The sequence below is a fragment of the Spirosoma pulveris genome, from assembly GCF_054781875.1.
In genome coordinates, this window is sequence record NZ_BAAGTO010000003.1 from 461,372 (window position 1) to 576,714 (window position 115,343).

90 protein-coding genes and 1 tRNA gene (1 of these 91 cut by a window edge) are annotated in these 115,343 nt (G+C 49.8%); 53 read left to right on the forward strand and 38 right to left on the reverse strand.

The window, feature by feature from the left end:
- Nucleotides 1-1,886 carry the 3' portion of a hypothetical protein gene (locus ACYVJM_RS14690; protein ID WP_461148984.1) on the forward strand. 10 nt of this gene lie to the left of the window's left edge, so 1,886 of the gene's 1,896 nt are visible here — the last part of the coding sequence; its start codon lies beyond the left edge, outside the window; it ends in the stop codon at nt 1,884-1,886.
- Nucleotides 1,887-1,895: 9 nt separating this feature from the next.
- Nucleotides 1,896-3,566, forward strand: coding sequence for a hypothetical protein (locus tag ACYVJM_RS14695; RefSeq protein ID WP_461148985.1), 1,671 nt, complete (start codon nt 1,896-1,898; stop codon nt 3,564-3,566).
- Here ACYVJM_RS14695 and ACYVJM_RS14700 read toward each other — a convergent pair.
- Nucleotides 3,563-4,510: a type VI secretion system baseplate subunit TssG gene (locus ACYVJM_RS14700; protein WP_461148986.1), complete on the reverse strand. Its 948-nt coding sequence runs from the start codon at nt 4,508-4,510 to the stop codon at nt 3,563-3,565. The two genes, ACYVJM_RS14695 and ACYVJM_RS14700, sit on opposite strands and share 4 nt — an antisense overlap.
- Before the next feature lie 69 nt (nt 4,511-4,579).
- On the opposite strand from ACYVJM_RS14700, the gene ACYVJM_RS14705 reads away from it, so the two are divergent.
- From ACYVJM_RS14705 to ACYVJM_RS14755, 11 genes are all read left to right on the forward strand, one after another.
- The gene (locus ACYVJM_RS14705) at nt 4,580-5,074 is read left to right on the forward strand and encodes a hypothetical protein (RefSeq protein ID WP_461148987.1); all 495 of its coding nucleotides are present in this window, start codon (nt 4,580-4,582) and stop codon (nt 5,072-5,074) included.
- Nucleotides 5,075-5,097: 23 nt separating this feature from the next.
- Nucleotides 5,098-5,622, forward strand: coding sequence for a type VI secretion system TssO (tssO, locus tag ACYVJM_RS14710; protein WP_461148988.1), 525 nt, complete (start codon nt 5,098-5,100; stop codon nt 5,620-5,622).
- Between the two features lie 5 nt (nt 5,623-5,627).
- Nucleotides 5,628-6,515, forward strand: coding sequence for a hypothetical protein (locus ACYVJM_RS14715; protein ID WP_461148989.1), 888 nt, complete (start codon nt 5,628-5,630; stop codon nt 6,513-6,515).
- On the forward strand, nt 6,512-9,001 hold the full coding sequence (gene tssR, locus ACYVJM_RS14720; RefSeq protein ID WP_461148990.1) for a type VI secretion system protein TssR domain-containing protein: 2,490 nt from the start codon (nt 6,512-6,514) through the stop codon (nt 8,999-9,001). The genes ACYVJM_RS14715 and tssR overlap by 4 nt, the downstream gene beginning before the upstream one ends.
- A 19-nt stretch (nt 9,002-9,020) precedes the next feature.
- A complete protein-coding gene (locus tag ACYVJM_RS14725; protein ID WP_461148991.1) occupies nt 9,021-11,507 on the forward strand; it encodes an ATP-dependent Clp protease ATP-binding subunit in 2,487 nt (828 codons plus the stop codon).
- 165 nt (nt 11,508-11,672) lie between these two features.
- Nucleotides 11,673-12,131 carry a hypothetical protein gene (locus tag ACYVJM_RS14730; protein WP_461148992.1) on the forward strand — a complete coding sequence of 153 codons (459 nt, stop codon included), beginning with the start codon at nt 11,673-11,675 and terminating at the stop codon, nt 12,129-12,131.
- A 59-nt stretch (nt 12,132-12,190) separates the two neighbouring features.
- Nucleotides 12,191-13,564, forward strand: a complete 1,374-nt coding sequence (locus ACYVJM_RS14735) for a type VI secretion system contractile sheath protein TssC (RefSeq protein WP_461148993.1) — start codon at nt 12,191-12,193, stop codon at nt 13,562-13,564.
- Between the two features lie 36 nt (nt 13,565-13,600).
- The gene (locus ACYVJM_RS14740; RefSeq protein ID WP_461148994.1) at nt 13,601-14,458 is read left to right on the forward strand and encodes an OmpA family protein; all 858 of its coding nucleotides are present in this window, start codon (nt 13,601-13,603) and stop codon (nt 14,456-14,458) included.
- 1 nt (nt 14,459) lies between these two features.
- Nucleotides 14,460-14,954: a hypothetical protein gene (locus ACYVJM_RS14745; RefSeq protein ID WP_461148995.1), complete on the forward strand. Its 495-nt coding sequence runs from the start codon at nt 14,460-14,462 to the stop codon at nt 14,952-14,954.
- On the forward strand, nt 14,951-15,166 hold the full coding sequence (locus ACYVJM_RS14750) for a hypothetical protein (protein ID WP_461148996.1): 216 nt from the start codon (nt 14,951-14,953) through the stop codon (nt 15,164-15,166). Before ACYVJM_RS14745 ends, ACYVJM_RS14750 begins: the two co-directional genes overlap by 4 nt.
- Before the next feature lie 60 nt (nt 15,167-15,226).
- Complete coding sequence (locus ACYVJM_RS14755) at nt 15,227-15,694, forward strand: hypothetical protein (RefSeq protein ID WP_461148997.1); 468 nt, start codon at nt 15,227-15,229, stop codon at nt 15,692-15,694.
- 37 nt (nt 15,695-15,731) lie between these two features.
- On the opposite strand, the gene ACYVJM_RS14760 is transcribed toward ACYVJM_RS14755, so the two are convergent.
- The 6 genes from ACYVJM_RS14760 to ACYVJM_RS14785 all read right to left on the reverse strand — a co-directional run bounded on the left by ACYVJM_RS14760 (nt 15,732) and on the right by ACYVJM_RS14785 (nt 23,944).
- A complete protein-coding gene (locus tag ACYVJM_RS14760; RefSeq protein ID WP_461148998.1) occupies nt 15,732-16,622 on the reverse strand; it encodes a glycosyltransferase family 2 protein in 891 nt (296 codons plus the stop codon).
- A 52-nt stretch (nt 16,623-16,674) separates the two neighbouring features.
- Nucleotides 16,675-17,823, reverse strand: a complete 1,149-nt coding sequence (locus tag ACYVJM_RS14765) for an EpsG family protein (protein ID WP_461148999.1) — start codon at nt 17,821-17,823, stop codon at nt 16,675-16,677.
- A gap of 355 nt (nt 17,824-18,178) precedes the next feature.
- Nucleotides 18,179-19,384, reverse strand: a complete 1,206-nt coding sequence (locus ACYVJM_RS14770) for an EpsG family protein (RefSeq protein ID WP_461149000.1) — start codon at nt 19,382-19,384, stop codon at nt 18,179-18,181.
- An 8-nt stretch (nt 19,385-19,392) separates the two neighbouring features.
- Nucleotides 19,393-20,880 (reverse strand): lipopolysaccharide biosynthesis protein, encoded by a 1,488-nt coding sequence (locus tag ACYVJM_RS14775; protein WP_461149001.1) that lies wholly within the window; start codon nt 20,878-20,880, stop codon nt 19,393-19,395.
- 10 nt (nt 20,881-20,890) lie between these two features.
- Nucleotides 20,891-23,194 (reverse strand): GumC family protein, encoded by a 2,304-nt coding sequence (locus ACYVJM_RS14780; protein WP_461149002.1) that lies wholly within the window; start codon nt 23,192-23,194, stop codon nt 20,891-20,893.
- Nucleotides 23,195-23,218: 24 nt separating this feature from the next.
- A complete protein-coding gene (locus ACYVJM_RS14785; protein ID WP_461149003.1) occupies nt 23,219-23,944 on the reverse strand; it encodes a polysaccharide biosynthesis/export family protein in 726 nt (241 codons plus the stop codon).
- Between the two features lie 867 nt (nt 23,945-24,811).
- Here ACYVJM_RS14785 and ACYVJM_RS14790 point away from each other — a divergent pair.
- Together ACYVJM_RS14790 and ACYVJM_RS14795 are read left to right on the forward strand one after the other, a co-directional pair.
- The gene (locus ACYVJM_RS14790) at nt 24,812-25,162 is read left to right on the forward strand and encodes a hypothetical protein (RefSeq protein WP_461149004.1); all 351 of its coding nucleotides are present in this window, start codon (nt 24,812-24,814) and stop codon (nt 25,160-25,162) included.
- Nucleotides 25,163-25,166: 4 nt separating this feature from the next.
- Nucleotides 25,167-26,786 carry an FAD-binding protein gene (locus ACYVJM_RS14795; RefSeq protein WP_461149005.1) on the forward strand — a complete coding sequence of 540 codons (1,620 nt, stop codon included), beginning with the start codon at nt 25,167-25,169 and terminating at the stop codon, nt 26,784-26,786.
- A gap of 104 nt (nt 26,787-26,890) precedes the next feature.
- On the opposite strand, the gene ACYVJM_RS14800 is transcribed toward ACYVJM_RS14795, so the two are convergent.
- The 3 genes from ACYVJM_RS14800 to gnd form a co-directional block, all read right to left on the reverse strand.
- Nucleotides 26,891-28,366 carry a DUF1501 domain-containing protein gene (locus ACYVJM_RS14800; protein ID WP_461149006.1) on the reverse strand — a complete coding sequence of 492 codons (1,476 nt, stop codon included), beginning with the start codon at nt 28,364-28,366 and terminating at the stop codon, nt 26,891-26,893.
- Nucleotides 28,367-28,415: 49 nt separating this feature from the next.
- Nucleotides 28,416-31,169: a DUF1553 domain-containing protein gene (locus tag ACYVJM_RS14805; protein ID WP_461149007.1), complete on the reverse strand. Its 2,754-nt coding sequence runs from the start codon at nt 31,167-31,169 to the stop codon at nt 28,416-28,418.
- Between the two features lie 278 nt (nt 31,170-31,447).
- Complete coding sequence (gene gnd, locus ACYVJM_RS14810) at nt 31,448-32,902, reverse strand: decarboxylating NADP(+)-dependent phosphogluconate dehydrogenase (RefSeq protein ID WP_461149008.1); 1,455 nt, start codon at nt 32,900-32,902, stop codon at nt 31,448-31,450.
- Between the two features lie 521 nt (nt 32,903-33,423).
- Here gnd and ACYVJM_RS14815 point away from each other — a divergent pair.
- Genes ACYVJM_RS14815 through ACYVJM_RS14830 form a run of 4 tightly spaced genes read left to right on the forward strand, consistent with a single transcriptional unit; the run spans nt 33,424 to nt 36,273 of the window.
- Nucleotides 33,424-33,885 (forward strand): nucleoside 2-deoxyribosyltransferase, encoded by a 462-nt coding sequence (locus ACYVJM_RS14815; RefSeq protein WP_461149009.1) that lies wholly within the window; start codon nt 33,424-33,426, stop codon nt 33,883-33,885.
- 13 nt (nt 33,886-33,898) lie between these two features.
- Entirely contained in the window at nt 33,899-34,705 is an 807-nt protein-coding gene (locus tag ACYVJM_RS14820; RefSeq protein WP_461149010.1) for a hypothetical protein, read from the forward strand.
- Nucleotides 34,706-34,719: 14 nt separating this feature from the next.
- Nucleotides 34,720-35,022, forward strand: a complete 303-nt coding sequence (locus ACYVJM_RS14825; RefSeq protein ID WP_461149011.1) for a hypothetical protein — start codon at nt 34,720-34,722, stop codon at nt 35,020-35,022.
- A gap of 18 nt (nt 35,023-35,040) precedes the next feature.
- A complete protein-coding gene (locus ACYVJM_RS14830; protein WP_461149012.1) occupies nt 35,041-36,273 on the forward strand; it encodes a radical SAM protein in 1,233 nt (410 codons plus the stop codon).
- On the opposite strand, the gene ACYVJM_RS14835 is transcribed toward ACYVJM_RS14830, so the two are convergent.
- Both ACYVJM_RS14835 and ACYVJM_RS14840 read right to left on the reverse strand, forming a co-directional pair.
- Complete coding sequence (locus tag ACYVJM_RS14835) at nt 36,262-37,026, reverse strand: HNH endonuclease (RefSeq protein WP_461149013.1); 765 nt, start codon at nt 37,024-37,026, stop codon at nt 36,262-36,264. The two genes, ACYVJM_RS14830 and ACYVJM_RS14835, sit on opposite strands and share 12 nt — an antisense overlap.
- Complete coding sequence (locus tag ACYVJM_RS14840; protein ID WP_461149014.1) at nt 37,013-37,453, reverse strand: helix-turn-helix domain-containing protein; 441 nt, start codon at nt 37,451-37,453, stop codon at nt 37,013-37,015. The genes ACYVJM_RS14835 and ACYVJM_RS14840 overlap by 14 nt, the downstream gene beginning before the upstream one ends.
- Before the next feature lie 147 nt (nt 37,454-37,600).
- Here ACYVJM_RS14840 and ACYVJM_RS14845 point away from each other — a divergent pair, with 147 nt between their 5' ends.
- The 6 genes from ACYVJM_RS14845 (at nt 37,601) to ACYVJM_RS14870 (ending at nt 41,885) form a co-directional block, all read left to right on the forward strand.
- Entirely contained in the window at nt 37,601-37,810 is a 210-nt protein-coding gene (locus ACYVJM_RS14845; RefSeq protein WP_461149015.1) for a hypothetical protein, read from the forward strand.
- Between the two features lie 67 nt (nt 37,811-37,877).
- Entirely contained in the window at nt 37,878-39,134 is a 1,257-nt protein-coding gene (locus ACYVJM_RS14850) for a tyrosine-type recombinase/integrase (RefSeq protein ID WP_461149016.1), read from the forward strand.
- 65 nt (nt 39,135-39,199) lie between these two features.
- A complete protein-coding gene (locus tag ACYVJM_RS14855; protein WP_461149017.1) occupies nt 39,200-40,393 on the forward strand; it encodes a VapE domain-containing protein in 1,194 nt (397 codons plus the stop codon).
- Nucleotides 40,394-40,629: 236 nt separating this feature from the next.
- On the forward strand, nt 40,630-40,968 hold the full coding sequence (locus ACYVJM_RS14860; RefSeq protein WP_461149018.1) for a CHC2 zinc finger domain-containing protein: 339 nt from the start codon (nt 40,630-40,632) through the stop codon (nt 40,966-40,968).
- Nucleotides 40,969-41,003: 35 nt separating this feature from the next.
- Entirely contained in the window at nt 41,004-41,498 is a 495-nt protein-coding gene (locus ACYVJM_RS14865) for a toprim domain-containing protein (RefSeq protein WP_461149019.1), read from the forward strand.
- A gap of 138 nt (nt 41,499-41,636) precedes the next feature.
- The gene (locus tag ACYVJM_RS14870; RefSeq protein ID WP_461149020.1) at nt 41,637-41,885 is read left to right on the forward strand and encodes a hypothetical protein; all 249 of its coding nucleotides are present in this window, start codon (nt 41,637-41,639) and stop codon (nt 41,883-41,885) included.
- A gap of 38 nt (nt 41,886-41,923) precedes the next feature.
- Here ACYVJM_RS14870 and ACYVJM_RS14875 read toward each other — a convergent pair whose 3' ends face one another.
- The 5 genes from ACYVJM_RS14875 to ACYVJM_RS14895 form a co-directional block, all read right to left on the reverse strand.
- Nucleotides 41,924-44,227: an nSTAND3 domain-containing NTPase gene (locus ACYVJM_RS14875; protein ID WP_461149021.1), complete on the reverse strand. Its 2,304-nt coding sequence runs from the start codon at nt 44,225-44,227 to the stop codon at nt 41,924-41,926.
- Nucleotides 44,228-44,341: 114 nt separating this feature from the next.
- A tRNA-Asn gene (locus ACYVJM_RS14880) sits at nt 44,342-44,415 on the reverse strand.
- A 101-nt stretch (nt 44,416-44,516) separates the two neighbouring features.
- The gene (locus ACYVJM_RS14885) at nt 44,517-44,819 is read right to left on the reverse strand and encodes a PH domain-containing protein (protein ID WP_297380707.1); all 303 of its coding nucleotides are present in this window, start codon (nt 44,817-44,819) and stop codon (nt 44,517-44,519) included.
- A 119-nt stretch (nt 44,820-44,938) separates the two neighbouring features.
- Nucleotides 44,939-45,568, reverse strand: a complete 630-nt coding sequence (rsmG, locus tag ACYVJM_RS14890; RefSeq protein WP_461149022.1) for a 16S rRNA (guanine(527)-N(7))-methyltransferase RsmG — start codon at nt 45,566-45,568, stop codon at nt 44,939-44,941.
- Nucleotides 45,569-45,664: 96 nt separating this feature from the next.
- Nucleotides 45,665-46,870, reverse strand: coding sequence for a glycosyltransferase (locus ACYVJM_RS14895; protein WP_461149023.1), 1,206 nt, complete (start codon nt 46,868-46,870; stop codon nt 45,665-45,667).
- A 141-nt stretch (nt 46,871-47,011) separates the two neighbouring features.
- Here ACYVJM_RS14895 and tgt point away from each other — a divergent pair, with 141 nt between their 5' ends.
- The 13 genes from tgt (at nt 47,012) to ACYVJM_RS14960 (ending at nt 63,505) form a co-directional block, all read left to right on the forward strand.
- Nucleotides 47,012-48,142, forward strand: coding sequence for a tRNA guanosine(34) transglycosylase Tgt (gene tgt / locus ACYVJM_RS14900; protein WP_461149024.1), 1,131 nt, complete (start codon nt 47,012-47,014; stop codon nt 48,140-48,142).
- A gap of 146 nt (nt 48,143-48,288) precedes the next feature.
- Entirely contained in the window at nt 48,289-49,383 is a 1,095-nt protein-coding gene (locus ACYVJM_RS14905) for a GNVR domain-containing protein (RefSeq protein ID WP_461149025.1), read from the forward strand.
- On the forward strand, nt 49,355-50,689 hold the full coding sequence (locus ACYVJM_RS14910; RefSeq protein WP_461149026.1) for a nucleotide sugar dehydrogenase: 1,335 nt from the start codon (nt 49,355-49,357) through the stop codon (nt 50,687-50,689). Before ACYVJM_RS14905 ends, ACYVJM_RS14910 begins: the two co-directional genes overlap by 29 nt.
- Before the next feature lie 16 nt (nt 50,690-50,705).
- Nucleotides 50,706-51,728, forward strand: a complete 1,023-nt coding sequence (locus ACYVJM_RS14915) for a CgeB family protein (protein ID WP_461149027.1) — start codon at nt 50,706-50,708, stop codon at nt 51,726-51,728.
- Nucleotides 51,728-53,059, forward strand: a complete 1,332-nt coding sequence (locus ACYVJM_RS14920) for a hypothetical protein (RefSeq protein ID WP_461149028.1) — start codon at nt 51,728-51,730, stop codon at nt 53,057-53,059. The genes ACYVJM_RS14915 and ACYVJM_RS14920 overlap by 1 nt, the downstream gene beginning before the upstream one ends.
- Before the next feature lie 7 nt (nt 53,060-53,066).
- Entirely contained in the window at nt 53,067-54,086 is a 1,020-nt protein-coding gene (locus ACYVJM_RS14925; protein ID WP_461149029.1) for a glycosyltransferase family 4 protein, read from the forward strand.
- Nucleotides 54,083-55,216, forward strand: a complete 1,134-nt coding sequence (locus ACYVJM_RS14930) for a glycosyltransferase (protein ID WP_461149030.1) — start codon at nt 54,083-54,085, stop codon at nt 55,214-55,216. Before ACYVJM_RS14925 ends, ACYVJM_RS14930 begins: the two co-directional genes overlap by 4 nt.
- A gap of 80 nt (nt 55,217-55,296) precedes the next feature.
- Nucleotides 55,297-56,364: a Gfo/Idh/MocA family protein gene (locus tag ACYVJM_RS14935; RefSeq protein WP_461149031.1), complete on the forward strand. Its 1,068-nt coding sequence runs from the start codon at nt 55,297-55,299 to the stop codon at nt 56,362-56,364.
- Nucleotides 56,365-56,374: 10 nt separating this feature from the next.
- The gene (wecB, locus tag ACYVJM_RS14940; protein ID WP_461149032.1) at nt 56,375-57,481 is read left to right on the forward strand and encodes a non-hydrolyzing UDP-N-acetylglucosamine 2-epimerase; all 1,107 of its coding nucleotides are present in this window, start codon (nt 56,375-56,377) and stop codon (nt 57,479-57,481) included.
- A complete protein-coding gene (locus tag ACYVJM_RS14945) occupies nt 57,478-59,667 on the forward strand; it encodes a bi-domain-containing oxidoreductase (protein WP_461149033.1) in 2,190 nt (729 codons plus the stop codon). Before wecB ends, ACYVJM_RS14945 begins: the two co-directional genes overlap by 4 nt.
- The gene (locus ACYVJM_RS14950; RefSeq protein ID WP_461149034.1) at nt 59,664-61,301 is read left to right on the forward strand and encodes a heparinase II/III domain-containing protein; all 1,638 of its coding nucleotides are present in this window, start codon (nt 59,664-59,666) and stop codon (nt 61,299-61,301) included. Before ACYVJM_RS14945 ends, ACYVJM_RS14950 begins: the two co-directional genes overlap by 4 nt.
- Complete coding sequence (locus tag ACYVJM_RS14955) at nt 61,298-62,500, forward strand: glycosyltransferase family 4 protein (protein ID WP_461149035.1); 1,203 nt, start codon at nt 61,298-61,300, stop codon at nt 62,498-62,500. The genes ACYVJM_RS14950 and ACYVJM_RS14955 overlap by 4 nt, the downstream gene beginning before the upstream one ends.
- A gap of 9 nt (nt 62,501-62,509) precedes the next feature.
- The gene (locus tag ACYVJM_RS14960; protein WP_461149036.1) at nt 62,510-63,505 is read left to right on the forward strand and encodes an MraY family glycosyltransferase; all 996 of its coding nucleotides are present in this window, start codon (nt 62,510-62,512) and stop codon (nt 63,503-63,505) included.
- A gap of 11 nt (nt 63,506-63,516) precedes the next feature.
- Here the strand turns inward: ACYVJM_RS14960 and ACYVJM_RS14965 are convergent, their stop codons facing one another.
- Nucleotides 63,517-63,990, reverse strand: a complete 474-nt coding sequence (locus ACYVJM_RS14965) for a thioredoxin family protein (protein WP_461149037.1) — start codon at nt 63,988-63,990, stop codon at nt 63,517-63,519.
- Between the two features lie 184 nt (nt 63,991-64,174).
- Between ACYVJM_RS14965 and yihA the strand changes: the two genes are divergently transcribed.
- Both yihA and ACYVJM_RS14975 read left to right on the forward strand, forming a co-directional pair.
- Complete coding sequence (gene yihA, locus ACYVJM_RS14970; RefSeq protein ID WP_461149038.1) at nt 64,175-64,777, forward strand: ribosome biogenesis GTP-binding protein YihA/YsxC; 603 nt, start codon at nt 64,175-64,177, stop codon at nt 64,775-64,777.
- Between the two features lie 129 nt (nt 64,778-64,906).
- On the forward strand, nt 64,907-65,449 hold the full coding sequence (locus ACYVJM_RS14975; RefSeq protein WP_461149039.1) for a DUF5606 family protein: 543 nt from the start codon (nt 64,907-64,909) through the stop codon (nt 65,447-65,449).
- Nucleotides 65,450-65,637: 188 nt separating this feature from the next.
- Here ACYVJM_RS14975 and pyk read toward each other — a convergent pair whose 3' ends face one another.
- Nucleotides 65,638-67,074 (reverse strand): pyruvate kinase, encoded by a 1,437-nt coding sequence (pyk, locus tag ACYVJM_RS14980; protein WP_461149040.1) that lies wholly within the window; start codon nt 67,072-67,074, stop codon nt 65,638-65,640.
- 105 nt (nt 67,075-67,179) lie between these two features.
- Nucleotides 67,180-69,711 (reverse strand): replication restart helicase PriA, encoded by a 2,532-nt coding sequence (gene priA / locus ACYVJM_RS14985; protein ID WP_461149041.1) that lies wholly within the window; start codon nt 69,709-69,711, stop codon nt 67,180-67,182.
- A 553-nt stretch (nt 69,712-70,264) separates the two neighbouring features.
- On the opposite strand from priA, the gene ACYVJM_RS14990 reads away from it, so the two are divergent.
- On the forward strand, nt 70,265-71,269 hold the full coding sequence (locus tag ACYVJM_RS14990; protein WP_461149042.1) for a YpdA family putative bacillithiol disulfide reductase: 1,005 nt from the start codon (nt 70,265-70,267) through the stop codon (nt 71,267-71,269).
- Nucleotides 71,270-71,346: 77 nt separating this feature from the next.
- Here ACYVJM_RS14990 and ACYVJM_RS14995 read toward each other — a convergent pair whose 3' ends face one another.
- From ACYVJM_RS14995 to ACYVJM_RS15025, 7 genes are all read right to left on the reverse strand, one after another.
- Nucleotides 71,347-71,736: a LytR/AlgR family response regulator transcription factor gene (locus tag ACYVJM_RS14995; protein WP_461149043.1), complete on the reverse strand. Its 390-nt coding sequence runs from the start codon at nt 71,734-71,736 to the stop codon at nt 71,347-71,349.
- A 219-nt stretch (nt 71,737-71,955) separates the two neighbouring features.
- Entirely contained in the window at nt 71,956-75,060 is a 3,105-nt protein-coding gene (locus ACYVJM_RS15000; RefSeq protein WP_461149044.1) for an efflux RND transporter permease subunit, read from the reverse strand.
- A 79-nt stretch (nt 75,061-75,139) separates the two neighbouring features.
- Nucleotides 75,140-76,234: an efflux RND transporter periplasmic adaptor subunit gene (locus ACYVJM_RS15005; RefSeq protein WP_461149045.1), complete on the reverse strand. Its 1,095-nt coding sequence runs from the start codon at nt 76,232-76,234 to the stop codon at nt 75,140-75,142.
- A 23-nt stretch (nt 76,235-76,257) separates the two neighbouring features.
- Complete coding sequence (locus ACYVJM_RS15010; RefSeq protein ID WP_461149046.1) at nt 76,258-77,508, reverse strand: TolC family protein; 1,251 nt, start codon at nt 77,506-77,508, stop codon at nt 76,258-76,260.
- Nucleotides 77,509-77,616: 108 nt separating this feature from the next.
- Nucleotides 77,617-78,984, reverse strand: coding sequence for a HAMP domain-containing sensor histidine kinase (locus tag ACYVJM_RS15015; protein WP_461149047.1), 1,368 nt, complete (start codon nt 78,982-78,984; stop codon nt 77,617-77,619).
- A gap of 145 nt (nt 78,985-79,129) precedes the next feature.
- On the reverse strand, nt 79,130-79,309 hold the full coding sequence (locus ACYVJM_RS15020) for a hypothetical protein (RefSeq protein WP_097126898.1): 180 nt from the start codon (nt 79,307-79,309) through the stop codon (nt 79,130-79,132).
- 121 nt (nt 79,310-79,430) lie between these two features.
- The gene (locus tag ACYVJM_RS15025; RefSeq protein ID WP_461149048.1) at nt 79,431-79,877 is read right to left on the reverse strand and encodes a cold-shock protein; all 447 of its coding nucleotides are present in this window, start codon (nt 79,875-79,877) and stop codon (nt 79,431-79,433) included.
- A 726-nt stretch (nt 79,878-80,603) separates the two neighbouring features.
- On the opposite strand from ACYVJM_RS15025, the gene ACYVJM_RS15030 reads away from it, so the two are divergent.
- Together ACYVJM_RS15030 and ACYVJM_RS15035 are read left to right on the forward strand one after the other, a co-directional pair.
- A complete protein-coding gene (locus tag ACYVJM_RS15030; RefSeq protein ID WP_461149049.1) occupies nt 80,604-80,960 on the forward strand; it encodes a hypothetical protein in 357 nt (118 codons plus the stop codon).
- A 223-nt stretch (nt 80,961-81,183) separates the two neighbouring features.
- Nucleotides 81,184-82,725, forward strand: coding sequence for a YifB family Mg chelatase-like AAA ATPase (locus ACYVJM_RS15035; protein WP_461149050.1), 1,542 nt, complete (start codon nt 81,184-81,186; stop codon nt 82,723-82,725).
- A gap of 82 nt (nt 82,726-82,807) precedes the next feature.
- Here the strand turns inward: ACYVJM_RS15035 and ACYVJM_RS15040 are convergent, their stop codons facing one another.
- Nucleotides 82,808-83,692, reverse strand: a complete 885-nt coding sequence (locus tag ACYVJM_RS15040) for an AraC family transcriptional regulator (RefSeq protein ID WP_461149051.1) — start codon at nt 83,690-83,692, stop codon at nt 82,808-82,810.
- 247 nt (nt 83,693-83,939) lie between these two features.
- On the opposite strand from ACYVJM_RS15040, the gene ACYVJM_RS15045 reads away from it, so the two are divergent.
- The 4 genes from ACYVJM_RS15045 to ACYVJM_RS15060 all read left to right on the forward strand — a co-directional run bounded on the left by ACYVJM_RS15045 (nt 83,940) and on the right by ACYVJM_RS15060 (nt 91,997).
- The gene (locus tag ACYVJM_RS15045) at nt 83,940-87,020 is read left to right on the forward strand and encodes a SusC/RagA family TonB-linked outer membrane protein (RefSeq protein ID WP_461149052.1); all 3,081 of its coding nucleotides are present in this window, start codon (nt 83,940-83,942) and stop codon (nt 87,018-87,020) included.
- A 22-nt stretch (nt 87,021-87,042) separates the two neighbouring features.
- Nucleotides 87,043-88,476 (forward strand): RagB/SusD family nutrient uptake outer membrane protein, encoded by a 1,434-nt coding sequence (locus tag ACYVJM_RS15050; RefSeq protein ID WP_461149053.1) that lies wholly within the window; start codon nt 87,043-87,045, stop codon nt 88,474-88,476.
- A gap of 105 nt (nt 88,477-88,581) precedes the next feature.
- Nucleotides 88,582-91,017, forward strand: coding sequence for a glycoside hydrolase family 2 TIM barrel-domain containing protein (locus tag ACYVJM_RS15055; protein WP_461149054.1), 2,436 nt, complete (start codon nt 88,582-88,584; stop codon nt 91,015-91,017).
- Nucleotides 91,018-91,094: 77 nt separating this feature from the next.
- Nucleotides 91,095-91,997 (forward strand): alpha/beta hydrolase, encoded by a 903-nt coding sequence (locus ACYVJM_RS15060; protein ID WP_461149055.1) that lies wholly within the window; start codon nt 91,095-91,097, stop codon nt 91,995-91,997.
- A gap of 65 nt (nt 91,998-92,062) precedes the next feature.
- On the opposite strand, the gene ACYVJM_RS15065 is transcribed toward ACYVJM_RS15060, so the two are convergent.
- The gene (locus ACYVJM_RS15065; protein WP_461149056.1) at nt 92,063-92,857 is read right to left on the reverse strand and encodes an NIPSNAP family protein; all 795 of its coding nucleotides are present in this window, start codon (nt 92,855-92,857) and stop codon (nt 92,063-92,065) included.
- A gap of 299 nt (nt 92,858-93,156) precedes the next feature.
- On the opposite strand from ACYVJM_RS15065, the gene ACYVJM_RS15070 reads away from it, so the two are divergent.
- Both ACYVJM_RS15070 and ACYVJM_RS15075 read left to right on the forward strand, forming a co-directional pair.
- Entirely contained in the window at nt 93,157-94,164 is a 1,008-nt protein-coding gene (locus ACYVJM_RS15070; protein ID WP_461149057.1) for an SDR family oxidoreductase, read from the forward strand.
- A 146-nt stretch (nt 94,165-94,310) separates the two neighbouring features.
- Nucleotides 94,311-96,533 carry a xanthine dehydrogenase family protein molybdopterin-binding subunit gene (locus ACYVJM_RS15075; protein WP_461149058.1) on the forward strand — a complete coding sequence of 741 codons (2,223 nt, stop codon included), beginning with the start codon at nt 94,311-94,313 and terminating at the stop codon, nt 96,531-96,533.
- 72 nt (nt 96,534-96,605) lie between these two features.
- On the opposite strand, the gene ACYVJM_RS15080 is transcribed toward ACYVJM_RS15075, so the two are convergent.
- The 3 genes from ACYVJM_RS15080 to ACYVJM_RS15090 all read right to left on the reverse strand — a co-directional run bounded on the left by ACYVJM_RS15080 (nt 96,606) and on the right by ACYVJM_RS15090 (nt 104,361).
- Nucleotides 96,606-99,920 carry a patatin-like phospholipase family protein gene (locus ACYVJM_RS15080; RefSeq protein ID WP_461149059.1) on the reverse strand — a complete coding sequence of 1,105 codons (3,315 nt, stop codon included), beginning with the start codon at nt 99,918-99,920 and terminating at the stop codon, nt 96,606-96,608.
- 524 nt (nt 99,921-100,444) lie between these two features.
- A complete protein-coding gene (locus ACYVJM_RS15085) occupies nt 100,445-103,978 on the reverse strand; it encodes a ThuA domain-containing protein (RefSeq protein WP_461149060.1) in 3,534 nt (1,177 codons plus the stop codon).
- Between the two features lie 188 nt (nt 103,979-104,166).
- Nucleotides 104,167-104,361, reverse strand: a complete 195-nt coding sequence (locus ACYVJM_RS15090; protein WP_461149061.1) for a hypothetical protein — start codon at nt 104,359-104,361, stop codon at nt 104,167-104,169.
- Nucleotides 104,362-104,403: 42 nt separating this feature from the next.
- Here ACYVJM_RS15090 and ACYVJM_RS15095 point away from each other — a divergent pair, with 42 nt between their 5' ends.
- Together ACYVJM_RS15095 and ACYVJM_RS15100 are read left to right on the forward strand one after the other, a co-directional pair.
- Complete coding sequence (locus tag ACYVJM_RS15095; protein ID WP_461149062.1) at nt 104,404-105,285, forward strand: sugar phosphate isomerase/epimerase family protein; 882 nt, start codon at nt 104,404-104,406, stop codon at nt 105,283-105,285.
- Nucleotides 105,286-105,396: 111 nt separating this feature from the next.
- The gene (locus ACYVJM_RS15100) at nt 105,397-107,853 is read left to right on the forward strand and encodes a TonB-dependent receptor (protein ID WP_461149063.1); all 2,457 of its coding nucleotides are present in this window, start codon (nt 105,397-105,399) and stop codon (nt 107,851-107,853) included.
- A gap of 112 nt (nt 107,854-107,965) precedes the next feature.
- Here the strand turns inward: ACYVJM_RS15100 and ACYVJM_RS15105 are convergent, their stop codons facing one another.
- Nucleotides 107,966-108,148 (reverse strand): MerR family transcriptional regulator, encoded by a 183-nt coding sequence (locus ACYVJM_RS15105; RefSeq protein ID WP_012924741.1) that lies wholly within the window; start codon nt 108,146-108,148, stop codon nt 107,966-107,968.
- 147 nt (nt 108,149-108,295) lie between these two features.
- On the opposite strand from ACYVJM_RS15105, the gene ACYVJM_RS15110 reads away from it, so the two are divergent.
- Nucleotides 108,296-109,816, forward strand: a complete 1,521-nt coding sequence (locus ACYVJM_RS15110) for a GH3 family acyl-acid amido synthetase (RefSeq protein ID WP_461149064.1) — start codon at nt 108,296-108,298, stop codon at nt 109,814-109,816.
- An 83-nt stretch (nt 109,817-109,899) separates the two neighbouring features.
- On the opposite strand, the gene ACYVJM_RS15115 is transcribed toward ACYVJM_RS15110, so the two are convergent.
- The 5 genes from ACYVJM_RS15115 to ACYVJM_RS15135 form a co-directional block, all read right to left on the reverse strand.
- Nucleotides 109,900-110,499: an outer membrane beta-barrel protein gene (locus ACYVJM_RS15115; protein WP_461149065.1), complete on the reverse strand. Its 600-nt coding sequence runs from the start codon at nt 110,497-110,499 to the stop codon at nt 109,900-109,902.
- A gap of 375 nt (nt 110,500-110,874) precedes the next feature.
- Nucleotides 110,875-111,294, reverse strand: a complete 420-nt coding sequence (locus ACYVJM_RS15120; RefSeq protein ID WP_461149066.1) for a hypothetical protein — start codon at nt 111,292-111,294, stop codon at nt 110,875-110,877.
- Between the two features lie 35 nt (nt 111,295-111,329).
- Nucleotides 111,330-111,965 (reverse strand): hypothetical protein, encoded by a 636-nt coding sequence (locus ACYVJM_RS15125; protein ID WP_461149067.1) that lies wholly within the window; start codon nt 111,963-111,965, stop codon nt 111,330-111,332.
- A 166-nt stretch (nt 111,966-112,131) separates the two neighbouring features.
- Nucleotides 112,132-113,706, reverse strand: coding sequence for a M81 family metallopeptidase (locus tag ACYVJM_RS15130; protein WP_461149068.1), 1,575 nt, complete (start codon nt 113,704-113,706; stop codon nt 112,132-112,134).
- An 18-nt stretch (nt 113,707-113,724) separates the two neighbouring features.
- On the reverse strand, nt 113,725-114,192 hold the full coding sequence (locus tag ACYVJM_RS15135) for a hypothetical protein (RefSeq protein WP_461149069.1): 468 nt from the start codon (nt 114,190-114,192) through the stop codon (nt 113,725-113,727).
- A gap of 259 nt (nt 114,193-114,451) precedes the next feature.
- Here ACYVJM_RS15135 and ACYVJM_RS15140 point away from each other — a divergent pair, with 259 nt between their 5' ends.
- Nucleotides 114,452-114,853 (forward strand): hypothetical protein, encoded by a 402-nt coding sequence (locus ACYVJM_RS15140; protein ID WP_461149070.1) that lies wholly within the window; start codon nt 114,452-114,454, stop codon nt 114,851-114,853.
- Nucleotides 114,854-115,343: the final 490 nt, after the last annotated feature.

Here is a 115,343-nt window from a genome sequence, read left to right on the forward strand (position 1 = left end):
GCGACCAGCGGTCTTTTTTTTCTAAAGAGTCTATACAGCAGCGTTTGTTATTGCACATTATGCAGATGTGGGGTATCCAGGATTTGAATCACCTTGATTCATTCGTGCAGATGCTGATCGACACGCTGGCTAATGAAGTTTACCGGATCAGTAATGAGTTCATGGAGTCGGAAGTGCGTGTTCTGGAGCGACTTGCCGATCTGCTGACGCCCGACCTGCTGACCATGCCCCGCCCCGCCCATGCCATTATGCAGGCCAATCCGGGTCTGCCCGTAGTGGAGATATCGCCGGTTCAGAGTCTTCTTTTTCAGCAGAAATATGCGTCTCAGCAATTGGGAGAGCTGGATAGTGTGCAGGATCTGTTCTTCTCGCCCGTCGAGCCCGTAAAACTCATCGACGGCCGGGTCGCTTACCTGGCTTCGGGCTCCCAACTGCGGGCCATTCACCCCCAATTGGGAAAACGCCTGGTAGCCCAGACGCTGCCTTTGCAAAAACTTGCGCCCAAAACGCTGTGGATCGGCCTGGAGCTGAACCCGGCTGTTGACTCAATTGACCGGGTAGGTTTCTTCTTTAACTGGCCCGACGATGTAGAGCACCAGCCCTTGTTGTCACTGCTTACGTTGAGCCGTTGGTCTGTAAACGGTCTGCCAGTTGCGACGGGTGTTGGCCCTACCTATAAGGAAGCCGGTCAAATTGATCTGGATGATGTGTCGCAACTGTTCTCCGAATATGAAATTAATTACCAGCTCGAAAATGACATCCGGCAGAATTACCAGCGTCGGTTCATTCACATCGAGCGCCCGGTAGCGGATTCGCTGGCGGGTTTGGCGTTGCCGTATCCACCCGCGTTCCTGGCGGCTTTTGGCCCTCAGAAGTTACAGCCTCTGGAAAGTGGTGCGCTGCTCTGGCTGGAGGTTACGTTTCCCGCCAGCTTTACCGAAGAGATACTGGAGAAAGTAACGGTCGACTTGAATGCCTTTCCGGTTATGAACCGAAAATTGAACCGGATTCTTTACCGGACGGTGGCCAATTTCAACCTGCTGCCCCTCCGCACCGACCCCTTCGAAACGCTCCTGATGGTGAAGTCCGTGATGGATAGTAAGGATCGGATTTTTGTGCCTCACCCGTTTCATAAGGCAGACGATATCCGCTCGGGCGGCTATACGGTTCGTCGGGGGGGCGTGGAGCGTTTCGATGTACGGAATGCCCGTGAACAACTGACATTTCTGCTGGAATTGCTGCGGGACGAATCGGTCGCGTTTGCGGTTTACGGGCAGGATACAGTCCGGTTGTTGCTCACCCAGCTCCAGGAGCAGATCGAGCGGCTCGAACGCAAAATTCAGAACACGAACATCCCCCAGCTGGTCATCAATCAATACGTGATTTTCAAGCCTTTTGAAGCGGGCGATCCCATGCAGGTCGACTTCTGGACAACCACCTGCGAGTTGGCCAACAACATTCCGGCCGGTACCTACCTACAGGCCTACAACACCAACACGCTGGCAGGCGACAGCATCAGGCTGTTAACCGGCACAACGGGTGGGCGTAGTCGTCCGTCGGCACTGCACCGGGTCCAGACGTACCGGTATGCGCTCATGACGCACCAGCGAATCATCACGCAGGAAGATATCAGGGCCTTTTTTTACCACGAGCTGGGGCCTTTATTGAAAGGAGTAACGATTCAAAAAGGGGTCGCTATTGGTAAAACAGTACAGGAAGGGTTAATGCGCACCGTTGATATTATCGTAAAACCGGCTGAGGATTGTACCTTAACTGAATCGGAGTGGAAAGTTGTGATGGAGAGTGTTCTCCAAAAGTTAATTCAACGCTCGGGTCAGGTCACTACGTACCGGCTGTTTTTGGATGAAGTGATGATACCTGTTTAACCCTTGGTAATGTACCTACGTATCGCCCTCTTACGCGCCCTTTTTTGGATTGTTACCACAATTGCCCTGAGCTCTCTGCCCAGGCAGGCAGTGGCCCAGGACTCCCTGACGTATAGTATCGATAGCTCATTGACGCTTATGCCATCGACGGTGATCGATGCCGCCATTACCGGAAAATGGCGATTGAGTACGTTTGTTGGTTACCAGCGGCTGTATGAAAAGGGCTTTTTAAACGAACTGTATGTAAAGCATGGCCTGCATGCCAGTCTGGCAACGGATTATTTCTTTAACGAACATCTGGGGATCGGGGCGCTGGTCGGGTATCAAAGTTTACGGGTCGACGGTTCGTACAACCAGGATCCGTCTATTCCAATCAACTCATTTGCCCGGGTTCTTCCGTTAACGGCCCTGCACACGTTTATGCTGACCGTCGGCCCCGCTTTATCCGTTAGCCTCAGTAAACGAGTGTCACTAAATGCAAATTTTCGGGGCGGGCTGTTTTACCACAGCGTTCCGGTGTTGAGTGCGTATTCCCTTAGTTATACGGAGGGCGATTTATTGAATGGCAAACTGGTTGCTACAACCATCATGCCTACCAGCCAACGGGCGCAACTGGGGGCGAATGGCTTCATAAGTCTGAACTATCAGTTTACCAGTCAGTTTAGCCTGGGTTTGGCCGCCAGTGCTTCGTACAGTTCCGTTCGGTATGCACGGTTGAACATAGCGGGCGATTTCAGTCAAAGAACATTGGAGTTACCAACATATGGGGCACAGCTTACGGCCTCGTTTCGGTTATCGCCTTCGTCGGCCTCATCGCCCTCGTCGGCAGTGGCAGCAAAGCAGCAAAAGGCAATTGAACCCGGCCAGCCGGTGCCGGTCTGTTATCCGCCTTTGCTGGACCCATCGCAGTCCAATCTCTTCAAAATTGGCGGTATTGAACGGCCGGTATTTAAATGGCGCAGTAGTGCTCCGATCTATACCGAAGGCGAACAGTATACGATCCAGATTTATACCTTGCCGGGCAATAAGAAGATTTACGAAAAAGTGCTTAAGGAGCAGCAATTCGTATGGCCATCTCAGCTGCCTTTGCCAGACTCGGCTGCCTTTTTCTTTTACACCGTATACACGAGCCGTGTTAGTGAGTACGGTCATTTGTGCCGCAGTGAACCCGCTGCCGGAACCTTTTCTTTCTACAAAGGACAGCCCACCAATCAGTCGTTATTGACGCAGCCTTCGTTCCGGACGTATGCCATTAAACTGTACGAGCTACCCCCGATCACCGTGGCTCCGCCCGATTTACAGCGGGTTAACCTGCTTATGCGGATGCTGCAGAAAGCTGGCCTGTTAACGAGTCCGCGGACACCATCGACTGCCTCCGCTGATTCTGCACAGCTGGTCAGCCAACTACCGCCCAAACTTATTTTTGAAGGACCGGTGGAGCAGTCGCAGTTTGTCTGGCCCGCTGGTGTGCCGTTGCCTGCCAGGACAACGGCATACGAATACACCATTAATGCCCTTGATAATCAGGAGGTCGTTCAGCGCAGCTACCTCATGGTAGAGCCGGGAGGCTGCTATACGATCATTAATGAAGAGACGAAGAATGCCTTTTTACGGTACAGGGGCACGCCAGCGGCTGTTGTGCCGCCAGATGCATTGCCGGTAAAGAAGGAAGAACGCTAGAGAAAACTGGTATAACCCAGGTAAACTTCGGTTGGATCGGGCGCGTCCTGTGCCTTTGATGGGGAGGTCAGGACAGTAACGGAAAAGTCAATAGAGACAGGAAGGAAATAATTAACGAGATTATGCAACAAGGCAATCGATTGAGAATGAGGCAAAAAAAGCGGAACCTGCGCATCCGGAACGGGACCAATCTGGATTTGTATCCCGTTGCGGCCATCGTCGAAACGGTCGCCCATTACCGTATCGACACCTAACCGGCAGTTGGCCAGCGTAGGTAAGTTATCTTCGGCCTGGGTTGGCTGGTGGCTTTTACGACCGCCTTCAACCGTAACCGGAACGGCAAAAAAGACTTGTAAAAACCGACTTAGCCAGACAAGATTACTGCGAACCAGGTGCATCCAGGGCAGCATTTGTAAAAAAAGACCCGTCTGCGTCCGGTTCATGTCCTTAATAATGGGCCATTGCTCGGCAAATTGATCGATCAGGGTCCTGGCTGTATCCGGGTGTTCAACGGAATTTTCGTGCTGGACAGCCAGTGTCCGCAGGTAATTCAGTTCAGCATCGAAGGGCAGGAAGAAAAGCCGGGCCTGCCGTTCGTTATCCCGATCCTGCCGGATCGTGTCGAGGGTCTGGTCGGTATCGGCCAACTGCCTTAAGTCTTTCGGCGGAAAGAACAGGTACTGCGGCAGCATATCGAATAAGCCCTCCCGTGGCGTATCGATGCGGTTGTAGATAAAGGTGGACCCTTCCAGCAGCCAGTCGCTCATCTCCAGGATGTCCTTGGAATAAGCCCGGTTGTAAAGTCCGGTGGGGTTAATGATTATTCGTTCCGGGGGAATCTGCTGATCGGCCAGTGAGGCTGCCAGAATTTCGGCTTTGAAATCGACATCGAGCAGATCAAGAAAGTAAGGCTGTAGAGTTGACGACTGATTAGAGATTGCCATGGGTGTAGAAGCCAGCACTGTAAATAATCAACAAGTTACCTGTTTCTGCTAAAAGAACCTTTTAGACAAATGAAATCATTAAATTATAAAGAAATCAATCAGGCATTCAATCGATTTCTGGTCTGGTTCGCCAGCCTTTTGTTGACAACGGTTGCCTGTGTGTTCCTGTACATCAAAGCAAGTTCAAATCAGTTTAACCGGCTGGTTCAGCAGAAAGAGGATTTTGATCAGATCTTTTACAAAGATGCGCTCCTGGCCGATAAAGTCGACTCGCTGTATACGTACATGAGTCTGCTCAACACCAGCCAGATTCGGGATGACCATCAAATGCAGCGGCTGATCACCAAGAAGAAAGAAGAATACACCAAACTAATCAATAAGGAGCGGAAAAACCGGCCTTACTTCCTGGTCTATAACCGGTTGTTCAGCCATGTTAACGAGATGCTTTTGCTAAAAGACTCCCTCAACAGGGCTATGCTGGAAGAAAGCGATATGCGGAGTGAACTGAAAGACTGTCTGCAACGGGCAGTCAACGAACATCGACAACGTAAACGGACGAATTGACGCGGCACTTTTAACTAACTGAGATGGAAACATTTTTTCGACTTACCATGCGTGAACGGCGGCTTCAGTTTATCTACCTGCTGGCTGCACTTTGTCTGTTAACGCTCCTCATCAGCTTCGTTGCGTTTAAGAACAATACCTATTCGAGTAGTGAGTCGAAGCGGGTGTCGAACAAGATCAAGCAACAGGAGCAAATTCTGAAAAGTCAACTCCGGAATATGCCCTTGCTGGATTCCGCTTACCGGTCTATCGTTGCTTTCCAGCCCCAGGTGAATGCTGTTTTTGTTGAAGTCGAAATCGAAGAAGATCTCAACGATATTAAACGGCTCTCTACCGCCCAGCTGGACAACACCCGGTCGCGAGCCTTTGGGCAGATAGCCGATTTTTACCGGATGATGTACATCGACAAAAAGATAGTCTGGAGCAAGCAGTCCAACATCAGCTTATTCCGAAAGCAGCTGGATGATTGCAGCGTAGGCTTGCTGTCAAATGCAGCACCGGCTCCCGGACCATCTGCCGGTGCCCAACCCACTACCAGTGACCAATAGTCGTTATGAACAGTAAAATGACCTTATCGGCGCGGGCGTTGTTTTTTACCCTGATCGTACTCTCCGGTCTTTATCAGTACACGGCTGAACCTGCGATTCGGGCTAAAGTAGACCCGATCCAGCAAGTCGCCGGCCAGCCAATACGCTACGCCGACAGTACGGATGCGGAGGGAAGGCGGCACTGGGAGTTCGGCAATGGGCAGGAGTCGAGGGTATCTAAGGGCGAGTTTTATTATTATCAGCCCGGTACGTATCTGATTCGACTAACGATCGATAATAAACTGTCGAGAACGTTTTCTGTCGTGATTACGCCTAAGAAGATCGTGCAGGAGCAGGATTCGCTGGTGAAGATCAAAGGGCCGTCATCGGGTTACGAGCGGGAAAAGATGGTGTTCACCGCCGAAGGGGGAGGAGCCCGTCAGTTTTCGTGGCGCTTTGGCGCAAGCGGGCAGATTGACTCCCGCGACCAGACCGCGATCTATAGCTACCCAACCGTGGATAGTTATACGCCCTTTCAGACCTACCGAATTGAACTCATGACGGATGTGACGAAATACCCGGTTGTAAAAGAAGTACGGGTCTTTAAAGGGTTCAATAAGTTCGCGCCAACCATCGATTCGCTCGACATTACGGGCAACGATGTTAAAAGACGGTTGCAGCTCATTGCCGATGGGCAATCTTTTAATGTTCACTACAACTACTTGTTAAAAAGGTATTTGTGTGAGAAAAACAACGCATCCGTGCGCATCAACAACGCCAAAACCAACGACTTTTATTCGTACTGTATGGGCTTGCAATTCGATCGGGGGGTACGCATCGATGGGGTAACGGTAACCACCGATTCACTTACATCCTGCCTTGTGCGCTTAAACGTGACCCAGCATAACCAATGAAGCACCTCGTTCGTCATGGCTATTTTCAGCTATCCGGCTGGCCTCCGTGGTTCGTACTTCTCCGGCGGTGTGTCGGCCTGGTACTGTGCTGGCTGAGCTGTCAGGGAGTGGCAATGGCTCAACTGCCTTTTTTCATGCGGGTAGCCCGCCAGCCGTATAATCTGGTGCCCCATGCAGGTAACTCGGGTTCGTCTAAAACCGTAGCGGATGTAGCCAAAGGAGGGGCCGATCTGAATTTTCAACCGGCGGGTGGTACCCCCTGGATCGTTTATTCGGACCGTGTCAACAACAATACCTTCCGAAATGCCAACGGTACCGTTCCTTTTCGGAAAATGGGTTTTTTAGAAGCTTTTTACGTACTGAAAGAGCGAAACGGCTATTTGAAACTCATCAAATACGACCCCAAACTGCCCATTGGAAATAAGTTCTCCAGCCGGGCGGTTACCGATCGAAAATCTGTGGTGTATTACGGATGGGCACCCAAAACCCGGTTTCTGCTGGCTAACCAGAGTATCCGGTCGGCAGACCAGCGCCGGGCACAGGTGTTTAGTGCCGTACTGGCTCAGCCGGTTCTGGTTGCCAATCCGAGCCAGTATTTCGCCAACGATTCCGTGAAACTGTATTCGGAGCCTACCCAGCAAGCCCTGGTTGGCGATAAGCTAAAACTGTACGATCTGACCTATATCTATAAACTCTCCGAAACCCGTCGGCAAGCCCTTATTGGACGGGCCTCGTGGTTCCCAACCGACAGTGCGAAACAAATTCTTCTGGGCTGGGCACCCATTGATGTGTTGCAGGCCGTGGGCAACCGACTGTTTCTGGAACCGGACACCACGCATCTGCAGCAACAGGCCCTGCCGCTCTACCGGTCATTGTCGGCCGCTGCCCGGAAGCTGTCCGATTCGACGGTTGCCAGTAGTCCGTTTCCGGCCGTTTCCTGGAATCAGTTCGGTACTAAATTTCCGGTTCTCAATCAGTTCAAGAATACCAAAGATAGCCAGACCGTTGTGCAGACGAATGGGATGACCCCTTTGTTGATCAGGCGGCACGTGCCCATTCTGAACGTTAACGGCCAGCCCATCAGCAGCCAGCAACTGGCCAGCATTCGAAGCCATAGTAACAACTACAACCTGATTTATGTCATTGAGGGCAGCCCGGCCATGCAGCCTTACTGGGGAGAGATGGTCAATACCATTCAGTTTACCATCTCGCAGTTGTCGCAGGATTCGTCGCGGGCGATCAGTCTGCGGGCGGGGGCTGTGGTGTACAACGAGTATAAAAAAACGGACGATAACAAGCTGCGGGGTAATGTCGATCTAAGCCCGCTGACGACCAATTACGTTTACCTGCTCAACGAATTAAGAAAGCTTATGCCCCCGGCCAGGACGCAGCCGGAGCCAGAGGCCAAGAGTGTTCGGTTTGGCATCGGCAAAGCCCTGGAGTTGTTTGCCGCTCATCCCAACGAAAACAACATACTGGTACTGGTGGGTATTAATGGGGATATGCAGTCCATCGTCGATGGTATTCTGGTTCCGGCTGCCCTGAAAAGTGTAGAGTGTCGATTGCTTGCGTTTCAGGTGTATGCGCCCGTGGGCGATGTAGCCAATAATTTCGTGCTGCACGCTCGGGAACTGATGGTGCAGATTGCCAACCAGGGTGTTGTCCTGAAGAAGACGAGGCTGGTTCGACCGGATATGGTGACGACTGTCAACGAGTTCACTCATCGGGTCGGCGATCGCAATGAATACAGCCTGGCTTATCCCCAACGAAGCATGGTTCCCGGCTGGGTTCTTTTTCCGCGAAAAAACCAGGCCCTGCCGTTTAAGGAGTTATACGCGGCTACGGACAGTCTGTTCAGGCAGGTTACCAATGAATCCGAAACGATTATAGCCGCCCTGGAGAGTACGTTTCAGCATTTGGAGCTGTTGGGAGACCGGGTAAATCCGAAACTGACACCAATCTATGCATCTCTGGGCATGAGTTTACCGGCGGTTGCGTCAACGTTGATGCCCCTTGAGGCTTATCCTTTTCTCGTGCGGGCCTATACGCCCGCTACCCTTGCCGATGGCCATCGGTGGAAATACATTGCCTTGCTGCCGCTGGATGAATATGAGAGCATAAGCCGCTGGCTGGAGCAGTTGAGCAGCGAAGACCTGGACCCGGCCGTTTATTTCGACCGGCTCAGGCTCTACCGCCGTTACCATAAAACCATCAGGGAGATTGGATTACCCGCAGAGACGACCCTGACACTCGACCAGATATTAAACGGAATTTTGGATTTGCCCGTCGCCAATCCACTGTTCAAGCGAATTACCGTCAGTCAGTTAGTGAATCGAAAGCAGTTGTCCGACGCCTTACTCAGTCAGGTTTTATACCTGCTCCGGGAACGACGCGATTATTTCCGGCGGATACCTACCTTCCGAAACAGCCGATTTACGTCGAACGGGCGGACGTACTACTGGATCAGCGAAGACCTTTTTAAATAAACCATACCTCATCACTACCATGCGTCAGCTACCGCTTACCGAACCGGTCGAGAAGGCCCTGCACATCGCCCGCGCTTTGGCTCGTGAATATCATAATGAGCAACTCACGGCCGCTCATTTGTTGCGCGCAATTCTCCACGACGATGTAGGCGGTAGTGCGCTCCTGAAAGCCCTCGATCAGGATGTTGCGTATATTTTCGACTGGGCCGATGTCTGGATTGAAGAACAGCCCCGTTCGGCGCAGGTCGTAACGGAACCATTGCCGGACGAATCGGTAGAGCGCGTCCTGAACGAAGCCGATTTCTTCCGCGTCAAGCTGGGGCTCGATTACATTGAACTGATCTGCGTCCTGACGGCGCTCACCAAGCCGGGCATTGGCTTCACGGCCGAACAACTTCGCTCCCTGCCGTTGCAGGAGCGCGATTTGTTGGAACGGTTTTTACGGGATTTGTCGGCGCCCCGCGCTGCTGAGAAGACAAGTCCGAACGGCAATGACCAGCCGGCTTTCACGGGCGTAAAGGCAAAGAGTAAATTCAGCTATTGCATCGACAAAACAGCGCAGGCTCGTGCCCATAAGTTAGACCCCGTGGTGGGCCGTAAGCAGGAAGTACGGACGATGCTCGAAATTCTGGGTCGGCGCAGTAAGCCCAACGTGATGGTTGTGGGCGACCCCGGCGTTGGTAAATCGGCCCTGCTCGACGGGCTGGCCCAACTGATTGTTGACGGCCAGGTGCCCGACCGGATGAAAAATGCCATTTTGCTCGAACTTGACTCCGGCGCTCTGCTGGCGGGCGCTTCGTATAAGGGTGAAGTTGAAGACCGCCTTAAATCGGTCCTGAAAGAGGTTCGGCAGCAGGAGATGTGCATCCTGTTCATTGATGAAATTCATACCCTCCTCGATCCCAAAGGCTCTGCCGGCACCGGAATCGCCAATTTGCTGAAGCCCGAGCTGGCCCGTGGCGAATTGACCGTGGTGGGGGCTACCACACTCGAAGAATACCGGAAGCTGATCGAACCCGATCAGGCATTAAGTCGCCGATTTGAATTACTCACGGTAACCGAACCTACCGAACAGGTCGCGGAGCGCATGATTCGGGGGCTGATACCGGTTTATGAGCAGCACCACAAGCTGGAAATCCAGCCCGATGTGATTGCTGCCTGCATTCGTCTGGCACGTCGATACAGCAAAGAACGCCGATTGCCCGACTCCGCCCTCGATTTGCTGGACCGCACCATGGCCGCGATCCGGATTGCGATCGAAACATCGGACACGGAGCTGAGCCGACTCGAAAAAGCCGTTCAGGAGCTAAGCCAAAGCGATTTACCGCCCGGCGAAGCCCTGGAGGAATACCGCTGGATCGATACGCAGCTTCACCACCAGATCAGCCCCGTTCTACTGGGCAACTGGGAGGATACAATCAACCCCCTCGAGCTGGAAACGCCCGTTGCCTACCACGACTATATTATGGCCAAGCTCGTGCGGTTTCGGGAGTTGGCCGGTCAGCAGGTGGCGGTCGTTACGGCCAATGACCTGGTGGCGGTAGTGGCCCATAAAACAGGTATTCCCATGGGTAAGGTACAGGGGCAGGAAAAAGAACGGCTCCTGTCGATGGAAAGCTTTCTGCAACGGCGGGTGGTGGGCCAAAATCATGCGTTGCGCGCGCTATCAGACGCTATCCTGGAGTCGCGCAGTGGATTGCAGCGGGCGGGTCAGCCCATCGGCTCCTTCTTTTTGTTAGGCCCCACCGGAACGGGAAAAACGGAACTGTCGAAGTCCCTGGCCGACTTTCTGTTCAACGATGAGCGGGCACTGATCCGGTTTGACATGTCGGAGTTCAAGGAAGAACATTCCGCAGCGCTACTCTACGGAGCTCCGCCGGGCTACGTTGGCTACGAAGAAGGCGGCCTGCTGGTTAACAAGATCCGGAAGCAGCCGTATTCCGTTGTGTTGTTCGACGAGATCGAGAAAGCGCACGGCTCAGTTTTTGACGTTTTCCTCCAGATCATGGACGAAGGGCGGCTGCACGACAAACTCGGCAAGGAAGGAGACTTTACCAACGCGCTGCTCATTTTCACGTCCAACATCAGCAGCGAATGGATAACCAACGAATTTCAGGCCGGTCGGATGCCAACGTCCCAGCAGCTGATGACGCGGATGACGGGGCAGTTCCGACCGGAATTCCTGGCCCGGATTACGGAGATTATCCCGTTCTCGCCTATTCAGGAAGAGAATGTGGTGCGGATCTTCGAAATTCAGCTGGCACATCTGCAGAAAAGCCTTGTCCAGCAGGGCGTTACGCTCACATTGACCAAAGAAGCCAACCGGCAGTTAGCCTTACAGGGTTTTTCGCCCCATTACGGCGCCCGGCCATTGGCGGGGATCATTCGAAACCAGCTTCGCCGGCCAATTTCGCGGCTGCTCATTTCGGGACAGCTGCAAAAAGGACAGGCCCTGAATCTGGACTGGAATGAGCAGGCGAGTGAACTGATCTGGCAGATAAGTTGAGCAGGCGGGTAATCTTTCGGCAAAGATGCCGATCCGAACCCGGTTCGGATTGTTACTGGAGGTCGTAAAAAAACATACCAGTTGTTTGAAACTGCTCATTTCCAGCCTTGCGGCCAAGGGGCTTATTGATAGATTTGATAACCAGAACTGTTTGTTGAAATAAGCATGTTTGAGTTTGAAATAGGTGGTCATGAGACCAAGCCCAAGGCTGTGGAAGAAATCAGTGACATTCCTTCCAACCGGACGTTGCTGGTGCTGAAACTTACCCAGAATGACCCCGTAAGGCCGCAGACGCTGTATGGCCTGAAGACGGTTGATGAGGTATTCAACCACTTCAAGCCTCAGGTTGAAGTCGAGCTGGAATCGCTGGAGGGGATGCCTGTGAAAGAAACCATCCGGTTTCGGCGGGTAGCCGATTTTCGGGTCAAGGAGCTGGTTGCGCAGAGCCCACTGCTGCAATCGCTGGATACGCGGTACCAGGAATACACGCAGCTTGGCCGCCGACTAAAGGGCCATGCGCTGCTGCAAACCATATTGAGTCATGCAGAAACGAAGGAGGCCCTGCTTAATACGCTGCGGGCGGCTGCCGATGAGCTGACGAAGACGCGTAAAGCGGGTCGATGACCGCTGTGGCAGTTTCTATCAAGTTGCACGAATAAAGTGGCAATCTATTTCTCTGATTAATGGAAAGTGAATCAACCGTTCCGCCAACAAAACCGAATTCGGGGTATTCTTCTGCGGTTAACCCGGGAGCGTCGCTGTCCGACATTCTCTCGTTGCTGACGGATCATGGTTTCGAGTTCGTGGAGAGCCTTTTGGCCGGTTCTTCAACCGGGCAGCTGGGTTCCATAAATCGGACAACGAACTATTTTAACCGGCCGGTTAAGGAAGGGGAACAGGCCATTTTGAGGGATAAACTCAACGTTTGGATTGAGGTATTGAGTGCATCGGACAGCCCGGACGAACTGCTCGATATAGCCAACCGGAAAGCGGCACAAGCTGAGGAAAGCCTGCGTAAAAACCTGCTGACTACCTTGGACGCCACCCGGGAACTAGAGACCAACTATCGGGCACTTTCTCTTTTTTACACGAATGCTGAAACGCCGGAAATCTCCAATGTATCGGTAGTAAGCGCCGATTTAGAGCAAGTGTGTGATCTGGAAAATTCGCAGTTTATTGATCATATCGCCAACGAGTTAAGACAAAATTACGACCGGCTCGACCTGCGGGACAACTACTCCCTTCTGGTCATTCCGGGCTTTATGCGGTCGAATATAGTGCTGGAAAAATGGGCAAAAATTGCCTACGCCAATAAGGTCATGCTCTTCACCGACTTTGCCGATGTGGACGGCCCCGACGATGTGCTTGATCTTTCCGGTACTGTCAATATGAGTGGGGCGGAGTTATACCGTTCTAATGTGATCATGACCTGTAATTGGGTTGTTGGCCGCAGCAAGGTGGCTGAAGTGGGCGAGCTGGAACACCTGTTTATCCCACCATCGGCAGCGCTGGCCGGTAAGACCTACTGTACGCTGATGTCGCAGGTTTCGGCGGGGAAACAATACGGCGGAATCAGCGATGTGCTAGGCGTTCGGTTTCGGCTCTGGAAAAATGAAGTTTCCGTTATGGAACGACTTAACCTCGTCCCGATGATCGATGAACACGGCCGGGTCATGGCCTATGGCAGTAAAACCCTGTTCAACGGGCCTAATATTGGTTTGCAGACCTCCACGGTGGTTCGGGTCTTCGACTATATTGTAAAAGTACTGTTTGACTTTCTGAACCGGCGGGCCTTTGAAAACTGGAATACGCTCATAGAAGGCGATTTACGACGACAGATTGCTGATTTTCTGGACAGTGTGAAAGGCCCTGCTAAACTCATTGAGCAATTTAGAATTGTACGGCTCGAACGGGATAGTAAAGTGAAAGATCGGGTCTATCTCGACATTCGCCTGACGCCCTATTACCCGGCTAAAAGTTTTATCGTTCGGCTCGATGGCCGGCGGGCCGATGCGACCGAAAGTCCGGAATGGACTTCCAACTATGAGTTGGTTTAACTCCTATTGGGTTGAATATGAAACAATTGATTTGACATGGGTAGGCTACTGGTCTTGTGGATAGTACTGGGCGTGTGGGTAACCGCATCCGTTTATGTACATCTGGCATACATTAAGCGCATTGGGTTCGCGCCGGACCCGGTGCTGCCTGCCGTTCCTGTAATCGATGGCCCCCGGTTACGCATGAAACTGCCGGGAAGTCTGTTTCACAGGGCAGAGAGCACGCTCCGGCAACTGGACAAACCCGCTACGCTGGATACATTGGCCACGTATCTGATCAATCATCCGCGTCGGTTACTAACGGTGGTAGGGTACCATACCCCGGCCGAAAATAAACTGACGTTAATGCCCAATCTAGGCTTAATGCGGGCCGATGCTGTTCGGCAGTATCTGGTAAATGCCGGGGTGCCGGAAGACCAGGTGCAGGTGCAGGGACAGGCGTCGGACTTACTGAATTTCATTAAAGACTCAACCAGTGCCTTGGCCTTTTCTTTTCAGTCGATCGTGGTCAATGCCGACTGGCTGGCCCGGCACCAGAAATATATCGACCTATTCCATCCACTGCAATTGTATTTTCCCACGGGGAGTACGGAGTACATCGTAACACCGGATAACGAGCAGTTTGTGCGGGAAGCCATTACGTATCTGTACGACCACCAGAGGGAACGGCTCACTATTACGGGCCATACCGATACGACGGGTACAGAAGCGTTTAATCTCAGACTGTCACGACTGCGGGCGATGGTGGTCCGTGACAAGCTGGTAAAACAGGGCGCATCGAAACGCTGGATACAGGTTCTGGCGATGGGCGATAAGGTATCTATTGCGCCGAATAACCTGACAGAAGGCCGTGAAGCAAATCGACGCGTAACGTTACTGGTAAAAAAACGATAGCATGTTCAACCTGAATCCGTTTCACCTCGAAAATGCCAGTCTGCTGCACTTTCTGATGCTTCAGGGAACTGTCCTGCTGGCTTATTTTATATTTCAGGAGCGCTTTAAACGGCAACTTGACCGCCTGAACGACAAGTGCCAGCTGCTTCAGACTGAGGTCGACGCCCAGGAGGTTATTGAGCCGGACGTTGAAGAGGTTTTTAGCGCGGTACCGGGTCGGGACGATCTGAAAGAGATTGCGGGTATCAACACAAAGGCAGAAGCTATTTTGAATGGGGTCGGTATTCATACGTTTACACAGTTGGCTAATACCCCCATCACGACCATTCGGCGGGTGCTGGCCGAACATGGCCCGTTGATCTACACCGATGATCCGGTTACCTGGCCAAAGCAGGCCTGGCTGGCTGCGGAAGGCCGGTGGGACGAACTCCGGGCCTGGCAGGAACAGATGCGCAAGGGTATTTACAACGACTTTCAACCTACGCTTTTGTTATGAACCCACTCAATCCCTGGGTAGCCTTGACCGAAATACTGCTCCTGCTGACTGTCGCCTTTTTTATCGGCTACCTCGTTGCCTACGGTCAATACCGCAGGTCAATACAATCGAGAAAGCTACTGATTGCTCAGTTACAGGGAAAGCTGATATCGCCAAATCAGACCGAATCCAAATTGGATGAGGTGGAAGAGATCATACCCGAAGAAGACTAGTAAACGGTAGATTACCTTCCCTTTAGCCGCACAATCTATTCACTACCCACGCATAGCTACATGAAAACGACACTGACTTCCGCGCTTCTTGCCTGTTTCATTACCCTGATCATCGTTAGTGGTTGTAGTACCACACCACAGCCGCCTAACTCGGATCGGCTCAAGCGTTCTTACACCCTGGTATCCGTAATCGAAAACGGTACCGTTGTCTATCAGGAAGGCGCTGCGTCCAATATTAAACCCGGTTACGGACAGTTTTCACTCGATTTGTCTGTCCCGCCCACGGTTCGCTATCGTATTTCGGATGGAACATCGGGCGCTGATCTAACCACGTTTGTAGGAAGTTACCGGCTGCAAAATGAGAACACGCTAATTCTGGAAGGACTGAATTCACAGCCTACCGGAACAAACGGCACCATTACGTTCACGATCTCGGACCTGATCGATGGTACGTCCGTTACCCTGACGCGCACTACATCCGATCCCAAGGCGGGCAATTCAATGAATGTCTACAGGCTACGAGGGTAGCCTGTCAATCATAGCTATTTCGTTTAAGCAGCAAGCGCTACTTCTTCGAATACTTCGCCTTAAATAAGTTTAAGTACGCAAAGCTGTACAACTGCTTTATTTTAAAGTAGGTCTGTTGCTTGGGTATGGGGGCATAAAAGCCATAAACGGCATGTAGGCCAATCATCAGAACTGCCTTAACGCACTTCGCCAGAAAACGGGCTTTACTTCGCTGAATATCAATAATTTGCTCGCTTCGGCCTAGGTAATAGGCGTAGTCGAAAATGTATGTTTTATTCAGTTTGTTGCCAATTTTATGGTAAACGATCAGATCGGGGCGATACAGTATCTTGTAGCCCAGATCGCTGGCTCGGTTCAGATAGTCGACCTCTTCACCGCCCATTAAATTACTCCCTTTGCGGCCCAACTCAACATTATACCAGCCAATTTTCTGGACGGCTTCCCGGCGCATGGAGTAGTTTGCACCCATCAATTTGTGGGTATAACAAGCCGAATTGCCAATATCGAAGATGCTCATCAGGTAATAAAACTGTTCGGGCATCCAGGCCGGAATCGCTGATTGATAGGGTAGTACTTTTCCCCCTACAATATGCGTATTCGGATCACTGTATATCTGGTCGCATATATCCAGGTAATTTGCTTCAATATCAATGTCGTCGTCCAGGAAAATAAGGACATCATTTTTGGCTTCTTTTATGCCCCGGTTGCGGGCATACGACAATCCCTGATTCGTTTCCAGAATATACCGAACTTGCGGAAAACGCAGAAAAGGGTTTACTACTTCGGCCGTATTATCCGTTGACTTATTATCAATAATCAGCAGCTCATAATTTGAGTGGTCTTTGAAATGTGTCAGGAGCGAATCAATCGTTTCTTTAAGGAAATCGACCCGGTTATATGTACAAATAATGATACTATAATGAAGCATATAATCTTAGTTTTAAAGGTTGAACGTTACGGTAAAAATTCAAAAATAGTGTTTAATAATCGGATAATTTCTGCGGCCTTGTCTGGAGCCTGTCTTCCATAAAGACAAAACGAAACGGCGAATTATCGGCAGCCTTGTTGTAAATAGCTTTGTAAAAAAAGGCAACCATAATAAATGAAATGATGTAGCCAAATGTTCGCTTAACTGCTTTCTGGGTTTGGGTATTGAATAGAAAATAGAAAAAGAAACTCATGATCACTACCCTGAAGTTAAGCAGATAATCGTTGGTGCGGGCCATGATAAAATTATCCGACACAATACGATCCAGAATAGCCCCTACAAAGTAGAGATTATAGTACTTATAGAAATCGTATTTTTTAAAGTTTTCTTTCAACTCCGGACTGTACCACATGATGGCAATATCGACTACAAAAAATAAGGCGTTGGCCGTTCCGGCACCCACTTTACCCTCGGCAGTTATTTCATACATATAGTCCAGGTTATCAATATAATACCCGTATCCCATTATATTGACCAGTGGCGAAACGGCTGCCAGGATGATAGTCAGAATAGACGAAGCCAGTACTGTAACCACCAGCAGAATGCCAATTTGTACATATTTATTTTTGGCAATATCGACAAACAGCAAGGGGTAGGTAAGCACGCCAATAACCATCGTTTTATGAAAGCTATAGCCGAAAAAAATGCATACCATTACCCAGCCCCATTTTTTTTCAATGGCCAGATTGAGCGTATAGAAAAAGACGAACCAGGCCAACGACTGCCTCATGATGTTCATACTACTAAACATCATGAGGCTAACGAAAAAGAAGAAGGTGAACCAGGGTAAAATGAAAGGAAATTTTTCCAGTGCCTTGTAGAAAAAGAACATCTGGAAAAGAGCCATTATGATAAAAATGAACGTGAAGTGAACGTTCAGGTAGTTCAGGAATACATTTAGAAGCTCGTAGCCAAATTCGATTTCGCGGGGTACTACGCCGGTTTCTTTGAGCTCGAGGAAAATCTCCACATACACCTTATAGTCAATGCCTACATAATAGCGGCAACCCACCACGAAGCTGTAGAGAATAATGAGCCCGATCAGGTTAGGCCCCCAGTAGTTGGGAAAGGTGATCAACCCGGTGCGTTCATCAACAACCGCCTTGGCAGAGGGTAGTGAGAACAACAGCATCGATCCCATTAGTAAAGTATAAATTATATATGTTTCGGGTTCGACCATGCCTGTTGTTAAACCGCTACGATTCTTTTTTATTTAGTTGAGTTTTTTATTCCTGACGTTGATAGTTCACATACATAATTGTAAGTATCTATCTGGCTGTCTGTTAGTTTGTGGCTTCGGGTTACATCATTTCCAAGAAGTAAAATAAGTAATTCATTTTTATATTATTCAGTATAATGTCGCTATGAATGTTCGTTTTTTTTAATCAGAGCGGATAATTAATCTGCGTTGACGAATTAATTGTTTTTTAACACGAATTGATAAGTAGTAATCTATGGCCTACTAACTTCTTCGTTAAGAGTGCCTTTTCGTTTTCTTAATAATTTGATAATTTTTGAGGTCTCGTCTGGAGCCGATCTTCCAAAAAGACAAAACGGAATGGCGAATTATCGGCAGCCTTATTATAAATAGCTTTGTAAAAGAAAATAACCATTATTAAGGCAATGATACAGCCGAATAATCGCTTTCCCGTTCTCTGGGTTTGGGTATTGAATAGAAAATAGAAAAAGAAACTCATGATCACTACCCTGAAGTTAAGCAGATAATCGTTGGTGCGGGCCATGATAAAATTATCCGACACAATACGATCCAGAATAGTGCCCACAAAGTAGAGGTTGTAGTACTTATAGAAATCGTATTTTTTGAAGTTTTCTTTCATCTCCGGACTGTACCACATGATGGCAATATCGACTACAAAAAATAATGCGTTGGCCGTTCCGGCCCCTACTTTTTTTTCTGCAGTTATTTCATACATATAATCCAGATTGTCGATATAATATCCATAGCCCAGCAAGTTGACCAGTGGCGAAACGGCTGCCAGGATGATAGTCAGAATAGACGAAGCCAGTACTGTAACTACCAGCAGGATGCCGATTTGTATGTATTTGTTCTTGGCAATATCGGTAAACAGCAGGGGGTAGGTAAGCACACCGATAAGCATCGTTTTGTGAAAGCTGTAGCCGAAAAAAATGCACAGCATTACCAAACCCCATCTTTTTTCAATGGCCAGGTTAAGTGCATAGAAAAAGACGAACCAGGCCAACGACTGCCTCATGATGTTCATACTGCTGAACATCATGAGGCTAACGAAGAAAAAGAAGGTGAACCAGCGTAAAATGAAAGGAAATTTTTCCAGCGCCTTATAGAAAAAGAACATCTGGAAAAGAGCCATTATGATAAAAATGAACGTGAAATGAACATTCAGGAGGTTTAAAATTTTATACATAAACTCAAACCCAAACTCGATTTCACGAGATACCATGCCGGTTTCTTTGAGTTCGAGGAAAATCTCCACATACACCTTATAGTCAATGCCCACGTAATAGCGGCAACCCACCACGAAGCTGTAGAGAATAATGAGTCCGATCAGGTTAGGCCCCCAGTAGTTGGGAAAGGTGATCAGTCCGGTACGTTCGTCAACAACCGCCTTGGCCGATGGCTGTGAGAACAACAGCATCGAACCCATCAGCAAGGTGTATAGTATGTATGTACCGGGCTCAACCATGCCCCCTGGCTGTCCCATATCTGCCGCTAAGCCTGTGAGACTTCTTTTTTACCGGTCTGTATATTCAGCAGGCTGGTAATCATATAGAAGTCGCCTTTGGTATATATTCCTAGAAGGTAGCCAACCGGTAGTATAGCGAGCAAAATAACTGCACGAATACCATAGCTCAGCAGGTAGTTGCTAGCCGGTATAAAATGATTCAGCACAAACCAGCCCACAGTCAGAGCAGTGAAGAAAAGCACCGTGCCAGGATAGAAGAACAGCCGAATTTGGGGATCTATTTTGGCAGCATCGCGGGTGAAGAGTACCCGCTCGAACAGACAGGCCAGCAACAGGGCTGCGGCAACAGAAATTGGCAGGTCATTAAAGAAATTGAAATGGGCCATTGTGGTTGAGAAAAAGATAATGGCCACAATGAACAGTATCGAATTGCGGTTGAATGCCCTGAAGCTGTTATTGGCAAATAAATAGTTCTGGTAGGGGATGGTCAATATTTTGACATAAGCGAACAAAATCGACAGCAACAGCACCGGAAATGCTTCGAGGTAGCGGTTTCCAAAGACCAGTGTGATCAACTCGTTGCCGAACAGCGAAGCGGCCAGAAACGCCGGTAAGAAGCTGATGGTGATGAACCGTTCGTAACTGCTCAACTGGCTGATCGTTTTGTCGTTGTTGTTCTCCGTTGCGTTTTTCGAGAAAACCGATAACAGAATACTGCCAATGCTGATCCCTAAGGTCATGAGCAGCAACCCAAGCCGGTTACCCACATTATAGAAGCCAATTAGTTCCGGCGAAACCTTGTAAAGCCCCAACAGGACTTTATCGAAACTGACCAGTAGTCCGTAGGCAATCGTGGAGGTGGAAATAGTCATCGAATAACGGATGTACTTCTTCACAACCGTCAGTGAATAAGGCCCAAAGTCCGACCGAATCAAATTAATCACTGGATAAACAGAGCCTAACGCGCAGGCTGCCATAATGTACCAGGCAATCCCTATTTCCGACTCTCCCAGCAGAACGGCAGCAATTTTGGCAATATTGATCAGCGTCTGGGCATAAAAATCGGTCATGTTGGACCGGACAATATTTAGCTTCGACGATTGATCCGTTATGTAGATGTAAAAGGGCGTCATCAAGTAATCCTGGAGGATAAAAATGATGATCAGCGAGATCTGAAGATCGGTAAAGGCTCCGTTGTGGCTGAAGTTATTCCAGAGAACAAAAGATAAAACCAGCAACGACGTGAGGACATTATACAGCACAAAAACAACCATGTAGTTCTTTAGTCCCACCTGATTGTTTTCGTTATACATTTTCAGGTGAACACTATTGACCGTATGGGTAAATATCGACTTCACCAGAACCTGAAAAGACATGGCCAGCCCAATATTGCCCATGATGGTTGGTCCGCCAACCCGGGCAATAAATACTGAACTGAGGATGCCCAGCCCCATCGATACAATATTGATGATAAAATTCTGACCTATCTTTTTACCTAACATTATTAGATGCACTTTACGGTGGTTATTTCACTCGGTAACTATTCTCCTTCCGGGCGTCGTTCAGCACAATGAACGGAAGTTTCAACTTGTTTTCCTGATGTACTTCTTTGATGCTGTCGAGCTGCTCAACGGGGGTGAAATTGTAGCGCACCACAAAAACGGTTGTGTCGATATGGTCGGCCAACGCAAAGGTATCGGCCACCTTACCCACGGGCGCCGAGTCGATAATGATATAGTCGAAGCGTTCCCGAAGTTCGGCGATCAGTTTGCCCACCTCTGCATTCATGATAAATTCGGGTGCGTTGGCGGGCAATGGGCCTGTACCAATAACCGACAGATTGGGAGTGCCCGGAAAGGGTGTCAACAGCTTATTGAGGGAGGTAACACTGCCATTCAGGTAATCCGTAACCCCCACTTCACTCGTTACACGGAGGTTGGTCAGGATACCGGGATTCCGAAAGTTCAAATCCAGTAGGGCTACTTTCTTATTCAGGAAGCTAAGGCTCAGGGCCAGATTGGTGCTGAAAAAAGTTTTACCTTCTTTAGCGATACCAGACGTTACCAGGATAACCTGGTGCGGCTGATTCGCAACTGCAAAGTGTAAGTTGCTTCGGATCAGCCGGAACTGATCAACGATCGGCTTCTGGCTTTCCTGAGAAATAATAAAAATCCCTTTATTCCTGAAGCGAAAAATGCCCTTCTTATTATAGCGCATGACTTCTCCCAGAATAGGCACCGCCACCGCGGTCGATACATCGCTGCGCTGACGAACCAAACCGCTCAGTAAGTCGGGGACGGTAATGAAGGCGATGGGCAAGATCAGGCCCAGTATAAAGGCCAGTGCATAAGCGACGGGTTTTTTCGGCGAAACGGGCGTTTTAGTAGCCGATGCCGGATCAATGACGCGGGTATTTGAAATGGTAGCCGCCAGGGATAGCGACGACTCCTCCCGCTTTTGCAGCAGAAATGAATACAGGTTTCGTTTAACACCCTCCTGTCGGTTTATGGCGTTAAGCTGACGTTCGATATCCGGTACCTGAGTAATGTGTTCCTGTAAGCTACTGGTTTTGGCCGTCAGGTCGCCCTGGGTAATGAGCAGGCCCCGCTTTACGGTCTTTAAGTTTTCCAGGATTGACAGTCTGAAACTGGCCAGCTGTTCATCAATATGTACAACCAGCGGGTTGGTTGTTTCGCTGGTACGCAGCATACGCTCCCGCTGCAGCAGCAGGTCGTTGAATTTGCCAATGAAGTCCTGTAGCGTTGGATCATTAATTGTCAGATTACTGGGCACCAGTTCGTACTTCTGCCTTTGCCGGGACAGGTATCGCTCCAGCGATTCGGCGATATCGAGCTGTATTTTGTTGGCCGAGAGCTGGTTGTTATAAATTCTGGACTCTTCCAGATACCCATTCGCTTCGGAGCGGACATCGGTTACCTGATTCCGGCGCTTAAAGGCCTCGGTCGATTTCTCGATCTCCGATAACTCGGCGGTAAGGTCCTTTAAGCGATCATCAATAAAGTGGATGGTATTGATGGCCAGTAGGTTGCGGTCTTCCTTATTCTCTTTGTTATAAACCTCAATGAGCTTGTTCAGAATAACTTTTCCTTTTTCCGGAACAGCACTCTGCATGTAAACGCTCAGCACATTTGCTTTTTTGTTCAGCTGAATAACGGACGTTGATTTACTGTAGCTATCAGCCATATCCTCCAGGTTATTGAAGAAAATGAATATCTTCTTCGGCTGCCAGCGCATGGCCTCTGGATTGGCCAGAACAGTAAACGTGCCATAAGGCCGTTTAATAAGCTGGCCGAACTGGTAGGTGTTGGCGGGCGGGGGGCCGTCCTGCAACTGAAACTCGCGTGTATTTTTAATGAGTATCGCTATCGGCTTCGTATAAGCCGCTTCGGAGAGTTCTTTTACCGATAAGCGGACAGGAAGATCATCACCAAAAATCTCCCGCTTTTTGAACGAGTCGGCTACAAAATAGCTCGTTTGCAAACCAAGTTCGGCTAAAACCCGGTGCATCAGGGTCACCGATCGTAAGGCTTCGATCTCATCTTCAATGCTGGTTGTCGAGTTTAAAATATCCAATTCCTTAAAAATCGGATTGCCCGGCCTGATATCGGGGCCTTTCTCTATGTCTTTGATTAGCAGACTTATACTGACGTTGTATTGCGGGGTGGCCGATTTTAAATAAAGGATTGCCAGCACCAGGCTAATGCCAATGCTAATGACAAACAAGTACCAGAAGCGCCAGTACTTGTAAAGGAATCGCCTGAAGCCGCTTTGTCCAGATGATACGTAACTTACTTCTCCCTCCGTCATAACGTTTTTTCTAAGATACCTTAGCTATCGAAAGAGTGATATGATCGTTAAAGCCGTCGATGATACAAGGGTAGTCCACAGAGGAATAAATCGGTTAGACGGATCATTTTGGTATACCTTCATTTTACTGTCGGGCTCTACATAAACGATGTCATTCTGGCGCAGGTAAAAAAACGGTGTTTCGAAAGCACTTTTGTTGGTCAGGTCAATTCGGTTGGATGTACGTACGCCATTCTGATGACGGATGACCAGCACAGTCTCCCGCTTGCCAAACACGGTCATATCGCCGGCCATGCCCAGGGCTTCGAGGACGTTTACACTCTCCCGGCTTATCGTAAAAGTAGACGGGTGCGTTACTTCGCCGAGTACGGTTATGTTAAAGTTTATCAGCTTCACGCTTACAACCGGACCTTTCAGGTATTTCGAAACATCGAGGGTCAGTTTTTGAGCGGCCTCTTCTTTGGTCAGGTCGCCCAGTTTAACCCGCCCCAGGACCGGGAAATTAATGTACCCTTCGCGATCGACCAGATAGCCATCCTTATCCGCTTTGTTAACAAGCGCGTTGTTGACCATGCCTGGTTCGGTAGGGCTGGTACTGCTGGCGGCTAAAAGCCCTTTATTGAATAAAATCGTTGATTCCGGATTTAAGCTGCTTACTGTTATAGACAGCAGATCGTCCGGCTGAATCCGTAGGGGAGCATTATTTAAAACCTGGCCCTTCTCTTCTGCAAGGCCACGCAAATCATTCATATAGACCAGGTTGCGTTTGGAACTACACGCTATCAGGCCAAAAAAAGAGATAAAAAACCAGAGTAAACGTCTGAAAATCATTTGTTGAGATGTAGTACCAAAAGGTGTTTGATGGAAAAAAATGATAGCTAGAATAAGTATTAGGTTGGTAGTATTATACGTTAGTCAATCGCTGCAATCGATAAAGTCTGGAATTATACACTACCCGTGTTTAAAACAGGATACGTTGAATCGAATAATCTAGGATAGAAAATTTCCAATCTGCTCCCGGCCAACTGAAAGTATAGCCGCTATACTTTCTATAAAAACAAGAGAGGATCAGAGGGTAATGGTAAGTTTTATACTATTAATAAGCTACTACACTGTGTCAAAGGACGAATATAAGCAATTAGTTTAAGTTTCTTCATTTGTTTTAACAATAAGTTAATTAAGGTATTGAATATGAATTGTTTGTGTCGTTGATAGAGTTTTCCGAGGAAGCTAAAAGTTACTCTTCTGGCTACCACTTAGATAGCATGGCCTCGCCGAACAGAGAGAAGGTCATTCGCTAATTTTTTTTCCAAGCGGGCAATATTGTGCAAAAATATTATAAAGAAATCAATTACAATAAACTACAGGTGTAACAGAGGAGCCTTTTAATGACCAGAACGGAAGGTATGGAGCAATGCTACGTAACTAACGGGATAATTTAATTGACAATCGTCGAAAATACGGGAAATATCCCGTTGACTCCCATTCGGAACCGGGAGTTATTTGCCAGGGTGGACGTATTTTCCCTTTTGAAGAGGCTATCATCGCCGATTCTTCCGGTGGCGAGATAGGCTGCTTTTTACAGGTGATTATTTATCCTCTAACTTCTGACTGGCCATGGTTTACACTCCAGTAAAAAATAGCCTGTGCATCCTGAGTCTGTTGGTCTTTCTTCAGGCTTGCTCGTATTCCGTCATTGTGTCCAACAAAAACGGGGTAGCACAGGCAGACCCCTTTCGGCAGGAACTAGGGTTTTACAACCTTAAAAAGGTGCAGGACGTCAAGCTTATTGATCACCTCTCCTTATTGCAGAACAGCGTAATGATCGTTGATTCGACCTGTACGGAAGGCTTTCACTCAATAGAATATAAAATTACGTTTGGCGACATGCTCCGCAACACGTTCACGTTTGGTAAACGGAAAGCGGTAAGGGTTCGAATTGTTTGCATAAAACCGACCAATCAATAATACCATGGCGCAGACAAGAACACATCACGTTTCGGAGTGGAACAACTATCATTTCAACGGTCCCTACCCAACAAAATGCCTGTTTGATATTGACACCGACCGAAGCATTGTTTCACTTGTTGATCGGTATACCGACAGCGCCAGCGGTATTCAGGCGTTGATACGCGATAGCCTGATGAATCATGAACGGTTTCGGGCATATGGCAGCGCCTGGTCATTATCAAACGTTGCGCACCAGAGCGACCGGATGCTCTTTAATGCCAGCCTGAACATCAGACTGGAGATAAAAGACAGCCAGTTGCATTCGTCTACGACTTATCTGTCGGAAAACCTTTTTCTGTTTCAATGCGGCAACACGATCAAAGAAATTTCGGAGTTCCTGCAGAAGAAAGGTAAATCGCTGAAAACGTGCGGGGCCAGTAACGGACAAACCATAGCCGGGGCTATTTCTACGGGCGTTCATGGTTCGTCCATCGATGTGGGTTCTATTCAGGATTGCGTTGTGGGACTTCAGCTCATTATCGGCCCCGACGCGAAGGATCTGGTTTACATCGAGCGGGAAAGCCGACCGGCTCTGGCGGATGATTTTGCCCGACGTCTGAAGTCGAGGGTCATTCGGAGTGATGCGTTATTTAATGCCGCTCTGGTGAGTTTAGGGGCATTTGGAGTTATTCATGGGGTTGTACTGGAAGCGGAGGACCTGTATCTCCTGAAGCGCTACGTCAAAAAGATCAGCAAGGCCGATGCGCTGCAGATTGCCGCCACGATGGATTTTACCCATGCCCGCTTCAAACTGCCCGACGAGGTGCTGCCCGATGGAACCGTCAATCGGCCCTTTCATTATAAGCTGTACATAAATCCTTACAACGCCAGTGAGGATTTCGTCACTGAAATTATCTACAAAAAGCCCTATCGAACCGGCTACCCCAACCCGGTTCCATTTGTGCAAAATGCCATCTTTAAAGATATACCCACCTGGGTGTCGGCCTTTGCGGCCAAACATAAGCGAATCATCCCCAAGATACTGGACGCGCTGAGGAGCGAAGCATTCCCGAAAGTCGATGACATTATAGAGGGCACCCTGGGCGAAATATTCTGGGACACCTCGCAGTCGAGCGCGGCTTTTGGCTGCGGCTTTGGCATCGACATTGCCGACTCGCCCAAAGCCCTCGACCTGTTCATTGACCTGATGAACGACAAAGGCCCCATACCGGGCATTCTGTCTATGCGGTTCGTGAAAGCGTCGGAGGCTACGCTGGGATTCACCCGGTTTCCAACCACCTGCATTCTGGAAGTGGACGGCGTGCCCTGGCAGGGAAATCAAAACATGATTTCGCTGGACGATTTTTTAACGGACGTGATAAAAACCTTCAAGGATAGCGGCATTCTGTTTACCCTGCACTGGGGCAAAAATGCCCCCTGGTCCTTCCCGAATCTGGTGGACCTGATGTACGGCAGCGCCGACGACCAATGGAAAGACATGCGGAGCATACTACTCTCGAAGGAAATGGCGGATCTATTCTCCAATGATTTTCTAAACACCGTCAAACTGGCCGATTACCGGGTAAACATCGCACCGGACTTCGTGACCCTGCGCGATGCGGTTGCTGCGTTGGTTGTGTGAGGAGGCAATCTGTAAATTCGAAACGGGATGCTTTTCAGTGATGTCAGGTTCGTCAACCCGACACCATACTGGCAACTCCAATTCTGTTATTCGCTAATGACTGCTCAGGCCAGTATTTCCTTAACAACCTTACCGGCCGTATCGGTAAGGCGGAAGTTACGGCCCTGGAATGGGTAAGTGAATTTCTCGTGATCGAAACCCATCAAGTGAAGAATTGTGGCTTGTAAATCGTGGACATGCACACGGTCGTTTACGCCATAGTAGCCCAGCTCATCAGTTTGGCCGTGCGTGTAACCTTGCCTGGTGCCGCCCCCGGCCATCCACATCGTGAACGCTTCCAAGTGGTGATCCCGGCCCATATAGGGCATCACCAGACCATTTCGATTTTCCTGCATGGGGGTTCGGCCAAATTCGGCACCCCATACGACCAGAGTTTCCTCAAGCAGCCCCCGCATCTTAAGATCCTGCAGCAGGGCCGCTACGGGCTTATCCGAGAGCCTGCATTTTTGCCGTAATCCACCTTCTACATTGTCGGCCGCCGAGGTGCCGTGCCCATCCCAGCCCCAGTCGAAAAGCTGCACGAACCGGACATCATTCTCAACCAGCTTGCGGGCCAGCAGGCAATTCATCGCGAAGCTGCCTTCTCCGGGTTTTACTCCGTACATATCCAGAATAAACGGCGGCTCTTTCGATACGTCCATCACTTGCGGCACGGACATTTGCATGCGGAAAGCCATTTCATACTGGCTTATGCGGGTCAGAATTTCCGGGTCTTGGACGTCTTCGTAGGTTTGACGGTTGATTTTGTTGATAGCCTCGATGGTTTTTCGGCGCATGTTGCGATTCATGCCGTGAGGATCGGTTACGTAAAGGACCGGATCGCCACCGGTGCGGCATTGTACACCTTGATAAACCGATGGCAGAAAGCCACTGCCGTACACACTTTTTCCCGCGTCAGGTTGCCGCCCGCCCGACGCCAGAACGATAAAGCCGGGCAAATTCTGGTTTTCGGAGCCCAGTCCGTACACGGCCCACGCACCCAGACTCGGGCGACCCAGTCGGGCGCTTCCCGTATGGAGCAGCAACTGGGCCGGGGCGTGGTTGAACTGATCGGTGTGCATGGCTTTCAAAAAGGTGATCTCGTCAGCCATCGTTTGCAGGTAAGGCAGGTAGTCCGACAGCCAGGCGCCCGACTGACCGTACTGGCTAAACTTACCCTGAGGGCCCAGCATCTTGGGAACTCCCTGAATAAAGGCAAACTGTTTCCCTTCCAGAAAAGCCGCCGGGCAATCTTTACCGTGGTATTTCTCCAGTTCGGGTTTGTAATCGAACAGTTCCAGTTGAGAAGGCGCACCCGCCATGTGGATATAAATGACCCGTTTGGCTTTGGGTATAAAATGCGGCACGTTTAAGGACGCAGCCGAACGAGAATCCGTTGTTTTCTCCCTGACTGTCCCGCACGCATCCAGTAGTGAACCCAGCCCTAACATGCCCAACCCAAAACCGGCAGATTGCAGGAAGTGTCGACGGGTCTGACGCTGCACGTCGGCATGAAGTAGTTCGTTCAGTAACTTGTTCATCGTCGGTTCGTTGGTTGGGCTTGGAGAAATGGCATGTGAAGGCGCAGAACTATTCTTTGGTCACTACTTTGTCGAGGTTCAGCAGGACGTTGGCAGAAACGGTCAAAGCGGCCAGTTCCGGCGTTTTTTTGCTTGCGTAAGGCAGCATGTCATTCACCTCGGCAGGGGAGGCTTTGAACGTAGACAAAGCGTCGGCATAGGTAGCCAGCAGTACCGTCAGCTTTCTATCCTCGATCGGCTGGAAGGTGAGCATCCGGTATCCCTCGCGCAACTGTTGCGCCGGTGTTTTTCCCCTTCGCTGCATTGTAGAGGCCAGTTTTTCGGCCGCTTCCAGGTACACGGGGTCGTTGAGCGTGACCAGAGCCTGTAACGGGGTGTTGGTTGCTATTCGTCTCGACTGGCAGAACTCGCGGCTGGGGGCATCGAAGGTGGTCATGGACGGGTAGGGAGCCGTGCGTTTCCAGTAGGTATAAATGGCGCGTCGGTAACGGTCTTCGCCCGTACTGGTTACCCAACTCTCGCCATTATAGGGTGATTGCCAGATTTTATCCGGTTGCGGAGGCATCACGCTCGGGCCGTATTGTTTAGGGGAGAGCAGCCCGCTACAGGCCAGCGCCTGGTCGCGCACCTGCTCCGCACTCAGGCGCACCCGGGGGCCGCGCGACAGCCAGCGATTGTACGGATCTTTCTCCGTCTTTTCCTTCGTAGTTTCCGAACGTTGTCGATACGTGGCCGACAGCACCATTCGGCGGAGAAGTTTCTTTACCTGCCAATGGTCTTTCTCCATGAACTGCACGGCCAGCCAGTCCAGCAGTGCCAGATGGGATGGGTCACTGCCCTGCGAGCCAAAATCTTCCAGCGTTTCGACGATGCCCCGTCCAAAAAGCTGCTCCCAAAACCGGTTTACGATCACACGCGCAGTAAGGGCATTGTCCCGACTCACGATCCATTTGGCCAGGCCAAGCCGGTTTTTTGGATAGCCATCGGGTATGGGTGCCAGTAGTTTGGGTACTCCCGGCCGAACTTCAGCTCCTTTTACCATCCAGTTTCCCCGCACGAAAACGTGGGTCTTGCGGGCAAAGTCTCCTTTACCCTCCCAGATCACCGGCATGCTCTCCGCCGGTCTGGTCAGGGTTTTCGCATAGTCGGCAACTACCTTCGCATAGTTCGGCTGACCGGCGCCGGGCAATGGTTTCTGGAAAGAAATCCAGTTTATCCGAACCCATTCTTCAGGCGATGCGGGGCTTTGCAGCGAGAGGTAAACGTCGTGTTGTCCCCGCACGGGGGCCATGGGTGCTATCAGGACTGTATCACGGGCCGGGACATTGAGGGTTGTCAGTACGGGGCCGTTCAGCCCATCGAGATGCAGGGTCAGGACGGCATTTTTCGCTTTGGTGGTTGCGTTCAGAATAACGCTGCCTGTTCCGGATAGATTAACCTGCGGAATCCGGGCATTGCCTTTGTCTTTAACGCCATAATAAGAGATCAGCAAGGCGGTCGATGCGTCTCCTTTAACAAAGGAATGTGCATTGATTTTGGGTTCCAGCACGCGCATGAACTGCGTTTTCTCGACCAACTGCCCCGGATCATACCGGCTGATCCAATGCTTGATCCCTTCAACCCGCGCGGAATCTTCTCCTTTATAAAAGCGCAGTTTCGGCCACTCGTCCCACAGGTCTTCGTCCCGGGAGTTGTTGAAGTAGGCCATGTATCTGTAATAATCTTCGTGCGGTATGGGGTCGTAGGGGTGACTGTGACACTGAACGCAGGCAAACGTAGTGCCCTGCCACACTTCCCAAGTCGTGTTTACCCGGTCGATTTGGGCGGCCACCCGAAATTCTTCGTCATTGGTGCCCCCTTCGTTATTGGTCATGGTGTTGCGGTGAAAACCCGTGGCGATCAGATTTTCTTCCGCCGGAAACCCGCCTTTGTTGTTCGTCAGTAAATCGCCCGCCAGTTGCTCGATCGTAAAGCGGTCGAAGGGCTTATCCTGATTGAATGATTTTATGACGTAATCCCGGTAAGGCCACATAGTTCGGCCACCGTCGCTTTCGTACCCTTTCGTATCGGCATACCGGGCCAGATCCATCCACATGGCGGTCCATCGTTCCCCATAAGCGGGCGATTGCAGGAGCCGGTCAACAACCGTTTCATACGCATGATCGGACGTATCCCGCTCAAAATTCCGGACTTCGCTCTCGGTAGGCGGCAGACCCGTCAGGTCCAGACTTACGCGCCGGATGAGCGTCGCTCTGGACGCTTCGGGCGAAAAGGAAAGGCCTTTCTCGGCTAATTTCTCGACAACAAACGGGTCAATTTCGTTTTTAACCCAATTAATGGCAGTTGGATTCAACAGACCGAACCCATTTCGTAGGGTCCGTAAGGAGGGAACGTCGGGTTCTTCAATTCGTTTGTAAGCCCAGTGCGTTTCCCAGTGGGCTCCTTCATTGATCCATTGTTTTAAAACGGACACCTCGTCCTCGTTCAATGGGGTGCCCTTTTTAGGCATTCTCTCCTCCGGATCGTCGGATAGTATACGGCGGATCAGTTCACTGGCGTCGGCATCCCCGCGCACGACCGGAATTTTGCCGGATTTCCCCGGTTGAACCAGTTCATGTTCAAAGAGGAAACTAACATTCCCGGCTTTTTTTACGCCCCCATGACAGCTCAGGCAATGCTTATTGAGAATTGGTTTTACGTCCGCGTTGTAGTCTACCCGCTGACCAAGCCGGGGTGGAGACCAGGTTAAATACGTAATGACAATGGCTGCTATGCCTGCACTAATCCCAAAACCTTTGGTCATGATCTTGTTGGTCAATTAGTTTTTGTCCTATCGGCAGGCAGCGGGGAGCTGCCTTATGTTCTCTTGCGAATCAGCTGTAAATAATCAATCACGTAAAACCAGATTAGATTGATTGAACACAGAGGCACAGAGAGAAAAACTGGTTTTTAATTGTTCAACTCTGTACTCCCTGTGCCCCTGTGTTCAATCAACTTAAGTCAAAAATAAAGCTAGTAGTCAGGTTCTCCCATGCTGTGTATGTCTGCGACATGGCGCACATACACAGCATGGGAGTTCGTTTAGCTGTTGTACGCCGTCGACACGGTGTTTCCGCCTTCGCCCGTCCAGTTCGTATGGAAAAACTGCCCGCGTGGTTTGTCGATCCGTTCATAGGTATGGGCACCAAAGTAGTCCCGTTGGGCCTGCAGCAGATTGGCGGGTAGCCATTCGCTGCGGAAACCATCCATGTAACAGAGTGCCGACGTCAGCGAAGGAGCCGGAATGCCGTTGAGCAGCGCAGCGGCACATACCCGACGCCAGCCATCCTGTGCCAATTCCACTTTCTGTTTGAAGAAACCGTCGAGCAACAGATGGGCAAGTGCCGGATTGTTATCGAAGGCTTTTTTGATGTCGCCCAGAAACGCAGAACGGATAATGCAGCCACCCCGCCACATCAGGGCAATGCCACCATAATCCAATTGCCAGTCGTACTCTTTAGCGGCTGCCATCAATAGGTTATATCCTTGCGCATACGAGATAATCTTGGCGCCGTATAACGCCATTTTCAAATCGTTCAGCATGGCCTGCTTATCGCCACTAAACTCGGGTTTTGGGCCACTGATTAGTTTCGAGGCCTCTACCCGCATATCTTTTTGGGCTGATAGAAAGCGCGAGAATACCGACTCGCCGATCAGGGTAAGGGGAACGCCCAGGTCAAGAGCCGCCGTACCCGTCCATTTACCTGTACCTTTCTGACCGGCTTTGTCCAGGATTTTATCGATCATGGGGCTTCCGTCCTCGTCTTTATACGCCATAATGTCGGCTGTGATCTCGATGAGATACGAGTCCAGTTCTTCGGTATTCCACCGGGTAAATACTTCGTGCATTTCATCCGCGCTCATACCCAGCAAATCTTTCATGACCTGATAAGCTTCGCCAATGATCTGCATGTCGCCATACTCGATGCCATTGTGGACCATCTTTACGAAGTGACCGGCCCCGTCGCTGCCCACCCAGTCGCAGCAAGGCACACCGTTGTCAACTTTGGCGGCAATCGACTGGAAAATATCTTTTACGAAAGGCCAGGCCTGGGCACTTCCGCCGGGCATCATGGACGGGCCATGCAAGGCGCCGATCTCCCCGCCGGAAACACCCGTTCCGATAAACAGAAAGCCTTTGCTTTCTACATATTTTGTTCGGCGGATGGTATCCGGGAAATAGGAGTTGCCTCCATCAATAATTATATCGCCCGGCTCAAGATGTGGGATGATCTGTTCAATAAAATCATCTACAGGCTGCCCGGCTTTCACCAGCATCATCACCTTGCGAGGTCTTTCCAGCGATGCGACCAGTTCTTCGATAGAATGGGCACCGATGAAGTTTTTGCCGGCGCCCCTGCCGTTTATAAAGTTGTCGACTTTCTCAACCGTTCGGTTGTAGACGGCTACGGTATACCCTTTGCTTTCCATGTTGAGCACAAGGTTTTCACCCATCACGGCAAGACCAATCAGGCCGATGTCTGCAGTTTTTGTCATTACGTGAACTATACTAATTAGGTGTTGTATTGATTTGGTTAAAGTAAGTAGTTGCTGTGATTCCCCTACTCATTTGTAAAGGTCGCATTGTCCGTACCCTTTGGCAAGCCAAGATACAAGAATAGATGCGTATAGAGGTTGATTGTCCCCTTTTACGGCGTTTAAAGTTCGGCTGGAACCAACCTATGGAAAAGGAATGGTTTGTGTATAAAACACAAAAAAGCCCCAAATCGTAAGATTTGAGGCTTTTTGCTCCCGAAGCTGAGTATTGTTTCTTTTTATAACTACTTGGAAATTAATCATTTACATGTTTGCAATGTGTTGGAATATAAAATATTTACATTATGTAAAACCATCCTTCTAGGTAATGCATTGAAAATCAATTATTTGGTTGTAACTTTTAGGGATATATGTCTCATATTGTGTATGTAATTGTGTGTTGTATATGATCAGTTGGTAAGTATATTCGAACTAAAAAGTATCTTTCCTAATCTTGTAACTATATATAAGGTTCGTTTCATATGAATGCTAATGGCTTAGTGTACCTTTGTGGACCAATAACAGGCACACTGAATGGAACCGCTTCTACATGGAGAAATGACGTTAAAAGCCTTCTTGCCCCAAATATTAACTGTATTGATCCAATGAGATATAAGCCGGATCTCATAAGACAAGCGGATTCAGCATATTCTATAGAGTCTGAATTGAGAAGGTTGAACCATGGAAAAGAAGTGTTAAGTCGAGATCGTATGGATGTTAGCAGATGTGATGTTGTACTAGCAAATTTTAATGGTTCTGAGAAAGTGTCAATAGGGTCTGTAGGAGAAATTTTTTGGGCTGATGCATTTAGAAAGCCTGTAATTGTTGTCCGTGAATTAGCTGGTAACGAACATGACCATGATATGATTAACAGTATCGCGAGTTTTATTTGTCGTGATATTTTCGAAGCTACCGCTTATATTAAGACATTATTTGCATACTAAATTGTAAATACTTATGCCATTTAGTTTTAGATCTATTAAAGAGCCAATTGTAGGTTTTTATGATGAATTGACCGATAGCTTTGGTAAAAAGTATGAAGAACGCATAAAAGAAATAGAAGACAATGTTGAGAAAGATGTATTTCTTGCTTTAAGTCAATTAGATCTTGAGCAAAAAGAAGAGTTACTTAAAACTATAGTAGATAGGCGTAAGTTAATAGACGTTAGTCCAGCTTATAAAAATGAAGTTGTTGCAATTAGTAAGCAGATATTAGCCTTTGGTGGTGCTGGTATTGCGCTAGGAGCAACATTCGCTAAAGAAATATTAAATTTGCCTGATGCAGTCCTAAAGATTGGGGGCTTTTTTATTGTATTTTATTTTGATCTTATTATTTTGTCCTTGTACACTTTATTCGTCTTTCTCTGGCAATCAAGGTTTAGATATCCCTTTTTATATTTGTCAAAAGTTGGAAACGCTACACCGTACTTCTACTATAAAGCAAATGCACCAGGTACATCTTATAATTTTTTCCAATCAGCTTCTACTAAGTTTGATGCAATTAATATTTACACAGATGGTCTTAAGAAATTTACAGAATATTTAATTAGTACTATTTCTATATCGATAGAACAGGGAAATCAACAGGAAAAGAAAATTAATATTAATGACAAATTTTTAGCAGATGAGTTAAAGCAATATTTTTTGTTATTGACATATCAAGGTTATTCAAATCAGTATGAAATAAAAATAACTCATTTATTCATATATGGTCTCATTGGTTCATTAGTAAGTACTATTCTCGTGACGTTTTTTATATATTAATTAATATAAACCATATGAAAAATTTACCAGGACAGTTTAGTATAACCAATCTATTTGCTGTAATTATTGTATTTTCCTTAATTAATTTTTTTGTATCTAGAGCTATCGTTACATCGATAAGATCAGATATTGAAGTAAAAAAGAAAAATTTAGGTAAAGACTCTACTCTTATATCTCAAAATGCAAAAGAATTGAAGTTATTAGTAAACAGAATTGACTTATTAAATAAAGAAATTATTACTTTGCGTGCAAAAATACATGAGAATGATAGCTCAGTAACTAGTTTAAAAAAGGATTTAATAAAATTAAAACGTTAACTATTTGCGATAATTGCAATGTATACTATCCCACTTTCTTTGTCAAGCCTGTTCCCTATTTGTGGTCTACCTTTACGGTTAGATTCATACAAAGGCTGTGTTTATGATTGTAGTTACTGTTTCGCTCGTGCTAGAGAAAGGTCGACAAATGATTCTAAAGTACAACCAGCAGACCCGGACTATTTAAAGCGTTTATTTAAGCGAGTCTTTGACGATTCAAAGCCAAATACAACAATCATTTCTCAATTTTTGGAACGTCGAGTGCCATTACACTTTGGTGGTATGAGCGATCCTTTTCAGCCAGCAGAAGCTAAGTTTAAAATTACTTTAAATTATTTTCTTGCTTTAAAGAATTATGAATATCCATTTGCAATAAGTACTAGGGGAGACCTAATAGCAACGGAGCCTTATTTGAGCATATTAAGAGATATGAAAGCTGTTGTAGTTCAATTCTCGATGTCAAGCATGGATGATAGAGTAGCTCTTATTGCTGAAGATGAAAGAGTTAGCCCGTCAAGAATTTTAAAAGCAATGGAAATTTTAAGATCAAATGGTATTCGTGTTACATGCAGATGGCAACCATATATACCAGGTGTAAGTACAACGCCTGAAGATTATATTAGCACTGTTGCTTCAGCAGGTTGTCAGCATATTTCTTTTGAGTATTTAAAAATATTAATAGGGCGAAGATCAAATGTTGTCGATGCAGTTCAAGAAATTTCAAACAAAAACATATATAAAGATTATATAAATGCAGGTGCTTCGCATTTAGGAACTGAACTAATATTGCCTGCCGCAAAAAGGATAGAAACTGTGTTACATGTAAAGAAATTAGCAATTGATTCGAAAATGACTTTTGGTGCTGCTGATAATGATTTACAATACCTTTCTAGTACCGAAACATGTTGTAGTGGAGTTGATAATTTTCCCGGTTTTGAAAATTGGTTTAAACATCAAATTGCAAATGCGGTTCGTCGTAGTAAGGATAAAAAATATATAACTATATCATCTATATTGGATGAATGGTCACCAACAGGATCAATTGACAGATATTTGAATTCTATGAGCAGACTTTCATCAAGGTTAGGTAATGAAGGTTCGCTTAAAGATCATGTTATTTATCGCTGGAATTCATCAGGCAAAGAAGGTTGCCCTGATTTTTATTATGGCGTCTCAGCTACTGGAAAATATGACAAAGATAACGCAATGATTTACCAATGGGATAATGTTGATGAAGGCTTAGATCAATGATTTGATACTAGCTTTTAAAGCCTTAATACTTAAACTTAAATCTTTATGAAGCATTCTATGGCAATTTGAACATACAAGTGCTAGATCTTCCAAGCGGGTTATATCCTCAGGGATCATTTGGCTTATAGGCTTAGTGTGATGACATTCGATAAATCCTTCTCCTAAATCCCCATATGTATTTTTGAAGTCAAAATTGCATACCTCGCATTGTAGCCTTCCAAATTTATTTAATGCCTGCTTTTTCTTTTTTTTTATCAGCGTTGCATTTCTTTCCCTTATTTTGTGAAGGTGATATATTACCTTCCCTTCTTTAACAGAAATCTCTTCAATCTCTTCGCTGTTGTTCTCAATATTGAGTAATTCATATGTTTTATTATCTAATATAGATTGCCTAATAGTATTTGCAATTAAGGATAACTCTTTTATATTGTCTTTGAATTCGTAAAATACTATTTCATCAAGTTTCCCATACTTGGGTAAGCCTTTTCTTGTATCATTTGGATCTATTGCCAGAAAATTACCAAGTTTCATATAAACTCCTTCAGGGTTTCGAAAGGTTTCTGTTAGTTTATGTTTTGAGAAAATAGATAATTTATTTAAAAGTTGGCTCAGATTAATAATATCACTATGCGTATTGTTTAACTTGTTGTAGTCACTTGTAAAATACAAGTCTAAAGCAAGGATTAACTCGTCTCGTTGCCAAGATGGATTTTTCATTGAAATGGCTTTATAAGCTAGCTTAGGAGTTTTCAATGTCACTTAGATCAATCCCTAATTCACTAGCTTGTCTTTTTAATTCTTCAAAATCTTCCTCCTCTTCTTCTTCAAGCCGTTTATTTTCTTTATCAATTAATTCGTTTGCACTCTTGCGAAATAATGATGCCATAGAGTAGAGGAGGTCATTTTTATGTCTAAGTACTTTATTGGCGGTACGTAAGCGTATGACTTTGCCTTCTAACTCTTTTATCCGTTCTGGTTGTGGACTAGTGTTGTAACCTAAGAGTTCAAGAATAGAAACACCTAAGACTTCAGCTATTTTCTCAAGCATTTCGATTGTCAACCGCTTTTCCCTTTTTTCTATACGAGGGTAGTTTGTCGGTTCAATGCCTAAAGCCCTTGCTATATCACTTTGCTTGATTCCTTTCTTCTCACGAATAGCTTTGATATTTTCTGATATCATTTTAATCAAATTTTGATTAATGCAATATTACAACTATTGTGATTATAAGGCAATTATCACATTATGATGAATATTATTAATCATAATGTGATGAATATAATCATATTATGATTAATATTGCATCGTAAAATGATGAACATTACACTCATGAAAGAAAATAATTCCATTAGCAAGGCCCTACAATCATACGAAGATCGTATCAAGGGGAAGTTTAAGCCCGACCAAAGATTTTATGGTTCGGTCGGGATTAATCAGAAACGGTTTGGGCAATTGCTCAGAGGAGAGAAGCCAATTATGGGCTTTGAAGCCCGCAACCTGGCACAATTCTTTGGGGTGTCTTTAGAAAGTCTTATCTAAACATAAGAAGCCCTGTAACGCGGCCAGGCGATACAGGGCTAACTCTCAACCAATCACTGAATTAATTATGCGAAAGGTAAAACAAGCTGAGCCTTCAGCAAAGGAAAAGCGCATGAACCGCTTAAGCGTTCAGCCGTATTTAAGAGTTACCAACCTATATCTTAAACTGTCTTATAGTGGGAAAAGCATTTCCTTTTCTACCGGCTTATCATGTCGCCCTAAACAGTTAGATAAAAAGGCTTTTAGTATTGAAGGGAATGAATCCGCTACAAACTTGCTACAAAGCTTAAGGGCTGACTTTCAACGAACATTTACCGACTTTCTACTGACAAAGCGTACACCTGATTTAAGGAAAATAAAGGACGTTGTATTGCAGAAGCTAAGTGCAGACCCAACTATACCAACGTTAATCGAATGTTTGGAGACCTTCTTCAAGAATGAATTTGAAGCCTTGACGGGTATCGACTATGAACACAAGACCGTTGATAAGAAACGGTACATTGTACAACGTATACGGCAATACGTTATAACGCATCATAATAACCCTCATTTCAAACTGAGTGATCTTAAGCTAGTCGATGCTCAAAATTTGGTCAACTTCTGCAAACGCACCTTTGGGCATGGTCATAATCATGCCGTTTTACATGCTGAGTTTTTAAAGCGTACCTGTAACTATGCGATTGCAAACGAATGGATGGATAGAAACCCGTTTGCCTTCTTCCGACCAAGAAGAGACCGTAAAGACGTTGTTTCGTTAAGAGAAAGCCATTTAAAGGCTTTAGAAGATGCCGTTTTTGTTGGTCGTGAGTACAATTATGTAAAGGACGTTTTTTTATTCTGCTGTTATACTGGTTTGGCCTATGTTGATGTGAGTCAACTAAGTGCTATACATGTAGTGACTAAAGAGGACGGTAGCCAATTGCTAAAGATTAAACGGGGTAAAAATGGCAATATGTGTACGGTTCCGCTAGTACCAAAGGCATTACGGATACTTAAAAAGTATGAAGCTAACCCTGATTGCCTTGATAAGAATCGACTATTACCCGTTTATGCCAATCAGGTAATGAACCGTATTTTAAAGGAAATACAAGCCATTTGTAAGCTTCCTGTTCGGCTCACTACGCATGTTGCCCGCAAAACATGTGCTTCCTATTACATCGCAAATAATGTCCCTTTGACTAGTGTCGCCACAATGTTAGGGCATAAGAAGACAAGCACTACTGAACAGTATTACACCGAGCGCACAGAAGAAGCCGTTATACGCCACATAAAAGAATTTCAAGACCGTCAAAATGGTGGAGAGCCATTGAGCGAAGCCGTTTAACAAAAAAGCACACTCCTGCCAGAGTGTGCTTTCCTTTTCAAATTTTTAAAAGCAAAAACAAAGATATGAAATCTAATTCAAACAGTGAGGAAAACACTGAAGGGCAACCTATTATCCAGCGTATTCAGAAGTTTTTATTTGACAAGCATGAATACCGCGTCAACATCGTATCCAACCAGTTAGAACGGAAGAATAAAGCCACTTCTGAATTAGAGTTGGTTAACATGGCTGATATTGAATACGAGCTTTTCAACGCTAATTTCAAAGCTTTTAAAGACCCACTAAAATCAATATTTGGCTCTAAGCTAATTCCAAAGTATGACCCCTTTGCAACTTACTTTGAAGGGTTGCCTAAATGGGATGATTCACAGCCTGATTACATTGACCAGTTAGCTGACTTTGTTCAAACGGATGACCGACAATGGTGGAAACAGATGTTTAAGAAGTGGATTGTGCGTGCTGTTGGTCAGGCCGTTGGAAAGATTCCATTCAATAAACAGTGTCTAACCTTAGTTGGTAAGCAAAACGACGGCAAAACTACCTTCTTGGATTTTCTCATTCCGGATGGCTTAAAAGGTTATGCCAAAAAGGGTTTTGATTTTGGTAGTAAGGAGGGCAAATTTTCGCTCATTCAGAACTTCTTTATTAATCTAGATGAACTAGCGTCTTTCGATAAGCGGGAGTTAAATAATGAATTTAAGTCTGTTCTATCAGAAAGTACGGTCAAGTTTCGGCTATTGTTTCAAAACATTGAAACCCCTTTCGCTCGTCGGGCAAGCTTTGTAGCCAGTACCAACCAGTTTGAATTTCTGACCGATGAAACCGGAAACGTTCGTTGGCTTCCGTTCGTGGTTAAAAATATAAATCATGATGCCGGAGGGCCAAAGGGGTACGCGGCTGTAATTGATATTGATCGGGTTTGGGCGCAAGCACAAACGTTACTAAATGACCCTACATTTAACTGTAACATGACTCCAGATGAAATTGGCCATCAAGAGCTTCTAAACCGTCGATTTCTACGTACAACAACCGAAATGGAAGTAATTGGTAAATACTATCTATCGGGTGAGAAGGGGGACGTTGAATCCAATTTTTATACAGCTTCAGACATTGAAGAATACCTACGGGGTAAAGTTTCCTTACGGCTTCATCGAACGCAAATAGGCAAAGCTATGCAAGTGATGAATTTTGCGCAGGAAACCAATTACAACCCTAAGAAGGGCTATTCCGAGAAAGGCTATTTTTTGAAAATGAAGTAAACCTACCTACTCGCTTACTCGAATCACTATTACTATCTATAAATCAATTACTTATAATTAGAAAAATAGAGTATATAATAAAGTACTCGATTTGTCTTGTTTCTCGAAACAAAGATAAAATACGAGTAAAGAGTAAGAGAAAGCTACTCGAAAAAAAAGCTTTAAGCTTTTGATTATTAGAAAGGTAAGTTGAAGAGTAAGCGAGTAATAGATTTTTCACCGCTAAAGAAAAAGGCATGAAAACTAAAGAACATATTGAGCAATTAAAGGCAATACCCATAACGCATTATTTAAGTGAGCAAGGCTTACAACCTGTAAAAGTAAAGGGGACTGAGTTAATTTACTATTCTCCCAAAAATGAAGAACATACTCCTTCATTCTTTGTCAATCCACAGAAGAACGTATTTCACGATTATAGTGGGGTAGGAGAGCAAGGCGATATAATTCGACTCATTCAATATTTAAATGGCTGTAGCTTTATGCAAGCTTTAAACGCATTAGAAGCCTTCAAACCGGAAAATCCTTTTCTTTTAGCGGTGATAATCACTCTCAGGCTAAGCAATCATCGTCTGTAGAGATTGTAAGCGTTCAATCCCTACGAAACCGAGCTTTGCTGGATTATGCATCTAGTCGCAAAATCACTCAGGCTATTGCATCGACCTATTTACAGGAAGTTCATTATCGAATAAATCAGAAGCAATATTACGCGACTGGATTCCGAAATGATAAAGGCGGGTACGAGTTACGAAGCCAATATTTTAAAGGTGGTACTTCTCCAAAATGGTTTACTTATTTACCTGTTCAAGATTCAACGGAAATAAACCTCTTTGAAGGAGTTTTTGATTTTTTATCCTGTTGCCAGTTTTTTAAAACGCTAAGGCTAAAAAACTCTAACCTTGTATTAAACTCACTCTCTTTTATTAAAGAAGCGTTACCAGTGTTGTCAGGTAGTTTAACAATCAACGCTTTCTTAGATAATGATAGAGGAGGAAAGCGAGCTTTAGAGCATTTAATTGATTTAGGGCTAACGGTTCGTGACTGTTCAGGCTACTATCTGGAATACAAAGATTTTAATGAATACTTAGTCAGTAATAATACTCTCTAGGTATCGACTATAGGTATTTACGCTTGCCGGGTGCTTTCCGGGTGCTTTTTGCCATTTAACACAGTGCTAAAGGGTAGCTAACGCACAACTATTGCAGTGCTAACAAAGATTTTAAGCAGATTTAACGCGTACATCTAAATGAAAACAGACGATAAATTAAAACAAGGGAAAAACGGTCTCAGAAACTACCAGTTTGAAGAAGTAAAGAAAGGTAAAGTTATTAATCGTTATGACCCTGACTTTGGTCACTACACTGAAGAGTGGACTAACTTCTTCTACACGAAAAAATGTCTATACTGTAGTAAGGAGTTTGAAGCTAGAAGAGTAGATACTACTTTTTGTTGTCAAGGTTGTCAGAAAGCACATATGAGATTAAGGAAATTATAGAGTATATAATGCAGTAGGCCATGAAAATCATGGTCTACTCATTTTCTAATACTATTTCTTTCATCATACAACAAACTATCAAACATATGCTTGATTAATGATTCCTCATTTTCATAACTTGTAGATGGAAATTTAAAATCATCTTGTTCCTCCTGTTCCTCTTCTTTGCGTTCCTCCTCTTCAATTTTCACCTTTAGATAGTTTTTTTGGTCGCTAAAATCAAAATTAATCTTATACTCAAGTGATCTTATGTCATCGAGCAGTACTTCGAAATTGGTAGAATCACTACTTTCTATCTCTGATTCTATTATACTAGTAACTTCACTATAGAAGTCTTCGTTATTGTGAAAATATTCTTCATACTCATTTGGGAACATATTTTTTAATTTGTAAAAATTTTCTATATCACTAATACTGTATAAGTTCTCTGATGAATTTTTTATTATTTTACTACCATCTAAAGTTAAATTATTTATTAAAGTTTCTAATATGGATAAATAGTTATTTAGTTGTAAATTTTTTGCAGAATCATCATCAATAAAATTTTGAAACTTATTAGTGGCAAACATAAGAAGTGTTTGGTGCTTACTGACGTTTATATTGTTTACAAGCTTAGTTAACTTATCAATAAGATGTCCAGTACGATATTGGATTTGGAATGAATTCCTATCCACATACCATCTTGATATCATTAACAATTCTAGCTCGTCAAACTCGCTAGTTAACTTTTTTATATAGTGGTCGATTAAGCCGCCTTTTAAGATTATTTTTTTTGAAATATGATCTTTATTTTTATTTTCACTTATTGATATAACCTCTAACATCTGATTTAAATATTTTGCTGAGGTTATTAAATCGTATAGAACATCGCTGGAAGTATTTATGAAATTGATTAAGAAATCCAGAATGGAAGGGTTTTGATACTCAACTACATATTCGTGTAATGTATCTTTACTTATGGATATAAAAGTGCCTTCAAGTTCACGAATAGATTTACTAAATTCTATTTCTGTAAAGTGAATTCCGTACTTATGACCATGTTTAGTTAGGAAGGTTTTTGTGGTTGATTTTAAATCTTTTAATAAGATATTGTTTCCAAATAATAACATATTTAGAAGAGTATACTGAGAAAATATTGTTATTTGATTTAAAAATGCATGTCTCCAAATATTTATTGGGTTGTTTAAAAAAGATTTTATTTCATTTAAAAAGGATTTCGGTTCTATGCTGTTCCAGATTTCTTTATTTGTAAATGTTTGGATTATGCGTGGGTTATAATTCTCATGCTCAATTATATATCTATATTTGTCATTGTCAACTAACTCTTTGATGTAATCCTCTGGTAGTTCAGAGAAATATAAATGATTATATAAGATTTTGGCTCTTATTATTTTAGTGTATTGCTGTAGATTAATAATACATTTTGCTAAATCTAAATTTGAATTATCTATTTTTTCATATTTTTGTTTGGCTTGCGCTAGAATATATTCTCTTGTTGTTAAAATTAAAACTTTATTTTTTGATTTACTTATCTGATTTATAAACTTTATAATTCTATTGTCTTCGTTTAGAGATAATTTATTTTCGAGGAAATTGCTGCCTAGAAAATCGTCAAATAAAAATACTTGTTTTTTGTTATCGTTGTATACCGAATATGCATCATTTATGGAATCAGATAAATAAATAAATTCTTCATATCCATTTGATAAAAAATGATATATCAATACTCTAGCAAGAGTAGTTTTGCCTATGCCGGGAATCCCTGATATAATTACATAGTTTTTTTCTTTGATAATATTTAACGCTTGGCTAAAACTCTCGTTCCCCACATATAACTTTATCGTATCATTTATATCTTTCTCTTCAAATGTAGCAAGGTTGTAAATTTTACTTTTTAATATTTTTTCAAGTATGTTTACGCTCGAAAGCCATAATTTAAAATGATTTCGTTCAATTTCTGGGTATAACGCTAAAAGGTTATTTAAATCTTCTTTTCCTATTATATCACTTTCGGTAAGAATATATGGCTTGAATAATTTAAATAAAACTTCTTTTTGATTAGGTGTTAAACCTACTGAAGTAGTAATTATATATCTGTCAGGCTTTAAACCTGTTAGTTTTTTCTTTTCTTTTTTTAGATTACTGAGTAGACTAGTAAAGCTGTTATATCTCTTACACTGAATTATTATCTTATCGCTCAAGGATATGTATCTTAAATCGATTCCATTATCCCTGCCAATAGTAAAGCTTTCTAATACTATGCTCAATTTCTTTTGAAGTAAATCCTTAGAAATATCTTCAAATTCAGTTGGTGACAAATTTAAGAAATCGTAATTAGGCATTAGTAGCAGATAATAACAATGGATTATTAATTTATTGATTTCTACCGAGGTATTACAGATTTATGTACATAAAATACAAAAAAGCCCCAAAACAGGCTGTTTTGAGGCTTTTTGCTCCCGAAGCTGGGCTCGAACCAGCGACCCTCTGATTAACAGTCAGATGCTCTAACCGACTGAGCTATTCGGGAATCGTGGTGCAAAAGTAGCCCTCAGGACGATACCACGCAAGCATACGGCTAAAAAAAATCTGACTTTTCAGGCAATCAGATGATAATCAGGTCAATATTTTTTATCGAAATGCATCCGGCCGATGGGTCGGGACATTTTCGAGGATCAGTTCCTTGATCCGCCGGGCATCCGCCTTCGAGAAGTTCTGGATGACGATTTCCGGACGGGCCCGCGGAATGACGCGGATGGTCGAGAAGAACAGGCCGTTGTCGATCTCTACGCCCGATATATCGGAGTAGAAGACGAAGTTGTCGGTGCCGCCAATCAGTTTGCGGGCACGGAACGTAACGCCTTTGTCGTTGAACTCAACCACATCGGGGTTGAGGGGGTCTTTGAAACTACTGGAGCGGAATTTTTCTGACATGGGTTATTTGGAGCAGGTAGGAGTTGGGAGTGAGGAGGGCTGACGCACCGGAAGACCGGTATATGTTTTTGCTGACGCCAGTCCAGTGATGCGTCAGCCCTTCTCACTCCTCACTCCTACTACTTTTTAGGTACATAAATTACTTTCTTGGTTTCGAAAAAAGGTTCGTCGAAATAGTCGGAGAGGTCGTAGACGCGGTACCGGTCCGGTACTTCGGCTAGCTCTTCGGCCAGGTCACCTCCTTTGAGGTACAGAACACCGTTGGGTCGGTCGTTGTTGCCCGCCTTGTGGATTTTGTAGCGTATCCAGCCTAAAAATGGCTTTAAGCGGGTAACGGCCCGACTCACCACAAAATCGTAGGTCGTATTCAACTGCTCAACCCGGATTTGTTCGGCTTTGACGTTGGTCAGGCCGAGCGCGCTGGAAACCTCCTCAACAACTTTTATCTTCTTGCCAATGCTGTCGACCAGATGGAAATCGACCATTGGAAACAGAATGGCAAGGGGAATACCCGGAAAACCACCGCCCGTGCCTACATCGAGAATTTCGGTGCCGGGCTTGAACGATACAATTTTAGCAATTCCCAGCGAATGAAGGATGTGCTTCTCATAAAGCGCGTCGATGTCCTGCCGGGAGATAACGTTGATTTTGGCATTCCAATCCCGATAGAGACCGTCCAGAGCGTCAAACTGCTCCTTCTGCGCAGCCGTCAGATTGGGGAAGTATTTTAAAATAAGATCTATATTCATAAACGCCAGGGCAAATGCAGGGGTAATGGGGAATGAGTAATTGATGAAGCGTTGATTTGCTTACTCATTATCCATTGTCAATTATCTATTAAAAGTCTATCGCCAGTAAATTCGTTTTTTGCGACGGTTGAACAGCGTTTTCAGGCCGGCCATTCCGTAGTAAATGGCCATGAGTAAGTCCATGAACGGGATGAATGACCAGTGAACTGTGTGAGCCAGCCGGTGACTGATTCGGCCGACAATTGCCCAGAAAGCGAGTTTCCGTAAAACAAAAAAGCCTGTACCAACGAACAAAAGTAACCACTCGTCGCTGGAAAACGAATACCAGTGTAGCGCATGAACGAGTACGATCAGGCCCACTGCCAGGGCCACGGCCCAACTAAGTACATGCGAGCCGGTGAGCAAAGCGAGCCGCACTTTATTTCCCGTTTTGTAATACTTGCCTACGTTAAGGTGCCGTCGTTTCTGTAATCGCCAGTCGGCCCAGGTCGTCTTGGGTTTCGACCACACAAAGGTGTCGGGTTCCAGACAAACAAAGGTGTTGGAGGGCGTCGCGACTTCGTTGATGAACAGATCATCGTCGCCACCAACCACGTTCATGTGCGTATAAAAGCCTTTGTTCGCAAAAAACAGGTCGGTCCGGTAGGCCATATTTCGGCCAACGCCCATGTAGGGCCGTCCTGATAGCGCCAGTGAAAAATACTGAATAGCCGTAAACAAGGTTTCTGAACGAATCAGGAGGTTGAGCAGCCCCGGATAATACTCGTAAGGCGAAAACCCGATGGCAATATCTTTAGATCCGAAAATCAGGGGTTCTGTCATTTCGGATAGCCAGTTCAGCGATGCCGGCCGACAATCGGCATCGGTGAGCAGCACCGTCGGGTAACGGGCTTTTTTGATGGCAATGGTAAGGGCGTACTTCTTGGGCGTTACGTGCTGGTGCTCGTTGTCGATCCGGATATAACGCACTTTGGTCAGTTCAGGAATGTCGTTTTCCAGGTAAGCGTAGGTGCCATCGGTCGAGCGGTCGTCCATGACCAATATCTCGAACGTAGGATAATCCTGGTTGTTCAGCAGGGGTAGCAGTTCCTTGAGATTGTCCAGCTCATTACGGGCACAGACAATGATCGTTACGCCCTGCTGATCGTCTGAGTCAGAATAATAGTCGGCAGAATTATAGGATAAAACAGCATAATTCCGGTCTGGTTGGCGATAAAGAGCCGTTTTAGTGTAGACGAACAGAATATAGATAAGCTGAATACCGACTACAAATAGCCAGAATAGCAGCAGGGCAGTAATCACAAAGGGAGATGTTTATTCGCTAAGGCGTTGGTTCTGAATGAACAGCAAAGATAGGATAAAAGGGGGAATAGTGTAGTGGTGTAGTTGGTGGAGTAAAGGAACCCTCTGCACCACTACACCCCTTTTCCCTATCTTTGCTGTATGACATTTTCGATTTCTGCCCAGGACACCCAGTCGAAGGCACGAACGGGGACGCTGACAACGGATCACGGCCCCATTCAAACACCCATTTTTATGCCGGTTGGCACGGCAGGAACGGTGAAAGCCGTTCACCAGCGTGAGCTGGAAACGGATATTAATGCCGAAATTATTCTGGGGAATACCTATCACCTTTATCTAAGACCCGGTCTGGACGTGCTCAGCCAGGCGGGTGGTTTACATGCGTTCAATGGCTGGCGTCGGCCAATCCTGACCGATTCGGGGGGGTACCAGGTGTACTCGCTCTCGCAAACCCGGAAGATCAAAGAAGAGGGCGTTACGTTTAAATCGCACATTGACGGTTCCAAACATACGTTTACGCCCGAGGGGGTAATGGACATCCAGCGAATTATTGGCGCCGATATTATCATGGCTTTCGATGAGTGTACGCCCTACCCCTGCGACTACGGATACGCCCGGCAGTCGATGGAGATGACCCACCGCTGGCTCGGACGGTGCATTGACCGGTTCGATGCCACCGAAGGCCATTACGGATACCGACAAACGTTGTTTCCGATTGTACAAGGGAGTACCTATGCTGATCTACGCCGTCAGTCGGCGGAGGTAATTGCCAGTAAAGAGCGCGAGGGAAACGCGATTGGTGGTCTGGCCGTGGGCGAACCCGCCGAAGAAATGTATGCCATGATCGAGCTGGTAAATGAAATTCTGCCCGCCGATAAACCGCGCTATCTGATGGGCGTGGGTACACCGGCGAATATTCTGGAAGCCATTGCGCTGGGCGTGGATATGTTCGATTGTGTGATGCCAACGCGCAATGCCCGGCATGGCCTGTTGTTTACCACCGAAGGTATTATCAATATCAAGAACGAAAAGTGGAACCGCGACTTTAGTCCCATCGACGCCGGGCTGGGCGGGTACGCCAGTACGTTCTATTCAAAAGCCTATCTTCGGCACCTGATCAAATCGGAGGAGTTGCTGGGCGGCCAGATCGCGAGTTTGCATAACCTGACATTCTATTTATGGCTTGTTCGGCAGGCGCGCACGCACATAGCCGCTGGTGATTTTGTGCCCTGGAAAAACGAAATGGTGGTTCGACTCATGCAGCGACTGTGAGGAGCCTGAACCCAAGGTAGGCAGTGTAGCGGTTTTATGTGAAGTCTCCAGATGATTGCTTTTGGAGACTTTTTCTTTGGCTTACCGTCTCATACCTAATTCTGTTTTTTTTGATAACTGGCAAGCTGTCAACACCTTTACAAATCGTGCACACTGAATCGTCTCCCTTTACGCGGCCTTTTTCCACCGTCCTGACCGTGTGTATGCTCTGGCAGGAACGGCGTAAGGTGCTGCCCATTCTGGCCGGTTTCATTGCGTTGGGCGTTGTCGTGTCCCTGCTGATGCAACCCGAATTCAGAGCGGAAGCCCGGCTGATGCCCGAAATGAGTACCGGATCGGGCGATGTGCTGAAACGGTTGGCGTCGGTGGCGGGGTTTGCAGGTATCGATTTGTCGGATGAGGGAGTGGATGCCGTTCGCCCCGACCTATATCCCAATGTGTTGCAGAGCACACCCTTTGTGCTGTACCTGATTCAGCAGCCAGTCACCGCGCCGGATGGGCGGGTGCAAACCGTAGCAGAATTTTTAGAAAGTCAGTCCAGTCCCTGGTCGGGGAGCCGGTTAATGGGTTGGCGTCAAAAAGACGTTATGCCGGTGCGGGTGGCCACCGGAACGCTGCAACTCTCCGTTCAGCAACACTGGCTGACTGAAGAAATCAGCGAACGGGTAAGTGCTAAATTCGATACCCGTTCGGGCATTATCACCATCACGTCCACTATGCCCGATGCTGGTGTGGCGGCAACCGTGGCGCAACTGGCTATGAATTACCTGACCCGCTACGTGAGAAACTACCGCACCGAAAAGGCACGGCAGGATTTAAACTTCTACCAACAGCAACTGGACGAAGCCCGCAAACGATACCACTCGGCGCAGTTGAACTTGTTTCGATATAATGAGCAGCACAGAAATGTCGTACTGCTTTCGACAACTATGGACCGGCAGCGGATGGATGCCGAACTGACGATTGCGCAAACCCTTTACACGCAACTGGCGGGGGAGTACGAGCAATCGAAGCTAAAAGTGCAGGCCCGGACGCCCGTTTTTAAAGTTCTTGAACCACCCAAAGTACCCCTACGGCGTATCGCCCCCAAACGAACGCTGGTTGTATTGCTGTTTGCCGGAGCCGGACTAGCGCTGGGCGGTCTGTACGTGCTGGCCCGAAATTCGGCTATAACCGCCCGGTTCTGGGCAGGGGTGTTACCGGGAAACAACAATGCAGGAAATCACACTCAACGCTTTTAACTACCAACAAGGCTTGCTGAACAATCTCCAAACTAAAGAAAAACAACTGGCCGTTATCGGTTTAGGCTACGTGGGCCTGCCGATTGCGCTGGCCTTTGCCCAACAGTTTCGGGTGTTGGGCTTCGATACCAACGCCGAACGCGTGGCCAGGCTGCAACGGCAGGATGATCCATCGCACCAACTGCAACCCGCCGATTTTGCCGGGGCCGATATCCGGTTCACGGCTAATCCCGATGATCTTCGGAACGCCCATTTTTTTGTCGTGGCGGTGCCTACGCCCGTCGACGAGTACAAAGTGCCCGATCTGAAACCCCTGCAACGGGCGTCCGAAACCATTGGCCGTGTCCTGAAACCTGGCGATTGCGTGGTCTATGAGTCTACTGTCTACCCTGGCTGTACCGAAGACGATTGCCTGCCGCTATTGGAACAGTGTTCCGGCCTGAAGCTGGGCCATGACTTCAAACTGGGCTACTCGCCGGAACGAATCAACCCCGGCGATAAGGTCCGGACGCTGACCGATATTCTGAAAGTGGTGTCGGGTAACGATGCGGAAGCGGTGCAGACCATTGCCGATGTCTACGGGACTATCATTCGGGCCGGGGTGTACATTGCACCATCAATTAAAGTTGCCGAAGCCGCCAAGGTCATCGAAAATGTTCAGCGGGACCTCAATATCTCGCTGATGAATGAGTTGGCCATTATTTTCGACAGGATGGGAATCGACACACAGGAGGTACTCAAAGCTGCGTCGACAAAATGGAATTTTTTACCGTTTACACCGGGGCTTGTCGGGGGGCATTGCATTGGCATCGATCCGTATTACCTCCTCTACAAATCGCGGCAACTGGGCTACGAACCGCAAGTGATCAACTCGGGCCGGCGAGTGAACGACAGTATGCCCGCTTTTGTGGCGACCAAACTGGTGCAGCTGCTACTCCAGCGCGAGAAGAATCCGGCGCAGACCAAAGTGCTGGTCATGGGCCTGACCTTCAAGGAGAATATTGCCGATATCCGAAACTCGAAAGTAGTCGATCTGGTGCGGGAGTTGATGAAATACGCCATCAATGTCCACATCGTCGATCCGTACGCATCACCGAATGAAGTAGCGCTTGCGTATAAAATGACTCTGCTGGATGCCCCGGTTCGCCCGTACGACGCCGTCATCGTTGCCGTTGGTCACGACCAGTACCGTACACTGGAAGCGTCCTATTTTAAATCGCTCATGACGGATTCGCCGATTTTGCTGGATTTGAAGGGCTTATACACCGTACGTCAGGCGGATGAGGTAACCTACTGGCGATTGTAAACTAACCCAAAGAAACATGAAGGTTGCCATTGTTGGAAGCCAGGCATTCGACTCGTTCGAGTACAATCTGTGCGATTCGTTCAGGACGCTGGGGCATGAAGTGTCCATCGTTGACATTGCGGATGTGCTGCCGGTATCGGTCCGGCTGAACTACTGGGTGTCGCGCTTCATCGAGTCTTATGATCGGGTGGTGAGTGTTCGGCTGGCCAACAAAGTGGCGCAGCTTCGGCCCGATCTGGTGCTGGTGGTGTACCGAAATCTGCATCCCATGATCGTCCGGCAGATTAAAGAACACTGCCCCGGCCCGCCTGTCGTTCAAATCAATCCGGATGCCTTATCGAATCTGGAAAAGCAGCAGATCATAGCCGCCGATTTCGATCATTATTTCTCCAAGGAGCCCTTTGTCGTTGACTTTCTGGCGAACAAGATCGGGGCCAATGCACACTATCTGCCCGAAGGGTTCAACCCCCGTATTCATCGGAAGCCAGCCATCGAAAAAACGATTGCCGAATGGCTTACGGAGATCGATGTGCTGGTGTTCGGTAATTTATATGCCTACCGGGCGCGTATGATCGAGCACCTCATGCGAGCGGGTATCAAGGTGGCGGTGTACGGTACCGAGGGGCCTTATTTGCGCCCGGTGGTGCGGTCGGCGTTTCGGAAGCAGTACCTGGTTGGTCCGGATAAAAATCGGTTGCTGTACGGCGCCAAAATTGTTTTCAATAATTTTCATTACGCGGAAATAACATCGGTCAACCAGAAATATTTCGAGATTAATGGGATTGGGGCCTTTCAACTGTCCGACTATAAACCCACCATCGAGGAATACACGGGCGTGTCGGCCGATCTGGTAACGTACCGGTCGGTGGATGAGGCCATTGATAAAATCCGCCATTATCTGTCGCACGCCAGCGAACGACACGAGCTGGCTGATCGGCAGTATGTTCATTTTCAGCAGCATCATACCCTCGATCTACGCGTTGGCGAGTTGCTGCATACCGTGGGGCTGCCGGTTGCGTCGGTAAATGCAGGGCTCTGATGAAGCGACTAGTGCCTGCTTTTTTGCTTTTTTGGGTCATTTATCAAGGGAGCGATGCCACGGCGTATGAATCTCTGGCGGTAGCGGTATCCGTGTATGCGTTTCAGCAATTTATTACGCTGTTGGGCAGAACTATAGCCCTGATGGAGTGCATTGGTTTCATTGCATCGGTGGAGTTGCTGCTGGTGCCAGCCATCACATACCAGGTTTTTCCGGCGTCCATGCCGGTCGACTCTACTACTTATTTTACCTTTATTCTGCCCGCCTACAGTGCGTTTTATGTCGGAATTCATGGGTTGGTCATATGGCAGCCAGCAGACTCACACCGGTACTGTTTTCAGGCGGCAGCCGTCTACCTGCGGCATAACCAGACCGCTCCTGTCGTATTGCTCATCGTTGGTTTGGCGGGTTTCATTGTTCGGACAATTAGGCCCGATGCGCCAAGCCTCATTGGTCTGTTACCGGCCAACTGCCTGTTCGTTAGTGCCTTCTATGCCTATTATTCCCAAAGTAAATACCGCCTGATCCACATCGGCAGCGTACTTATCGTGCTGCTGGCCTACACGGTCTGGTCTGGTATGTTTGGAGAACTGTTTTTGTGGGGTATACTGGCGGCCGTTTTCGTTTCGGCGGGTATGCCCGGCGGTTTAACAACCCGATTCAAAAGTATTGTTGTTGTGGTGGCCTGCCTGCTGCTGTTGCTGGTTCAGTCGATCAAGGGCGAGTACCGGTACAATACCTGGGGCCAGCAGCGAACCGAACGCCGTGGCGATGCCCGCCTGATGGTCGACCTGCTCACCGACCGCCTTACCAATCCGGCCAGGATGCTGAACGCAGATCATGCTTTTTTGTCGATTGTTCGGTTCAATCAGGGCATTATGGTAGGGAGTGCCATGGCCAAAGTACCCCTGCACGAAGCCTATGCGGAGGGCGATGTACTGTTGTCGCTCCTGTATCCACTAGTGCCACGATTTATCTGGCCCGGAAAGCCGCAAACAGGTGGTTATGAGAATATTCGGCGGTTCACAACCCTGCCGCAGTCCGAGAATACCAGTATCAATCTGTCGCCTTTGGGGGAGGGTTACGTCAACTTTGGCTTTGGCGGGGTGCTGTTTGCGTTGTTCTATGGCCTGTTATTAAGCAGCGGGCTTCGGTATGGTTTATTCCTGACAGAAAGCAGACCGTCAATTATTCTTTGGTTACCTATGCTGTACATCGGCTGTCTAACCATGGAAACCGACCTGCTGTCTACCTGGGGGAGCCTGATCAATGGAGCTATTTTCGGCGCACTGCTCTTTTGGTTGACAAAGCGGATTGGTATCCAACTTTGATCCACCGATGACCGTTCTGTTCCTATTCCGAAGTCCCGGCACCGGGCATAGCCTTGAGTACCAGTTTGATCGCCTACGCAATGAATTGGCCGCGCACGGTCTGCCAACGAAATCCGCTTACTTGCCCCACATCAGTCGGAGCCTGCGTACTATCTGGCAAAACATGCGTTTCGTGAAGCGGCTCACCGCCGATGTTTTTCATATCACCGGCGATGTGCATTATGCCGCCCTGGCTTTACCCGCTTCCCGGACGATACTGACCATTCATGATTGCTTTCTGCTGGAACACAATCGGTACCGCCCGCTTCGGTACGCGGTCTTCTGGCTGTTCTGGTACTATTTACCCATTTGTCGGGCTCGTATTGTAACCGCCGTGTCGGCGACAACAAAAGAGGAACTAATACGCTATGTAGGCCGTGTTGCCCGGAAGGTGCAGGTTATTCCCAATGGTTATGATCCACTGTTTGTTCACTGCGATAAACCGTTTTGCCATCGCCAGCCGATCCTGCTACAGATTGGTACCGCAGCAAACAAAAATGTGTTCCGTTTAGTAAAAGCAATTGAGGGAATCTGTTGCACTCTTGTCCTCGTTGGACCACTATCGACCAAGCTGGTGGTGGAGCTTAATCGGCGGAGAATCAGCTATCTAAGCTATGTTGACCTTAGTCTGGAAGAAGTCGTTCGCTTGTATCGGGCTTGCGACATGGTCACGTTTGTCTCCACGTACGAAGGGTTTGGTCTACCTGTTCTTGAAGCCAATGCCGTTGGACGGGTTGTGCTTACGTCCGATCGATCGCCCATGCGGGAAGTGGCTGCCGATGCGGCTCTTTTCGTTGATCCCGTCGATACCGATGCCATTCGACAGGGGATTTGGCAACTCATTCGTGACGACTATTACCGACAGGAGTTGATTGGAAAAGGCCTGCAAAACGCCCGGCGATTTACCACCGCAGTGGCGGCTCAACGTTACCGTAAATTATATGATGACGTTCGTTCTGTACCCCTGTCAACGCCTTCCTTTTTATGAAAATCGTTATGTCGGCCGATTGGTTTTATCCGGCGCCGGTGGGCGGTTCGTCGAACACGATCTACTGGCAGGCAAAAGCCTTAACAGAACAAGGCCATTCGGTGTCTATCGTGGCTACTTCGCAGGACATTCCGAACGCAGTGCCACTCAATTGCTGGCTATCAATGGACTGCGGCCGGGTAATTTACACGAAGAACCCCCATTTTTACTTACCCTTCAGACATATTCTGTATGGGTTAAAAGCTATTCGTAAGGCAGATGTTGTGCATGTAAACAGCCTGTTTTATCCTGCTTCGTTTGTTTGGGTCATCGCCTGTCTACTGGGAGGCAAGCCGGTGGTATGGTCACCCCACGGAGAATTGAGTCCGGCGGCATTACGGTTTCGTCCGTATCTAAAGCGACTTTTACTGATTCTGTTTCGGGGAATAAGTGCCGGTGTGCTGTTTCATGCGACGTCAGGGGACGAGATAAGGCAGATTCAGCGTCGTTTGGGGGCACATGTTCAGGTTGTGAAACTCAGAACCATGATGGAACTGCCGCTGCCGGTAGTACGGGTGGCCCGGCCTTACCTGCTGTTTATGGGGCGATTGCATCCAATAAAAGGTATTGAGCGGTTGCTGGAGGCCCTCGCTGGATCAACTGTGTTCATGAATAGTCCCTTTTCACTCCAGATTGCTGGCCCGGATACCGATAAAATTTATACCCGGCAACTAAAAGAACAGGTATTCGGGCTGGGGCTCTCAGAAAAAGTATGTTTCATAGGTACCGTACGGGGCGAGGGCAAAGAAAAAATATACGCCAATGCCCATGTGCTGATTCTGCCGTCGCATGCCGAGAGCTTTGGCAACGTTGTTATCGAATCGCTGGCGCAGGGAACACCCGTTATTGCTTCAACCAATACGCCCTGGCAAGTGCTTGAAACAAAGCAGACCGGCCTATGGGTGCCGAACGATGCCGAATCCCTTCGGAAAGCTGTCGATAGATTCCTGACGATGCATCCCGACCACTATGCCGGGTATCGGGCGCGGGCCGCCCAACTGGTACGGAGCGAATATACGACAGACGGGTATGGCGCACTTTGGTCGGATGTGTACAATGCCGCGCATACGCAAAATAGACTTGCATACTGATGGACTATACCCGGCAGCGTCTTTCCGTTAGGATTCGAAAAGTGGCTCGTTACATACGTCTATATGGCCTTTTTAGGTCGATGGCTAAAGTACAGGCGCACTATCACATGAATAGGGTGTATCCGCAAACGTCGTCGCTGCCGGTACCGGCGGGACCAACGGGTAAGCACGTTGGTATACTTGGCTGCGGGAAATTCGCCTACGCCAATATCGCTTATTACCTGCATCGACAGGTCGGAACAGTGATTCGGGCTGTCATGGACACGGAGCTGAACAGGGCAATTTCGCTGGCGCAGCGTTACCGGGCCGACTACTACACCACGAGCGCCGATGACGTGCTGAATGACCCGCACATCGACCTTATTTACATTGTCTCGAATCATGCGTCACATGCCGAATATGCCATTGCTGCCATCCGGAAGGGTAAAGCCGTTCATATCGAAAAGCCGCCTGTGGTCAATTTCGATCAGTTGATTCGACTGTGCACCGCCATCGACCAGCATGACGGCCGCGTTCGTCTGGGATTTAATCGGCCCGAAAGCCCATTAGGCAGGTTGCTGAAAGAGCAAATGGACGTTCAGACAGGCCCGGCTATGATTAACTGGTTCGTAGCGGGCCACGCCATTGACCCGGACCATTGGTACTTTGCGGAGGAAGAAGGCGGGCGAATCTTGGGAAATCTGTGCCACTGGATTGACTTTGCCTTACGGCTGATTCCGGCCTCCGGCCGTTACCCCGTTCAGATCATCCCGACGCGCTCCCGACAGTCGGACTGCAACATCAGTGTGTCTTATGTGTTTGGCGATGGCTCCATCGCAACGATTACTTTTTCGGCGAAAGGGCACACGTTCGAAGGGGTTCGGGAAACGCTGAATGTTCATAAAGGAAACCTATTGGCTCAGTTAACGGACTTTCAAACCCTGCGGCTGGATATTGGTCCCGTTGTCCGCAACCACCGATTGTGGTTTCGGGACCACGGACACCGCCGGTCTGTTCTCGACAGTTACTTAATGCGGAGCGATAAGTCAAAGCAGGAAACAGGCGCAATGATTCGGGAAACGGGCTATCTCATGCTCAAAACAAGGGAGGCCCTGGAAACCAATACGGTCGTTACCGTAACCGCCGACTTTTCCCACTCAGTGGCCTGAATTCCAATCCATGAAGATTATCAGTGTCGTTGGCACCCGGCCTAATTTTGTAAAAGTGGCACCGCTGCACCGCGCCCTCCTTACTCAACCGAGTGTTCAATCAATACTCGTTCATACGGGCCAGCATTACGACGATCGGTTAAACGAGGTGTTCATGACGCAGCTGAATCTGCCGCCACCTGACTACTGCCTGGCGGTTGGTGCCGGAACGATACCCCAACAGACGGCCGAGATTATCCGCAAATTCGAGGGGGTTATCCAGACCGAGCAACCCGATTGGGTAGTGGTTGTGGGCGATGTAACGAGTACGCTGGCCTGTGCGCTGACAGCGGTTCAAATGGGGATTCGGGTGGCTCACGTAGAAGCGGGGCTTCGGGCCGGCGACCGGCAGATGCCCGAAGAAATCAACCGGATACTGGTCGACTCACTGGCCGATCTGCTCTTTGTAACGGAGGAGGCCGGGCTCGAAAACCTGCTGCGGGAGGGCATCCCGTCCCATAAAATTCATTTTGTCGGTAATATAATGATCGACTCGCTGGTTCAGCAACGGACTAACGCTCGGGCACTGAATACCGTTGGGACACTGGGCCTGACGCCCAATTGTTACGCCCTGCTAACCATGCACCGCCCGGCCAATGTCGATACCAAAGCAGGATTGAACCGACTTATTCAATTGATAGGTAGTACGGCACAACACCTGACTGTTCTGTTTCCTGTTCACCCAAGAACGCGCACCCGGCTGGAGGAATTTGGCCTGATGCCTGAGTTGATGGCTCTTGAAAACGTTCGCTTGCTCGCTCCGCAGGGGTATCTGGAGTTCCTGAACCTAATGGAATACGCGGCCGTGGTCATCACCGATTCGGGCGGTATTCAGGAAGAAACGACCTATCTGAACGTGCCTTGCCTAACGTTTCGGACCTCAACTGAGCGCCCTGTAACCATCGCTATGGGAACAAACCAGTTACTGCCCGATCTGAATCCTGCAACCGTTCGGGAAAAGCTGGCCGCTATTCTCAATGGGCATACCAAAATGGGTCAGGTGCCACCGTTATGGGATGGCGAATCCGCTGCCCGAATCGTGACCATATTAACTGCGCCTGGTCAATTAACGGCATGAAACAACTCATCCAGAACCTCAAAACCGGCGTTGTACAACTCGAAGAGATACCGACTCCGCAGGTTCGGCGGGGGCAGATTCTGATTCAGACGCGCCGGTCGCTGGTGTCGCTCGGTACCGAGCGGATGCTGGTTGAGTTTGGCCAGTCCAGCCTGATTAACAAAGCGCGCCAGCAACCCGACCGGGTGAAGCAGGTGATGGATAAGATACGGTCAGATGGCCTTTTACCTACGCTGGAGGCCGTTTTTCGTAAACTCAATCAGCCGTTGCCGCTTGGTTACTGCAACGCAGGAACGGTACTGGCCGTGGGCGAAGGAGTTATTGATCTTAAGATTGGTGATCGGGTTGTGTCGAATGGGCACCATGCCGAAGTGGTTTGTGTACCCCGCAATCTGGTGGCTCTGATTCCGGTGGAGGTGAGCGACGACGAGGCCGCGTTTACCGTTGTCGGGGCCATCGGGCTCCAAAGTATCCGACTGCTGGCCCCGACATTCGGCGAGACGGTTGTGGTCATCGGCCTGGGGCTGATTGGGCTGCTAACAACCGAACTGCTGCGTATCAACGGTTGCCGGGTCATTGGCGTCGACATCCATGAAGCCAAATGCCGGATAGCTGCGCAAAGCTGTGTAGCCGTAATCAATCCGGCCAACGGAACCGACCCGGTTAACGCGGTGCTGAGCCTGACAAATGGGGTAGGGGCCGACGGGGTAATCATTGCCGCTTCGGCTCAGGCCGGTCGTTTGCTCGCGCAGGCTGCACGCATGAGCCGGAAACGGGGACGGATTGTCCTCACCGGCGTTGTCGACCTAACCATAAGCCGGGCCGATTTTTACGAAAAGGAATTGTCGTTTCAGGTGTCGTGCGCCTATGGCCCCGGTCGCTACGAGGACGACTACGAACAGCGAGGGCAGGACTACCCGCTGACGCATGTACGCTGGACCGCCAACCGGAATTTCCAGGCCATTCTTCAGGTGATGGCTACGGGGCAGTTGCAGGTGAAGCCTTACATCTCTCAAACAGTACCGCTGACTCAGTTCGAAAAAATCTATGCCTGTCTTGATTCATCGGAGCAGATTGCGCCTTTGCTGACGTACCCCGAACAGCTGACGTTGACGTCAATACATACGCTCACGCCCGGCGTGCATAAGCCGGGAAGTGCAACGGTGGGAATTATCGGGGCTGGCAACTTTACCGGCGCGGTACTCTTGCCAGCCCTGAAAGCCGCTGGTGCCGATCTGAGCGTCATTGCCAGTGCCGGCGGGTTACGGGCAACGGTACTGGCTCATAAATTCAGAATACCGCAAAGCACCACCGACTACCGCCAAATTCTGGACAATCCGGCGATTGACCTGTGCATCATCACCACCCGCCACGATAGCCACGCCCAACTGGCTATAGAAGCTTTGCGGGCGGGTAAGCATGTGTTTGTGGAGAAACCTCTGGCTATTTACCCGGACGAGCTCACCCGCCTGGTCGATGAGCAACAAGCGTCAGGTCGGCTCGTCATGGTTGGCTTTAATCGACGGTTCTCGCCGTACGCCCAAAAAATGAAAGCTTTGCTGGGTGGGGAGCATACCGGTACGATACCGATGAATATTGTCATGACGGTCAATTCAGGGTTTATCCCGGCGAATGCCTGGGAGCATGACCGCGACAGTGGGGGCGGCCGGATTCTGGGCGAAGCCTGTCACTTTGTCGACCTGATCCGCTTTCTGGCGGGCAGCCCGATTGTTAGCGTATGCCTCAACGCCATGGGGCCGCAACCTACAGAAACGACCGATTCGGCGTCCATGCTGTTACGGCTGGCCAACGGGTCGACGGGCGTAGTAAACTATTTCAGCAACGGGAGTAAAGCCTATCCTAAAGAGCGGGTGGAAGTGTATTCGCAGGGGCGAACGCTGGTGCTCGACAACTTTAGCTCGCTGACGGGCTATGGCGTCAAGGGCTTCAGCCGCCTGGCGGGTCGGCAGAATAAAGGCCATGCTGAACTGATGAAGCACTTGATTGATGTGGTGCGTAATGGTCAAACTGATCGGACAACTCCACTTATTCCGTTTGCGGAAATTATTAACACAACTCAAACGATGTTGGCCGCTTTGCAAAGCCTGCATGAGAATCGTTTCGTCGATGTTGCCGGTATCAATCTGTTTCAGTCAACCCCTACTTTTTCGGCAGATAAACGATGAATAATCCGGGCTTGATCTGGCGAACCGTGCGTCATTTAACAAGGCGGCAAATCATCTTCCAGGTGCTTATCCGCATTCGTCATCGCCCGAAACTGCGCTTTTCGAAAACCATTCCTGCCACGTATTTTCTCACCGTTCCTAAAGCGGATAAATCAATAACGTACGAGACGGGGGTGTTCACGTTCCTGAACCGGACGTATGTGCCAAAGGGCGGTGTCATTGACTGGAACGGTCAGCAGCAGGAAACGGCCGGTTACGGCAAACTTTGGACGTACCACCTCAACTATTTCGATTTTCTGAATCAACCGGGTTTATTGCCGGAGGCCGGTGTTGCGTTGATACGCATGTTTATCCGGCAGACCAGCTCGTTGCAGGATGGACTGGAGCCATACCCTACCTCGCTTCGAATCATGAACTGGATTCAGTTTTTGAGCCGTCACCAGCTTCAGGATAAAGCTATCGATCACCACCTGGCCGCTCAGATTGCGTTGGTGAGTCGGCGGGTAGAGTACCACATTGGTGGCAACCATCTGCTCGAAAATGGTTTCGCACTGCTGCTGGGTGCTTTGTATTATCGAAACGAACGGTGGTTCGCCAAGGGGGCAGCGCTTGTTCAGGCCGAACTACGGACGCAGGTGCTGGCAGACGGCGGTCATTATGAGCGTAGCCCCATGTACCATCAGCTTTTGCTCGATCAGTTACTGACTGTGCTGGTCGTGTTACAGAGCGACGGCTGGCATCGAGGACTGAACGCGACGTTTACTGATTTTCTGGCCGCCAAAGCCCATCAAATGGGTGGCTGGCTAGACCGGATCACCTTCCGTAACGGCGATGTTCCTATGGTCAATGATTCGGCGTATGGGGTGGCGCCCACAACGGCCCGGCTACGGGAAAAAGCGGTCTCTCTGTTTACTGGACAGGGCAGCTGTGAATCGGAGACGGTATTTTCTGGAAGAAATAAGCCAGCGGATACGGGCTACCGGATGTTTCGGCAGGACCGCTACGAACTTTTTGTGGATGTTGGCCCCGTTGGCCCAACTGAGCAGCCTGGTCATGCACATGCCGATACCTTTTCGTTCATTCTATACGCCGACGGTTTTCCGCTGCTTGTGGATAGTGGTACCTCGACTTATGAGCCGGGGCCTCGCCGGGCGTGGGAGCGCAGTACCGCGGCTCATAACACCATTGAGGTAAGCGGGGTTAACTCGTCCGAAGTATGGGCGAACTTTCGGGTAGGCCGACGGGCGCGGGTCACAACTCTGGACGATACACCTGTTCGGCTCACTGCCCGGCACGATGGGTACCGGCAACTGGGGGTACTCCACGAACGGACGTGGGTAATGCACCCAACTAGCATCACGATTTTCGACTGGTTACAGACTATCCGGAATCGCCACAACAATATACCAACCGGGCTAGCCCGATTTCATGTTCATCCGGAGGTCTCCGTGCAGATCACAGGCCAAACTGTAAAGGCAGGCAATTGGGCATTTGCGTTTCTAGCGGAAACGAAACCCATTGTATCGCTGGAAAGCTATGCCATGGCCGGGGGGTTCAATCAGTTGAAGGTGGGGTACTGCATCCGGGTTGACTTTAGCGGGAGTCTGAAAACGATACTGACAATGAGCCCATGACCATCCTTTTTCTGACGTTTTATTTTGAGCCCGACACGGGGCCCGGTGCGTTTCGGACGGCCGCGCTGGTACGTGAACTCGCCCGCCGACTCAGTGCCGAAAGTGCCGTTCACGTCATCACAACCCACCCCAATCGGTATCAATCGTTCAAGCCAGCCGCTGCCGACCGGGAAGCGTGGACGGATAGCAACTGCCCGGTAACGATCCGGCGCGTTCAGGTACCCCCGCACAACAGTAGTCAGTTGGGGCAGATGCGCTCGTTCGCGGTTTATTACAAAGCCGTGCACCGGCTGGTCCGTCAACAAAAATATGACCTCATTGTAGCATCGTCGGCCCGTCTGTTCACGGCATTTCTGGCGGCACGAATAGCACGCGACTATCAGGTGCCGCTGTTTCTGGACATCCGCGATTTGTTCCGCGAAGCCATTCTGGATACCCTTGGGGAATCGATGGCTGCCGTGCTCCTGAACCCACTGCTCCGAGCTGTTGAGCAATATACCTTCAGAACGGCCAGTCATATAAACCTGGTTTCGGAGGGTTTTCGGCCTTATTTCAAGTCCTATCCAACGGCAACGTACAGTTATTTTACGAATGGAATTGACGATGTCTTCCTGACGGATTTAGCGGCCCTATCAGCGCCCGTTCAACAACCCCGGCTGATTCTTTATGTGGGTAATATTGGCGAAGGGCAGGGGCTCCATAAAATCATTCCACAGGCGGCCCGTAGGCTGGGTTCGGCTTACCGCTTTCTGATCATTGGCGATGGAGGAGCCCGACACCAGCTGGAAGCCGCTATTCGTCGGGAAGGAGTTGATACGGTTGAGTTGCGCGACACTGTCGACCGGGCGGCTTTGCTGGCCCCTTTTCGTCAGGCCGATTACCTGTTCCTGCACCTCAATGACCTGGATGTCTGCAAACGGGTGCTGCCCTCAAAATTATTCGAGTATGGCGCCACCGAAAAGCCAATTATTGCGGGCGTTGCCGGGTATGCGGCCTCGTTTATCCACGAACACCTGGCAAACTGTATCGTATTCGAACCCGGCAATGTGGATGAGTTGGTTCGGCAGCTACAGAAAACGCCTTATGTCAGGCAAAGCCGGACGGAGTTCAGAACGAAATTTCAGCGTAGCACCATCAGTCAGGCTATGGTAACTGAAATCCTCCAAACCGCGCAGCCGCCAAACCCACCTTCTGCTTAGCATACGCCCATGAGCCTCCCCGACTATTTTTTGCTGACACTAGAGCTGATTGCCGTCGAGTGGCTTTATCTGCGGCTGGCGCGTCGGTATGCGTTTTTCGAGAAGCCTACTGAGCGCAGTATGCACCAGCACACAGCGACAGTCCGCGCGGGCGGACTTATATTCTACCTTGCTGCGTTGGCTGCCGTTTGGCGTGACGACAATCTCGTTTGCTTCTGCCTTGGGTTAACGGCCCTGGCGCTCATTAGCCTTTGGGATGATTTTGCCGACTTGCCCAAACGCTATCGAATCGGGGTACAGGTGCTGGCGGTAGGGTTACTGTTTGTGCAGGAAGGCCTGTTAGCAGGCCACTGGCCTGTTGCGGCTGTACTGCTTCTGGTAGGCCTGGCTGCACTGAATGCGTACAATTTCATGGATGGTATCAATGGCATGACTGCTTTTTATAGCCTTGTAACTGCTGGAACGCTCTGGTTCGTACAGGGTTCGATGCCGGGCGATAATGCTACGTTATTCCCCTGCGTACTGATCGCTCTGGTTATATTCAGTTATGTGAATGCCCGCCCACAGGCTGTTTGCTTTGCGGGGGATGTCGGGAGTATTTCTATGGGGTTTATTGTGCTATATGGTATTATGGAATGCGTTAGACACCGTCATTCCTGGTTGCCGGTGTTGTTCATTTCGGTGTATGGCATAGATAGTCTGCTGACAATTCTCTACCGGCTTTATCTTGGACAAAACATCGTTCAGTCGCACCGGATGCACCTTTATCAGGTTCTGGTCACTTCTACGGGGTGGACGCATCTGCGCGTATCGGCCCTGTACGCGTGCGCTCAGTTTTGTATCAATGGAATCGTGATCGTGGCCATGAATAAGCCGATAATGGAGCAAGTGCTGGTGGCTGGGCTGGTAATTTTCGGCTTAAGCAGCGGGTATGTTCTGAGCCGAATTCAGGTTGACAAGGGCACAAAAAAGCGGGTCGGTTTCGAAAAACCAACCCGCTTGTAGTACCGACCCAATTACTTTACGCTCTTACCGATCGCAATCAGGTTTTCCGGCGTCTGTAATCCCAATACTTTTTTCAGGACTTTACCATTGCTGTCAATGAACAGCAGGGTTGGATAGGCTTCCAGCGGATACACCTGCGACAGGGCAGGGCCTTCTCCTTTTTCCATATCCATTTTTACGTTAATAAATTTTCCGTTGTAGAACTCACCAACGGCCTTTTTCGTAAATACGTTTTTCTGCAACAGTTTGCAGGGGCCGCACCAACTGGCGTAGGCGTCCAGAAAAATCACCTTTTTCTCCGCTTTTGCCTTCTTCAAAATGTCTCTCCAGGAAGCTTCCGTGAACTGAATACCTTCGGTATCGTCACTGGTGGCACGTTTGCCGACTTTGGCAGGATTCGGCTCAGATGAGTTAAGGGCAGCGCTCGTTGGTACTGAATGGATTCCCACCAGCAGGATAGCTAGTAGCCAAATTACTTTTTTCATAGTCGAACCGGTGTACCGGTAGTCTTTTTGGTTTTCGGGATGATAACGAACGAACGGCCGAATTTCGTTTCCATCGGCGGGTCGTTTTATAAGACATAATTAGCTTATAGTAGAGCAAATTACAAATCATGTGCCATTCTCCTTAATCTTTCCGAACTTTGCGGCCGTTTTAGTCAATAACATTATGCCTGTTAAGCAAGCCGAATTCTTCATCAGCAACTCCGACCCGGCCAAGTGCCCCAAGCCCGACCGGCCCGAATATGCGTTTATTGGCCGCTCGAACGTCGGTAAATCGTCGCTGATCAATATGCTGACCAGCCGTTCGTCGTTAGCTAAAATTTCGGGTAAACCGGGTAAGACGCAGTTGATCAACCATTTTATCATTGATAACGAATGGTATCTGGTCGACCTTCCCGGTTATGGGTACGCCCAGGTCAGCAAAACCGAGCGTGAGAAATTTGCCGCCCTCATCGATGGCTATCTCACGGGACGGCCCAACCTATTGTGTATTTTCGTACTGGTCGATTCCCGAATCCCCCCCCAGAAACTAGACCTTGATTTTATGGCCAATTTGGGCGAAAGGGGTTTGCCATTCGTCATTGTTTTTACGAAAACGGAAAAATTGGGACTAACCAAACTTCAGGCAACGCTGGATACCTACCGCAATCGTCTGCTTGAAGAATGGGAAGAAGCTCCTCAGTTCTTTGTCACTTCAGCCGTCACCGCGGCTGGTCGGGAGGATATCCTTTCCTTTATCCGCCCGCTCAATGAAGGCTATAGAAAATAAGCGAAGTAAGTGAAATAGCCGGAGTTTCCAGAACGGGAAGCCAGGTGGGCCATATGCTTTCACTCATTCGCTTTTTAATAAGACAATACCCGCAGCAAAACACACGTTACCAATTTACAAAGTCTCTCTATGGAACCATTAAAACAGATTGCCAATGTGGCTGGCTACAGCGGCCTTTACCGAATTCTGAAACCCGGACGGGCCGGTGTAATTGTTGAGTCATTAGACGAAAAGAAGGCGAAAACCATGATGGGCCCAACGGCTCGGGTATCAGTGTTGAGCGATATTTCTATTTACGTTGATGACGATAGCGAAGAACAATCCATCTCGCTGGGTCAGGTTTTGCTGGCAATCAACGAAAAATACGGGGAGACGCTGGCCGTCGACCCAAAGGGGTCAAACAACGAGCTGGCAGATTTTATGGCCTCTGTTGTGCCTACCTATGACCGTGAGCGCGTTCGGACAGCAGATATTAAGAAACTGATTACCTGGTACAGTATTCTTCGGCAGTTTGCTCCGGAGGTTTTTGACGTGGCTGCCGATGCCCCTGCAGAAGAAACGACCGTTGAGGAGACTCCGGTAGCTGAAGAAACCCCGGTAACGAACGAAGCGCCTGAAGAAGAAGCGCCCGTTGTCAAGCAAAAGAAAACGGCTAAATCGCCAAAAGCCTAAACATACGCTTACCAGACGGGTTAGTACCCCAGGTAAGACGAATAAAATTCTTCATTTTCAGTGAGAACAGAAAAGCCGCGATGACCATTGGTTTCGCGGCTTTTTAGTTAGTAATTGGTGGAGTAAGTGGAGTGAGTAAAACGGTCGGTTTGTCCTTATTTCACTCACTCCGCTACTCAACCGCTTCACTAATCTACCGTACTCAGTTTCACCGTATTTGTCCGTCGGGCCTGGGTGAGTGGCATACTGAGCGTATTAATGAAAATATCGCCCGATTCCAGCTGGCCCTGACCAACGAGTGTTTGCTTGATCCCTTCTACGGTCTGGTCGACGGTTAAATTCAAATCCGGCTCGTAAGGAATTACCTGAACGCCCCAGTAAAGCCCCAGCGTGTTCCGCAGTTGAGCGTCGTTCGAGAATACGAACAGATCGGCTTTGGGGCGGTGGTGCGAAAGCCGTACGGCCGTGTAGCCGGAATTGGTAATGCCAATAATTGCTTTTGCTTTCGTATCACGCGCCAGTCGGCAGGCGCTCATCACAACATTGTCGTTGAGGACGTTCTCCGTTGGATGTTCGTTCACCTGGGCGTGGTAGCGATAGTAGATTTTATCCGTCGATTGCTCAACCTGCCGAATGGTATTGGCCATGCTCTCGACTGCCAGAACGGGGTATTTACCCGAAGCGGTTTCGGCGCTCAGCATAACGGCATCTGCACCATCCATTACCGAGTTGGCAATGTCATTGATCTCGGCGCGGGTTGGGCGTGGGGCATCGATCATGCTCTCCAGCATCTGCGTTGCCACAATAACGGGCTTAGCGGCCCGGTTGCACTTCTCAACAAGCATCTTCTGGATCATGGGCACCTCTTCGGCCGGTAGCTCAACGCCAAGGTCACCACGGGCTACCATCAGGCCATCCGTAGCGGCAATGATTTCATCGATATTCTGAATGGCTTCGGGCTTTTCGATTTTCGCGATTACGCGGCTCTTCTTGCCTTTCGACTTGATATATTCTTTGATTTCGATGATTTCGGACGCTTCCCGAACAAACGAAAGGGCAATCCACTCGGCGTCGTTTTCGAGACCGAACTCCAGATCGGCCCAGTCTTTTTCCGTAACGGCGGGCATCGACACTTTCGTGTTGGGCAGGTTTACGCCTTTTTTCGACTTCATCGAGCCACCGTAAACGACTTCCGTAACAACATCGGTACCTTCTTTCCGAAGAACACGTACCTCTAATTTGCCATCGTCCATCAAAATCCGTTCGCCTGGGTGTACATCGCGGTACATGTTTTTGTACGGGGTACTAACACGTTCGGCGGTACCAATGATGTCGTCGTTGGTGAAGACAAGTTCCTGACCGGCAACAATCGTAACACCATCTTTACTCTCTACATTGCCAATGCGGATTTTTGGCCCCTGTAAATCCTGTAATATGCACAGGTGGAGGTTATGTTCTGCATTTAGCTCGCGGATGCGGGTAAGCCGCATCAGGTGATCTTCGTGGGTACCGTGGGAGAAATTGAGCCGGAAAACGTTTACACCTGCTTTGGCGAGTGCCAGCAACTGTTCTTTTGTTTCGGAAGCCGGACCAATAGTGGCCACAATCTTGGTTTTCTTTGACATGGGACGGGAAAATTGGGCAAAATCGGCCAGAAGCCGGTGCAAAAATAACCGTATGGGCTGATAAACGGTGGTATTCACTGAAATTTTACAGGAAGAGTGGCGAACTCATAAACAATCCACATCGGCTACGATGCTGACCTGCCGTAATCCTTTATCCGTGAGGATGTCGTTGATACGCTCCTGAATGTACGTTTTCACTGCTTTTATATTCACTTTGTCGCGTTCGATCTTGATCAGAATATCGAACAGAAACTGGTTGCGGATACGTTCGACCAGCGGTTCTTCGGGACCCAGTACCCGGCTGCTCCCGAGTGCGTCGATCAGTTCGGCGGCCAGCCGTTCGGCAGCCTGGTGGCTAATGGCCCGGTCGGTGTGGCGAACGGTTAGCTTGATGAGCCGCGAAAAAGGAGGGTAGTTAAAGTCCTGCCGCTCCTGAAGCTCCTCCTTAAACAGCCCCTTGTAGTCGTTATCAATTACTTTTTGCAGAATCGGCTGCTGTGGATTGCTGGTCTGGATGAGTACCGTTCCCTGCCGCCCCGCCCGCCGACCGGCCCGCCCGCTCACCTGGGTAATCATCTGAAAGGCCCGTTCGGTAGCCCGAAAGTCAGGAAAATGGATCAGCCGGTCGGCGTCGAAAATGCCAACCAGACTAACATTGTCGAAATCCAGCCCCTTCGTAATCATTTGGGTACCCACCAGAATATCGACCTGTCCTCCTTCAAATTCCTGAATGATTTGCTGATAGGCATTTTTGGCACGGGTGGTGTCCAGGTCCATACGCAGCACCCGCGATTGCGGAAAGAAAATCTGGAGCTGATCTTCCAGCTTTTCCGTGCCAAAGCCGATGGTCTTCACTTTGGTAGACCCACAGGTGGGACACATACGCGGCACGCCTTCTTTGTGGCCGCAATAGTGACAGCGCAACTCGGCATCGCGCTGGTGATAGGTCAAACTAACGGCACAGTTAGGGCATTCAGCGGTCCAGTCGCAATCTTCACATTGCATATAGGGCGAGTACCCTCGCCGATTCTGGAACAGAATGCTTTGCTCTTTCCGCTCCATATTGGCTTCCAGGGCACCCAGCAAGACCGACGAAAACTCATTTCTCAGCGTTTTCTGCTTTTTCTCCTGCTGCATATTCACCAGCATGATATTGGGCAGGGTAGCCTCCCCAAAGCGTTGAAACAGTTCCACAAGTCCGTAGCGGCCCTGTTTGGCCTGGTAATACGTTTCGAGCGAGGGTGTAGCGGATCCCAGCAATACTTTGGCCTGCTGCCAGTGAGCCAGCATAATGGCCACATCGCGGGCGTGGTAGCGCGGAGCCGGGTCGTGTTGTTTGTAACTGGTTTCGTGTTCTTCATCCACGATGATCAGGCCGAGGTTATCGAACGGTAAAAACACCGCCGAGCGTACACCCACTACAAACTGATACTGTCCGGAAACAACGCCTTTCCAGACCTCCACGCGTTCATTATCGGAGAATTTGGAATGGTAGATGCCCATCTTGTCCCCAAATACGCGTTGCAGGCGCACAACGATCTGGGTTGTCAGGGCAATTTCCGGCAGCAGATAGAGTACCTGAGAGCCACTGCCGAGCGCCTGCTGAATCAGATCGATATAGACTTCGGTTTTGCCGCTGCCGGTAATGCCGTGCAGAAGCACAACGTTATGTTGTTCGAACTGCGTCACGATCTGGCTCGAAGCCGTCCGCTGGGCATCGGTCAGCTTGATTTCGGTCTGTAAGCCATCCGTTCCGTTATCCGAAAACCGGGGTTGTATCACGTCGAATGTTTCGAATACCTGATTTTTAATTAATGTCGTCAGGGACGATTGCGACAATTCATCGTCCTGATTCAGGATTGTTTTATCGAGTCCCTTTTCATTCAAGGCCGGTGTCCGCTGCAGGGGAACATGGCTCAGGTATCGCATAACGACTTCCTGCTGTTTGGGCAGTTTTTCGAGTCGTTGCAGTAAAACAAGCAACTGCTCGCGCTCCTCATAGGTCCGGTGAAGACGAATTTTCCGGACCATCTTGGGAGTGTATTTTTCCCGAACTTCTTCAAAAACGATAATGGCCTTTTTCTCGACCAGCGATTTAATCAGAGCCGCTACGTTGATGCCGTCACCCGCTAGTCGTCCCACTTCATCGTACGATAAAGCCGGGTGTTTTTTGAGTTCGGTAAGTAACGTTTCCTCGAATTCGGTAAGGAGTTCGGGGTAGTTGAAATCGGGATTGAACTGCACTTTAGACTGACTGGAAATTTTCAGGCCGGAGGGCAGTGCTACGTTCATAACCTCGCCGATACAACACATATAATACTCTGCAATCCACCTAAAAAGCTCTAATTGGTAACTTGTGGTTAAAGGGTATTCGTCTAGAGTTTCATTGATGTAACGAGCCTGGTAGCCTGTTGGCGGGGTATGGTGTAACCTTGCTACAATGGCCGTGAATACTCTGCCGTTTTTTTTGCCGAATGGGACGATAACTCTGGCACCAATTTTGAGCCCCTCCGCCATGCCTCTTGGAACGCGGTAGGTAAATAATTTAGGTACAGGAATGGGTAAAATTAAATCAGCGAAGAAAGTAATTTCTTCACTATCGAATGATGAAAATAATGTATTGGCTTGGTTTTCCACAATCTAGTCAGGTCGTTCAGTAAAGATACACAGAAATGCCCCAGCCGATGGCAAAGCTTTTGCGTAAAGTGGACTAGCTAACCCTCTGAAGTAAACAATCCATAGTTAAGAATAGAGTCGTTTTTTTTCGACAGGGGGCGCTCTGTTCCGGATTATATATCTGATTATTGATCTTATAGTAACTTGTTGTTCGATTTAGTGAACTATTCTTGTATGAGACAATTGTACATGTTATTATGCTTTTGGGTCATTATGGGTAGTCCGAATGGTTTTTCAGCCACGGGTGCCAGTCAGGCTGTTACTGCCGACGATCTTTATACCGTAACGGCTACGGGATCCAATGGGTGTACCAGTCGCTCAACCGTAACCGTAATGCCTTTCGTTTGTCCGACCGCCGTATGTATACCCTTAAGCATAAGGCGAATCAGGTAAACTATTTTGTGAAAAATAACAAGTAAAAAGTCCTCAAAGCGCAACCTTTGAGGACTTTTTACTTGTTAAGCCAGTAGCTCAGAGAATAGTCTGGTAGACAATCGGGCAGATTTATTACGCTATGAAGATATACGACGTCATTATTGTTGGTGGAGGTCCGTGTGGGTTAGCGGCTGGCATCGAAGCGGCCAAAGCAGGGCTCAGTCACTTGATTCTGGAAATGGGTAGTTTAACGGAATCTATCCGTCAGTACCCACGCCGAATGCGCTTTTTCTCGACGGCCGAAAATATTGAGATTGGGGGTTTGCCGTTTGCCATATCGGATGTGAAAGCTGGTCGTGACGAAGCCCTCCAATATTACCGGAAGGCAGCGGCCTACTACCACCTGAATTTTGAGTTGTTTCAGGAAGTCTGGCAGGTGAAGAAGAAAGATGAACTCTTTACGGTGACAACAAAAGCCGGGGCTGACTACCAGGCCCACAAAGTGATTATGGCAACGGGTTACTTTACCCGGCCTCGCTGGCTCAATATACCGGGTGAGAACCTACCCCATGTCTCGCACTATTACGACGAACCGTTCAAGTACTCATTTACCAATGTTGTTATCATTGGAGGCTCTAATTCGGCGGTTGAAGCGGCTTTGGAACTGTACCGCCACGATGTAAACATCACCGTTGTTCACCGGGGTGACGATTTTAGAAGTACGGTTAAATACTGGCTCGTTCCCGACGTGAAAAACCGGGTGAAGGAAGGACGTATAAAGACCGCTTTTAACTCCTGCGTCACGCAGATCGATGAGAAATCAGTAACGATTAATAACCTGAAAACCGGGGAAGAAACGCAATTGCCGGCTGATTTTGTCTTTGTATTGACGGGCTATATCCCCGATGCCGATCTGTTGCGCCGGTGTGGTATTGAACTGGATGCAACCACGCAGGTGCCGGTTTATAACAAAGAAACGTTTGAGACCACGATTCCCGGCTTATACGTTTGTGGAACTGTCATGGCGGGCATTTTTACCGAGAAAGTCTTTATTGAAAACGGTCGCGAGCACGCTCAGGCTATCATCGACCATATCGTGGGCCGTGAAGTACACAAAGTAGCTGAACTTATTCAGCGAATTTAGCGGTGGAGTAAGTGAAAGTAGGCGAAATGGTGGGTCAGGCACTGCTTCACCTATTTTCACTTACTCCGCTAATTTTACTAATTCGCAAAGCTATTTTGTTGGAAAAGCCGTTTTGCCGCAAACCATCGGCGACGTGATACCGGCAAAATATCGCCCGAACGTAAATAAACCAGGCCGCCCTTATCCGGGTCGTCCCGCTCCATTCGCTCGATATAATTCAAGTTCACAATACAGTTCCGGTGTAGCCGAACGAACCATTTGGCCGGCAACTGAGGAACGTAGTACTTTAACGTGCGCGGCATGAGCATCCGTTGTCCGTCTTTCCAATAAAGCCAGCTGTAATTGCCGGTAGCTTGTAAATAGATTAAATCGGAGACCGGAAAAACAAGTTGACCAGCTTCACGGACGTACATCTTGATGCCGTCTGTAGGGATTGGATTTCTTGCATGGGGGGGATAGGGTATCATAATTCGCTACTTTTAAAGTTGGATTAGAGTTTATTTGCCCTACAAAAAGAGCGCGTCTTTCTGTGTGGTAAATCAAATCTAATCAGTCAGGTAGCCGAAATATGTTTTTTGTTGTCAACAACCGTACATGGTAGCTGAACAGCAGTAAAAAGTAAGTGAATGGACGAAGCTATGTCAAATTAATTTCAGGAAAATCCGGGTCAAACCAGCAGTCCCTTGTTAAAGAGCATGCGCACGCTGCTTGCGGTTGAAAAGCCGGTAGATGATCGGGAAGATCAGCAGCGTCAGGATCGTAGCCGTGATCAGACCGCCAATAACGACAATAGCCAGTGGCTTCTGTGTTTCGGAGCCAATACCCGTAGAGACAGCGGCTGGCAGCAAACCGATAGCGGCCATGAGCGCGGTCATGACCACCGGCCGAACCCGCGACTTGACGCCCTCCCGGATGGCTTCATCCAATGGCATATGTGCTTTGCGATTGTTGTTAAAGACCGAAATAAGGATAACACCATTCTGCACACAGATACCGAACAGGGCAATAAAACCGACCCCCGCCGAGATACCGAAATTCATACCGGTGGCATGGAGCGCCAGAATACCGCCGATCAGGGCAAACGGTACATTCAGCAGTACAAGCCCCGCATCTTTGGCGCTGCCGAAGAGGATGAACAGAATCACAAAGATGGTTGCCAGACTGATGGGAACCACCTGCCCGAGTCGGCCGGTAGCCCGAACCTGGTTTTCAAATTCACCCGTCCAGTTGATGCCGTATCCTTTAGGAAGATCCTTTATCGCTTCGTTGACGCGTTGCTGTGCTTCGGCAATGGTGCTGCCCAGATCACGCTCCCGCACCGAAAATTTTACCCCGATGAATCGCTTGTTGTTGTCGCGGTAGACAAAGGCAGGTCCGGTAATGGCGCGCAGGGTGGCAATCTCCCGCAGGGGAATTTTATTGCCCCGCAGCGTCGGGACCATCAGCCGCATAATATCGTCTTCGGTGCGCCGGTAATCTTCACCGTACCGAACCCGAATATCGAATTTCCGCTCGCCTTCGTACAGAATAGAGGCCGTTTTCCCCCCAATGGCCATTTCAATAACCGATTGCGCATCGGCCGTAGAGACGCCGTACAGTGCCATTTTCCGGTCGTCGAACAGAACACTGATCTCGGGCTGACCAATGTTTCGCAAAATACCCACATCTTTTACGCCCGGCACATCCCGAATGGCACCAATGACTTTATTCGCCATTTTGTCGAGCGTTTCCAGGTCGTCGCCAAAAATTTTGACGGCGTTGCTGGCGTTCATACCGGCCACGGCTTCGGCCACGTTGTCGATGATCGGTTGCGAGTAGTTGTAGTTAATGCCCTGAAACTGCTTGAGCCGACCGTCCATTTCTTCGATGAGTTCATCGGTGGTAATATGCCTGGTCCACTCGTCTTTGGGCTTCAGGTTAACCTGCATCTGTACGTAATAAAAGCCGGATGGGTCGGTACCATCATTGGACCGGCCCGTTTGCGACAATACCCCGTTGACTTCCGGGAAGTCCATTAGCTTCTGACGTAAGGTATGGACCATGCCTACCGTCTGGTTGAGCGAGCTGCTCATGGGAAGTTTAGCCTCCACCCAGAGAGCCCCCTCGTTAAGCGTCGGTAAAAACTCCGATCCCAGCAGGGAGGCCGAAAAAAAGGTAACGGCCATGAAGCCAATAGCCGCGACTAAACTGATTTTTCGGTGGGCAAAGCACCAGCCAAAGCCCGCCATGACAATTCGGTCGAAAAAGTTGACCAGTGGATTGTTCTTTTCCCGAACGTTCTTTTTTAATAAAATAGAGCACAAAACCGGCACCAGCGTTAGCGTGAACAACAGGGCACCCAGCAAGGCGAAACCCAGCGTCCAGGCCAGGGGTGAAAACATTTTACCCTCTACTTTCTGGAAGGAGAAAATGGGCAGCAGGGCGGTGATAATGATGAGCTTGGAGAAAAAAACGGCCTTGCCCAACTCGCCCCCCGTCTTTTTGATCAGTCCCAGCTTCGCCATTCGGTTGAATCGGGTCATCCCAACGCGGTGCGCCTGGTGGTCGAGCGTGACGAATATCCCCTCCACCATCACGACGGCGCCATCAACGATGATACCAAAATCGACCGCACCCATCGACAGCAGATTTGCCGACATGCCGCGCAGTTTGAGGCACATGAACGCAAACAGCAACGCCAGCGGAATGATGATGGACACGATAACGGTAGTCCGCCAATCGGCCATGAACAGAAACACGATGACCGTTACCAGAATGATTCCTTCCGTCAGGTTATGGAGCACGGTTTTGGTACAGAACGAAATCAGGTTATCGCGATCATAGAACGTGACCATCTTTACATCTGACGGTAAAATACGGGTGTTCAAATCCTCAATTTTAGCTTTTACCCGCTCCAGCACCTCACTCGGATTTTCGTTTTTACGCATCACCACGATGCCTTCTACCACATCGTCGTCTTTATCGAGTCCTACCTGACCAACGCGTGGCAGATTCGATTCGGCTACTTCGGCTACGTTCTTGATCAGTACGGGGTTACCCGATAAATCTTCCACAATGAGGTTTTCGATATCGGCAATGGACGTGAGTAGCCCAATACCCCGCACCACATATGCCTGGCCGTTCCGCTCGATAACATCGCCCCCAACGTTGATATTGCTGCGGGTAACGGCCTGATAGACCTCCAGCGGAGTGATGTCGTATTTAGCCAATTGGGTTGGATTTACCCGGATTTCGTAGCTTTTTTCGCGACCGCCAAAGGCGACTACATCGGCTACACCCGCTACACTGCGGAGCTGCCGGTCAATAACCCAGTTGTGCAGGGTAAGCAGTTCACGACTGTCGCGGTTGGGCGATTGAAGGGTAAACCGGAAGATTTCGCCCGTTGGGCCGTAGGGCGGTTGCACATCGGGCGATACGCCTTCGGGCAGCGAGATCGAACGGAGCTGGTTGTTGACCTGCTGCCGGGCAAAAAAGTCTTCGACGTCATCCTCGAAGATGATTTTGATGATGCTGAGCCCGAACATGGTAATGGAACGGACGCTGGTTTTGCGTTGTACGGAGTTCATGCCCACCTCGATGGGCACGGTCACGAATCGTTCTATTTCCTCGGCAGAGCGGCCATTCCACTCCGTTACCACAATAATCTGGGTATTGGTTACGTCGGGAAAGGCTTCGAGTGGGGTGGTCATGTAGCTGGCAATACCGGCTATGATCAACCCAACAGTCATGAAAAAGATGAAAAAGCGGTTCTTCAGCGAAAAACCGACTACGTTACGGATAAAAGCGTTCATGGTTCAGGGTAATGGGGTGTTGGGCATGGGCAGAGGGCGATGGGTAGGGGCAGCGCAGCCAATCCCCTCAGCCCATCACCTAATCGTTCAGCGCATCGTACACTAACAGTTGATTTTGCGAGATGACCCGTTCGCCGGGTTTTACTCCCGTGCGTACGTAAGCGACATCGCCCAGCGATTTCAGCACTGTCACTTCACGCGTTTCTATATCAGAGCGGCCCCGAAAAACCATCACGTAATGCTTGGACTTGTCGAAAATGACCGATCCGGCCGGAACCGTCACCATCTGGCCCCCGTCATCGTACCGCAGCGTAACGGTGGTGTGCATTTCGGGGCGCAACTTCAGCCCCGGATTTGGCAGTCGGATACGGACGGTCATGGCTTTGGTACCGGGGTCGAGAACGGTGTACAGCTTATCCACATGGCCATGGAATAATTCGTCGGGGTAAGCGAGTGTCTGGATATCGGCTGTCATGCCAGGTTTGACCCGGCTAATGTCGCTTTCGTTCACGTTGGCCAGCACCCACACTTCACTGATTTGCCCTACGGTAAAAAGGCTATTGGCATTATCGGAGCGAAGCTGCGTACCCTGGTTTACATTTTTCTGGATGATGTACCCGTCAATAGGGGCTTTAACCGTATAGGTCGACGATTTGCCAACGCCATAAATATGATACACTTCTTTAATCCGGCTCACTTCGGCCTGCGCCCGCTCCACTTCTTTCTGGGCGGCAATGACTTCGCGCTGCGAGTTGAGTTTGCTCTCGAACAAGTCCTGAGCTACCCGGAGGTTCTTCTCGGCCAGCAGCAGGTCGGCTTCGGCCTGGGTGTTCTGGCGTTCAAAATCGGCTACTTCTCCGGAACGTATAGTGGCCAGCGTTTGTCCTTTGCGAACATAATCGCCCAGTTCCACTTTTACATTTTCAACGTTGCCGCCCACTAGCGGGAATACCTCGATCACCCGGTTTTCATCGGCCATAATGCGGCCTACCAGCGTGAGTTCGCTGCGGACCGGCATGGTTCGGGCCGTGTCGATCCGAATACGGCTCAGCATCGTGTCCGATAGCATAAAGGCGCTGGTTTCCTGAGGAGCTGGCTTAGGATGGCACCCCGGTAACAGGGCTGTAAGGGTAAGGCAAAAAGTAGCAAGACGCAGGAATTGCAGGGTTTTCATTTTCGGATGGATAAAGAAGTGCATTAGTTGAACAGGTCGTCGCCGATGAGGTAGTTTAGTTCTTCGTAGGCGTTGACGCGGTCGGCTTTGAGTCGATTCAGTTGCCGAACACTCTCATTGTACGTTTCAATCAGATCCACAAACTCCAGCAGCGAGATGTTCCCTTTCTGAAAGCTCGTAACAACCCCCTGGTTCAGTAACTCGAACTGATCGGTAAAGCGACCCTCCACCGACTGTACCATTTGCTCTACATCACGCACTTTTTGCAGGGCCGTAGCCACCTCATTGGTTACCTGCGTAATGCGTTGTCTGGCCAGTTGACTCTGGTAGCTGATCTGGCTTTTGGCTGCCCGGATGGCGCCCTGGTTGCGGTTAAACACCGGTAGGTCCATACCGACCGAGAGGCCTACGTAATTGGGAATGTAGCTGCCATTCTGATCGTAAGTTCCCCCCACGCGCAGATCGGGCCGGGCCAGTGCCTGCTGTAAAGTATAATTCAGCTCAGCCTGTTTTATGAGCGATTGAGCCGCCTGCAAATCCGGGCGGTTACGCAGGGCTAACTGCTGGAGTGAATCGTCGGGCTGCGTTGGAACATGGTACCGTGTCAGAGCTTCATTGCGCACAACGGGCTGAATAGGCTGGGTAACGGATAGTAATGTTCGAATATTTCGTTGATCTTCAGCTAATTGAAACTGAATTTCGGTGCGGTCGTTACTGAGCTGAAACAGCAGTGCTTTGAGTCGAAGTAACTCCCGCAGCGATACGTTGTTGCGGTTGTATTCGCGTTCGTACGCCGTTACGGTTGTCTGAATCGTGGCAATCTGCCGATTGTACCGGGCAAGTGTCTGTTGCTGGAAATAAATGGCATAAAATCGACTGCGAAGGTCGAACCGAAGTCCGCGCAGTAGATCAAGGAGTTCGAGCTCCGTCAGGCGGGCGGCTTCGGTAGCCAGCGCAACTCGTTTATTACGCTTTCCGGCGGTGTAGAGGAGTTGCTGAATGGAGATGATCTTTTCGCCCCCGCGGCCCACATCCGCAATCCGGTTCGTTTGGTTATTAAAGGCACTAAACTCAAGATTGGCGGTAGGGTTGTCGCGAAGACTGGCCTGCAGTATCTGCGCCTGGCCAATGTCGATCCGAAATCGTTCAGCCAGCAGCAACAGGTTATTTTTCAGAAACACACTATCGGCCTGCTGACGGGTAAGCCGCAACGAATCCTGTGCTCTGACCGGGTAGGCGAAAAGCAACAGCATCAAAAATATCCAGAAACGCATTACGGTGGTTTTGTTAATACCTTTTGCAAAGTTGCTGAATATGAGTCAGGAAGACCCTGTTGCTGACATTAGAAAAATATTAAAATTTAACCAATGCTTAATACTTTTTTAAGCTTTTTTTAAACTAATCTTGAAGGTACTTCCCTGATTTACTACGCTTTCTACCTGAATTTGCCCCGCATGTAAGTCAATGATGCGGGCACAAACGGCCAGTCCAACACCAAAACCCATGAAGCCGGAAGCGCCCGGTGCCCGGTAAAAGGGTTCAAAAATATGTAGCTTTTCTTCGTCACTAAGGCCAATGCCTGTGTCAGTTACACTGAGCCACACCCAGCCGTTCTCCGTACCAATTCGTACCTGGGCACGCTGGTCCTGAGCGTACTTACAGGCATTGTCGAGCAGATTAAAAACAACCCGTACCAGTAGTGCTTCGTTGCCTATTACGGATGTATCGGTATCCGAATCCGGAATTTGATCGTATTGAACGTGCACGGCGTAGTCTGGATGGGTGATCAGCAGTTCGTCCTGCGCCGTAAAAAGCACATCGTCGAGTCGTACAACGCTCATCGTAACGGCCTCCAGGTTTTCCAGGGTACGGGCCAGCACGAGTAAACTGTTGGAAAGGGCGATGAGCCTGTCGGTATCGGTGAGCAGGTTCCGAAGGATTTCGGCGTGCCGTTCAGCAGAAAGGGGCCGTCTGAGACCGAGCTGAATTTCGGATTTGAGGGCTGCCAGGGGAGTGCGTAACTCATGCGATGCGTGGGATACGAAACTACGCTGCTGCTCAAAGGCCTGCTCGAGTCGTTGCAGCACCGCGTTGAAGTTGACGGCCAGCTGGTCAATCTCATCCTGCCGATTTCCTTCATCAAGCCGTTGGCGAAGGTTACGCGCGGTAATGGTCTGTACCTGCCGATTGATGTGGCCAATCGGCTGAAGTGACTGCCCGGCAAAGAAAAACCCCAGGCCTACAGTGAGCCCAATGCCGCCCAGAAGTCCCCAGAAAAGAGTTAGCCGTAGATTAGCTAATTTACTTTGCCCAAACTGATCGTAGGCGGATGCCAGCACAACCAGCCGCTGGCCGTTAGCTTCGTACAGAATACCGACCAGCTCATTTTCTCCATTGGTCGTTTCTATTTCATGAGTTTTGCGAACGGCATCGAGCAGGCCGGGTTGATAGCGAACGGGGTGATCGTCCACACTGCTGTACAGCAACTCGTTCTTTTCATTTAGGATAAGGACTTTTTCATCGATCAGGGCCGTCAGGGTATTCCGGTCGATGATGCGCAGCAGATCGTTGTCTACCTCTTTTACTTCGACCAGAAACCGCACAGTAGTGCGCGCCTTGTTTTTGAGCCGATCATAGAATTCCTCTCGCCGGTACGTAGCTGACACTACATAGATAAGCAATGAAAACCCAATCAGAATAGAGGCAACGATTAACGTAAACTGGCCCGAAATGCGGTTGCGGATGGTCATGGTTGTTCATCTGTCAGTTTTGGTCTGGCCGTTCTGGCAGGTGATAGCCATCATCAGCAGGCCGGATAAGTTCATTATACACAAAAAGCCCGGCTTTGAGGCCGGGCTATGTTATTACAAACAAATAAGTCACTAACTCCGACCCCTACCGTTTACGCTTAGGCGATGTTCTGGCGGCAACCTCAGCTTGAAACTTAACTTTTAATCGCCGATCAAGCTCTTTATCCCGAGGCACAAAAATGCTGGTTTTCCCATCCGAAGATTTGAGCATCCAGTAGACGCTATCTGAGGTAGGGGGGATGGAGGTGTACGTTTGTTGGCTCATAACTTAGGGGATGATAATGAGTACATGCGCCCGCATGGCTCGATGTATAAAACATACAACCCCATTTTCTTCCGAATAGTGTCATGTGGTGGCGTGTAATACCACATATTATTTTGTAATGTCAGGCAACCAGTTTTTTTACATCAACTGCATTTGGCCCTTTGGGGGTCATTTCAGTCGAAAATGTCACTTTGTCCTGTTCGCCGATAGGCTCCTTCAGGCCATTAATATGGACAAAAATACTTTCCTGAGTTTGTAAATCTCTAATGAAGCCGTAGCCTTTGGAGTCGTTGAAGAACGTAACTACTCCCTGGCGAACAAGGTCCTGCGGCTCGCCCGCCTGTTGTTTGGCTACACCAATCTGAATATCTTCCTGATCAATGCGCTTCTTCTTGCGGGGGTCGGGTGGTGTAGATGATATATTTCCGTTCTCATCCACGTAGGCGAGCATATCATCCAGGCCAAGTCCTTTGGTGGCGTTGGCTTTTCTATCTTCTCTCTTTTCTTCTTTGTCTTTTCTCTTTTTCTGTCTTGCCTTCTCTTTTTCTTTTTTACTAAATGTCTCCATCCCTTGGTTTAATTCGTATGAGGTTAATATGCCCGGAAAGGCACGGTATTGATAGAGGGCTGGTCCAGAGAGAGTGAAAACATGACTATCAATGCGGATTTAGCCGCCCCATTATCTATTGAACCCCAAATAATTAAAATAAGTTGATGCCGACTGGATTGATTCGTTATCTATCTCACCGGGTGAGACAGATAAAAGATGGTTATCAGACTGTAAATGAGGCTGTCTGGAAAGAATAATGCCCAACTGCAAGGCAATTGGGCATTATGTTACTATACCTAATTTTATTTTAATCATTTTGAAATTCCGGGCAATATAGGTTAAGCAGCTAAAAATATCAATGTGACTGACTTGGCCGCTTTTATACCATAAACGACTTATTGCTGTTAATACAAGTGCTGTTTAATCGCGCGCATCTTAGCTATAGAATGGTACAGATAAGTTTGTTGTGAATTGATAGGCTTTACCTCTCAATTAGTAGTATAATTATGTTATATTCAAGTAAATACGTTTGATTTAGCCATTAATGATTAAAATTTAATTAAAATAGGTCTTTTGTATACTATTAGATTGAGTTTATTACATATAAACATTCAAATTTGGCTACTTTTAAAAGTAAATGGTTCTAAAATTAAGCTTCGTTTAGCTTTTTGGTGTATTTGGGGTATAAATGATAAACAGAGTTGTCGAATTAGTAACCAATCGTCCTATAACTATCCTCATAGTGTGAAGAATACGGAAACTGAAACTATATTGGCTGAGTGGCTGAGCGCCATGTCACACTTCCATGGCTATTATAAGGTGTTAACCATTCACGTCAGTGAAAATACGGGTAAGCAGATTCTGGCCTCGAATGGCAACCTACAAATTGGGCAGTGCTCCGTTGATGAGCTGACAGCTTTACTAAGCAGAATGAAGACTGAACTGGGAAAACTGTTTCAGCATGTTGACCAAATAAATACTATTGGAGAAGATCCCGCTAAGGTAGATTACAAGACAATTATCGGACACACGGCTGTACTTAAACAACTGAATAAAGAGGCAAAAGAGCACCTCTTTCTGGCATCTTTACCCGCTTCGTAAAGGGTGATCAATCTGCCAATGTCTACAAAAAAAATGGCCTTAACGATCTAAGAAAAAAAAGATACAAAGTCTGGAAAATAGATAACGCTATTCGTAGTCCGATTAAGTTAATAGAGAGGGGATGACTACCCAATCACAAAAACTGGAGTCTGTGTTTTTTTATTGCACCATTGCACTGTAGTTTTGAAACCCATCCCTGTTAATCGTTTACTTAAGCCGATTTATGTTAGCCAAAACGTTTGGTGCAGCCGTCTATGGCGTCAATGCCAGCCTTATTACCATTGAAGTTGTTGTTGCACAGGGTTTGCATTTCCATTTAGTGGGCCTGCCCGATAGTGCGGTTAAAGAAAGTGAACAACGAGTCGAAGCATCACTGAAATTCTTTGGCTATCGAATGCCGCGTCAGAAGGTAGTCGTTAACCTCGCTCCGGCTGATATACGCAAAGAGGGATCGGCCTACGATTTGCCCATTGGCCTTTGCGTCTTGCAGGCTTCTGAGCAAATAACGACCACCCGCCACCTCGAAGAATATGTCATCATGGGCGAATTAGCCCTCGATGGGACGCTCCGACCCATAAAAGGCGTGTTACCCATTGCAATCGAAGCGCGCAAGCGGGGCTACAAAGGCTTTGTGCTGCCCGTTGAAAACGCACAGGAAGCGTCGATTGTCAATCAACTGGATGTGATTGGGGTAACAACGATTCAGGAAGCCATCGAGTTTTTTGAAGGAAAGAAAGACATCGCTCCGCTCGAAACGGATACCCGCGATTTATTCATGACCCAACTCAATGCCTACGATGCCGATTTTTCGCACGTGCAGGGTCAGGAAAATATTAAGCGAGCTATGGAAATTGCCGCAGCTGGTGGGCATAACGTGATTATGATCGGGCCGCCGGGTGCCGGTAAAACCATGCTGGCCAAGCGATTGCCTACAATCTTGCCCCCGTTAACGTTGCAGGAGGCTCTGGAAACAACAAAGATTCATTCGGTAGCAGGAAAGCTGGGAGCCAGAGCCACGCTCATAGCTACCCGGCCGTATCGGTCACCGCACCATACCATTTCGGATGCGGCTTTGGTGGGTGGCGGAAGTTTTCCGCAGCCAGGCGAAATATCGCTCGCCCATAATGGCGTCCTCTTTCTGGATGAGTTGCCGGAGTTCAAACGGTCGGCGCTGGAAGTGATGCGCCAGCCGCTCGAAGATCGTAAAGTAAGTATTTCGCGGGCCAAATGGGCCGTTGAGTTTCCGGCCAGCTTTATGCTCATTGCCAGCATGAATCCCTGTCCCTGCGGGTACTATAATCACCCCGAAAAAGAATGCGTGTGCGGGCCGGGCGTCGTGCAGCGTTATCTGGCTAAAATCAGTGGCCCGCTCCTCGACCGTATCGACCTGCATGTGGAAGTAACCCCGGTGTCCTTCGACCAGATGACGGCCAATCGCCCTGCCGAACCCAGCGAAGTCATTCGCGAACGGGTGATCCGGGCCAGGGAAATTCAAACAGAACGCTTCACCAATCAGCCCGGCATTTACTCCAACGCAATGATGCCTTCGCAACTGGTGAAAGAGGTTTGCGTGATCAGCGATGCCGGCCGGGCGTTGCTCAAAACGGCAATGGAACGATTGGGCTTGTCGGCCCGCGCTTACGACCGTATCCTGAAAGTGTCGCGCACCATCGCCGACCTGGCCGCTACCGACGATATCCGCATCGAACACCTGGCCGAAGCCATTCAGTACCGGAGCCTGGATCGGGAAAACTGGGCAGGGTAGGAGTGATGACGTCGTAACTGCGCTCAATCATCTCCAGATGACCCGGCCAACGAGTACTTTAGACACACTAGCTAGTACTCGATCAGGGGTTGCTGATCGAATAGGCCCGCTGGTACATCAGCGGGCTTTTGCCCGTAATGAGTTTAAACTTCTTATAGAAACAGGTAAAGTTATTAAAGCCGCTTTCGTAACAAATCTGCTTGGTACTCATCCGTTCGCTGATCAGAAGCTTACAGGCGTTACCTATGCGGATTTCCAGTAAAAACTGCGAGTACGACTTGCCCGTTCGGGATTTAAAATACCGACAGAAGGAATTTGGAACCAAACCCGCAATTGACGCCACGTCCTGTAACTTGATCTTGTCGTGGAAATGGCTCAAGGTGTAGGCGTAAATGCGGTTGATGCGTTCGTTTTCCACCTCCGACGACTCGTACCGAAAGCCCAGAGAAGAAAGATAACTGCGTTCGTCGGACTCATTCGCGATCAGCAGACACTCCATCAGGGCCATAAGTCTGAAGGTACCTTCTACCTGACAGAGTGTCTCCATTTGCCTGGCCACTCGCTGCCCCATGGACCCGGTGAGCAATAACCCACGCTTCGCCTTGTCGAGCGCGGCTTTCAGGGATTTATTTTCGGGTAGACAAAGGAATGAATCACCCCAGAAGTTTTCTGTGAAATGAACGACCGTGGCGTACGGAAGCCGCTCCGATTTGGCTGCACAACACGCATTTTCTTCCCGGTCGTAATGCCAGTAGTGTGGTAAGTTAGCTCCCACCAGTACTACGTCCCCGGCTTTGAACCGGCGGATACTGTCGCCCACGAACTGAGTGCCGCTTCCCCGATGAAAATGAACCAGTTCCACCTCTTTGTGGCAGTGCCAGCGGTTGTTGACATTGGGGATGGACTCCTGCCGAACGCTGAATGATCGATTAGGCGTCGTTGCTACCTGCAAAAGATGAGCTTTCATAACATTAGTCTACAGCTATATACGTTGGATCTTAATCGATTACTACTAATCAAATAGTCTACAAAAATATATGATTACTCCTACTGACGTTAAAATAGCTTATTAATCAGATAAGATCGACGCATTATTGATTTATAAATAATTTTCCTTTGTATTCTTCAAAAACATAATCTATAGATAAAGAATAATAGAGTTTTTGAAGTCGCCTTTATGCCCAATTTTTTTCTTTCAAACTCATCCTTAACGTATGAAAAATAGACGATTACGAACCAAAAATCTGACGTTCTCGCCCGTCAGGCTCTGTCGAAGCTACTGGATGGGGGCAATACCTGCTCTAACCGCCATAAGTTTATTGGCAATCCCCGGCGTGTCGGTGGCGGGCCATGCCGACTTGTTTAAAACGCAGCCAGACCGTCTGGCCGCTATTCGGGCAGACCGCGGCATCAGCGGGAAAGTAACGGGCGACAACGGCGAGGTATTGCCGGGCGTCAGTATTCAGTTGAAAGGGACAAATCGGGGGACAACTACCGATGCTACGGGAAGCTTTCGGTTAACACTGCCCGACGACGCCGGAGCGGTGCTGGTATTTTCATTCATCGGGTACGTTTCGCAGGAGATTACTGTTGGCAATCAATCTACGATCAACGTTACGCTGGCATCGGACAACAAGGCCCTGGCCGAAGTCGTGGTGGTGGGGTACGGTACTCAGAAAAAAGCGGACCTGACGGGTGCCGTTTCTGCGATTTCTGCAAGCGATTTCGATAATACCATCAATACCAACGTTGGACAGGCACTTCAGGGCCGGGCAGCCGGTGTGCAGGTCACACAAAACACTGGTAAACCGGGCGATAACGCCATTATTCGGGTGCGGGGCGTCGGGACGACCGGGAATAGTAACGCCCTCTATGTCATCGACGGCGTGATTACCGACGGTGGTATTGCTAACATCAACCCCGATGATATTGAGTCGATGACTGTTCTGAAAGATGCGGCCTCATCGGCTATTTACGGGGCGCGGGCTGCCAACGGCGTGGTACTGATCACGACCAAACGGGGCAAAACGGGGGTTGGCCGGGTGAGCTTTACCATGTACTACGGCACCCAGAAAGCCTGGCGGCTACCCCGAATGGCCAATGCCCGCGAGTTTGCTACATTACAGAACGAAGCCCGGCGAAATGCCGGACTGACGCCTTACTGGAGTAATCCGGATTCGCTGGGTGTGGGCAATGACAAGATTGGCGAAATATTCCAGACGGCCCCCATTCAGAACTACCACGTATCGGTGTCCGGCGGTTCCGAGAAATCCCAGTATGCCGTTTCACTCGGGTATTTCAATCAGGTAGGTATCGGTATTGGTGTTGGATACGACCGCTACTCGCTCAATGTCACGTCTGACCATCAGGTACTTAAGAAGTTGAAGTTTGGCAATAGTCTGTCGCTCACGAGAGGGAAGCAAACCAGCGGCCAATGGAATGAAACGTTTGTGAACGCCATTCGCTTTTCACCAACGATTCCCAAATACATGCCCGATGGGAACTACGGCTACGGCAGCCGACCCGGCGAACAAATTGGCTACCTGTCTTCCCTGGGAAGTGCCTATCTGTTCCAGAACGACCTGACGCGTTACCGGCTGCTGGGGAATATCTACGGCGAATACCAGTTTACGCCCGAACTCAAACTGCGGGCAACCATTGGCGCCGACTTCATTCTCGAAAATGGGATCAACTTCGCGCCTACCTATGCCTTCGGAGGTCGGACAAATGTGATCAATACGCTCGACCGCTCGAATGTGATCAGCACCACCTGGCTGAATGAAAACCTGCTTTCCTACGATAAAGCCTTTGGCAAAAACAGCATTTCGGCACTGGTAGGTATCACGCAGCAAGCCAACCGCTACGACAATTTCTCGGCCCACCGGGAAAGCTTCCCGAACAATGACATTCGGGTGCTGGACGCCGGTGCGTTGAACGACCGGGCGCGGGGCAGTGCTTCGGAATGGTCGATCCGGTCGTTTCTGAGCCGGGTCAATTATAACTACGACGAAAAGTACCTCTTGTCGGCCAACCTGCGAGTCGATGGTTCGTCGCGCTTCGGGGCGGGCAACCGGTACGGTATTTTTCCGTCCTTCGCAGCTGGCTGGCGCATTTCGGGGGAGAAGTTCATGGAGAACATCCGAGCCGTCAACGACCTGAAACTGCGGGCCAGTTGGGGGCAGTTAGGGAATCAGGAAATCGGGTTGTATTCCTTCACTACAGGGCTGAACCTGGCGCAGAACTATGTGCTGGGGAGCGGGCAGACGGTGGCTCCCGGCGTGGCACCAACGGCCCTTGGCAACCCGAATATCAAATGGGAAACAACCACCATGCAAGATGTGGGCATCGACCTGGCTCTGCTCAACAACCGGGTGTCGGTAACGGCCGATTATTTCATCAAAGATACCCGCGACATGCTGGTTCAGGTGCCCATCCCCGGAACTACGGGGGTAACGACAGCGCCTTATCAAAATGTGGGTGCCGTGCGTAACTCCGGTTTCGAACTGGCCATCACCTATCGGAAATCCACCGGGGCTTTTAAGTATGATATCAGCGCGAACATGGGAACGATCAAAAACCGGGTGACGGCTTTAGCCGGTTTGCCAATCATTTCGGGAGTGTTCAAAACCGCCGAAGGGCAGCCCATCAGTTCCATCTTCGGTTATGTGCAGGAAGGGGTATTTCAGAACCAGTCCGAAATCGATGGCCACGCTACCCAGCTCAATGCCAAACCCGGCGACATCAAATGGAAAGACGCCAATGGCGATGGCATCATCAACGACCTCGACCGCGATTACATCGGCAACACCATTCCCCGCCTGTCGTACGGCTTCACTGGCAACGCCAGCTACAAAGGGTTTGACCTGAGCATTTTTATTCAGGGTATTCAGGGCCGCGACCTGTATCTGGATGGTACCGGCGGTCGGCGGTTGATGGATAATTTCGACAACACCACCGCCGACTACCTGAGTCGCTGGACGGGTCCCGGTACCAGCAATCGGGTGCCTCGTCTGGTATGGGGCGATCCCAGCAATAACCGGCGCACGTCGAGTTTCTGGGTCTATGACGCCAGCTACCTCCGCATCCGCAATGTGCAGCTGGGCTATACGCTCCCCAAAGGAACGCTGGGGCTGGGTCGCCTGCGGGTCTATGCCAGTTGCCAGAATTTGCTGACCATAACACCTTACCCCTGGTTCGATCCGGAAGTGGGCGCAGGTATCGACAACAACTTCACCGACCTGATGACTTACCCGCAACCCCGAACCATCCTGGGCGGTATCAACATTGATTTTTAACGGTCACTTAAACTCATTGGTTATGAAAAAGATAGTGTTTGCGGTGGCCCTGCTGTTAGCCGGATGCCAGAGCGATTTTCTCGAAAAACAACCCCTCAACGCCGTTACTGCCGATAATTATTACAAGACGTCGGACGATGCCGTCCGGGCAGTTAATGCGGCTTATAAACCCCTTATGTACAATGGCATCGGTCAGTTTGGTATCGGCTATTATGGCAATAACCAGGCGGGTGATTCCAACACCTACGGGGACGATGCCAACTGGGTAGCCATTGAAAACTTTACCGTTACGGCTGATAACCCAGCCATTCGGGCCTCCTGGACGTCATTCTATCAGGTCATCTTTCGGGCCAATCTGGTACTGGACCGGGTTCCGGGTATTACCATGGATGCTACCCTAAAAGCGCGGGTTTTGGCAGAGGCTTCGTTCTTACGGGCTATTTCCTATCATTACCTGGTATTGCTCTTTGGGGATGTACCCCTGATAACGAAGCCTCAGTTTCTCGCCAGTGAATTTCTGGTAGCGCGAACACCCGTTGAACAGGTATATGCGCAGATCATTACCGACCTGCAATCGGCCGAGAAAAGTCTGCCGCTCACCTATCCCGCATCGGATCTGGGCCGGGCTACCCAGGGGGCGGCCAAGTCGTTTCTGGCTAAGGTCTATCTGTATCGGAAACAGTGGCCCGAAGCCGCTGCCAAAGCCAAAGAAGTGATCGACTCGAAGGCGTACAGTCTCTTCGATCGCTATTACGATAACTTCGAACTGGCAACCGAAAACGGGAAAGAGTCCATTTTTGAAATTCAGTATGCGTCGTTTCTGGGTGGCCTTGGCAACCAGACCAACAACTACGATGCGCCCCGCGGCTCTGGTTTTACACTGGACGGCGGCTATGGATGGGCGCAGCCAACGCAGAATTTTGTGAACTCATTTGCGGCTGCCGACCCGCGAAAAGGCTACACTATTTTTCAGGCAGGTGATGTATTTCAGGGAATTACGTTCAATCCGGCCACATCCTCAACGGGCTATGGGTCACGCAAATATGTGGTTGGGAAAGGAGCAAACATTGGTAAAAGCGACGACCCGAAAAACTTTATCCTGATGCGCTACGCCGATCTGCTCCTGATGTATGCCGAAGCGCTGAACGAGTCGGGAAAAACGGCCGACGCGCTGGCGCCCATCAACCAAGTGCGGGCGCGTAAAGACGTGAACATGCCGCCATTGGCCGCTACGCTTAGCCAAACGCAGCTTCGGCAGGCTATAAAAGACGAACGCCGGGTCGAGCTAGGTATGGAAGGCCACCGCTGGTTCGATCTGGTTCGGTGGGGCGATGCCGCTGCCTTTGCCAAATCCATTGGCAAGACCACGTTCCGCGAGGGCATCAGTGAGCGTTTTCCCATACCCCAGGCCGAGCGGGATATCAACCCGAACCTGACGCAGAATTCGGGGTATTGAGTATAGTAGAGCCGACGCCCGCGACGACTCAGTATTTTTAGGAAGCAATGGCCTTGAAACAGATATATCTGTTTCAAGGCCATTTTTTACTTTACGTTTTTTGCGATGAGAACAAGGTTGCTGGTTTTAGGTATACTGACGGGTATTCAATCGCTGGCACAGGTGGTTCCAACCCGAACGCGCCTTTTTGATGCTGACTGGTATTTCCTGAAAGACAGCACTGCCAACGGCCAGCAGCCCGATTTCAGGGAGTCGAGCTGGCGAAAACTGCACCTGCCGCACGACTGGAGCATCGAGGACTTACCCCATCAATTGCCGGATGAGGTGATAGGCCCCTTTTCGCGGGCGAGTGTTGGTAATACCTCCACCGGCTACACCGTTGGCGGAACGGGCTGGTATCGTAAGGCTTTCGCCCTACCAGCGTCCGACGCCGGTAAAGTGGCCCGTCTTCAGTTTGACGGCGTGTATATGGAGTCCGATGTCTGGCTCAACGGCCATCATCTTGGCTATCGTCCAACGGGCTATACCTCATTCAGCTACGATCTGACGCCCTGGCTGTTACCTGCGGGGCAGCCGAATTCGCTGGTCGTCCGGGTGAGGAACAGCGGCCAGAATTCCCGCTGGTACACGGGTTCGGGCATCTACCGGCACGTGTGGTTAACCCTGACCGAAGCCGTATATATTGCGCCAATGGGTGTAACGATCACGACCTCGCAGGTGTCGGCCCGGTCGGCTCAGGTTCTGGTTCGAACACAAGTTGAAAATACCCAAAAGGCAACATTACCGACTCGGGTTATAACAACTCTGATCAAGCCGAATGGGCAACTCGCCGGAGGAAGTCAGCAGGCAGTTACCGTATCAGGTAATGGAAAAGCCGAAAGCGCGCAGACCCTGACTGTGGCCAGCCCGGCACTATGGTCGCCCGAGTCGCCATCGCTATACCGGGCAAAGGTGGTGCTGGTGGCGGGCACAAAACGCCTGGACAGCGTAACCACCTCCTTCGGGATTCGTTCGATCGAATTGGATGCCAACCGGGGTTTTGTCCTGAATGGCAAACGAATTCTGTTAAAAGGCGGTAGCGTCCATCACGACAATGGGCCACTGGGTGCCCGCGCTTTCGATCGGGCCGAAGAACGAAAAGTGAAGCTGCTGAAAGCCAGCGGATTCAACGCCGTTCGTACCAGCCACAATCCTCCGTCGCCCGCTTTTCTGGATGCCTGCGATCGACTGGGATTACTGGTCGTTGAAGAAGCTTTCGACATGTGGCAGCGGCCCAAAAAACCACAGGACTACCACCTTTTTTTCAATCAATGGTGGCAAACCGACTTACGGGCCATGATTGAGCGCGACCGAAACCACCCGTCTGTGTTTCTGTGGAGTATCGGCAACGAAATAAACGAACGGGCCGACTCGTCGGGGCTGGCGTTGACCAAACGTCTGGCCGATGAAGCACATCGGCTGGACCCCGGTCGGCCCATTATGGAAGCGATGTGCGTATTCTGGGAGCATCCGGGCAAGATTTGGGAAGATGGCGACAACGCCTTTGCCCTGCTCGATGTGGGCGGGTACAACTACGAGTGGAAACATTACGAGTCCGATCACCAGCGCCACCCAACCCGGATCATGCTAGGCACGGAGTCGTTTGCCCGCGAAGCTTTCGAAAACTGGAAGCAGGTGGAAAAGCACCCGTACGTACTCGGCGACTTTGTCTGGACGGCCATGGATTACATGGGCGAAACGGCCATCGGTCACGCCCTTCTGCAACCGAAAGCCGATAAAGACAGCGTGAAGGCCGTGTTGCCGTGGCCCTGGTTCAATGCCTGGTGTGGTGATCTGGATTTGATCGGCACGAAAAAGCCACAGTCCTACTACCGCGATGTGGTCTGGCGCCACAGTCCCATCGAAATGGCTGTTCACAGCCCCATTCCCGACGGCATGAAAGAAACCGTTACCAACTGGGGCTGGCCCGATGAGCGCCAGAGCTGGTCGTGGCCGGGGCAGGAAGGGAAACCGCTTCAGGTGCGGGTTTTCTCCCGAAGCCCGCTGGTTCGGCTGGAACTGAACGGTAAACTGGTGGGGGAACGACAACTGGCAGATACCACCCTTACGGCTTCGTTTGCCGTGCCGTACCAGCCGGGCGTGCTGAAGGCGACGAGCTTTGTCAACGGCAAACCAACAGGATCTGTAACCTTCCGCACTGCCGGGAAACCCCATCACCTCAAACTCACCACCGACCGCCGAATCCTGCGCGCTGACCGTAACGACCTGGCTTATGTGATCGTTGACGTCGTGGATGAGCAGGGCAAGGTTATTCCCTGGCTCGACGCGCCCGTAACGTTTACGCTCACCGGAGCAGGCGAATTGGCGGGCGTAGGCAATGGAAAGCCCACAGATTTGAGCAGCTTTCAACAAACGCAGAAATTAACGTTTCGGGGGCGTTGTCTGGCCATTATCCGGTCGGGAGGGAAAGCCGGTCGGATAAACCTTAAGGCAACAGCGCCAACTCTGGGAACCAGCGAAATAAGGCTGGTGGCGAAATAAGTTGAAGCATTTAGGACGGGTATTCTTCTAAACCGCAGCCCTTTAAGCCAGTGTACTAACAATTTTTAACTAATAAGATGGCTCGTCTTTTTTCGTATTCAACAGCTAGGTTAACCAGTCTTGTTATTTGTCGATTTGCGCTGTGTCTGCTGGCTGGTGGCCTTCCCTGGCGGGCCTTGGCTCAAACCGCCCCGGTGGTGATACCGCTTTGGCCGAAAGGTTCACCCGGCTTCGAGAAGTTGCGTGATGAGCCCGAACAGGCGAAAGACTATTGGGTGAAACACATTAACAACCCATCCATAACGGTCTATCTGCCGCCTAAAGAGAAAGCGACGGGGGCGGCCGTTGTTATTTGCCCCGGTGGCGGACATCGGGAACTGGTGTTCAACGCAGAAGGTCGCCAGCCCGCCGAGTACCTGAACAGCATCGGTGTCGCAGCTTTTGTGCTGAAATACCGGCTGGCTCGGGAAGCGAACTCTCCTTACTCGCTCGATAAGCACCCCCGTGAAGATGCATACCGGGCGATGCGGCTGGTGCGCAGTCGGGCAAACGAGTTTGGTATTGACCCCAACCGGTTGGGGGTAATGGGCTTCTCGGCGGGTGGCGAAGTGGCGGAAATGATAGCCTACGCCCCCGGTAAAGGGGTTCTCGATGCCGCCGAACCGATCGACCGGCTGGACGGTAAACCCAATTTTCAGATACTGATTTATCCGGGTCCGCTGGGTGTTCCCGAAACCGTTCCGGCCGATGCACCACCAGCCTTTATGCTGGCGGCCAATGACGATGTGTGCTGCTCGGGACCGGTGGTTACGCTGCTTCAGAGATACCGGGCCGCCCAGGTTCCCATCGAAGTGCATATCTACACCCAGGGCAAACATGGGTTCAATATGGGCGACCGCTCCAAACTAAGATCCATCAACACCTGGCCCCAGCGCATGGCCGACTGGCTGGCCGATACGGGTTGGTTAACCCGGCGGTAGTGTAGCTAGCCTGTAAGGCGACGAGGAAGATGGGTTACTGCTTCCCGTCGCCTTACAGCTTCTCTTTATATATCTGAATAATCCGTTGGGTACAGGAACCGGGTATCGTTTTTCGATACATTTTTTTGATAGTTCGGCATGGCCGATAGCTTCTTCCAGTACTCGTCCTTACCGAACGCGTCCCAGTGGGCATCTCTCGATGCTTTATTCTCAAAGGTCGTGAGGTACATTAAGTTAGGCATGCGGCTACCGGCTACGACTTCGGCGTAAAAAACAGCGTTGAAGCCAAGCCGCTTGAACAAACCGATTTCGTCGCCCTGGTTAAACATGTCGATCTTGTTTTTCGAAATCTTCTCGGTGTGCCCTTCGTAGCTCCGTAGTTCATAAACGCGGTCTTTCCGGGCCGAGGTCAGTTCCGGCAGGTTGAATTGCGGGCTCTTTTCGAAGGCGTTCATCAGAATGGTTTCGATGCGATCGTACGGGGGGGCGTTGTAAACGGCATCCAGATAGTCTTTGCCATCGGCCAGATACTGTTTGTCTTTGGCGAGCTTTTCGTCCAGTTTGAAAAAGTCGTCGCGCGAGCGAAACGGAACAAACACATACAACAGCCGATCGTCCGTAGCCGCCGGGCTGGCCGTGTTCATAATGGGTTTAAATACGCCAACTTTGGCAATACCGACCCGGTGCATGGCGGGTAAATAGGCCTTATGAAGATACTCATCCAGTTTCTGCTCCTGTTCAGCCGTTTTAAAATGATACACTTTTAATTCGTAAAACTCGCGGCTGGCCATTGGGTTGAACGCAAATAAAGCTGCCGACTGGAGCAACGCGAACAGGCAAATGATACTGATTTTTGACATGGGGTTTTTGACTGAATAGTTTACTGGGTTAAACAAACAAAAGTAACAATCCTCCCTGATTCCAAATGCCGTCAAGTGTTGGTCAGATCACTTGAAAGCCCGTTAAACTCGGCTCAGTCTCTACCACTAAACGCTGTAGGTAATATAAATTCTTTATCCATATGCATCTATAGGCGTTTGGGGCAATCTTCTGTCTGTGAAGGTTTTAATTTGGTTGGGAGAGTCCGTTACTTAACCTTGTGTATTATTTTAGTGATCAAGTTGGGATTCGGTTGTTGTGTTAGAAACAACATACAACCATGAACGAAGAAAGTCAACTTAGCCGACGTCGGGCTATTCAGGGATTAGGTACCGGTATCGCTACCGTGGTCGCAACGCCGGTTTTAGCCGCTTCGGCCGATCCCCGTACGGGTGCTGCCGCACCATTAGCCCTCGAGAACCCCACTACCAAATACCCAAAACCACCGTTTAAAGAGCAGCCCCAGCCATGGCCGGGTCTGGCCGGAAAAATGGACCCCAAACCCGATCATGGCGAAACCAGCTACAAAGGCTCCGGTCGGCTGGCGGGCCGGAAAGCCCTGATCACCGGGGGCGATTCGGGTATGGGTCGGGCTGCTGCCATTGCCTATGCCCGCGAAGGGGCCGATGTGGCCATCAACTATCTGCCTGCCGAAGAACCGGATGCCCGTGAGGTCATTGCGCTCATCAAAGCCGAAGGGCGTAAGGCTATCGCGATCCCCGGCGATCTCCGCGATGAAGCCTTCTGCCAGCGGCTGGTAGCCGAGGCCGTTCGGGGACTGGGCGGACTGGATATTGTGGTGAGCAATGCCGCCCGGCAACAAACCCATGCCTCTATTCTGGATATATCGACCGAGCAATTCGACTGGACGATGAAGACCAACATTTACGCGCCCTTCTGGATTATTAAGGCTGCTTTACCGCACCTGCAACCGGGGTCTGCCATTATCGGCACCACGTCTGAGCAGGCTTACGACCCTTCGGCAGAGCTGTATGATTATGCCCAGACAAAGGCGGCTACCACAAGTTTTGTGAAGTCGCTGGCCAAGCAGCTCGGCCCGAAAGGCATCCGGGTAAACGGGGTCGCTCCCGGTCCAATCTGGACGCCCTTGCAGCCCAGCGGTGGAGCCACACAGGAAAAGCTTAAAACGTTTGGTGGTCAAACGCCCCTGGGCCGACCCGGTCAGCCCGCCGAGCTGGCGTCCATTTATGTGCAGCTTGCCGCCAGCGATGCCAGTTACGCAACAGGACAGGTTTACGGAGCCGCCGGAGGCAGTGGGCAACCTTGAGCCAACATCTCTCGCTAACGTGAACAAGCCTGAAGCCGGGTTTTGAGAAGTGTATCAGACAGCAGGATGCTGTCTGATACACTATCAATTCGATAACAAATGCGAAAGCCTATATAATCAACGGCCAAGCTGGTCGAAGGGAAATTATGGAAGAATTCACAGGGCTTAATGCGTCGTTAGGAACCCCGATGAGTCGGGTTGATGGACGATTAAAAGTCACCGGTGGCGCTACATACGCGGCCGAATACAACCTGCCGGGTGTTACGTTCGGGGTGCTGGTGACCAGTACGATTGCCAAAGGGCGTATCGCCAGCCTGAACACGGAAACTGCCGAAAAAATAGCCGGTGTCCTTGGCATTTTGACCCATACGAATGCGCCAAAAGTGCCCGGCTACGAGGCTGGTACAGACAAGGCCAGTTCCCGTGTGTATGGGCAGGAGTTTCGCGTCTTCTATGACGATCGAATCTACTTCAGTAATCAGCCGGTGGCCCTGGTCATTGCCGACACCCTTGAACGGGCCACCTATGCGGCTTCGCTGGTGACGGTAACGTATCAGTCCGAGCCGCATCAAACCGATACAAAAACCAATCTTGGGAAGGCTATCAAACCCGAACGTTCTGAAGATTATTCGCGGGGAATTACGGATGCTTACAAGCGTGCGCCGGTTACCGTTGAGCAAACGTACCATACCCCGATACACGTCCATAATCCCATAGAGCCTCACGCGGCCACGGCTGTTTGGGAAAGCGAGGATAAGCTCATCGTCTACAATAAGTCGCAGGGGGTGAAGCTGGCACAGAAAGACCTGATGAAAGCTTTCAGCTTTAAGGAAGAGAACATTCAGGTTCACTCGCCATTTGTGGGCGGTGCATTCGGAAGTTCGTCGCGTATATGGCCTCAGGAAATGGCGGCCATACTGGGGGCAAAGCTTGTGGGGCGTCCGGTAAAAGTGGTGCTCAAACGCGAACAGCAGTTCAACATGGTGGGTTACCGGCCCCGGTCGATTCAGAAGATCGGGCTTGGCGCCACTGCCGACGGGACGCTGGTGGGCATCACGCACGAAGCCTACGGGCTGACCTCCACTTACGAACAGTTTACCGAACGCATCCTGCATCCCACCAAATCCGCCTATCGCTGCCCTAACTTAACCGCCGTATATCGACTTGTTCCGCTGGATGTCAGCACCCCCTGCTGGACGCGCGGTCCCGGCGAAACCAGCGGGTCGTTTGCGCTGGAGTCGGCCATGGATGAACTGGCTTACGCGCTGAAGATGGACCCGATAGCCTTACGGCTGAAGAACTACGCGGAGGTAGACCCCGAAAACAACAAGCCCTGGTCGAGCAAATACCTGAACGACTGCTACGAGCAGGGTGCCGACCGGTTTGGGTGGACTAAGCGTAACCCACAACCCCGCTCTATGCGGTCGGGCGAGATGCTGGTTGGTTTCGGGATGAGTTCAGGGATTTATAAAGCCGAGCGCAGTCCGGCGGCTGCGCTGGCCCGGCTGTCGGCAGGGGGGAAGCTAACCATTCAGAGTGCCACCGCCGATACCGGTCCGGGTACCTATACCGTGATGACCCAGATTGCGGCCGATCTGACCGGTATTGCACCCGACAGGATTACGTTTGAACTGGGCGATTCGTCGTTTCCGCAGGCACCACCTCAGTTTGGTTCGCATACGGTAGCGTCGGTGGGGTCGGCGGTGCATGACGTGTGCATGGCCCTTCGCCAGCGGTTGGGCGAACTGGCCATCTACAAAGAAGGGTCGGCCTTATACGGAGTCAAGGAATCCGACCTCGTTTTCGATGGCGACACCGTCCGGTCGAAACAGGGGGCTGCCCGTTTATCGTTCAGCGAGATACTCAGATTGAATAACCTGCCGGAACTGGTCATTACGAAAGAAGCAAAGAGCGGTCCGGAAGTCGGGACTTATTCGGGAAAATCGTTCTGTGCCAACTTCGTGGAGGTGCACGTGCATCCACAAACGGGTATGGTGAAGGTAATGCGGGTGGTGTCGGCCATTGATTCAGGCAGGATCATGAATCACAAAACGGCCCGAAGTCAGGTACTGGGCTCCGTAGTGTGGAGTCTTGGAATGGCGCTGATGGAAGACGGCCTCATAGACCACCGCTTTGGCCGGTATGTGAACAATAATCTAGCTGAATACCACGTGCCCGTTTGCGCCGACATGCCCGAGGTAGAGGTCATCATGATTGACAAACCGGACCCGATTCTGGACCCTATGGGCGCTAAAGGGCTGGGCGAAATCGGCATGATTGGTCTGCCAGCGGCCATTGCCAATGCCGTTTACCACGCTACCGGCAAGCGCATCCGGGAGCTGCCCATCACCGCCGATAAGCTTCTATAACGATACCCAACACCTGCCTGAGAACTACCTTTTGTTATTTAAGTCGCTTAAATTTAAATAGATAAACGTAAGTTAGCTTTTGGGCTTCATGAACTTCCAGTGGCTGGCGAGTCCATCTTTCGTAAATAGCTCGTTCAGTTCCACACCGGCTTCCTTTTTGAAGCTTGAATAAATCGTTTCGAACACATGCCTGCCCAGTGCCCGGTAACTCTCGAACTGGCTTTCTGAAAAGAACTGATCCGACGTTGACTCGTGGGGGAAAGCACTTTTGGTGGACCCATAATTGAAGATGTCGCGGGGTTCGGTGCCGTAAAAAGCAGGCTTGATGTACAGCAGTAGGCCATCCACCTCGTCGGGGTCTGTTGTAGCGGTGGGCTTGTCAACGGCAGAATAGCCAATGCGGGCCAGTGCCCAGTATTTTCCCTTTGTATTGACCACCGGAGTTGATCTGGCCTGAATCTGAAATTTGCCCTGAAATTCAATGGGTATGCCCAGGTCGATCCGGATTTTTCGGATGGCATTACCCAGGTCTTCCAGGGTACAGGTTTCATCGCAGCCCGCATCGCTCACGACAATGAACCGGTTGCGTCGTAACACCATTTCATACAGACCCAGGTTCTCGAAGTGACCACCGTCAGAGAGGTATATGTATTCGTTGGTGTCGTCGGTATTGGCCCGGAGTTCGTCCCAGATCGGTTTGACAGCCAGGGTAGGGGTCGATTTATCAAACGTCTTGTCTCCCGCCGGCCCCGGATTTCCCAGCCACCAGCCCAGCCGGACGTTGAACAGGGTCATCAGAAAAGCAACCAGGGTGGAGGAGTGATACCCCATGTTCGGGCTGGCAGCCGCTCCGGATATGGTTATAGCCGTACCCAGACTAATGCCTTTTTTGCCGCCATAACAGGTATACTCCGGTGCCGACAGAGGCTGCTCTTCCCCGGAGGGGTAATCCGCAGGATTGATCCTGGCGCGCGTTCGGCGGTAAGCCAGGTTCATAGCCCCGGCGTGTAGGGGCGAAATGGAAAATGCTTCTGCTTTTCGTTCCTGCCAGGCCATATTCTGCCCATTAACCAGGTTGAGGGCCAGATTGACAACGTGAAAAAGGGGCTTCCGGGGCGTCGTCGTGCCGGGTGACGGATAGGCATCTACGTTCAATTTGCCCATGGGTATATTGTCTGCTTCGTCAAAGCCCGTAAACGGGTCGGGCACGCGGGTTTCCTGCGGGCGCGAGGCTCCTAAATAAGCCCGAATAAGCCGGGCTCTGTACATGGCGTGGAGCGAGAAACGATTCGTGTCGATCATCAACGCCAGCAGCCAGCCTGCCAACAGAAAAAGAAGAAACAGGAGCAATGGCGCAAAAACGGTTAAAACCCGGCCACATGTCGTGTCGCCAAACCAATTGTAAAATTGATCGGCCAGTAGCCCGGTGAGGGTTTGATTTAATAGCGAAAGCATGACCATCAGGATAAAAATAGTCAGCGTAGCCGCAATGGGCAGACTATAGTTGGACAATACCCCAATAATGCCCGATGCACTGCCTTTTCCCTGCCGCGATCCGGCTGCCTCGCCCCGGCCGGCACTCTGCGCACTTCCACCAAGCAGTGCCGTTAGAATTCCTGACCCCAGACCAATACTGGCGATTTGTAATTTTATCGTGTCGATAAGCCCGGGTCCGAACAGAACGACACTCGATAAAACGAGCCAGCCCAGACTCGCTATCAGTAGCCAGGCGCTGTACCGGGCTGTCCATTCACGTCGGGCATCGTCGAGGTAGCGGCTCACCACGCCCTCAAAGAGATAACCTACCAGCAAAATGGCCAGCATGAAGCAGGGGAAAGCCAGACAGGTGTATAATTCAACGGAGGACGAACGCAGAAACTTGGCCGTCAGCAAAAGTAAAAAACCGGCCAATGCCCCTACCAGAGAAATGACCAGAAACATCAGAATCTGCAGATAGGGCTTTTTTGGGGTTGGGATAGCCAGCAGCCAGCCTGTAATGTGGGCCACCATGGTGCCTCCCATGATCCAGTAGCCTCCTTCCGAGAAGATGTTCAGCCCGGTTCGCTGGTCGAGCCCCAGCGATTTATAAATGTCAGATGCCCAGTGTGAACGTGTGGGGTCCAGTTTACTGAACCAGATCCATACCAGGATGAGCAGAAGAACCGCTACGGAGAACGGCAGCAGGCATTTATTAATAAAGGCGGTTTGATCCCGATCCGATTTCATGGGCGTGTCGGAGAGTTTCTTTCCGGGTGGCTTCATCGTTTCAGGGGTTGGAATATAGGCATGAACAAACCGGACGGCCATAATGGATAACCCAGCCGCAACAACCAATAGCCCCCCCATAATCCAGAACCCGGTTGTGCCCGAATCAGCCAGTCTAGCCGAGGCCAGTGTGACACCTACCCAGGGAACGGCCGCCAAAGCCGCCAGAAAAGGCAGGATAACCAGCCAGATCAGCAGCAGGTTACGCATGTAGGTGGCGACGAGTGTCCAGGTATCGGCGGAGAACAGGCCCAGTTGCGGGCTGAGGTAGTTGCTGAACTGGCGTAGATGCCGGATTGGGTCAGCTTCGCTGGCAATGGGTGTACTACTCGTCGTTTTAAGTCTGTTGATGACCTTTTCCAGGCCTTCATGATGGCGCCAGGCACTCAGCCAGCCGCCCACATAACCTCCCCCCGACACGGTAGAGAGGTACGAAAAGCGTCCAAGCAGGTCGTGCTGAGCCAGTCCCTGCAGCACACCCAACGCAAACGTAGCGCTCCGAATCCCCCCGCCCGACAGGCATAGTGCACTCTGGTAGGCACCGCGCATTTTACTGAAGATAGCGTCCAATGAAGATTTTTCTTTGGGTACAATGTGCTCCGCGAAGGCATCTTCCAGCAAAAGCCGGTTCAGCTCACCTGTTGAAAAATGAGATGCCTGTGGCCTGTGACTATCTTTCCATTCCAGATACCGTTTAAGCAATCCACGGGTGTAGGGGCGTAAGGCTGCGTTCAGTAGCCAGGGTTCTTCGGTCAATAAATCAGAACGCTCGGCCTGAGCAATAAGGGTATCCCTGATGAGGGTTTCACTGAGAGTTTTTTCAGCAAGCCACTCGGCCAGTCGGGTATAAGGCGTTTCGGTAGGCCCCTTTTCAACTGGCTTTGGGTTTGATGCGGGAGGAGTATCTTGATCGGCCCCGGCCTTAGCCTTTAGGGACTCGCGCTCGGCTTCCAGTTTTCCGATCAACTTGGCTGGATCGTTGAGCCTGAACAGGACGGCATTGTCGTCCGTTGTCTTTTCTCCGGGCAAGTCGGTGCTTCCGGCGTTAATGAACGCGTACTCTTCCTGTAGTACATCACTTAAGTGAAACGAAGGGGCACTGGCTTCATGTGGGTGGTTCAATCGATCAAACACGGTTATTCACATTTTTAGAGTGGAGACCAGACGCGGAGAGGTTGAACTGGAGTTCGTAATTATTGGGAGACAGGTTGCTGAACCCTCAATGAGTGATCACAACACAGGCAGATGGGATAAGTAAGGCTCATGAACGTAACTCTATAAACGTGAGTCTCAAAAGCACTTGTCAATTGCCATTATCCCGGCTGATTCACTGACGATCAGCAAATACCATCAGGCGATGAAGATATAGAAAAGGATAACCTATTCGCCACCCGTATTATTTAAAGGTAATTGTGGGGTCAGTTTCTTTAAACCTATTGAAGAAGCAATCAACAGAACGAGCTTTTGAGCGTCGCAACCGGTACGCCCGCCCCCTGTGCTGATATATCCGTGATAGACATTACTTTTTCACCACAGAGCCGCCAAGGGCACAGAAGTTTACAGGCGTATCTTCTACCTGTAGACTTCTGTGCCCTTGGCGGCTCTGTGGCTGATTTATTCGGTTTACGGCATGGTAACCGCAAGCGTTACTGATTAAACCGGATGCTGTTCAGCTGAATGATATCCGTGTTGGGTTTACTCCACTTTACCACAACCACATACACATCGTGCCGACCCGTAAAGGGTTTGTCGAGCGTGCCCGTCACCTGATTTGTTGCCTTCCAGTCGCCGGTAGCTTTGTAAGGAACCCGGCTCACAACCGGCCCCGCGTAGGAGTCGAGCCGGACTTCAATTTCTCCGTCTTTATTGAGCGATGAATAGTCGTACGTCAGCGATTTGATGGTCGTCATATCGATGTTTTTCAGGAGCACATACGCTTTGTTGCTTCCGGCCGACAGGCGACTGCCAAAGCGGGGGAAACCAACGTAGGCATCGGCGTTCAGGGTTTTTACCGTTGCATGACGGAGCGTCACGACTTCAGTGCTGGTGAGCGGTCCTACGGCTTTGGTGCCGTTGTCGGTATAGGTGGCCAGCAGGGTATACTGCCCCCGTGCGTCGTCCGGCTTGTGTTCGTTGAGGGCCAGCGTTCCCTGTAGAGGCACTGCTTTCTGTTTGCGGGCATCCGTTAGGGAGAAAATGTACTTCACCATCTCCTGCGCATCCTGAACCGGAACCTGCGGATGGGCGCTCATCAGGTGGTCTTTGCTCCAGTTGCCGCCCCCGCCTTCAATAATTTTCCGCGCCAGCCGTTCCACGCTGCCCGCCTGTCCTTTGTAGCGGTCGGCAACGGCCAGGAATGTAGGGCCAACGGAAGGTTTATCAATCGTATGGCAGGCTTTGCAGTCACTCCCGGCAACCAGCGTTTTACCCAGTGAGCCACCCGTCAGTTGAGCGACTTCCTGGTGTCCCTGCTGCGGAGACGCCAGCGGAGCGCCGTTGGGCTGGGCACTGTATTCGTAGAGCACCTTAATGCGTTTGGGATCAATTTTTTTGTCTTCCTGATCGGCCACTTTCACGGCATACGTGAAAGGCTTGTTCTCCCAAAAGAACGATTTATTGTCGGGCGTGACAATGGCTACCTCTGGTTTGGCATTGCCAACCTTTACCGAAATAGTATCCATGCCTACCTGCCCCATTTTATCGGTCACTTTCAGGATGGCGTTATACACGCCGGGTTGCGTGTAGGTGTACGTTGCCATGGGTTTGGTAGACGTCACCGTTTTGCCGTCAAACAGCCACTGATACGTAACTTCATCATCGTCGTCCAGGTCCGTGCCCCGCCCGGCGAACTTCACACGCAACGGAGCCAGCCCAATGGCTTCGCGAAGTACGGGAGCATTGCGCCCGTCGGAGGTGAGGTAGGAGCGGGCGCTGTGCTGGGCCGCTGCCACGGAGTCGATCACACTGGCGCGGGCAATGGGCGGGCGGTTGCCGGTATTGTATTCAATTTTCACCAGTCGGGCGTCGTCATTGTCAGCTCCATATACAGAACCATACTCCAGCATATACATAACCCCGTCTTTGCTAAAGGCCAGGTCAATGGGCCGCCGAAAATCGCCCTGAGCGGCCATGAATGGCTCGGTGCGGACGTAATTATCGTTTTTGTCAACGCGAAGGGCCAGTACCCAGTTGCGCATCCAGTCGAAGATAAACAGGGCGCCATCGTAGTAGGCCGGAAATTTGTTTTTCGACGGAGAGTTCTGGTCATAGGTGTAGAACTCACCAGCCATGGCACTGCGGCCACCCTGACCCAGCTCCGGGAATTCCTTCGAAGCCGCGTACGGATACCAGATCATAGCCGGATTGGTTGGCGGCAGATTTTTCAAGCCATTGCTCTTGGGTGAGTTGTTGACCGGCGCTTTCGGATCGAAGCGGGGGCCAACGGCGTTGGTCGCAAAATCCAGGTCGCCATAGGGCTGGCTGTTGCCAATGAACAGCGGCCAGCCGAAGTTACCGGCCTTTTTTGCCTGATTAAATTCGTCGTAACCACGCGGCCCTAAGGTGCTGCTGTCCTTTCCGGCATCGGGGCCAATTTCACCCCAGTACAAAACCGACGATTTCGGGTTAAGGGCAATGCGGTACGGATTCCGCAGCCCCATGGTGTAAATTTCAGGCTTGGTCTGGGCCATGCCTTTCGGAAACAGATTACCCTCCGGAATGGTGTAGGTGCCGTCGGGCTGGGGGCGGATCCGTAGAATTTTGCCCCGCAAATCGTTGGTATTGGCGGCTGTACCCCGCGCATCGGCGGCCAGGTGGTCGGGGCGGGCGTCGATGGGCGCGTAGCCGTTGGAGGGAAAGGGGTTGGTATGGTCGCCGGTCGACAGGTATAGGTTGCCTTCTTTGTCGAATGCCAGCGAACCGCCGTGGTGCGAACCGGGCTGATCGATACTGGGCACGGTCAGCAGGATTTTTTCCGAAGCCAGGTCAAGTGTATTGTCATCCTTCACCACAAAGCGGGACAGGTTGTAGAGCGGGTCCTGCGTAAACTGAGGGGAGTAGTAAATGTACAGAAAATGGTTGGTCGCAAAAGCCGGGTCGAGGGTAATACCCTGCACACCATGCCCCGCTTTGGTGGGAACATCGAAGCGATGCACCAACTGAATTTTGTTGGTCTGGCTATTGTAGACCGACAGATTACCGCTCCGTTCGGTGAAGAACACGCGTCCGTCCGGCGCGACGGCCAGCTCCATCGGCTCATTGAGGTCATTGACCAGCACGGTCTTCACAAATCGGTTTTCTTCCGGTGTTACCACGGCATAGGCTTTGCTGTAGTCGAGGGGCTTGCCGCTGCCCATCACCCAGTTCAGGGCACCCAGCAGGTGTTGGACAAAGAGGGGTTCGCTGAAGCTCGAATCTTCGTGACCGCCACCGGTATAGTAAGCCCGCCCACCGTCGAACTCATGGTACCAGGCAATGGGGTGGTTGCTGCCATTGATGCCGCCATCGTAGGTGCTTTCGTCCAGATTGGCCACCACCGTCAGGTCGGAGTAGAGCGACCGGTAGTTGTACCATTCGTCGGTGCGCTCCCAATGATCGGGCAGGTGGGCGGTGGATGGGTGATTTTTGTCCGTTACATCCACCGTTGCTTTGCGGACATTGGAATTGCTGGGGTGGCTGGCAAAGTACCCACCGGCGAGTTTGTTGTACCACGGCCAGTCGTATTCGGTATCGGCTGCGGCATGGATACCCATGTACCCGCCACCGGCCTGGATATACCGTTCAAAAGCGGCCTGCTGCTTCTGATTCAATATGTTGCCGGTTGTGCTCAGGAAAACGACGGCCGTGTAGTGTTTGAGGCTGTCGTCGTTAAAGTAATCGGCATTTTTGGTCGTGTCGACCCGGAACGCGTTCTCGCGGCCCAGCTTCTGAAGGGCGGCAATCCCGAACGGAATGGATGTGTGTTTCCAGCCTTTGGTCTTCGAGAAAACCAGCACCCGTTTGGGGGCGGTGGGAGCCGAAGGGGCGGTTGAGGCAACTGCGGGCGCGGCCGACGAAACCGCCGATGTTGAGTTTTGCGTCGTCGTTTTTTGATTGCTGACGCAGGCATAAATGCCCAGGCTAAGCCCGGCTATACCCAGAAAGCGAAAGGACGAATTGATTGAGCGTGGTAACCAGGTCATAGGGAGGAAGGTTGAACTTCAAGCTGGTAAAACAGGTTTTTGGGGTCTTTTTAGCGGCATCCGCACCGGGGCAGACGAGTTAGTTTCAGAAGACGTTCGGTCCGGTAAACTACCTGTCTGGCAAACCGGCAAACTGCCATAATATGAAGAATATGACGTTTTGATTTTTTAGTGCCGCGGGTACTGGTCTACTCATCGCTGGCGACTGATTGGGTTGATAGGCGGTACTGCTTTTCTGCAGCGAAAAGCAGCAAGTCAGCAACTTCTCCCGGACTCATCAGGAAGGGATGAGATAAACTCATCTTAAAAAAATCTGATTGGATGCGCGATGGCGGGTTGAAAGCAATAACAAGTAGCAATGGAAATGAATAAACTTTATCCATCAGCTAAGGACAACCAATTACCCCGAACTCCCCACAAGCGTCATGCTTCCTATCGACAGAAAAACGTTTCTCAATCAAATTTCCCTGCTGACGGGGGCGTCCCTGCTGGCGGGACCGGCTTTTGCTACCGAATCGACGCGGGCCAAAGCTGCCGTCAAGCTGGGCTTCGTAACCTACTTGTGGGGCAAAGACTGGGATTTGCCTACCCTCCTAAAAAACTGCGCCGATACCAATATCCTGGGTGTTGAACTACGCGTTGAACACGCGCACAATGTTATGCCCGAACTCAACGCGGCCCAACGCCGGGAGGTGAAAAGACGATTCGCCGATAGCCCGGTCAAACTCGTTGGGCTGGGTACGAACCAGCAATTCGATTTTATTGACCCGGACAAGCTCAAAGCCTCCATTGACCGGACGAAAGAATTTATCCGACTCAGTGCCGATGTGGGCGGAACGGGCGTAAAGGTGAAGCCCAACGCCCTGCATAAAGAAGTACCCGTCGATAAAACCGTGACCCAGATCGGGGAATCGCTCAACGAACTCGCCCGGTACGCGGCTGATTTTGGGCAGCAGATCCGGCTGGAAGTTCATGGTGAAGAAACGCAGGAACTGCCCATGACTAAACGAATTATGGACGTGGCCACGCATCCCAACGCGACCATTTGCTGGAACTGCAACCCGCAGGATTTAAATGGCAAGGGTTTTCAGGCCAACTTCGACCTCGTCAAAGACCGTCTGGGTGCCACCTGCCACGTCCGCGAACTCGACCGGACAGATTACCCCTATCAGGAGTTGCTGAATAACTTGGTCAGTATGAACTACAAAGGCTGGGTTCTCCTCGAATGCCACACCAACCCGGCCAATAAAGTGGCGGAGATGAAAGCACAACGGGCCGTGTTCGATCGGATGATCCGGAAGGGGTAAGGTCCCGTTTCACAACTTTTTGGCTTCGCAAAGAGTATATCATCCGGCAATACGATCTCTCCATAGTGCGACGTCCTGTTGAATGGTGGGCGGGAGGTGCCGGGAAATTACATGCTACGAGAAACCCTACTTCTACTGACGGTGACGCTGATCTGTCTGGTGTCCGTAAACGCGCAAACCCTGGTGAGCGGGCGGATTCTGGACAAAGTGACCAGCCAGCCGGTGCCGTTCGTGAGTGTGGCGCTGTATCGCCAGCCCGATTCGGTAGCGGTAGGCGGGGCCATTACCGACTCTGCCGGTCAGTTCAGGATTGCAGATGCCAGAGCCGGAATTTATACCCTTCGTACGTTTTTTGTCGGTTATAAACCTGTTTCGGTGCCGCTTACGGTTGTCCGGAACCAGCCCCTCGAAGTAGGCACGCTGATGCTGGAAGGCGATTCCCGGCTACTCAACGAAGTGCGGGTAGCGGGTCAGCGTTCCGGTGTCGTTATGCAGGCCGACCGCCAGACGTACCGGGCGGCCCAGTTTCAATCGGCTGCGGGTGGTACGGCTACCGATATCTTGCGCAATCTGCCCGGCATGAGCATCAATGCGGAAGGGGATGTGAGTCTGCGGGGTGCCAATGGTTTTCTGGTATTGCTGAATGGTAAACCCGTTCAGGCCAATCTGGGTACGCTGCTCAACCAGATGCCTGCCAACAGCATCGAGTCGATCGAAGTAATTACCACACCCAATGCCCGTTACGACCCCGATGGCAAAGCGGGTATCATCGCCATTGTCACCAAGAAAGGTGTTGATAATGGCTGGTCGGCGCAGGTGAACGGCCTGATTGGTCTACCCAGCACGAACGCCTTCGGGAATGCATACAACCCCGTTCGGTATAGTCCGGATGTAACACTCAACTACCGCTCGGCGCGTTGGGATTTGACGCTGAGTTCGGCCTACATCCGCAACGACATTGCCGGACGGCGCGAGGGCGATGTCAGTACGACCATCGGTAATCGGTTAACCCGGTTTCCGTCTGTAGGTGAGCGGAGTTTCGACCGCTACACGTTTACCAACCGGATCGCCATTGCCTACGTTCCCAGCAAGTCGACAACCTGGACGCTGGGCTTTTACCAGAGCCAGCGAACTGAAGACCGGCTGGCCGATATTTCCTATTCCAACAGCACGACCGATCTGCTGACGGGGCAGGCCTACAATCAGCGGGCGTATTTCAACAGTAATCTCGTGCGAAAAGGCGGACGTTTTTACACCGCCAACCTCGATTATGCCCACACCTTTGCCAATAAGGCTACGCTGAGTGCGGGTGCCCTGTACGAGTACGATCTCATTGATGGCTTCACCAGCAATCGCAACGTCAATCGGAACAGTTACCGCGATACGCTTCAGTTCTCGTATTCAACGACCAATCGCCCCATTCAAAACGTTCGGGCTAACATCGACGGAAGTGTACCCTTTTTGGGCGGTAAGCTGGAAGGCGGGTATCAGTATCGGTATCAGGACGATACAGGCGATTACCGGTATCGGCAGCAGGATGGAAATGGGTTGCCGCTGCTGGTGGTTCCTGCCTTTACCGGCACTACGGCCATCAACAGCCGCATTCACAGCTGGTATGGACAGTTTGGCACAGTTGCCAAGAAGCTGGAATATACCGTAGGGTTACGCTACGAGCATTCTCTACGGGAGGTGCTGTCGCTGCCCCGCAACCAGACGTACTCGCTGACGCTGGACAACCTGTTTCCGTCGTTCAACCTGCTTTACAAACCCAAAGGCGGACTGGCCCTGCGGGCTGGATTCAGTCGGCGGGTGCAGCGGAGCAGCAATTTTGCCCTGAACCCGTTACCCGAGCGCGAACACTCCGAGACCCTCGAACAGGGCGACCCGAACCTGCTCCCCGAATTCGTAAACCTGGGCGAGTTGGGTATCAGTAAGGATGTGGGCCGGAGTACGCTGCTGGCTACGATCTATTATCAGGGGATTCAGAATACGATCAACCGGGTAAACCGGGTTTTTGCCGATACCATCCTGAGTCGGATTTTTACCAATGCCGGTCTTACCCAGCGGCTGGGCGTCGAACTGGCAACGGATCTGAAACTTACGAAAAGCTGGAAGCTGTACGTGGGCGGAACGGTTTACCGATTCACGCAGCAGGGGCAGCTTTTTCAGAATGAAGTTATTTTCGACCGGGCAGCCTGGGTGTATTCGGTCAATGCTGCTTCGACGGTGCAAATCAGCCCAACGCTGGTCTGGCAGGCCAACGTTAATTACCTTTCCCGGCGCATTACCGCCCAGGGCGAAGACTCCCGGTTTTTGATTCCCAATATGTCGGTGAAAAAGAGTCTGATGAAAAATCGCCTGACGATCATGGCGCAGTGGCAAAACATGGGGCTGGGCTTCCTGCCCACCAATGAACAGCGGATTACTACGTCGGGCAAAGATTTTTACACGTCGACAAACTACATCCAGGAGAAAGACATCTTCCTGATCAACCTGAGCTATTCATTCCGGCAACTCAGTAAACGGGCCAAACTGCCGGGAAATGATTTCGGCGAAAAAGAATTTTAAGAACAGAAGTCATCTCGAAGGTTGACAAAATGAGAAGCCGGGGTTATGTGGAGTCAGATTGGATAATCTGACTCCACATAACCCCGGCTTCTTTCCTTACAAAAGCACAACCTTATTGTCGCCGTGCCTGATACGCACGCAGGATATGTTCCCGGATCACCTCGGTCCGGCCGATCCGTTCGCTCGTTAACCGACTTTGATCAATGTAACTTTTCAGGCGCCCAACCGTAATGTGTAACTCCTGGGCTGCTTCCCGAATCGTATAAAATAATGTCCCTTCGATTGATTTAGGCATACCTCAACGAAATTGATTATTCCACCCTGTCGGTATAGACAGGTAGTCTACGAAGATTTTGTTGAAGAAGATTGTTCTTTCCTAACCAACAAAGCCTACCCGATCAGGTTTATCTTAATAACAAAGTCTATTCGAGAAAGGGTTCATATGGCAGTTATTGGGGAATTAATAAAAAAAGCAATTGATGTATACGGGTTTGTGACGTCGGAGCCCGACCCGGCAAAAGCCCAGCGGGAGGTCTTGCAAAACCTGCTGACGAAGGCCCGGCTGACCGCCTTCGGGAAGAAGCATAACTTTACTGAACTGCTCCGCAGCGACGATATCATTGCCGCTTTTCAGCAGGAAGTGCCTGTTCATGATTACGATAAACTGCATACCGACTGGTGGCACTACCTGCTGGAAGGACACCAGAATGTGACCTGGCCCGGCGGACAGCGTTTTTTTGCGCTCAGCAGTGGCACGACCAGCACCAGCAAGGCCATTCCGGTAACGGACGACATGATTGACGCGATCCGCAAATCGGGTATTCAGCAGGTCATGAGTCTGAAGAACTTCGACCTTCCGTCCGACTTTTTCCAGAAACAGATCCTGATGCTGGGCAGCAGCACCAACCTGATCGAAAAAGACGACCACGAAGAAGGGGAGATCAGCGGTATCAGCGCAGCCAACATTCCGGCCTGGTTCCGGGGGTATTACAAACCGGGGGCCGAGATTGCATCGATGACCGACTGGGACGAAAAAGTACACCAGATCGCCAAAGAAGCGCCTACCTGGGACATCGGCAGCCTGAGCGGTATTCCGTCGTGGATCGAAATGATGCTGAAAGAAGTGATCCGCTATAACCGGCTCAGTACCATTCATGACATCTGGCCCAACCTGCATGTCTACACCTCGGGTGGGGTGGCTTTCGAGCCGTACCGCAAAAGCTTTGAAACCTTACTGGCCCGGCCGCTCACCTACATCGACACCTACCTGACGTCGGAAGGGTACCTGGCCACGCAGAAGCGCCCCGACACCTCGTCGATGGCACTGATTGTCGACAATGGCATCTTCTTCGAGTTTGTTCCTTTTGTGGACGAGAACATGGACGACGAAGGACGCGTGAAGCCCGATGCCACCATTCTTTCGCTGGAGCAGGCCGATGAAAACGTCGATTACGTGCTGCTGATCTCGACTGTTTCGGGAACCTGGCGCTACATGATCGGCGATACGGTTATGATTACCGATAAGCAACGGGCTGAAATAAAGATCACCGGCCGGACGAAGCACTTTCTGAATGTGGTGGGCGAACAGCTATCGGTGCATCAGATGAACAAGGCGATGCAGACCATGCAGAAACGTTTTGACGTGGAGATTAAAGAGTTTGTCGTTGCGGCCATTCGGAAAGACGGGGAGCACATCAACAAATGGTACATCGGCTCGAACAAAGTCGTCGATGGTGCTGAGATGGCAGCCGCGCTCGACAGCGAACTGTGCGACAACAACAAAAACTACAAAGTGGCCCGGAGCAAATCGCTGAAAGGGGTAGAAGCCGAGGTGATTCCCGTCGAGCAGTTCTACCGCTGGAGCGAAGAGTTTAAAAAGCTGGGCGGGCAGGCCAAAATTCCCCGTGTCATGAAGGAGGAGGACTTTCTGGAGTTTGAGCAGTATGTGCAAAGCCTGGCGTAAAGCGTGTCAAGGCAGGGCTGGCTTACCGGTTCGGCTTCAACAATCGGTATCGACTACCGCCAAAAACGGATCATTAATTTGCGCTATTTGAAACGCCAGACAAGCTGCGTTTGCACGCCAAGGCTGTACGAGGAGTAGCCTGAAATTTGAAAAAGCGGGTCACTGATTGGCTTGTTAAATAAGTAAGTGGCGGTGGGCTGAAGGAGCAAGGATAAGCTGGAATTAAACCGGTAGTCCACCCCGATGCCGATAACGCCGTTCATTTTGACCGGGGCGGATGTTTGGCTCTTGCCCAAAAGAGCACCGGCCGAAAAATAAGGTGACAGGCGACGATCGGTCATCCGGTAATTGGCCAGAACGGGTACTTGAAGGTACGTGCGGATTATACCTATGTCTGTCTGTGGGAAGTTTGGATTAGTTAGCTGCGATGAGTTCCGGTTGAGAAGTATGCCCGCCGAGACATCCCATTTTGGGGTAAAATGATATCGGGCAGTCAGGCCTATGGACGAGGAATTGTCGTGCCCTGACAGCTGCGTATCAGACCCGTCGTAAACGGAATGAATCTGATATTTATACTGTCCGTAATTGTACCAGTAAAGTGGGGCAATCGATACCCGGCTTTGTGCGACTGAGGAGGCCGCTGCGGTCAGCCAGAGCCCGCAGGCGAGTAGACAGATTTTCATAGCGTGAGTTTGTTTGTTACAAACCGGATTCAGTGCAGCACCAAATGGTTGTATCACTATTGATCTTTTATAATCACCCCGCAATTCCTGGCGAATGAGCGGACTTTATTAGTGAATGAGCGTAAAGTTTAACCACTCTTTCGAGAGTTCATATTCAGCTAAAAGAGCTTTTTCCAACTCTTTACTGTGGGTCATCAATTCGCGCATTGCCGGTCGAACTATTTCGCGCTTATCTTTTGAATCGGTTAATAATGCGGTTCTATTGACGAGTGCTCTTACTTCTTCGTAAAAGTCTCTTTCATGCGGCAATTGCCTTCACTCGGGCGAATAAGACCATTTCATGATAGCCTCGCTACAGAACGCTTCGACAAGTGGTTAATTACGTACCTCACTGCCATCATAATCGGGAGTCCCCTTAAGACTGAGGTACCAGGCAACATGATTATTGGGCATAGCATCAAGGCGATCAAAAAAACGAGCAGCAATCCCTAACAGAATGGGCATGGTCAGGGCTGGTTTTGGTGACAAGGAAACGCCCTGGACAGGGGTATTCTGGGCGTTCAGGTAGTATGAGGCCGTTTCCGGAAAGCAACGATTCAGGAGGGTGTCGCTCGACAGGGCCTGTCGAAAAGCGCGATCAGCCTGGGCAAATGAAACGTCTGGGTTAAAAATAGACGCGTAATCAATGGATGAATACCTGCTGGTTAGATAGCTGATGTATAATTCGTGATGCTTAAACAGCTTGAAAAGAGGATGTGTACGAGGGATGGAATCGGTGGTAATGGTAGATGTCACATAAAGCTTATCCTTTCAAGCTGTTTTTAGACTTATCACAAAGCTCTTCGTTGCCAGTCTAGTTTCTCTTCTTCCAGCCGCTTTACCTGTTCCGTGATCTCTTCTGGTGACACGTACAAACGGGCGATTTTATCTTTGTAGCTCTGCGGTAGTTCGGCATGGTCGAGAATAAATCGCTTGGTTTCAATGAGGTACTTGCCCAATCCGTGCCGAACGGCGTGGGCATCGGCAATGCGCTCCACTTTTTTTACATAATCGGCCGAAAAGACGTAGCCTAACCCAAAACCGACCATATCCAGATTACTCCGGCTTTCGTAGTCCATGATATGTCCTAACTCATGCCCGATCCAGCCAATCATGATAGCTTCGGGCAGTTGGTGAATCGGAATGGCCGTGTGCGTCAGCTTGAAGGTCGAACTGATATTAATCCGGTACGCTCTCGCTTTTCGGCTAGCCAGTATCGTGCTGAACACCGGCTGCGCCTGCATCACCGACGACTTGATCGACTGTTTGAACACGAACTGGATGGGCGTTTCAGCCAACTCCGGGTAGAAGGAGAGGGCAGTCAGCACACTGTGTTCGAGAATCGAGGGTATCGTCTTGTTCGTGCTGAACCGGGCCAGTTCCGGCGGGATTTCGTGCGTCAGGCTATTGATTCCGGGTGTCGACATAAGAAAACGGGTTTACTGTACCTGTCTTCTTAACGCGCTGGGAAGGGATTGGTTTTAAGGGTTGGCGTGTTTTACCACCCCAGCCGAATCGTTCAGAGTACGGTCTGGCGTTTCGTCTGGGGTACCCGACAGCACCCCTGCTGTCGGGTACTATAGACGGTCGGCACTACTTTTCACCCGATAGCGGCACCAGCTGCGCCGACAGGTTTGGCGTTGCCATGTCTTTATCGAAGGGAAAAATTGGACGCTTGATACGCTTAAAGGGTAGTCGGGCCAGATCCTGATTGACACCCCCTGGTGTGAGGGCCATGATCCAGCCCTGCTGCATGGCGTAAAGCTCGGGCTCGAGGTAGCCTATTTTCACCACTACAATGTCGGCTTCTCGGGGTTTGAGCCCTAGCCGGGTAAAGTCGATTTCCTTGTGATAAGGCTTACGTTTCTGCGTAACGATCACGTGTACGCTGCCCACTTTCACCACCACTTCGACTTCCGCATCTTTGTCGCCCTTGACAATTGATTCAACCGTGCCTTTGAGTCGGACGGGGGGCGCAAAGCGGGAATCCACTCGTGCTCCGGCTACGCCGTCAACCTGCCCGCCTACGCCAGCGGCCATGGCTTTTCTGACCAGTTCCGGGTCGGGAATGGATGCGTAGATCAGCGAGGGGCCATCCGGCTTTTTAAACTCCGGCCGGGCCAGCAGCTGTGTAATGGTCCAGGTTACATCGCCCGCGCCACCGGCCGTCGGGTTATCGCCTGTATCGCTGATGAAAAAGGGGTGCTTCTTGCTGGCAAATGCATCCGACAGGCTTTTTTCCAGCGTACCGGTTGGCGCTACGAAATCAAACTGCTTGCGCACGTTCCAGAAATCGAGGGCCAGTTTCTCGGCGGTTTCGGTCACTTTGGCTTTATCGTCGCCGGTCACCATTACTACGGCATGGTTGCGCGGTTCATCGGCCCAGGCGTAGCCAATCCAGATGGCGGCATCGACAATACCTTCGCGATGGTCAGCGAGGGGCTCTACCTGTTTGTAAAGGCTCTTGCCGGGCTCGATGCGCGTGCTCGTTTTTTCGCCGGGCAGCAGGATCGGGACGGGAATCCAGGCTTTGTAGGCTGGTTTACCTTTGCCGCTTTTAAGGCGGTCGAGCAGGTTGACAACGGCCCGTTCTTTAGTCTGCATGGCATCTTCGTGCGGAGCCATGCGGTAGCAGGTAATCAGATCGGAGTTCTGCGCCAGCCGCCACGACACATTGCCGTGCAGATCCATGGAGGTAGACACCAGCGTTTTATAGCCGATCACCATCCGGATACGGGCGAGGAAATCGCCTTCGGGATCGTCCAGCCCAACGACACTCATGGCCCCGTGAATATCGAAATAGAGGCCGTCGTAAGGAGCGTATTTTTTCAGTGAATCCAGCGTTTTGTTGACCAGCGACTCATAAGCCTCGCGGGTGACGGCCCCGCCCGGTAGCGACTTTCCGACGATGGCAGGGAGCCAAAATGCCTGTTTGCGCAGGGGCGATACGGGCATCATGAACGGGTAGGCGTTGAACACTTCCGGGCCGTAACGGGCATGAAAAGCCTCTTCGGTGGTTTTGGCCGGCGAGAAGGTGCTGGATTCAATGCCCAGTCCGGCAATGGCGATGCGGGGTAAAGTCGTTGAGGCTGGTTGCGCGGCTGATTGAGAAAAGCCACAACTCAAGGCGAAAATCCAGGCGGTAAACCCTAAGGCGATGTGTTTCATGCCCACAATTTAGCCCATTCAGAACAGCAGGCCAACAATTGATTGTTTTTCAGGGAGAGATGCTTCCTGCCGCAGTCGTTGTTGTGCGTATTTCTTGTGGTCATTGTATTCCTTATCGTAGCCATGCTCTTCGTAATCACCCAGATTATCTTTTAAGAACGCCTTGTAAGCTCCGCAGTTTCGGTGTTCTAAGATATAGATATCCTTGATGTTGTGAAGTTGGATGGCCAGGTCGATGTGCTGAAGCAAGCCTGTTTCCCATCCTTTATAGGCCTCAATGTTTTTAAGTTCATCGTCTTCCGTCGCCGAAGCCGTTAACGCCCCAATGGAAGCCCCGGCCATAATGTACTGGTCGTAACGGTTGATCAGGTTCTCATGCTCCATAAAATGAATAATGTTATCCAGTAGCCGCAAGTCCATGCAGCTTATGAGCAGTACGTTATGAAGCGGGACTTTGTAGCCGGTTGGGTAGTTTCGTGTCGGCATAGGGTAACTATAAACGTAAACGTGTGTGCTGGAAGGGTTGCGGCAAACAATAACTTGTCGGTTTCAGGATACCTGCCGATTCTATTTTTAAACCGTGAACAGAGGGAGACGTTTCACGAAACTGATAATATGGTAAGTAACGGGCAGAGGTTGCCCGCAAATGAGCGTGAATGTAGGTTAAGCTGGTATAGAACTGGCCGAAAAGCGTAAACATCTGGGCAAAATCAAGCGTTAATTCAGTGACTAAAAATTTCAACGAATGAAAACGATCAATTCTGTAGCGATAACTCTCTTTGCCTTTGCCGTTCTGGTTGGCTGTACACCGAAGATGAATTTTGTTAATTCCACTATTGCACCGGCTGCCAGCGGAACGATTAACGTGAAGAAAGATAAAAACAAGAATTACAAAGTGACGGTAAACGTATCCAATCTGGCCGAGTCGAAAAAGCTCTCGCCAGCCAAAGAGGTGTACCTGGTCTGGATGGAAGCAGCCGGGAACTCAGTGAAAAAATTAGGGCAGATCGCTCCCCGTGGCAATGCCCTGAAAGGAGAGTTGACCGCTACTGTTGTCGATAAGCCAAACGAAGTTTTCGTGACAGCCGAAGATAACCCGGAGATCGAGTATCCCGCTGGTGACGTTATCCTGACAACCCGAAAGTAAAATCGGCAGGACCGTATCATTAACATTAATGCATTCCGTTGCGTGTAGACAGGTACTTGCCTGGCACACGATACCGAAAAATCCTGTTTGCGCTAACTCATGCCGCCTGGTACGAAGATCGTCCGGATGGCATGAGTTATTTTTTTGTATTAGTCAATATCCTTCATCTTTCTTTAATACTATTCCAGTTCTGCGCTGGCGATAGGGTATGCCGCAGGAAATGGGTTAAAAAAAAGCCTGTTAGTGTCTGCCATGACCAAATAAAAACTTTCCCTTCGGTAAGTTTTGTGAGTTGTACTGCAGCGTTTGTTGTTCGGCTTGACTCGGGTACTAACACTCTTGTAAGGTAGGCTAAATCTAATACATATAGTATAAATTTCTTCATTTAAGTAAATGTATCCAAGTTTCAATTAAGATAATTAGTTTTTTACTTTATCCTAGACTAGGAGACAAAAAACTACCGAATAATATAAATAATTCTTTACCACAT

Excerpts from the sequence above, each read along its gene's own strand:
- ACYVJM_RS14695 (WP_461148985.1), top strand. The coding sequence starts at position 1,896 with ATGTACCTACGTATCGCCCTCTTACGCGCCCTTTTTTGGATTGTTACC.
- ACYVJM_RS14700 (WP_461148986.1), bottom strand. The coding sequence starts at position 4,510 with ATGGCAATCTCTAATCAGTCGTCAACTCTACAGCCTTACTTTCTTGAT.
- ACYVJM_RS14705 (WP_461148987.1), top strand. The coding sequence starts at position 4,580 with ATGAAATCATTAAATTATAAAGAAATCAATCAGGCATTCAATCGATTT.
- tssO (WP_461148988.1), top strand. The coding sequence starts at position 5,098 with ATGGAAACATTTTTTCGACTTACCATGCGTGAACGGCGGCTTCAGTTT.
- ACYVJM_RS14715 (WP_461148989.1), top strand. The coding sequence starts at position 5,628 with ATGAACAGTAAAATGACCTTATCGGCGCGGGCGTTGTTTTTTACCCTG.
- tssR (WP_461148990.1), top strand. The coding sequence starts at position 6,512 with ATGAAGCACCTCGTTCGTCATGGCTATTTTCAGCTATCCGGCTGGCCT.
- ACYVJM_RS14725 (WP_461148991.1), top strand. The coding sequence starts at position 9,021 with ATGCGTCAGCTACCGCTTACCGAACCGGTCGAGAAGGCCCTGCACATC.
- ACYVJM_RS14730 (WP_461148992.1), top strand. The coding sequence starts at position 11,673 with ATGTTTGAGTTTGAAATAGGTGGTCATGAGACCAAGCCCAAGGCTGTG.
- ACYVJM_RS14735 (WP_461148993.1), top strand. The coding sequence starts at position 12,191 with ATGGAAAGTGAATCAACCGTTCCGCCAACAAAACCGAATTCGGGGTAT.
- ACYVJM_RS14740 (WP_461148994.1), top strand. The coding sequence starts at position 13,601 with ATGGGTAGGCTACTGGTCTTGTGGATAGTACTGGGCGTGTGGGTAACC.
- ACYVJM_RS14745 (WP_461148995.1), top strand. The coding sequence starts at position 14,460 with ATGTTCAACCTGAATCCGTTTCACCTCGAAAATGCCAGTCTGCTGCAC.
- ACYVJM_RS14750 (WP_461148996.1), top strand. The coding sequence starts at position 14,951 with ATGAACCCACTCAATCCCTGGGTAGCCTTGACCGAAATACTGCTCCTG.
- ACYVJM_RS14755 (WP_461148997.1), top strand. The coding sequence starts at position 15,227 with ATGAAAACGACACTGACTTCCGCGCTTCTTGCCTGTTTCATTACCCTG.
- ACYVJM_RS14760 (WP_461148998.1), bottom strand. The coding sequence starts at position 16,622 with ATGCTTCATTATAGTATCATTATTTGTACATATAACCGGGTCGATTTC.
- ACYVJM_RS14765 (WP_461148999.1), bottom strand. The coding sequence starts at position 17,823 with ATGGGATCGATGCTGTTGTTCTCACTACCCTCTGCCAAGGCGGTTGTT.
- ACYVJM_RS14770 (WP_461149000.1), bottom strand. The coding sequence starts at position 19,384 with ATGGGACAGCCAGGGGGCATGGTTGAGCCCGGTACATACATACTATAC.
- ACYVJM_RS14780 (WP_461149002.1), bottom strand. The coding sequence starts at position 23,194 with ATGACGGAGGGAGAAGTAAGTTACGTATCATCTGGACAAAGCGGCTTC.
- ACYVJM_RS14785 (WP_461149003.1), bottom strand. The coding sequence starts at position 23,944 with ATGAATGATTTGCGTGGCCTTGCAGAAGAGAAGGGCCAGGTTTTAAAT.
- ACYVJM_RS14790 (WP_461149004.1), top strand. The coding sequence starts at position 24,812 with ATGGTTTACACTCCAGTAAAAAATAGCCTGTGCATCCTGAGTCTGTTG.
- ACYVJM_RS14795 (WP_461149005.1), top strand. The coding sequence starts at position 25,167 with ATGGCGCAGACAAGAACACATCACGTTTCGGAGTGGAACAACTATCAT.
- ACYVJM_RS14800 (WP_461149006.1), bottom strand. The coding sequence starts at position 28,366 with ATGAACAAGTTACTGAACGAACTACTTCATGCCGACGTGCAGCGTCAG.
- ACYVJM_RS14805 (WP_461149007.1), bottom strand. The coding sequence starts at position 31,169 with ATGACCAAAGGTTTTGGGATTAGTGCAGGCATAGCAGCCATTGTCATT.
- gnd (WP_461149008.1), bottom strand. The coding sequence starts at position 32,902 with ATGACAAAAACTGCAGACATCGGCCTGATTGGTCTTGCCGTGATGGGT.
- ACYVJM_RS14815 (WP_461149009.1), top strand. The coding sequence starts at position 33,424 with ATGAATGCTAATGGCTTAGTGTACCTTTGTGGACCAATAACAGGCACA.
- ACYVJM_RS14820 (WP_461149010.1), top strand. The coding sequence starts at position 33,899 with ATGCCATTTAGTTTTAGATCTATTAAAGAGCCAATTGTAGGTTTTTAT.
- ACYVJM_RS14825 (WP_461149011.1), top strand. The coding sequence starts at position 34,720 with ATGAAAAATTTACCAGGACAGTTTAGTATAACCAATCTATTTGCTGTA.
- ACYVJM_RS14830 (WP_461149012.1), top strand. The coding sequence starts at position 35,041 with ATGTATACTATCCCACTTTCTTTGTCAAGCCTGTTCCCTATTTGTGGT.
- ACYVJM_RS14840 (WP_461149014.1), bottom strand. The coding sequence starts at position 37,453 with ATGATATCAGAAAATATCAAAGCTATTCGTGAGAAGAAAGGAATCAAG.
- ACYVJM_RS14845 (WP_461149015.1), top strand. The coding sequence starts at position 37,601 with ATGAAAGAAAATAATTCCATTAGCAAGGCCCTACAATCATACGAAGAT.
- ACYVJM_RS14850 (WP_461149016.1), top strand. The coding sequence starts at position 37,878 with ATGCGAAAGGTAAAACAAGCTGAGCCTTCAGCAAAGGAAAAGCGCATG.
- ACYVJM_RS14855 (WP_461149017.1), top strand. The coding sequence starts at position 39,200 with ATGAAATCTAATTCAAACAGTGAGGAAAACACTGAAGGGCAACCTATT.
- ACYVJM_RS14860 (WP_461149018.1), top strand. The coding sequence starts at position 40,630 with ATGAAAACTAAAGAACATATTGAGCAATTAAAGGCAATACCCATAACG.
- ACYVJM_RS14870 (WP_461149020.1), top strand. The coding sequence starts at position 41,637 with ATGAAAACAGACGATAAATTAAAACAAGGGAAAAACGGTCTCAGAAAC.
- ACYVJM_RS14875 (WP_461149021.1), bottom strand. The coding sequence starts at position 44,227 with ATGCCTAATTACGATTTCTTAAATTTGTCACCAACTGAATTTGAAGAT.
- ACYVJM_RS14885 (WP_297380707.1), bottom strand. The coding sequence starts at position 44,819 with ATGTCAGAAAAATTCCGCTCCAGTAGTTTCAAAGACCCCCTCAACCCC.
- rsmG (WP_461149022.1), bottom strand. The coding sequence starts at position 45,568 with ATGAATATAGATCTTATTTTAAAATACTTCCCCAATCTGACGGCTGCG.
- tgt (WP_461149024.1), top strand. The coding sequence starts at position 47,012 with ATGACATTTTCGATTTCTGCCCAGGACACCCAGTCGAAGGCACGAACG.
- ACYVJM_RS14910 (WP_461149026.1), top strand. The coding sequence starts at position 49,355 with ATGCAGGAAATCACACTCAACGCTTTTAACTACCAACAAGGCTTGCTG.
- ACYVJM_RS14915 (WP_461149027.1), top strand. The coding sequence starts at position 50,706 with ATGAAGGTTGCCATTGTTGGAAGCCAGGCATTCGACTCGTTCGAGTAC.
- ACYVJM_RS14920 (WP_461149028.1), top strand. The coding sequence starts at position 51,728 with ATGAAGCGACTAGTGCCTGCTTTTTTGCTTTTTTGGGTCATTTATCAA.
- ACYVJM_RS14925 (WP_461149029.1), top strand. The coding sequence starts at position 53,067 with ATGACCGTTCTGTTCCTATTCCGAAGTCCCGGCACCGGGCATAGCCTT.
- ACYVJM_RS14930 (WP_461149030.1), top strand. The coding sequence starts at position 54,083 with ATGAAAATCGTTATGTCGGCCGATTGGTTTTATCCGGCGCCGGTGGGC.
- ACYVJM_RS14935 (WP_461149031.1), top strand. The coding sequence starts at position 55,297 with ATGGCTAAAGTACAGGCGCACTATCACATGAATAGGGTGTATCCGCAA.
- wecB (WP_461149032.1), top strand. The coding sequence starts at position 56,375 with ATGAAGATTATCAGTGTCGTTGGCACCCGGCCTAATTTTGTAAAAGTG.
- ACYVJM_RS14945 (WP_461149033.1), top strand. The coding sequence starts at position 57,478 with ATGAAACAACTCATCCAGAACCTCAAAACCGGCGTTGTACAACTCGAA.
- ACYVJM_RS14950 (WP_461149034.1), top strand. The coding sequence starts at position 59,664 with ATGAATAATCCGGGCTTGATCTGGCGAACCGTGCGTCATTTAACAAGG.
- ACYVJM_RS14955 (WP_461149035.1), top strand. The coding sequence starts at position 61,298 with ATGACCATCCTTTTTCTGACGTTTTATTTTGAGCCCGACACGGGGCCC.
- ACYVJM_RS14960 (WP_461149036.1), top strand. The coding sequence starts at position 62,510 with ATGAGCCTCCCCGACTATTTTTTGCTGACACTAGAGCTGATTGCCGTC.
- ACYVJM_RS14965 (WP_461149037.1), bottom strand. The coding sequence starts at position 63,990 with ATGAAAAAAGTAATTTGGCTACTAGCTATCCTGCTGGTGGGAATCCAT.
- yihA (WP_461149038.1), top strand. The coding sequence starts at position 64,175 with ATGCCTGTTAAGCAAGCCGAATTCTTCATCAGCAACTCCGACCCGGCC.
- ACYVJM_RS14975 (WP_461149039.1), top strand. The coding sequence starts at position 64,907 with ATGGAACCATTAAAACAGATTGCCAATGTGGCTGGCTACAGCGGCCTT.
- pyk (WP_461149040.1), bottom strand. The coding sequence starts at position 67,074 with ATGTCAAAGAAAACCAAGATTGTGGCCACTATTGGTCCGGCTTCCGAA.
- ACYVJM_RS14990 (WP_461149042.1), top strand. The coding sequence starts at position 70,265 with ATGAAGATATACGACGTCATTATTGTTGGTGGAGGTCCGTGTGGGTTA.
- ACYVJM_RS14995 (WP_461149043.1), bottom strand. The coding sequence starts at position 71,736 with ATGATACCCTATCCCCCCCATGCAAGAAATCCAATCCCTACAGACGGC.
- ACYVJM_RS15000 (WP_461149044.1), bottom strand. The coding sequence starts at position 75,060 with ATGAACGCTTTTATCCGTAACGTAGTCGGTTTTTCGCTGAAGAACCGC.
- ACYVJM_RS15005 (WP_461149045.1), bottom strand. The coding sequence starts at position 76,234 with ATGAAAACCCTGCAATTCCTGCGTCTTGCTACTTTTTGCCTTACCCTT.
- ACYVJM_RS15010 (WP_461149046.1), bottom strand. The coding sequence starts at position 77,508 with ATGCGTTTCTGGATATTTTTGATGCTGTTGCTTTTCGCCTACCCGGTC.
- ACYVJM_RS15015 (WP_461149047.1), bottom strand. The coding sequence starts at position 78,984 with ATGACCATCCGCAACCGCATTTCGGGCCAGTTTACGTTAATCGTTGCC.
- ACYVJM_RS15020 (WP_097126898.1), bottom strand. The coding sequence starts at position 79,309 with ATGAGCCAACAAACGTACACCTCCATCCCCCCTACCTCAGATAGCGTC.
- ACYVJM_RS15025 (WP_461149048.1), bottom strand. The coding sequence starts at position 79,877 with ATGGAGACATTTAGTAAAAAAGAAAAAGAGAAGGCAAGACAGAAAAAG.
- ACYVJM_RS15035 (WP_461149050.1), top strand. The coding sequence starts at position 81,184 with ATGTTAGCCAAAACGTTTGGTGCAGCCGTCTATGGCGTCAATGCCAGC.
- ACYVJM_RS15040 (WP_461149051.1), bottom strand. The coding sequence starts at position 83,692 with ATGAAAGCTCATCTTTTGCAGGTAGCAACGACGCCTAATCGATCATTC.
- ACYVJM_RS15045 (WP_461149052.1), top strand. The coding sequence starts at position 83,940 with ATGAAAAATAGACGATTACGAACCAAAAATCTGACGTTCTCGCCCGTC.
- ACYVJM_RS15050 (WP_461149053.1), top strand. The coding sequence starts at position 87,043 with ATGAAAAAGATAGTGTTTGCGGTGGCCCTGCTGTTAGCCGGATGCCAG.
- ACYVJM_RS15055 (WP_461149054.1), top strand. The coding sequence starts at position 88,582 with ATGAGAACAAGGTTGCTGGTTTTAGGTATACTGACGGGTATTCAATCG.
- ACYVJM_RS15060 (WP_461149055.1), top strand. The coding sequence starts at position 91,095 with ATGGCTCGTCTTTTTTCGTATTCAACAGCTAGGTTAACCAGTCTTGTT.
- ACYVJM_RS15065 (WP_461149056.1), bottom strand. The coding sequence starts at position 92,857 with ATGTCAAAAATCAGTATCATTTGCCTGTTCGCGTTGCTCCAGTCGGCA.
- ACYVJM_RS15070 (WP_461149057.1), top strand. The coding sequence starts at position 93,157 with ATGAACGAAGAAAGTCAACTTAGCCGACGTCGGGCTATTCAGGGATTA.
- ACYVJM_RS15075 (WP_461149058.1), top strand. The coding sequence starts at position 94,311 with ATGGAAGAATTCACAGGGCTTAATGCGTCGTTAGGAACCCCGATGAGT.
- ACYVJM_RS15085 (WP_461149060.1), bottom strand. The coding sequence starts at position 103,978 with ATGACCTGGTTACCACGCTCAATCAATTCGTCCTTTCGCTTTCTGGGT.
- ACYVJM_RS15090 (WP_461149061.1), bottom strand. The coding sequence starts at position 104,361 with ATGGATAAAGTTTATTCATTTCCATTGCTACTTGTTATTGCTTTCAAC.
- ACYVJM_RS15095 (WP_461149062.1), top strand. The coding sequence starts at position 104,404 with ATGCTTCCTATCGACAGAAAAACGTTTCTCAATCAAATTTCCCTGCTG.
- ACYVJM_RS15100 (WP_461149063.1), top strand. The coding sequence starts at position 105,397 with ATGCTACGAGAAACCCTACTTCTACTGACGGTGACGCTGATCTGTCTG.
- ACYVJM_RS15105 (WP_012924741.1), bottom strand. The coding sequence starts at position 108,148 with ATGCCTAAATCAATCGAAGGGACATTATTTTATACGATTCGGGAAGCA.
- ACYVJM_RS15110 (WP_461149064.1), top strand. The coding sequence starts at position 108,296 with ATGGCAGTTATTGGGGAATTAATAAAAAAAGCAATTGATGTATACGGG.
- ACYVJM_RS15115 (WP_461149065.1), bottom strand. The coding sequence starts at position 110,499 with ATGAAAATCTGTCTACTCGCCTGCGGGCTCTGGCTGACCGCAGCGGCC.
- ACYVJM_RS15125 (WP_461149067.1), bottom strand. The coding sequence starts at position 111,965 with ATGTCGACACCCGGAATCAATAGCCTGACGCACGAAATCCCGCCGGAA.
- ACYVJM_RS15130 (WP_461149068.1), bottom strand. The coding sequence starts at position 113,706 with ATGAAACACATCGCCTTAGGGTTTACCGCCTGGATTTTCGCCTTGAGT.
- ACYVJM_RS15135 (WP_461149069.1), bottom strand. The coding sequence starts at position 114,192 with ATGCCGACACGAAACTACCCAACCGGCTACAAAGTCCCGCTTCATAAC.
- ACYVJM_RS15140 (WP_461149070.1), top strand. The coding sequence starts at position 114,452 with ATGAAAACGATCAATTCTGTAGCGATAACTCTCTTTGCCTTTGCCGTT.